This is a genomic window from Indolivaga alginatilytica (assembly GCF_003201355.1).
In the GTDB taxonomy this organism is placed as follows: Bacteria; Bacteroidota; Bacteroidia; order Bacteroidales; family Dysgonomonadaceae; genus Dysgonomonas_A; species Dysgonomonas_A alginatilytica.
The window spans coordinates 461370-576712 of the sequence record NZ_QICL01000001.1 but is presented as its reverse complement, the minus strand read 5'-3'; the positions used below and the strand labels follow the sequence as shown (position 1 = coordinate 576712).

The following is a 115343-nucleotide window of genomic DNA, read 5'->3' as shown; positions in this document are numbered from 1 at the left end:
CTCTGAAATCGTTTACCGCAGTTTTGGGTTGCGACCACAAGAATACATCTCTTTCGATACCACTGATACGCCAGAAATCCTGACACTCGAGATATGAGCCTGTACTCCATCTGAAAATCTTGATAGCTAATGAGTTCTTTCCGGGTTGAACATACTTGTTCAGAAGAAATTCAGCAGGGTTCTTAGAATCCTCGCTGTAACCTATTTCTTTCCCGTTGATATATACATATACACCCGATTTTGCTCCGGCAATATGCAGGTAAATATCTCTGTCTATCCAATCGGCAGGAATATTTATATCACGACGATATACACCCACCTCATTATCATCCGGCAAAAGCGGAGGGGTAGGATTGCGAGGTTGAAACTCGTATCCGTGATTTATATAAATAGGTAGCCCAAAGCCTTGTACTTCCCAGTTGCCCGGCACTTTTATATCGCTCCAGGTTGAGGTATTGGTATTGGCGTCTGTAACATTGGCAGGTAGTTTTTTGTAAGTGTCTGCATAGTAAAATTTCCAAGTACCGTTCAGCAACTCGTAATATTTACTACTCTCGTATTTTCCCGTTAAAGCTTCGGCTTTGCTGTCGTATGACATAAAGCTCGTTCGAGGTCTTTCTTTATTTACCGACAAAACATTCATGTCACGCCAGAAAGGAAGTTTCTCCTGAGCTCCTAACGACATCCCCACTGCCAGTATACAGCAAATGGAAAATAGTTTTTTAATCATGTCTTTTTTTAATTATGTGAATTTATTAAATATATTATAATTATGATAGCCGTGAGGGTGTGTCAAAAGGCTGAATAGAACACAGATTACACCGAAACAAAAGAAGACACAGAACTTCTATATTAAATGCTAAGTCGCAACGATGCATTTTTTTTGCGATGTAGGGGCGAACCTATGTGTTCGCCCTCATATCGGGCAGACACCCAGGTCTGCCCCTACAACGAAGACTGGACAGGGACGATGTACTAAAATCTATAATATCAGTGTATTCTGTGTGCTGAATCTCTTTTGACACACCCTACGATGGTAAATCCTTTTACTGTTTCAGGTTCTTATATCTTACTAACGCTTCCAAGAAGTAATAATCGGCATAGGTCAGAGGCACATCAATTTCGTTCTTGTGAGGAATACTTCCTACACTATGCATCAAAATGAAGTTGCCATTGTTACCCAATGTCGCTCTGTAATTGGGTGATGCCAAGCTTTTCAACATCTTTGTTGCCGAATCGATATAGGCTTTGTTATTTGTGAGCTGACCCAATTCAAACAATCCCGAACATACTACTGCCGCAGCCGAAGCATCCCTTAGTTTTTCTTTGAATTCCACTGCATACGATTTTCCTTCAGGTGTAAAACCTTCTTGTCCCACATTGAAATCCCAAAGAGGTACAAGATCTTCGGGTAAGTTCTTTAAATAAAAGTCTGTTGCTTTGATAGCTGCATTAAGATAGGAAGAGTCTTTTGTTTCGCGATACATCATTGTATAGCCATAAATAGCCCAAGCTTGTCCGCGCGACCAAGTTGAATTGTCGCTGTAACCCTGACAAGTTGCCTGATCTTTTACTACACCCGTAATGGTATCGTAATCTACCACGTGATAAGTACTGAAATCGTCTCTGAAATGATTCTTTAATGTTGTGTTGGCATGACTCACTGCAATATCGTAGTAACGTTTGTCGCCACTCACTTTAGAAGCATAAAACAACATCTCCAAATTCATCATATTATCTATAATAACTGGATAGAACCATTCAGTAGTATCGTTCCAACCCTTGCGATAATTCCACGATTTTATACATTTGGTAACATCGCTATAACGTGACGATAATGATTGAGCGCTCTGAATTAAAATATCTTTGTATTCGGGTTTAGGAGCCAAACGTTCAGCATTTCCGTAACTGCAATACATCATAAAACCCAAGTCGTGATGACCCGTGAAAGTTTTAAGAGGCTCTAGGCTTTCAGTCCATTTTGCAGCCTGATTGCGCCATGTGCTGTCGCCCGTAAGTTCATACAGATACCAAAGCGATCCGGGGAAGAAGCCGGGAGTCCAGTCATACATATTGGTGACTACCAATTTACCTTCGGGATCGAGCGTACGAGGATAGTTTTTGCCTGTTGGCTCACCCACACTTTCGAGCATCTTTAGAGTTTGGGCAGATGCGAATGCTACATTCTGATCGATAAATTCGGCTTTTACTTTTTCCGCCTTCGGAGTACATGAGAAAGCCATGATTCCCACAATGGAAAGTGGCAAGAGTTTGTTTTTGAAAATTTTCATAGTTATTAAGTATTGAGGTAATATTTATAGATGTATTATATAATTGTCTCTGTCTGTTGTTTTTAATGAGATTTTAAATGTAATTTCCGACCTTATTTTTTTATTGATTCATGGTAATCCTTGGGGAATGATTTTCCACTCCAAGCCCTTTTAGATGTCCACTCCTCAGCAGGAGCAGTCCAGAAAGGAGCATCGGCAGGTAATCCTAAAGGTAAGAATACCAATGAGGTAAGATATAAACTGCCGTTGTTTGTATAGTAGTCAGCCAATTCGGGTTGATGCCCTACGAAGCCTAATTGAAGAAAGTCGTCTTTTCCGAAGTTGCCTTCAATCGAAAACATATTTTTCATTACAGTTGTCAATGCACTTCGTACCTGTCCGTTGGTAAGGTTTTTAGGTAATCCGTATTTCCATACAGCCAGAGCCAGCGGTTGAAACGATCCCATACGATAGGTCATGGAACGACCTACAGCAGGAAATGTTCCCTCCGGAGATATCAATCTTTCTATCAATTGATTGTAACGTTGCATACGTCTGATTGCCAGATCGGAGCTGATAGCAGTGTACATTTTCTTACTTTCCATAATTTCGGTTATTTCAACCAACATCGGGTGCATCACATATCCGTTGTAATAATCGAGTGAATATTCTACACCATCCGAATACCATCCGTCACCCAGATACCATTCTTCCATTTTTCGTACAGTTAATGACAGCGCAAGTCCATCCGGCTTTTCGTCGATACTGGCCAAAAATGCTTCAATTATACCTCTGAAGAGTATCCAGTTGTTGTAAGGAGGTTGTATAGTTCGAAGGCTTTTAAATTCTTTGATATATCTGTCTTTGGTAGTCTGATCCAAAGGTTCCCATAACGTTTTAGGCGCACGTATAAAGCTGGTCGCTATATAAGCAGCATCGACGAGAGTCTGGCTCGGGCCTTTCCATCCTAAATAGTCAGGACTGTTGGGATCGACCGAATGAGCATAGCTTTTGAGCGCCCACTCGCGTAATTGTTTTCTTTGTTTACCTTCGGCGGTATTATCATCAGGCAGATTCAGCCAGGGAGCTATTCCCGCCATTAAACGTCCGAATGCCTCCATATAAGTCACACTGATGTCTCTTTTGTCCCATTGGGGGCTTAGTTCAACAACCATGTTCTTTTTGAGTTCGCCTTTGCTCATATTGCTTAATACAGGGGCTGAGATTTTATAGCAGAGGTTTGCCCAATAGGCTCGATCCGATTCGGGAGATGTGTCTTTTTTCTGAGCGTAGGTCGTAAAGCTCAGCAAAAAGCATAGTATTAAAATGCAGTTTTTCATCGTACAAGTATTTGTTTGAGGTTTAATAAAATATAAAAGCGATTACATATTAAGGCTGTATCTTTTGCAAGATAAGAAATAGGGGTGATAGTGCATGGATGTTTAATCTATTTTTAAAGCTTTTTTACTTTTCAAATCTTTAACAGTAGTTGTCAAGTATAATTAAATGGAGATTTGACCTTAATTTTGTATTGAAAACCCAATAATTCTGATTCGATTTTGTTTCTTTGTTTCCTTATTCCGAAAACTGATTTTTATGTTTATACGATTATTTGTATTGTTTTTTATCCTGTTGAGCGGGAGTCTTAGTCTTACCGCACAAGGCATAACCGATTGTACTACTTGCAGTACAACCCTTTTGAAACCTCAGGATATAGATACTTTGAGTGTGGACGAACTTCGGTTACTAACCAATGAAATTTATGCTCGTAAGGGATATAAGTTTTCAAATGAACGCTATCAAGATTACTTTCAGGGCTTTGAGTGGTACAAGCCTTTAGCTGACAATAGTCAGGTGAAATTATCGACTGCCGAAGAGAAAAATGTAAAGCTATTACAAGATCGTCGCAAGGCTCGTGAGGAGGAAAGGCAGGTTATTCTTTCTTACTTCAAAGGACTTAAACTGTTGGCTGTAAACGGAAATAATGCAGAGTTAAAGATAATCTTCGCAAGTTCACCTTACGCAGAAGAAGCATCCATAGACTATTTAAAAGCGGTACTTGTACGTATGGATTTTGATGATGTCAATTGGTATAAAAACAATGCTCTTCACAGAGTAGAAGTAGACAATGGTTATGTGAAGATGCGTTATTCTTTTTCTATATCCAGCGGAGGTATTGCTTTAGAATACAACTATATGGCACACTCTGATCTTATGGAAGACTTTGGTACGATGTTCTCCGGTTATATGTCTGAAGAAGAGTATGCCGTTTGGTGGGTTTTCTCTTATGAAAATGGTAAAGTTGTTTTTAAGGAGATCGGAATGGCCGGTTGACAAGGTCTTATACCTTTCTGTTGCTTTGGTAAGCATAACAGTAATAAATAGTTCAGCGAACTTAATAGTATTTATAATGGATATTTTAAATGGTTTCTTATCGTTTTTTGTACCTCTCTTTTTAGTATTGGTCTACTATTGGTACGTTACTATACCTCTTATTGCTATAGCTATATTTGGCTACATAAAGACAAAGAATGAAGGCTTGAAACGTGCTATTCGTATTTTTTTCGCATTCCTTATACTTTCGGTAGTCGGTATTCTGGCAATGTTAATTAACAATGGATGAAAAATACATGTAATTAAAGTGCATTTGAACTTGTAAAGCAGAAGCAAGGTCTGAAACATTTATTGCTGATAATTTTTCCGCGATTCTTGTATAACTTCCATATTATTGAGTGCCCAGTTTACCAATCCTCTCAGCGGGTCTAATAAACTATATCCCAGATCGGTCAATTGATATTCTACACGGGGAGGTACTTCGGGGAAAACTTGTCGGCTCACCAATCCGCCAGCTTCCAGTGAACGGAGCGTGACCGTCAGCATCCGTTGCGAAATATCAGGGATCGATTTGTGAATCTCTCCAAACCTCATCTTCGGATTCTGGCTGAGGGTATATATGACCAATAGAGACCACTTGTCGCTAATGCTCGCAATTATATTGCGAATAGGGCAAATTCCTTCTATTATATCATTTACTATTTTTTCTTCACTCATAAGTACCTCTTTATCTGCAATAGTTATCTCCATGTAAGTATCTTATTATCATGTGCCTTCTTGTTTATACAGATCTTCATGTCTATATTTACATGCACAAAAGTAATAAAGTTCTTAAAAGTAACTATCGTCAAATTTTAAAAATATAATGTTATGGGAAAAAAAGTAGCTGTAATAGCATTTAGTCCGGTAAACGGAATGGGTTTATTTCAATATTTGGAAGCATTCTTCGAAAACGAAATTCAATACAAAACATTTGCTATTGACAGTACCAAAGAAATCAAAACCAATTCGGGTATAAGTATTACTCTGGATGATGTAATCGCCAATCTCAAAGGGCACGAGTCGGAATATAATGCACTTGTTTTCTCTTGTGGAGATGCAATGATGACGTTTGGTGACAATGCCGACAAACCATATTATAAAGATATGTTTGAGGTTTTGAAGAAATTCAACGATCAGGGAAAGCTTATCGCGGGACATTGTGCTGCTGCCGTAATCTTCGAAAAAGCGGGAATCACAGCTGGTAAAAAAGTAGCTGTACATCCTTATGGAAAACCGGCTATTCAGAGCGGTGTTGCCACAGATGATAAAGCAACGGTAGATCAAAATCTATATACTGCTCAATGCGAAGGTTCTATCTGGGAGCTTATGCCTCAGCTTTTGGCTGCATTGAAGTAATATTATAAGCCTCATTAAGAAAGGCTTTGGTTCAGGATCTCTGAATCAGAGCCTTTTTTGTTTGATTTGATTATAGATGTTTTCTATTCATGCTATATTCTGTTCTAATAATTAATTATATTTTTGTAGCTGAATAATTTGATTGGTTATGACTAAGAAAGAATATAGAGAGACGTTTGACGAAGAGGAGGCAGTAGGCTGGCTGGCAATAGATAAAAAGGTGGAGGAGGTTTATGGTACTCAGAATCCCCGGCATTATGCATCTGTGCTGCGTTATGTACTCGGTGGATATGATCCTTTGGATGGAACAAGTATCTACGACTCGGAGAACCAAGAATTTCACCGCCATTTTGTGAGCTATGGAATGTCGGAGTTATACTATAACGAAGATGCAGCAGAAGGCGAATTCAGCAGATGGGGCTTTGAGTTTACTTTCCGTTTGAAACCTTTTGAGGAAGACGAAGAAGATCCCGTATGGATTATTGAGGTCATGAATAACCTGGCCCGATATGTATTCGAAAGTGGAAATTGGTTCGACGAGAATCACTTTGTACCTGCTAATGGTCCTATTCGAACCAATACTAAGGCGGAAATAGATATAGTAGGTGTGGCATTTGCTTTAGACCCTGAATTGGGCACAATAAGTACACCTAACGGTAATGTTTCATTTTTGCAGATGGTAGGTATAACCTCTGCCGAGCTTGAGCGTTTGAAAGCCAATCCTGCGAAAACCGAGGTGAAAGCTTTATTGGATGAGCTTAGAAAAGATAATCCTCTATTGATTACTGATCTTAATCGTAAGTAACGGTTTGTATCTTTTAAAGATACACATTCATGTAACTAAGAAGAAACAATTATAATATAGAGAAGGCGGCAATTGATGTTATAATCATTGTCGTCTTTCTTATTTTTTGATATTTACAGTTTCTTAGAAAGCGAAAATTTAAAAGGCTATCATTTTTTTTGAAAAACTTTAAAATATATTTTTGACTTGTTCGTCTTCAATTGTAGAGACATGTCTATCATTAAAATTATTCGGAATAACTAATAGAAAAATAGAAAACAATGAAAAATAAGAAATTTAAAAAACTGTGGGGAATTCCCTTATTCATCGCTATATTTGCTTTGCTTGTCTGGGCTACCATGTTGTTGTGGAATGCTTTACTTCCCGCCATATTTGGTCTTGTAACGATAACCTATTGGCAAGCTTTGGGCTTACTTGTATTGGGACGTCTTCTGTTTGGTGGTTTTGGTCGTGGAGGTGGAGGAATGCACCATTTCGGACGTCATCGCCATCATCACGGATGTGGCAAACGAGGAGGCGATGGTCGTTTTGGACGAGGGGATTCTGATTTTATGTTAGACGGCAACGAACGTTTCGACAGACGTGGCGGAGATCCTTTTCACAGGATGAGAGACAAAATGAAATCGATGACAAAAGACGAACGTCGTGAGTTTTTTCATGACAGATTACACAATCAGCATATCCTGTGGGAAGAAATGCTGGATGATTTTGATAATTTCGATAAAAAAGTAGATCGGGATGACCAACAATGAGCCATCAAAGAATAAAATATCAGATGTTTTTAAAAAGTATCAGGCTCAGTTAAAAGGGTACATCAATAAACGTGTAACTTCTAAAGAGGATGGCGAAGATATTTTACAGAATGTATTTTATCAGCTCCTCAAAACAGATTCACTAATTAACCCGATAGAGGAAATGACAGCATGGTTGTATGCTGTTGCCCGTAACCAGATTATTGACTGGAAGAGAAAACGCAAGGAGGAAGAGATGCCTTACATGGCGGCTAGTGATAGTGATGAGGTATTTATGAACGAGATTTCGAGTTTTCTGTTTGATGAAGAGTCATCAAGTCCCGAGGATGTTTACTTACGTTCGTTAGTTTGGACTGAGATGGAGGCTGCTCTCGAAGAATTACCTTTAGAACAGAAAGAAGTATTTGAATGGACTGAACTGCAAGGATTACCTTTTAAGGAAATATCGGAAACGACAGGAATTGCTGTCAATACATTGATTTCGCGAAAACGGTATGCAGTGCTTCACTTACGCTTACGGCTCAAATCTCTATACGATGATCTTTTAGATAAATAAAGATCGCAATTTTCTCGAAAAGTATATCAGTAATAAATCGTTTCCACTGTTTATATAGTATATAATTATATTGTTTATTAGAACCGCCTTACTTATCAAAAGTAGGGCGGTTTATTTCTTTGCCATATCTATCGGAAGAGGTGAAAAATGTTAGAAAAATATTATACTGCATTTAATTCTTTTGAGATATATTTATAACCAGATATTTTATTTGAATCTTAAACCGAACTATTATGAAAAAGATTTTATTTCTTATGCTGTTTACAGCATCGTGTTTTTTGAACCTCAATGGTCAGTCAAAGTTTAATTCGGGCAAAGTTGAATTTAGTTTTCAGTTAAACAATGCGGACTCTCACAATCGTGTAAATTCTTTTGATTACTATATGGTAAAAGGAGAAAACGAATCCGGAGGAGAATTTGTTTTCGACTTTAGTAATGTTTCTATCTCTTTATATCAACCTCAGATTACTGACATATCAATTGAGCCGGGCATTTACACTATTTTTATAAATGCTGACAGAGGTACCGGATATTATTCCTACACATTTGAAGTTATCAACGGTGGTTCACTTGGTGTGGATTATGACGGAGGAAATACTTGGACTTTATTTGATTATTGGGAGTGGTAATAAATACATAACAATAACAAATAAAAAGCCGATAAGAAACCACTCTTATCGGCTTTTTATTTGTAGTAATTAATGAAGTCTAATATCTTATATATTCCTTACAAAGTTTCCATATCCGTCGAGTACACTGTCGTCTTCCAGACGATATTGGGTATAGGCGGGATCAATATCTAATACATATCCCCAATTGCCGATAATAAGTGGTAATACTTTATAGACATTGTTGCTTTTATCGATAAGCATGGCTTTGCCGTCTTTCTCTACATAAGCGTATTCGCCCTGAAAGGGTAGGGCTTTATCGTACTGAATGGGGATTGTTAGTTTACCATCTGCATGAATATAGCCATATTTATATTCTTCCGTTTCGGGGTCTTTTTGCTCAACAATTGTCATACCAAACCAGAACTCATTGTCAAATTCATACTCATCCGATTGTGGAATTACTATTTCTGCTTGCTTATTGATATAGAACTTACTCCCGTTTTCATCCTCAATTAATACGAGGTCGGAGTGAGGGGTAAATTGATTTTGTGCACTCCATTTATCCTTTGTTATTTGTTTGATATCAGTATCAAATATGGTTGTTAATAGCCTCTCATTATCGTAGATGGAGGCGTATATATAGCCATCTTCTCCAACATTTATCGGATAGTATATCTCAGGTAGTAATATTTGCCCCAATTCGTTGTATAAACCGGTTTTAATAGTTTCGCCCTTACTCGCTTTCACAATGAAAAGATTTTTCAGAGGAGAGTAAATAGAATATTTTTCGAGGGGTATTATTATCTTTTCGTCCCTATCCATGAGCCCTGTTTTATCCGGAGATTCACCTTCATAAACCAGATAATACTGCCCCGATATGGTATCTGCTATTTGGTATTTATAAGGTGCAAGTGTTTGGTTTTCAATATCCAGTTTGTAAGTTTTATATTCCGGGTCATTTTCATCTTTCTCTCCTTGATAAAACAGATTTCTGAAATGTTTCAACCAAAGGAACTGAGGTTCGATAATCCAATTACACGTATTATCTACAATACCATACTTGTAGGTTTCAGGGTCACTGGCAAGATGAAAACCTTTTTCGGAAGTAGTAGGCAAATCCCTGTTGACAATCGTTTCAGATATATTTATACTGTCTTGTTGTGTTGTATAATATATATCAACACCTTTGATTTTTTTCTTGAATTGTACCCATGCTGTATAGCGTTGACTCTCTTCGGGAGCTTCAATAGACGATAGTCTCTCAAGCATGTCTTCTTTTAGATCTTCAAATGATGAGTATTTATTGTTATCTATATTATCAATTATTAACTGACTTTCTTTAGCAATCTCTTGAAAATAGATACTTGTGGATGGAGAATAATTAGAAGATGTGCTTTTGGAAGTATGGTCTAGTACCTTACCATTATTGTCGATACCTTGTATTGTTACCAGATTATTATAAACATTTTCGGATAATGTAAGACTGGCTTCCCGTCCTTCGATAGAGGTTGCTTGTATAGTGCTGTCTTCAACAGAAGTATGTTCTACCGATAAGGATATCTTTTGTATAGCCGTAGGATAATGTAGCACCATTTTAACTTGTATGCTGTCTATAAATCGGGCATGGTCAAATTCCTGATATTGTTTTAGTAATAATTCTTTCTCTGGACTTTCAATTGTTCCATCCGCATAATATATTTTATGAGCTGTAAGATTAATCAGAGCATTTGGGTTGGATAAGGGGATACCAAAAATAAGTGCAAGATCGGAAGCATCGTAACCACTTCTAAACTCAGACGAAGGAGGTGTCAGGTTTTGAGTGAAAGATATTTTCTGAAAATAACCCGACAGTTCGGCTTTTATACTATCGCTGTTTAGATGGGAAGGGATGGAAATGGCCGCCTTGTAATCTTCATCCTCGTTACTATCTTCCTCTTCTTCCTCTTCCGACATGAGTTTTATACTTTGCAGGCTATGCATGCTTTCTATAAACTTAATGGCTTCTATTTGTTCGTTCAGTTTATCGTGGGCGTCCTCAATACTTTCAATATTGTTGATGTATTTTTTTATGTCGTCTTTAAAGTTCTGTGCTTTAGCTCCGGAATATAAGACCAGTAGTGTGAAAATTGTAACTGAAATTCTTTTTAGCATAGTGTGATGTGTTTCTTTAACGCTTGCAAAAGTAATAAAAATAAAAGAGTAGAAATCGAATTTCTACTCTTTTGCTTGTTAGTTTATTATGTCGATTATATCCGTTTGTTGAGACATCGCTCCGGGATTTATTCCCTTTTCGCCTTCGGGTATGGGTATGCCCAGCTTTTTGAAATGTGTGACCCAATTGGGCGAATATTCTCCCGTCTCTTTCGATTTGAAAGTCATAACATTCAATGGAAATACGGGAACGTTGTTGTTCGCCTTGAGAAAAATATCGTAAATAAGTTCCGAGCAGTAATATTGATCGTTACTAAGGTCGAAAGCATCGTCATAATCCTTGCCCACCAGTTTTTTAGCCTCTTCAATAGCTTGTGGTATTAAAGTTCTGAACTGAGGTTTCAAACGTCCGACAATCGATTTTGGAGCACATTTGGCCTCTTCGGGATATATATATTTCTGCAAAGGCGTTATACGAACTTTAGGATGCGTGGCTTCAATAACATAAACCGAATCGGTTGCTGCATCAATCCAGACAATGCCGACATGTGTAAAATTATAGCCTGCTATGCCCGATGTTACCTCTTTTATAGCATCTCCCATTTCTCCGTTACAAGATTCCTGAAATATAAGATCTCCGTCTTGGAGACTATTTCCCACATTATCATTCGGGAAGAAAGGAGAAAGAAAGATAAATACCGATAATATAATATTAAACATCTGGTCTTATTATTTTATACTTATTTGTTATTTAGAGGATTGTCTTCCTAATCTAATGGTCTGATGTTATAAGAAATACTTGAGAGTTTCGTTACTCAACGGATTCCTCATCAATACCATTAATTGTTCAAAGTTATCACAAACTTTTGTAACTTCCTCAAATTCGGGTTCAAGTCCATAAACGATTTCGCCATGTCGATCGTTCTCCAAGCAAATAGCCAAATATTGGTATTCGCCTTTCACCGATAAAACAATCGGGAGATGGTTGTCCCAAAACTTCCGCACATTCTCCGATTCGTTCTCATCATCGTTATAAATTTCTAGACTTTGTAATTCAAAATCATTCCATGTAAATGCATTTTCAGATTCACCGTTAAAATCTTCGATTGAGTTGAACCATGTTGTATCGTCGTCAGTGATTATTTGCTCAAACTGTTTCAGGAATATCAAATAGTCCTCCGGAATATTCTTATACCGTTTGAGTATTTCAGCAGGTAAATCTCTCGGATTTTCTCTATGGATGAAATTAAATCCGCCAGTTTCAAGATTTTCTATATACTTCATTTACTATTTATTTTCTTCGGTTTTACTTCCACAAGTCGGTGATAGGTTTACCTATACATCCGCTTGGCATTTGTATGTGCAGCAATGCTGCAACGGTTGGCGCTATATCTGTCATGTAAACTTCGGTGTTGGTCGAGCCTTGTTTAATTCCCCATCCCATCCAAACCAATGGAATATGCGCATCATAAGGATTCCATGTGCCATGTGTAGCACCTTTTAAATCGTTATCGCTGTACCATCCCGGTTTTAGGATAATTTGTATTTCGCCGCAAAGATCTCTGTTGTATCCGTTTACTATTTTTTCTTTGATGACAGCAGGTATGGTAGCTTCCGATACTTTTGCAGTTTCTACAACATAAGCCACACCCTCAACCTTTTGTAGATATTCGATAGATGCTTCTCGCAAATCGTCCATATCGATAGATGAATTGATTTGCTTGTAATTATAGTTTACCTGATAATTATACAAATTATAGACCAGATTATCTACACCGAATTTTCCTGCCAAAAATTTATTCAATCCATCGTTGATTGTCTTTACATCCCAATTTCCTGCGGGAATTTTATTATCCTTAAGAAATTGTCCGTTGTGTGCACCGCCGTGGTCGGCAGTAAGAAATACGGTGTAATTACCTTTCCCTACCTTCTGATCCAAGTATGCAAAGAAGTCACCTAAGTCTTTATCCAGACGCAGGTAGTTATCTTCTACCTTTACCGAGTTGGGGCCAAACTGATGTCCGATATAATCGGGTGACGATAGGCTGACAGCCAGAAAGTCGGTAACTTGATTGTTGCCCATTTGTTCGTTTTCGATCACTAATTTGGCAACATCCAAAGTCAATGTATTACCATAAGGAGTGGTTCGGATAAGTCCTAAGCCATTCTTTTTTACCAGATCGGATGTTTTAATAGGGAACTTTACTTTATCAATACCTTTGAATGTTTCTTCATAAATATTGTCATCGCTCGTACTTTGTACATAAGTATCGATAGGGTAGAGTGTATTCCAATTTTGATCGAGATATTTTCTGGCTACTTCTTTGCTGTTGAATTCTTTCAGCCATTTGGGTAGATCCTCCATGTACCATGTACTTGTAATCCAGTTACCCGATTCTCCATCGAACCAATAAGCGGCATTTGCAGCATGTCCCGCAGGAAGTATGCTTCCTCTGTCTTTTATAGAAACGCCTACTACTTTTGAACGGAAATTGGTTGCAAGCTTCAATTCGTCTGTTATGGTGCTGGCTTTCAGATTAAAGGGTGACATCTTTCCGGCAGTTGCATTCTTGTCTTTAGTGCCTACACTGTTTACATTATCGTCTTGTGTACAATAGAGCGATTGACCCGTAGCCTGTACTATAAAATCGTTGCCCGCTATGCCGTGTATAGCAGGAACCGAGCCTGTGTAAATAGTACTGTGCCCGATTGCCGTATAGGATGGTACATAATTCAGCATGGTATTTTCGCACGTGAAACCTTCGTTCAACATACGCTTAAAACCATTGTTGCTGTATCTGTCATAGTATCGGTAGAGGTAATCCCAACGCATTTGATCTACTACAATGCCAACTACTAATTTGGGACGGTTTACTTGAGTCTGATTTCCCGATTGGGCAAAAATAGAGAAGGTTGCCAACAAGAGAGGAAATGTAAGAAATTTTTTCACATTCATTGTTTTATTCTTTTTTCGTATAATGATAAGGTCTTAGACCTTTTTATTGCTTTGGTGTAGGGGTGAACCTATGTGTTCACCCAAATAGGACAGACACATAGGTCTGCCCCTACAAATAAAAGTATATCATTAAATACTTTCATTTACTTAGATGCAAGGCTTCGGGCTTTAAGAGCTTTTATTTTAAAAGTAAAAACAAGAAACTGTGCGTCGTTTAATCTCATGTAAAGTTATGAAAAAAGAGACGAAAGGAGGGGCGGCTATCTTGAAAAATAACATTTTGAAAAGTTAAGACTTTCATTTGAAAATGAAGATGAGGTTACTGAAAAGTTAAAAAGCAGGACTTCTCCTATTTTACGATAACCTTAGTCGTATAGATTTCTTTAGAAGATTTTATTCTGATAATGAAAATCCCTTTCGAGCGTATCGGTACTGCGACAAAGCTCTCTTTTGCTACTTTGTTATAGATGTTTTGTCCCGAAGCATTGAATACCCATATTTGCGAACCCTGAGCGACAGAAGAGATGAGTATTGCTTCATTGGAAGCAGATATACTATAATTTGGCTTATTTTCATTTTTAGGATTAGAGCTTATAAAATCGAAATGAGGAGACCCATGATAATTTCCACAAACAGAAGTGCCTGTTATGCTGCAGAAAAATAACAAAATTATAATGAGTTGTTTCATAGCTCAAGTGTGATAAATCCTAAATCTTAACAAATGTAAATAAATAATTCGAATCTCCAAATAAACAGCCTCTTTTTTTGAAACTGTAGATTGATTTTCAGTAAATTATAATGCGGATAAAGTTGTTGTAAAGACAAATTTATCCGCATTCTTTTATAAAGATTTGATATTTTAAGTAATTCTAACTATTTAATGCGATGATTCATCAGCATAACTATCTCTGGTTGTTATGCCCAGCCAAAGCAATAAAAAGGTCTGCGACCTTAAAACTTGTATTTTAATTCAAATTCAAAGCCTTTTTTATCAAGATCAGTTACATACTTTGCTCCTAAACCTACATCGTGATAAAATATTCCTCCACCAATACCTATATAATTTAAAGTGCTGTACGACATACTGCCATAAGGCATCCACACTCGTTCTTTCCTGATGGATATTTCTTTTTGTACAGGAGTGAAATTGTATTTGAGTGATTGCAATTGATTATACTGTATGGAGGCATCTATCGCCAAGGTTCCGTATTGATTATCAAAAAGCTCTTTTTTGTAGCTTCGTTTTAATATCCAATCGTTTAATATCGCGTTGGTATCTACTTTTGCTGTAATTGTGTTAAATACCGTATCCTGCTGTTTATATAAATAGATCGGCTTTGAAGGAATTTCTACTTTATAGGGTGTTGGTATTTCGACGACCTTTTCTATCGTTTCCCCTTTTATGTACTTAATGGATTCTTCTGATTGTGAAGCCTGCCTCCCTATTATAAATCCGGAGATGAACCCGATAAGAGTGTATATTATGTATAGTGTTTGCTTTTTCATGCGGATAGAATTTGTTTTGCCCGTTGCCATATTTTATATCTGTCTGTGTATCCGTTGTATCCTCCGTTAATAATACGTGTGATTCGCTTGAAACTGGCTTCGCAATCATCGTCTGCCAATTCGTTGAGTTTGCGGTTATGCCACCACCAGCAAGCCGATTTTACTGCATACTCGGGTTCTTTGAGAAGGTCGGGTTCTGCTACGAAGTCGACACCCAAGGGCAGTCCTCGCATTTCGTTTGTCAGCTTTTGGTAGTTGGATCTTCCTGTGATTTGGATTAAACCTCTTCCTTTAAACCTAATACCGTCACCTTTTTCTGTATTTCCCAGATCGAGCCTGCCTTCATAAGCTGCACCCGAAGCTATTTCTTCATTATAGAAAAGCTGCCCCGATTCGTGCCCTATCTGTGCTAAAAATGCAGCTATCCTCTGTTGTGTGTTGATCTCGTAGAGTTGCATGAATTCATTGAGGTATGATAAATATTTCAGCCTGTTTTTTTCGGACGAAAAGGGGTACATTTGTTTGAGTTGATTATTTGTCAGTGCCATGCTGTTCGGTTTGAAGGTTTTCTGAATTCTTAAGTATTTCGGATACTCCTTTGAGCAGATTGTCTTTATTCTCGATGAGCGTGATAAGGTCTTTCAGATTCTCGTTTATTTTTCGCCTATCCTTATCCTGAGCTTTTTCCAATACCGATTTTGCTTCTATAAATACCAGAAAGAAGCTGGCTAACATCGTAAAATAGGGAAGAGGTAAAATCATAGAGGATAGGATATCGAACATAAAGGCAAAGCATAGCAAGCCATAGTATTGCACCATTTTACTCACCGTACGCCGAAAGCCGTATGATGTATGCAGTTCTCCCATCTGTGAGGCTTTGCGCAATCCCGATATCAAGTCGATAATAATGGCTATAAGCACTATAACCCACATAATAAGCTCTAATTCTATCTTCTGATAGAGTGCTTCGTAATCCTTATTCAGGAATGCATTTATAAACAGTAGTTTCATATTTTCATTATTTGATGAGTTAACTTAAAGAAGCAGATTAATCTGAGGCTTTAACACCCTGTTTATTTCAACATGCCCGGCGTCATTAGGGTGAGTATTATCAGCCATCAATTTCGGGAAAGTAATAAATGTGATCTTACACGTCTTGTATATCTCAAGACACGGAATAGCAAAATGATTCGATATAATTCTTTGCACTTCCCTGTACTTCTCGAGCTTAGCATCATTCGTTGCATCAGCAAATTTGATTGACAAGATTACAACTATCACCGCATCGGGACACTTGGTTATTAATGTTTCCAGATTCCATCTGAAGGCATCGGCAAAATTCGACTTGCTTAAATCTGCAAAGGGTTTAGCCAGTGTCAACGCAGCATCACCCAACGTAATATTATTACCCGCATCATTTGTACCGATCATCAGTGTTATTAAACCCTTGAACCCGGCAGGCACTAACGCCACTTTGCTGTCGAGCGAATTACCCCCTGTTCCCGAGGCTGACAAGCCGTTTTGACCCAGATTGGTAAATGTACCGCGAAGTGAAAGAGATAATAACCTCGGGTAAGGGATAGCAGCCCCTTGACCGTTAGTTATACTATCTCCCAAAGCGATATAATTAACCTGCCTGTCACCACCAGCCATCGACTTAAGTATAGTTACGCCTACGCATAAGTCCGATGTGTCGGACTTTCCTGTAGGACCTATCAAACCTCCACCAATCGGATTAGCCCCTGCTGTGCTATAATAGAATGATCCTTTCAATAAGATATACTGAGCACTTCCCAGTGTCCTGTCTATAGTCAATTCATTTTCGCCTGCCACTACAGGGAACACCTGAGACCATACGATAGCTGTTGCATTAACATCGCCCGAAAACACAACGGTAACATTACCTGCTGTTGAAGCCTTTAATTTTAAAGATTTAATAAGTTGACCTTGGATAGCACTTTGATTTTGATAACCCCAATACTGACTACTGATTACAGAAGTTCCAGCTTTAAAAGGAATGGCTTCGGTTTCGACTAATTCAATATCGTTGTCAATTACGCTATTCTTGTCTATAACCAGATTAGGCAGGTAATATTTTTTTTCGGTAACGGTTTTCTCGAATACCGAAAAAACAGATACAAGATTTGTTCGGGCATTGAATCGAAAATAAGCTGCATTAATCGGCGTTGTAAAGTCACCATACGCAACGCCCGAGTGTGACGAGCCTATTGCCCGGATCGGTCTTTTACCGGCGTCAAAAAACCAAATCAACGGAATTGACGACTGAGGTATATTCGTAGTATAATTACGTCCGCCCTTAATAGGCAGAAATTCGGCACTGCTAAAATAGTCATTGTTGCCAAAGTAGTCTTTTCCATCTGCTGTGAGATAGTTTGTTGAGCCTGTTGTAGTATCCGGGATTAAATCGACCTGTCCGGTAGTCAGCCCGGTAGCCACAGCCCCCTGAAGGTCACCTACGCCAATATTTACACTTAAGTGATCTTCTTTAATAATAGTTTCAGCAGGCTTTTTATAAATAAAAATGTTCGAAAAGTCATCGCTAAGAAAAGCTTTTTCTACGTTATGTCTTACAAAAGCGGCGGTTGCAGGGGTTTTAAATGCTCCCGGTAAAGCTATATTTGTCTGTGATATAAATACCTTGCTTGCATTATAAAATAGTATTGCAATATTTGATCTTGAATTGGTAAGATAATCTGTACTTGGTAATACCGGTATAAATTTAGCATTGTGTCTATAGGCTTCAGATGCATAAAGAACATCCCTGTCGAGATATCCTATTTGCCAATCCGGGTCGACAACTAGATTAATCATCTCACTTACTTCTGTTGTTTGACGGTAGCCTATGCCTTCTACTTCGAGTTCTCCGATAGCTTTCCAGTTTGCTTCTGTCGCCCATCCGCTTACAGCCGTTCCGATAAACTGTTCGGTTATCCATCCTGTAGCAAGTTTATAAACGACCACCTGCCCCAACGCTCTTAAAGTTGTTGTAACGGCATTGCGAGCAGTTGTTTTGTCTGCATAGGCATAGTTTCCCGTAGCCTGTGATAAATTGTAAATTGATTTACTACCGAGATTATTACCGTCTTCGCCTCGTGCGGGTTTACCTGTGTCGGTATTACCAACAAACCAGTTGCCATTAATTCCGATAGTGGGGGTATCACCTTTATCACCTTTGTTTCCTTTGAGTAATTCGATAGGGACTTTGACACTGTTATTATTGCTATCAACACCCAGTGTTAGTAAATTGTCTACGGATTCTGCCTTAGGCAGATCGCTGACTTTTATAAGTTTAAGACTTTTGCTCATTTAATTCTATTATGTAATTTATATTTGTAATATCGCTTTCTTCGGTAGTTATGCATGAAAGGAATTGACTAACTAGCAGTGAGGTGCTTACGGCATTGGAGTGTACTTCAAATATTGGATAAATAGAATTTTTCTCTAATTTGATTGTTACTCCATTTATTTCGCCTGTCTGCCCTGTTTGCCCGGAATAGGAGAGTTTTGCTCCGCCATCCGATCCGAATGTGAAATAGCGGTCACTTATTGTTCGAAAAATAATGAGATATTTTCCATGCATCGCATGCTGAACCCAGTTGAGTGTATCTTCGTTCAGGGTATGTACGAATGTGCTTAGTTCTTGTTTGTATACTCCATTTCCGAATGTTTCTTTTAAGTTGGTTTCGTCTACACATCCCAGATCGAAGAAAGGGGCACTTTTATATACTGCATCTACATAGCCGGAGTTATATAGGCTGTCATCCCTAAATTGATATGCTATAAAATCGTCAATATTTAGTAGCCAGATATGTGAGATACCTCCCAAGTTGTATTCTGTGAGGTTATCAATCCCTCTTGTCAGTTTATAGGCCATCTTTTTATTATATAGATAAATTCTTTTATATCCGAAATTACACATGTAAATATATTTATAAAATAATTAGGTTTGCAAAATAAACTTGTTTATGTTTGCAGCGTGAAATTAAAAAATAAAAGATGAAAACGATTTACACCAGCCTGATACTATTGCTCTATATAGGTTCTTATATGAATTTATCAGGACAAGAGAATGTGATAAGAGGATTGATCTGTGAGGAGAATAATGCTCCGTTAGCCTTTGCAAATATTTCGATAGCAGGAACAATTGATGGAACCAGTTCCGAAGAAGATGGAACATTTGTATTAGAAACATCCGCAATGGGCTTGGTTGTTTTAAAAGTTACATCTTTAGGATGTGAAGATTATACCCGGGAACTAAATATACCACAACAAGATAAGCTTATAATAATATTGAAACCCAATGCAAAAGTATTGTCCGAGGTTGTAGTTTCGGCAAGTAGCTTTCAATTAAAAGGAGGCTCGCAGGCTGATGTGAAAAATGCAGTAGAGTTGGTAACTGTTGCCGGATCGGATGGCGATTTGTATAAAGCGATGTCTGTATTACCCGGAGTGCAAGCTGCCGGATCGGACGGCAAGCTATTGGTAAGGGGAGGCGAGAGCCGCGAATCACAAACCTATATTGACGATATGCATGTGCTGAATCCGTATTCTTCGACACCCGAAAATACAGCTGCCAGAAGCCGTTATTCACCCTTTTTATTTGATGGAATCAGTTTTCAGCTGGGAGGTTATTCTTCTGAATATTCTCAGGGATTATCAAGTGTTTTACCTTTGTCGACAAAAGATGAAAGTCGATTTTCAAAGCTGGGCGTCAGTCTCTTAAATGTAGGTGCGGGTGCAGGAGGTACTAAGTCGTGGGCACGAGCTTCTGCCTCTTTTAATATGGATTATACTAATTTAGGTCCTTATGAAAATCTTTTGTATCCAACTAGTCGTGGTGGATGGATCAAGCCTTACTCTACATTGTCGGCACAAAATCAGCTGAGGTTTAATATTGGAGAGAATTCAATTCTCAAAACATATTTTGCTTATGATAAAACCCGATTTGAAAGGGTGACAAGAAATGATTTTTCGACCAGTGAACGCAATCTTAATTTCAAAGAAGATAATACATACCTGAACACAACATTTCGCACGAAATCGAAGTCAGGATTCAATTTCTTTTCGGGAGCTGCACTTTCTGTAAATGATAAAAAAATAGCCGACGGATTGGTTGTCAATGACAGAGTAGGGATGAAGGAATCGGAATTACACTTGAAAGCAAAAATGTCTAAACGCTTTAGTGATATGTATAAGCTAGGCATCGGAGCCGAGTCGATGATCAGATCATATGAGTTTTCTTATGCTGATACTGCAACTTATGGTTCGGATATCGATCATTCTATAAACGGGGTGTATGTAATGAATGATTTTATATTGACTTCTAACCTGTTTCTGAATGTATCATCCAGATTAGAATATACCTCTATCAATAAATCATGGAATGTATTACCACGAATATCGCTTACTTACAACTACAATGATTATACAGTTTTGGCCACTTATGGAAAGTATCAGCAATTGGCTGATCGAGATTATCTTCTGTATAATAATGAGTTGAACACTGAAATTTGTGAGCATCTTCTATTTGGTGTTCATCATCAGTCGAAGAATAAAGTATACCGTGCCGAATTTTATCACAAAACATATGATAACCTGGTGACAGGCAGTAATTACAATTATGGTACTTCGGGCGAAGGCTTTAGCAACGGTGTGGATCTGTTTTTCAGCGATACTCAATTTTTGAAGAACTGGCAATATACACTTGCTTATTCGTATAATAACTCGAAACGCAGCTATCTGAAATACTCGGAGAAAGTTACACCCGAATATGTGACTCAGCACAATGCTTCGATTACGTTGAAATATGATCTGTTGAAATATAAAACGATATGGGCTGTTACCAATCGTTTTGCAAGCGGACGTCCTTACCATAATCCGAATAAACCGGGAGTAATGAATTCTGAAACTTCACCTTATAACAGCCTCGATTTTTGTGTAACCTATCTGGCTCACAAAAAGGTGATTGTTTATGCTTCGGCTTCTAATGTCTTGAATCGTTCAAATGTATTCGGATACAACTATTCATCACAAAAAAATGACTCCGGGAAATTTGATAGAGTAGCAGTACAGTCGGATCGCAATCAATTCTTTGTCGTTGGTCTCTTTATAACACTTGGAGGGAAAACGGCTTATGACCCATCTACTTTCTAAGGTTTTAATATCTTCTGAGTAAATGAACGTATTTAATGATATACTTTTATCTGTAGGGGCAGACCTATGTGTCCGTCCTATGTGGGTGAACACATAGGTTCACCCCTACACCAAATCAACAAAAAGGTCTGAGACCTTAATCAAACAAAACAACCCAATTATGAAAAATCTAAAAATCAGTTTATTATTATTTTTTGCATTGTTTTCTATATCACTATCTGCTCAGTCAACAGATGAAGTATATACCGGAGGTATGGAAAATGCAATTGCTAAAATGGACACAGCACGGACAGTTCGTTCAATAAAACAGGTTCGCAATCAATTTGACCGTATTGCCCGAAAGTATTCAGACCAATGGCTTCCTGTTTATTATGTGGCTTATAATGATTTGGAGATGGTATATCTTAATCCTCAATCAGAAGATAATCTTAACTTGCTGGCTGAGGCTAAAGAGAAATTAAATCAGCTTGAAAAACTGAAAGATGTAAACAAATCGGAATTAAGTACATTGTGGGGATATTATTATAGTGCTTTGATTGTGACAGATCCGGCAACAAACGGAGCAAAGTATTATAATGATGTGTTATCGAATTACAAACAGGCAATAGAATTAAATACTGATAATCCCCGTCCTGTTTTTTTACTGGCTTTTTTTGAGCAAAATTTACCTCCTTTCCTTCAATCGGGGAAAGATTTTTGTGGAGAGTTAAAGAAATCGGAACTGCTTTATCTGAAAGAAAAAAAACTGATGAGCGAAATTCGTTGGGGTAAGGGGCTTCTGGCAACGCTACTTGAAAAGTGCCAATAAAGTTATCTTTCGGGCGTATATAATGCGCCCCTGCTTAAAGCAATAAATATTAATATTACTTACCTACTTAAAAATATATATCTTTATACTTTAAAAAATACAAACAATGGAAAATAACTTTAATGAACAAGATAGCTTGAGGTTAATTAACGAAATGATTGCACAGGCACGAAATAATTTTCGAAAAGGAGCAGGCAATAGTTCGATACTATGGGGATACACAATTGCAATATTGGCAATGTTTAATTTTATTTTTTCTTATATTTTAGAGTTTCGGCATTATGCTAGCTGGGTGTGGATTCTGACCATACCCATATTTATCGGTAATTATTGGTATGGTTATCGGAAGGCGAAAAAAGCAGAGGTGATTACGCATCTCGACAGGGTGGTCGATACTGTTTGGTTGGGTTTCTTTATTTCGAATACATTTTTTGTGAGTTCTACATTTTTTATCGCTATTACTCAAAAGACATATGTTCCATACCTATTTATTACACCCATTATAATGATTATGGTGGGTTTAGCCTTATTTGTAACCGCCAAAGCGTGCCGTTTCAAACCTTATTTGTATGGAGCTTATATCTTTTGGCTGGGGGCGGTGCTGTGTATTCTGCAATATGCTTTGGTTAAGAGTGTTGATTTAGGGCTTGTTATATTGTCAGTATCCATGATTTTAGGTTTTGTTATTCCCGGACATATTCTAAACCGAAAAGCAGAATCTAATGTTTAAAGAACTCGATCCATTATTGCATTCCCAATTAAGGCTGGCGGTAGTATCCTTACTGTTGTCGGTTGAGGAAGCCGACTTTGTCTTCATCAGGGAAAAGACAGGGGCAACGGCAGGTAATTTGAGCGTGCAGATCGAAAAATTAAGCGAAGCAGGATATATCGAAGTCCGTAAATTTATAGATGGAAAAAGACCTCGTACCGTATGTAAGATAACAGAAGATGGTATTGCAGCCTTTAACTTATATGTAAAGGTATTGCAGGATTATATAGGTAAAAAATAAATTCTGAATATCGAGATGAGGCGAATCGTTATATTTCTCGATTACGTAACAGGTAAAGGAAGTGTCAGGCATACTCAAATTTGGTTTGCAATCGCTGTCATTCTTACCTCATATACGGCATATCGGATATTGGAGAGCGGCGAAGATACAGTTTCGAATGTTGCAATATATTCTATAACGGCTCTCTTCGGGTACCTGTCGGTAGTATCTTTAGCATTTCGAAAGCCGATATCAGGAAATGTTTTGGGCATAACAGCCAATCTGGGCGAAATGTATTCCCAATTCCAGTTCCGTAATATAGGATTGGTATTCAGTGCCGGATATTATCTGCTTTTTCATGTCGTAGGGCTCATTACGTGGACTCGAAAAGAAAATCAGGACGAAGATGGCAAAGTAAAAACAACGGGTACTAATCAGGGTTTTATTATTTTTACGATCGCAACAGGTATTGTCGGCTGTATTTGTTTGTATTTGTATGGTTCGCAATGGGGCCTAATCAGCCAAGATCAACCGCTGCTTCTCTATCTTAATATTCTGGCTTTTGTGGTAGGTATCCTGTCTCAGATGATAATGATTTTGAGGAAGCCTTGGGCGTGGTATATGTGGCTTACCTCTAATGTTATTTGGTTTATACTAAATATGGTATCGGGTAACTATATTTTTATGATTCAATCGGTTCTCTATGAGTGGAACTGTATTTTAGCAATCTACATCTGGCATAAAGAATCTAAATAAAAAAGACCCTCTGCTTTTCATGTAGAAGGTCTTTTGTTTTTTTGAAACAAAAAGGTTTGCCGCCTTAATCTTCTTCCTCATCATATTTGTTTAGCTCATCCTCATAGAAGCCTAACGCTTGTTCGATGAGATCCTGCATAGCTTCTTCTTCCACTTTCGACCCGTCAAGAATCTCAAATTCTTCACTGTCTACATCCAGAATAAAGCGGGGCTTTTCGGTATGCAGTACATATGTATTTTCGGGATACTCTTCGTTATCGGCGATTAAAAATCTAGGTAATTCCATTTTATTCATATTTAATGTTCAATACTGCAAAAGTAAAGATATATTATTAAGAACTATTTTTTCTTTCAAACTATTTATCCTTTGCAAGTATTTAGAGCGAAAAAAGAGAGAATTATTGGTTTAAATGTTATATTTGCATAAAATTAACACAAGCGTGGCTGTATACTACAAACATTTCAATCTATATTAAACCTGCTTAATGTGTTATTTATAAATCTTTTATAATGCACTGTTGCGTTGTATTAATACATTTTTTCATTAACTAACAACAAAAGATGAAGAACAAACTTTTCTTAACATTGCTCAGTGTTTTTCTGAGCTTAACGTATTCATATGCTCAATTGTCGAAAACGATTGTACTTACTCAGGCAGGTACTCTGTCCCAACAGCTTGGTACAGATAAAACCAAGGTGACTGATTTGGTTCTATCGGGAACGATTAACGATGCAGATTTTCAAACATTGAAGGGAATGACATTGCTTCAATCCTTAGATATGTCAGGAACATCTATTGCTAGTAAGACTATTCCGGGATCGACTTTTGCCGGGAAAACTTTTGCGAATCTTGTACTGTCTTCCACTCTCGAGACCATTAGTAATAATGTCTTCGATGGAGCAGTTTTCAGCCAGCCTTTAGTGTTTCCTTCGAGTCTAAAATCCATTGGAGCTAATGCCTTTAAAAATGCGACGGTAGAAAAGCTCGACTTTTCGTCATGCAATAATTTACAAAGTGTTGCCAATTGGGCTTTTGTAGGATTAAGCAGTACTCAATCACTTGATTTAAGTGAATGTACCAGTCTAACGGGTTTTGGTTCTTATGCTTTCCAAATGTCTACTTCCCGTGTTATTTTACCGGCTAATCTTGTTACCCTAAGTGCCGTTTCCTTTTCCGGATTTAGTGGAACGGTTGTTTTACCTTCTACTTTAGAGGCGATAGGTAATAATGCTTTTGAAAATGCAGTTTTGAGTCAGCCTTTAGTACTCCCTTCTAGCTTAAAATCTCTGGCAATCAATGCCTTTAAAAATGCAACGGTAGAGAAACTCGACTTTTCGTTATGTAGTAGTTTACAAAGTGTTGGTAATTGGGCTTTTAATGGATTAAATAGTACTCAGCCACTTGATTTAAGCAGATGTACTGCTTTAACCGGTTTTGGGTCCTATGTTTTTCAATCATCTGCCTCTCACGTTATATTGCCCGCTAATATGGTCAATCTAAGTGTCTTCTCTTTTTCAGGCTTTAATGGAACGGTCGATTTGCCTTCTACTTTAGAGGTTATTGGCAACAATGCTTTTAATGGAGCAAACCTGTCTAAGGGTATTGTTTTACCTGCTTCTCTTAAATCCATTGGAATTAGTGCTTTTGCAAATTCACAAATAGATAAAATAGAGACTCACACTACCACGCCACCGACATTAGGTGCTACTGTTTTTACAGGAGTAAATACTGCGACATGTAAACTTTATGTACCCGAAGGAAGCGTTGCTTTGTATCAGGCAGCTAATCAGTGGAAAGACTTTTCGATTGAAGCGAATGTACCTGAAGGTCCAAAAGTAGGAAGTTTCAAAATCGCTTTTCTTGAAAAAGGAGCAGGTCAATTACTGGACACTAATGGAGGTACATATAGTATTCGTTTTCCGGATGGAACAGAAAAAACTGTTGTTACAGGTGAATCGTACTTTGGAGAACCTCTCGAAAATCTATCCTTTGGAGAATATATAGTTACAGAAATAAATCCTCCGACAGGTTATAAGCCTAGCGAACATAAAATTCAATCGGTAAACCTAAATGAGAATAATCTCTACGATGCTGCCGTATTTGAGTATGAGAAAATATCGGCTGTAACTAATAATGGATGTATAATTGTTCATTTCAAAGACTTATTAGGGAATGAACTGGCTGTAAATGATGAATATTCTGTTTTTCTAGGTAGATTATATGTTCAGCATACATTTGGAGAAAGGCTTGGTAATGATATTCAATTTACAAACCTAGACTATGGTACACACCGAATAACTATACCCAGAACAATAAGACGATCATCTATTAATTACGTTTTGCATGAAGTTAAAGACTATGAAGTGGTAAATGTAGATGATTCGTCGTGTAAGGAAGTTACATTTTATTACGATGATTATGGTTCGGGATATGGACCCGAGAAAGGAACTATAAAATTTAGCTATCATGATAAATTCGGCTATCCGATTGCTGGATTACTGCCGAGGATACAGCTCAGCGAAGGGAGTTATGTAGACTATAATAGCTATTATCCTGTTGTTGCTACAACGAACAACTTAGATGAAATAAAGCTTCTTACAGGAGTTTATAAAGCTTGGTTCTTTGGGCGTATGACTTTGAGAGGAACTGCTACTTTGGATCTTCCTAAAAAGATAACAGTTCCTAATAGTCTCGATTGCCTCGAATATCCCATATTGGCGAAGTTTGACGAAGAAGCCTTTTTAACAATCAATTTTAGAGATGAGGATGGACAACCTATAAATGGTGTTGAGTTCGGGCTCGGACTTAGCTTTGCTCCGGCATACTATGGATGGGAGTCATTTAAGGCTGATGGTAGCATTACATTAAATGTGCCTGCCGGCGAGAATATTAAAATAAAATTGTACTCTCCTTTGCCCCAGTGGGAAGCAGATGCAGTTCAAAATATCACTGTTTTTCAGAATAATCATGCGACCATTGATTTTTCACTAAAAAAGATATCTGATAATAATACCTTACGTGTACAATTTGTAAATAAGCAGGGTTGCCCCATTTTAGAGCCACCTCATCGTTTTCTTTTGGCTAGTGAAAAATTATCCAATGGAAACAGTAACTACATGAAAGAGGCTGGTGAAATATTGGGTAATCTGGAACCTGATGGACCCGGTACGTATCTGATTCACGACCTACCTACAGGATGGTATACGATTGGTATGATAAGTGCTCCTCACGGGTATTTATCGACTCAGGCTCTTTTAGAACAAGGTAAAGAAGTACCACCATCCAGATTTTATGTGTCGGGAGATTCCGATACTTATAAGATGGTGTTGGAAGCATGCAATTCGATTACTATATACAGTAAAGATAAGTCTACCGGTGAGTTATTAGCCGGAGGTGTGTATGAGATAACTGGACAATCATATGGGAACATTGATTGGGATTATTATATTAAATATCCTGAGGAGATGGAATGCATTACAAAACGACAGGTGATAATAAGCGATAGTCCAAATCCACTGATTTTAGATGATATTTCTTCTGGTGATTGGAATATTCATGCAATAGGAGCTCCGGAAGGTTATATGCCAACTGATAATTCGTATACTTGGCTTAATTTATATGGTAATCAGTGGAATCCAACACATGAAGAGGTAACGTTTTATTATGAGAAGATACCTGTTGGCGATACACCCGCATTACGTGGTTTAAAGATAGAAACTCCGGAACAAAATTTTGTAAGCATCTATCCTAATCCTGTATCAGACAATCTTTATCTGAACTCGGACAAAGCCGTCTCAGAAGTTCAGATCTACAGTACAAACGGTAAGATGGTGTTCAAGCAAGCTAATGTAGGCTCATTTATCAATGTTGGACATTTAGCAAGTGGAACTTATGTATTGAAACTTCAAATCGAAGGTAAGATATATACCCATAAGATGATCAAGAAATAAAATGTTTTATCAGGATAACAGTCTTTGACCGTTATGCCCAGCCAAAGCAATAAAAAGGTCTGAGACCTTAAAATGTAAGGAGCTGCCCACTGGGGCAGCTCCTTTGTTTGTTCAGGAATCAAATTCAGTTTGTTTATCACGGAGTAACAACTACTGTTGCTGCAATTGGAGTGATAACAGATTCGTCCTCCAATAATTTGGCAATTTCCAATTCAGTACCGGCAAGTACAGTTGTCCATCCGTTAGCATCCGCGTCAGCTGCTCCCGAAGCGTAATTGAATGAAGTAGCACTCAATCCGTTGTTACGACCCAAAACGATAGAGCGACCCGATTTGTCTACGATGATAGCGATAAATCTGCCTAAACTTAGAGCATTACCTTGGTTTATCGTGTTATAATCGTATTCACTTACTGTGAAATTAACGGTATGAGTACGGTATTTTCCCCCGTTTCCGTTTACCGCTAAGTCGTCGGTGAATGAGGCTGTGCCTTCAACAAAGTTCACTTTATAGATAGACTCGGAGGCATCAAGAGTAATCTTACTGATAATCTTGTTATCGGCTGTAGTTCCGTCAGGATTTTTCTTGAATTCGAAAGTGGGATTCGAATCTAAGTTGATTAAATATACCGATTTGATACCTGCCACCTGATATTGGCAGTTTTCTTTAGTAATGTTTGCTGTTAATTTACAAGACATATTGTATGTGTATTTGTTTATGTATATGAGTTTTTTATTGGACTGAGGTCTTAATTATAGAATACCACCTCGTCCTCGAATGGAATTACAAAACCAAGACGTAAGCGTCCGTCAATAAAGATTTTGCTGTCGTGAGGAGCAGGGAATTGTCCGATGCGGATTTCTTCAGTGTCGCTCAACAAATCGGTTGCCAATAAGAAGTTTGTGATGTCGGCGGCAATCATGGTTTTGTTATTCAGTCCTTTAACAGGAACTATTTCTATTCCAAGATAACGAAGTGTTTCGGCTTCTATCGTAAAGGCAGTTGCTATCACTTGATTGCTCACAGAGGCCAGAGCCATCTTAAGGCGTTGAAGCGTTTCGTATGCAACATAGATTTTTACGGTATCGAATTCCAAACCCTTTACCAATACATTTTCGGGGATAGCATCGTATACTTTTTCTACTTCTCCGATGATATTTGCTTTTGTAAGAGCCGATCCTGTAATTTTAACTGCTTCTGTGCTTGCCGAAAGAACGGTTACTGCCCCGTCAAAATCGTTAGCGTCTACTGCGCTGTTTCCTGTGAATATTTTCGACTCTATCTCAGAACTAAGTTCGGCAGCCAGCATTTGCATGGTAGCTTCTTCGAGAGCTTCGGGTAGTTCTGTATTTTTAGCACCCGGTTTCAGCATTACATTGATGCGTTTGCGTTCCAGATCGTCAATACATTGCTCCAGATTGATCTTGTATGTCTTGATTTTTACTTCCTTTTCGCTCAGTTTGAATACTTGTTCGGGAGTCCATGCACAGTCTCTGCCATCGGGTTGTAATAGAGTGTGTTCGAAGTTTAGTAAGTTCAGTAAAGTGCTTTCTTTTACACCTGTAATTACATCGATTTTACCGTTTTCGATCAAACGACCTCCGAATAATGCTTTTGTAAACCAATCCATATTGGTACTTGGTTGATAGCTGAGAGGTGAAATATTATACATATTTGCCATATTGTTTAAAATTGAAGTTTTGTGTACTGTTAAATTTGTTTTGTAAAGGGTCTGTAAAATTTGTGTCTGCCTGTAAATGAGGCTTTAAGTAGTATTAGATATTTAATGCGATGTTTTATCAGTATAACTATCTCTGGTTGTTATGCCTGCCAAAGCAATAAAAAGGTCTGAGACCTTATTTGCGGTTTCTGATTGTCAACGAAAGGGCTTGTGCCATTTGCTCGTAGCGTTTCAGTTCCGATAATTTACGACAGGCAGCCATTGCCGTAGCGGGCATACTGCTGGGAGTTTGACTGCGAAGTTTCTGTACCTCTGTGTTTGCTTCTTTAGCCAGTCCTGCAAGTTCCGATAGTTTTGCCTCCAGATCTGCAATTTTCTGTTTCAAAACATCAGTAGATTCTCCGCTTTCGGATACTGTTCCTTGTGGTTTAGCGATGGCATTGTCTTCGAATTTTTGTCGGAATTTTTTTCTTAATGCTTCGGGTGCTGTTGCCTGTGCCGGATCGGAAGTTTCGGCAGCCGCTTCTTTGGTCTCGATAAATTGTCCTTGCTCGTCAACTATCAGAATATTTCCGTCAGCCAAAGGATGTTCACCGGCCGGAAGCTGTTCTTCGTTGAGGGTTGCAAACCCATCGGCATCAATATATACTTCTTTCCCATCGGCAAGGGTAAAGATTACATAAGCCGTTCCGCTTGTGGTAGCATCGGCTTTTTCTACCGCCTGAATGTCGAGAAAGAACTGTGAGATGCGAGATAGTAATGTTCCCGATTTCTTGTTTCTTTGATTCATTTTTTCATTTCGATTTTGATTAGTAACTGATTTATTAATTTTGTTTTTCTTTATTTCCTGAAAGAAGAAACCCTCTAAAGAAAATCCCCTGACGTTTCCTGTCATTACTTGCGTATCCCAATAATTTTTGTCCGCAATTTTGTAGCTACACATCAGTGTGCCTTTCGGTAAGTCGGTAAAGCCGAGAGCTTGGGATTTGTCATGTTCCGGATTTTCAACAATCCAGAGTTCGGTCAGAAAATTCCCTTCCAGAGGGTTTTGGTGTTGGTGTGTAGTATTGTGTAAAGCGATGCCTGTGCGCATCATTTTTTGTGCGATCTTTTCGATTTGCTCTGCCGAAAACTGAATGTAATATTCGCCTCTGTTATCGTTGCGATATATTAACTGATCGGGGCGAAGTACTGCTCCTGTGAGTATTTGCTTTTGTGAATCACGATTTAAACGTTCGAGCTTAGGTTGTTTGGCTAATGCTACAAAGTCTATTTCATTGGCGGGTACATCTACAAACGAAATGGCATAGATACCGCTTTGATCTTCTGTGTTTTCGTCTATCAGACAGTTGTAAACGGGTATGTTCATAAGTGCTTGATTTTACTGATAGATAAAACCAAGATTTATTTTTTCGGGCGAATGGGGGAGAATTATTATCTTTGCCAGACTTTTAAACTAACAGACATGAAAAAATTGAAGTATTTATTATTATTTTCTTTCTTGGCGATATTTTTCAATATAAATCATTTACAAGCCCAAGATAGCTCTTATGTGAAAAGTAAGGACGAATCCTTTAAAGTAGGAGAGAAAGTTGTTGATATGCCTGTTTTTATGGGAGGATATGAAGGTTTGTTGAACTTTTTGAGACAGAATTTGCTGTACCCTCAAGATGCAGTTAAACAAGGAATAGAAGGTCAGGTCGTTGTTCGGTTTAGAGTTTCTAGAGATGGCAGTGTAGAGGATATCAATGTGATGAAAAGTCTTTCTCCGTCATGTGATGCGGAGGCGGTAAGGGTGGTTTCGATAATGCCCAAATGGGTACCCGGGATACAGAAAGGTAAACCTGTTGATGTTTATTATACTCTCCCGTTTTCTTTTAAATTACCTAATGACAAAAAAACGCCTGAAACATCAAGGTAATAAAAAGTTCTGCGGACTTATTCCTTATTTACAATAAAAAGAATGTCGTCAGCTTATACAATTTTGTTGCTTATCGCTTAGGGTATTTTTTTATGCATAGACAATAATTCCGTAAAGTCTAAATACCAAACTATAGAAGTATTCGATTACGAAGGAGACCTAACGAACAGGTTTAAATCAAGGAAAATTTATATTTAATTCATTGATAATGAATGGTTTGAAAATTTTAATCAGACTTGGTCTTGCCACGGAAGGATTTTTGAGACCTCGTCTATTTGAAATAATAATAAAAACTCGCATTTTCGGGAGTTGGTATATATTCGCCATTTAGGTGATCTATTGTCATGGTGATAGGATGGTCAACTATGCGATTTTTGTCCAGAGTTACAGGAGCTGTTAAGTATTTTCCGAGATTAAATTTCTTATCAGGATTCTGTATTCCGACAGTATGAAAGAAAGTGCTGTTTCTTATAGTTCCTTTATTTATAAATTGATATTCGCCATCTTTCTTAAAAATAGGTACATAGCACTTGTAATTCGAAACATATGCCTGCCCGTTTATAACAAGTGCATACACATCGTCTGCTTTAAATTTGATCTGTTTGTTAGTCTTAATGTCTGTAGCTTTGAACGATACTAAAAGGCTATCTTCAAAATAAGGTTCTATTTTATATTCTTTAGGTGTTTGATTTGCAAAGGTTTTAAAATCTTTGTAAAGTCCATCCTTTAGCTGAGTAATACCATATAATTTGAGATCTCCTTTTTCGAAGTAATTGATGTTAAGTACATCAACCATAGAGTACGATCGTTTAGGATCAGCTTGCTGAGTAAGATTGTTTGCTATATGTGAGACTATTGTATTGGATGCTTTGCTTAGCAACTTGCCGGTTACATCCATTGCTTTTACGGTTACCAATGTATCGAGCATGCTGATAAAGTAATATCGATTGTCCTTTTTCTCGTATAGATTGTAGCGTATGTGGCAATAGCCGGTTTCGCTGGTGTTTTTTGTTATTTCGCTGAAATACAACCGCCTTAGCTGAAATACAAGCGTCCCTTTTTGTGCGTTTTGAGTTGTAATCTGTTGAAAAACACTATTTAGTTGTTTTTCTAATGATGGTTCTTCAATAACAGCAGTCACAAAATTAAATATGGAGGTCTGTACAAACCCAAGATAATCATTAAAAGATCTGCTGTCGATAAACTCAAATTTATTATAGAGACTATTATCCACCACAAGGTCGGGAGGTGTGGTCAGTTGAAAAGCTTTAGTATCAGGATCTGCTTTAAGGTTATAGCTGAAGCAGCATAGTATAATAATTAGCGATATTATCTTTTTCATTTTTTCATTTAATCATTAGATCTTGTTGTAAAGATACGTTTTATTGTAAATAAATTTATGCATAAAACTCTTACATCTAATTCCGAATAGTTACTTTTGCTCCGATAATTTATTCAGTCAGTATTATAATAAAAAGAATGTCATCAGTTTATACAATTTTGTTGCTTATCGCTTCGAATATTTTTATGACTATTGCCTGGTATGGGCATCTAAAGATGAAAGATTTTTCGTGGTTTGCTGCATTGCCCTTGTTGGGAGTAATTCTTATTAGTTGGGGAATTGCCTTTTTCGAGTATTGCTTTCAAGTACCTGCCAATCGGATTGGTTATCAGGAAAACGGAGGGCCCTTTTCTCTTATTCAACTTAAAATCATTCAGGAAGTTGTCAGTTTAACTGTCTTTATGGTATTTACGACTATAGTATTTAAGAACGAAGCTTTTAAATGGAATCATATTCTTGCTTTTGTATTTCTGATTGCTGCTGTATATCTGGTGTTCAAAAAATGATGGTATTATGTATAAGATAATTTATTTATTTCTGATTGTTTTTGTTGCAACGTCTTGTGAACAAAATAATGATTCGCCATTTTTATATATTACCGATCGTGATGCTCAGATTGTAGAGATGAACGTAGAAATAGCTCTTTCGGAGAATCTGGTTTTCACACCTATCATACATGTCAGCCAGATGATTGTAAATTGGGGTGATGGAAGCAGACTGGTTGAATATGTTAATCCTGATTCTACGGCGGTGGGTTCACCCCATTTGCGCCCATTGAGGTATGCTTTTCCGTCGACAGGTAGTTATACAGTCAATTTCAGAGCGATCAGAGTCACAAGACTGGATATTTCGATAGACAGTGTGGGACAAGCCATTACCGGTTTGAATTTAACTAATTGTCGCCATCTGAAAGCATTTGTGCTTAAAAATCAGTCGCTCAAATCAGTTGGTATAACAACATCGGGTCTGAAAGCTGTAGATTTTGGCAGCTTATCTCTGATGGAGAATTTTACAATATCGAAATGCGACAGCTTGTCCGGTATTGTGCTAAAGAACAATCCTGCTTTAAATACAATCTCTCTATCCGACAATCGACTCCTATCGGCAACAGCCCTTAATGCCCTGTTTCAGCAGCTACCGCAAACAGCGTCTGATACGCGGACTATTACTCTTAGCAATAATGCAGGGGATGCTACTTGTGATAAAACGATTGCCACCCGAAAGGGATGGACGGTGAAAATCGAATAGACAGAGCTGTTTTATTTATTAAGCGTTCTCATTGCTTTCTTCACAATATAAGCTGTTGATTTGGTGGTACTTTCGTTCTCCCATTTTCGGCAGAGATCTATAACAAACTGAGGTTGGGTTTTACTTGCATCGTTAAGCCAGTTACCTACACTATCGCAAACATATTTAGAAGAATCGGATTTTAAGGGCTCGAGAATTGAAAGAGCCAGTTCGGGATTCTGTTTCAATATCTCGATATGCTCACACCATACTCCCCGAGGTCGGGTAGCTTCTGAGGCAAAACGTCTGATGTTTTCGTGCTCCGAAGATGTCCACTTTGCTAATATTTGAAGGCTTTCCGTCAGATTTTCAATGATCGACGGGCGAACGGTCATCCACGAAATCTCCCGCACTCCGAAATGACTATCTGCTGCAAAAGCTTGTATCCGTTGTAGTTTCTCAGACAGTGATAATTCGGGATTCCGACCAATGGTGTAGGTAATCCAGCAACGTACCGAATCGGAGGTATGCGAGGATATATCCATCAAAAATTGAGAATCCTTCTTTTTAGAGGTTTCATTTAATAATCCTATCCCTATTGTCTCATTTTGCGTATTGGTTGTTTGCTTCTTCAGTTTAGCTATTTCGAGAAGTATCGGTTCCAAGTAATGTATTCTGTTGTTATTTTGAAGGAGATGTTGCAGTAATAGGGTTTGATCCACAGCCAGCCATTCGGTAAGGTTTGCACTTTCGATCGTTCCGTTGTTGAGTTGATCCAGTATCTCTTGTGATAAATCATTGAGTGATCTGGCTCCTTTTCGTTTTTGTTCCATGTAATTAATTTTAGAAATCAGTTATCGGTTTACAAGGCTTGTTCATTGGTAGCTTGTAACTATTTTCCTGTAACTTGCAGCTATATTTACAAAAGTAATAAAAAGGTCTCAGACCTTAACAAAAACAGCTTTAGTTTGTTATAGTCTTTATACTAAGAATAATTGTTGGGAAATGGAAGATTACAGAATTTTTTTAGGAACCAAAAACGAAACATGGCAACAGGCTCTCGATCGGTTTTTGCGGTTTCGTGAAGCAGAAATGAAAAATTATTTCTCGAAGAAAGATTATTCGTATCATTTTTCTGAGAATAAAGCATATTCGTATCATCCTACAGGAAAGGTCTCGAAGCATTATCCGTCAGGATTTGAAGAGAGGCATGCCGTAGGAGTACCCGATGCTCTTGTTGATTTTCTGTGCAGTCATGGAGGGTTTAAAATTGGCGACTCTTTATTCGAGATATATGGTGAAAAAGAAGCTGAACCAATAAAAACACTGCCCGAAATACTGACTAAGTACGGGTATGAAAGTTTTCTGGATAAGATAGGTGCCGGAATGTTAAGGTCGTTAAGTGGATTTTATTTCTTTTTCGGGGTTAGTTTTCCCGAAAGTGACGAGATGACGTTTCTTTATTTCAGTAAAGCGGGTAGTTTCGGAAAAATGCTTTTTTCTCCCGATAATCCGGCTCTGGTACTTCAAAAAGTATTGCCCTCTATGTTTAATGGCAGTATAGATAAGTATACTCTTGATAGCCTGATCAGTAATCAAGTAGATAGAGTAGTGGTGAACGCATTAACGGTAAAAGGTTATATAGATTGATAGCTTTGTGGTTCTGTTTTACAGAATGCTCTTTTGAAAAAAAGTAGCCACAGACCTGCTTTCAGTTGTAAGGTCACAGACCTTTTTATTCAATTGGATTAGTCGTTTATCGCGATTCGGCATAGTTCAAGTAAACTTGACTCTGCTCTCACTGCTTTAAACGTTGCTTTGGCAGGCATAACAACCGGAGATAGTTATACTGATAAAACATCGCATTAAATATTAAACGTTACTTAGTAGCAAACCGATACACAAAGTTAAAAAGAGATGAAACGTTAAAGTGTTTTTATTCTTTGAAAATCTTTATGTTAAAGTCTAACAAATAAAGTGAACTTCACTATCTTTGTGGCGATTTTTAAAAAGCATGTTTTTATTGTGAGATTGGTAGTATATTTAGGTTATATAATAATGCATAAACTTGCAAGATAAAGTTATGAGGACTAAGGTTTTAGTTGTTGCGGTAACGCTCGTAATGGTGGGGTGTAAAAATCCTTCGAATAATGCTGAGCAGGCACAAAGCCTACCTGTGGATACCGTTGCGGTTATTGATACTGCTATACAGACGGTGGAGGAAGAACAAACCATCCAATTTATCAAAAAACATATTCTGACTGAAAAAGACTTGTATACCGACTATGACGGAGGTAATCAGTTGGCTGATTTTTTTGTGATAGAACTGATCGACAGAGATACTTTCATGAAAAACAAAGGTTCGGCTGTTCAATACTTCACACTCGATACTGCTGCTATTCAGAAGAATAAAGGCATGTTGCGCCTGCCTTGTACCAATGGTGCATATGTCACCCTCACCGATAATCTTTCGGATGGCGAGAATCACAAGGAATATAGTTATGTGGGACAGGTGAAAGCCCTCAATGCATATCTTATATCGGGTATTTATTGGGAAGACTGGAATTATTTCTTTGTAGATAAGAACGGAGGACGCACCGTGCAGACTTTTGCGAACTTTCCTTATCTGTCGGCTGACGAAAAATACATTGTAAGTGTAGACGTCGATTCCTTTGAAGGAGCTGCATACATAGACTTGTATGAGGTTAGCAATAAGCGCTATATCGACCCCATGATAGGTATGTACATCAAGAACTGGATACCATTGGGCAGCGACAAAATGTATTGGAGTAGCGATAGTTATCTCTATATGGCTGTTCTGAGTAACAGGGATTACTGGGCTGCCGAGGGTAATTATGCAGGGCTCGATCAGTATATCCGTCTCCGCCCCGTAGCATAAAATCAGTTAACAGTCAACAGTTAACAGTCAACAAGTACTTTTAATTGTTCATTGCTAACTGCTAACTGCTAACTGCTTTACACTCCTGCAATATCTTTTACATGCGTTATATTGCTTTGTGCGTTGGCAATATCAACGACTGAAACTACGGGTTGAAAATTGATCCGTGAAATAGCTTCCAGAATCTTACTGTTGTCGGGAGCCGTTGACGAATCCACCACTGCGAGATTGGTCAACTGTCCGCCCTGTTCGTACATATGCTTGATGGTGTGCTGCTGTACGGTGTTATTCCGACCGCTACGTGCAAAAAAGGTCGTAAGGTCGGCAGGCGACAATTCCCTGCGTTGTGTGTTGATATAATCGATCAAGCCCAGATTCTTTCGGGTCGATATGCGGTTAACCACAAATTCATCGCCCTCCACTTCTATATTGCTCCCCTCGATACGCATTCCGCCCTGTGAGTGACGTTTGCCTTTAAGCAAGCCTCCGTCTTCGAGTTTGTCCCATTCCTGTTTCATCTTGACAATTTGTATTCCTGTGGCTAATGCAGTAATACCAGCCATAATAGGTCCCAAGATAGGCCCCATGCCCCATGCCTTGATGATTGCCGCTGCCTGATTGGCGGTTGCTTTAGCGATCTCTTGTACCTTGTCTATTTTAGCTTGCTGCTTTTTCTTTCGGGCAATCTGTTTGTCGATTTCTTCTTTTTCTTTTTCGGCTTCTTTTTTCTGTTTAAGCAGTTCTGCCTGAGCTTCCATTTCGCGAGCCAATTGTTCCTGCACTACAATTGCCCGTCCGCCGGAGGCTGTTTTGGCTTCTTCTTCAAGGCTTTTTACTTTTCCCGTGTGTTCTTCATATGCTTTAGTTTTTTCGGCAATCACTTTGGCCGTTTCTTCCTGGTCTTCTTTTAAACCCGTTATTTGTAAATCGAGAAATCCTTTTACCATACCACCCATAGCACCATATACCTCTGTCCATTTGGTGTGAAAATCGGTTATCTTTTTAGCCAGCTCATCGTAGTATATTTGTGTGGCTGCCGTAATAGTTTTGGTAGAATCGTTTACAGCCTGCTGATCTTTGATTATCTGCTTGTTGATGCCAGATAGTTTGTTTTTTTTTTCTTCCAGAATAACGGCTTCTCCTGTTGACCCTTTCTCAAATGCTTTTGCCATTTCGTCGTAAGCGTCAGCAACGCGTTTGGCTTCCTCTTTTGCTGCTTTAATATTCTCCAGTCGAAGCTTTTCTATTTCCTTATAGTTTTCTTTTGTCTCATTTAGCTTTATAAAGTTGAATGTCTGCCCGGCTTCGGCATTGCGTTCTAATGCCGATGTTTCTAAATCCGCAATGCGTTTATTTCGGTCGGTTTGTAGGGTTTCTTCTTCTTTGATAAATTGTTTTTGAATAACAATATTAGATAAGTTGGCATCTTTTTTTAGGTCACTTAGATTCTTGAGTTCGGTGATGAGTTTGATTGCAACAGTATCAGGCGTATCACTTTGTCCATATTTAAGAGACTTCTCTACTTCTCTCTGTATTTCTTTCTTTCGTTGAATATATGCTTCCTCATACTCTTTCTTTTCTTTGGATATCTGTTTTAGTTTTTCTAGATCATTACTATATAGCTTTTGTTGGCTATTATAGTAGTTCTCGTATAATTTTTTCGCCTCTTCTGTATACTTTATATCGCTGCTGTATTTTATTTTCGAGAGCTTTTCTATCTCATCTATTTGCCTTTTGCCCGAAATGCCGAGATAGGTTGTGGCTATGTCGTTTATTTTCTGTGACGCAACATTCATAGTAGGTACTACTTTGGTTATTGCTTCAACCATATAATCGGTGTCTTTAGAGAAAATTACCGATAAATCAGAAAAACTCCGAAACGATTCGGCTAGTTTAGTTGGAAATTTTGCAGTTATTATCGCTTTATCTAAAGCGGTAAGGTCGTTGACTGTTTCCTTTAATTGTTTATCACCATTTATTTTTAAATCTATACTTAAGGTCTTCTTATTATTTGCCATCTTTTTCTTTTATAGATAAAAATGACAAATGGTATATATTAGTTTTTATTTGTTGTTGTTATTATCAAATCTCACAGGGAATCCATCGTAGATATTGATTGCTTTTCTATAAAATAATTTATAATCTGTTACTTCATATTCATCTTTCTGGTCTTTCTTCGTAGTTATAAGGATCCCTCCTATATGCGTAATATTCACATCTATAGGTGCAGTTTGCGTTGCAGCAGGTATCGGAGCAGGAGCAGTTGCTGCCGTATTTGCTTGTACGGCTGGTATAATCTCAAACTCTTTTAATAAGTTTACAGTAAGACATACAGCAATTACAGTAAGAATGGTTTTTGTATACAAGTCAGTTTTCATAATCTATGTTTGTTAATTGTTTAATATTGTTTGTATACAAATATAGACTATTCAGATTATACAAGGTTTAATTGTAGGGCAATAAAAAAGCACTATTGGTAGTAGTGCTTGTGAAAATTACAGAAACCTTTAATAGAATCGGATGCACTCCCAAACATTTTTGCCAGCTTAGACGAGAACTTCGATGCCATTATATTTTCATCAAGGGTTTCAATATCTTTAATGGTCTCTTTTAGTTCTTTTCGCCCTCCTATATTTATATCAATTTCATATTTTTTCTTTGCCATTTTTCTATTATAGATAAAATGGCAATTAAGAAGATTTTTATTTATCGCTATTGTATCTTATATGAACAGGTATACCACTAAGGCTATTAAAATTGTAATCTGTAGTAAGTTTTAAATCTACTCCAGCGACTTGCACAATATTCACGTCTACAGGAGCAGCTTGTGCAGCAGCAGGTAATGGAGCAGGTGAGGTTGCAGCAGTACCTGCCTGTACGGTTGATATTACACTTGTGTTTTGAAATATCAATACACCTAAAAATATAGCAATCACAGTAAGAACGGTTTTTGTATACAAGTCAGTTTTCATAATCTAAGTTTGTTAATGGTTTCTATTGTTTGTATACAAATATAGACTATTCAGATTATGTAAGGTTTAATGGGGGAAATAAAAAAGCACCGTTTGTAGCAGTGCTTGTGAAAATTACTTATAATCGTTTCTCGGGATTTATAATCCCGAGTGTTTAGTTGTGGATTTGAAATCCATATTGTATTCATTAAATAATAATAATTTCCACCAAACCTTTATTTCCCATATAATCATTAGCAGAACTATAACGATAATCCTCAGGACAATTAACAATTTCGGCTTTTACAGGATTTTGATGAATATAATCGATTTTTTGTTTACAATACGACTCACTATAAACTAATTGGATGTTATTGCCTTCTTGCCAGAATTTATAATTTTTCACTTTTTTGTCTATACTCGCAGCATATCCAAATAAGTTTAGTAGCCATTCTTTTCTGGATTCAGAGATGTTTTCACTAATATTCTGTGTGAGCTGTTTGGAGGTATACTTTTTAAAATCTCTTAAGATATCCGATATATTTTGTTCACTGCTAATAAGCAAATGAAGATGATTAGTCATTAACACCCATGCGTGGATATTTAATCCTTTTTTAGCACTACAATAATTTAATGAATCTATTATAATATGTTTATAATCCGGACGAGTAAAAACATCAATCCAATTTGTTACAGTCATTGTCACAAAATAGATATCTGATGTTAATTTGTTTTTTATATCCATGTTTTAAATTAAATAAGGATTGCAAATCCTTTGATTAGTATCCTTGGGATTGCAAATCCCAAGGGACGGGAGTCTTTTTTATACTATCATTAAATGCTTTTATTTGCTTTTCTGTTTCCGAATTTGTTGTAGAGGAATCATTTTTCTTCTCAGTTACACTTGTGGTAGGCTTTGATTCAGACGTAGTGCTTGCTGTGTCTGTTATACTTTTAACTTTTGTAACCTGTGTGTTTATAGTATCAAGCTGTTTTATAAGAGCTTCAAGCTTGGGAGTATCTGCAATTATTTTCTCAATATCAGCATTGGTAGTTTTAAATGCAGAGCTAATATTATTAATACTGCTAAATATATTAGATAACAATTTTGTTATTTTAGATTTAGTTAATGATACTTCCAGACCATTTATTGCATCTGTTAGCAGGCATACCTCATTATATGCCTGCTTAACTCCATTAATTTCTATTATAAATATTTTTTTATTATCACTCATATCTATTCTTTTATTGGATAGATAAATTGGTGAAAATTCAATATTGATTTTGCGAAACCCTTAGTGCATTTTTTCCATTAAAACCCTCAACTAATACAGGTTTACCATCCACTTGTACAATATTCACATCGACAGGAGTATTTTGTATCGCAGTAGGTATAGGAGTAGGTGAGGTTGCAGCAGTGTTTGCCTGTACAGTTGATATTACACTTGTGTTTTGAAATATCAATACACCTAAAAATACAGCAATCACAGTAAGAACGGTTTTTGTATACAAGTCAGTTTTCATAATCTAAGTTTGTTAATGGTTTCTATTGTTTGTATACAAATATAGACTATTCAGATTATGTAAGGTTTAATGGGGGGTAATAAAAAAAGCACCGTTTTGGTTGGTGCTCTGTATATGTATCTTATTATAAAGATTATTTGTCTTTATTTTCCACAATTACTACTGGAACCTGTGTACGATAACTTCGCGTACCTATTTCACCACCAACGTCTACCAACCTAACATCAATCACATTGTTTTGCGTTGGTGCAGGCAAAGGGTTGGGTGCAGTTGAGGCGGTGCTTGCTGTAGCTGTAGAAACAAAATTTACATTTTGGAAAGCGATAGCACTTAGTGCAATAGCGATAATCGTAAGAACGATTTTGGTATACAAGTCTGTTTTCATAATCAGTGAAAATTAATGGTTATTATTATTTATCTTGATTTTCTGTAATTTCAAAAGCTGTAGTGGAATTGCTGTAAATATCGCCGTCAGCCAAACTGTCGATATGTAAAGTATTCTTTTCCCACAATACACTTTCGGTAGTTGTAACAGTAGGATATGTGGGAGGAACATCCGCATTGAATCTTGCGGAATATATGGCTTCCATATTTTTCAGATAATTGGCTATGAAGGGTATAGATCTTATAGCAGAGGTGAGTATCGAAAATAAACCTGTTTTCATAATCATGTGTATTAAATGGTTACTATCGCTCGTATACAAATATAGACTATTCAACTTATCGAAGGTTTAATCAGCAGGAAATAAAAAGTGTTAGTAGTGTGTTGGTAGAGGAAGCGGCAATCGGTTTATTTGTCACGGTTCTTTATCATTTCGACCGGAATTACATAACCGTTGTAATTGTCCTCCAAAGCACAACCGTTGATGTGTGTAATGTTCACATCCACAGGGGTGGCTTGTGTAGGGGCAGCAACGGTTGCAGCTTTTTTTACCTTGGTACTTAGCATTATTCCCAGTTCTTTTAGCAGGTTTACAGTAGAGCGTATCGCAATTACAGTAAGGATAATTTTGGTATACAAATCTGTTTTCATATTCTGTGTATGTGTTAAAGGTTTCTATTGTTTGTTATCAGTATAGACTGCCCGAACGGAATAAGGTTTAACAGGAGAGAAATAAAAGTGTCTTTAGTACATCATGAGATTAAGATTTTTAGGATAGATAGAATTATTGATATACATCCTCTCGGGGGATTATAGAGGGAAATAAGTATTTCTTTCTTATTTTTTCTTAAAGTTTGAGTTGATTGGTGAGTTGCTTTCTAACTTGTTTATTCTGTAATGTGTTGTTTATTAGATTGGTATGTGGTTTGTCTGATAACTCGTTTTATGAATTTTTAATGTTAAAATTAGAAATTGTTGAGATTAATGATGCAGAAAAAGGAAAAAAGAGATAAACAGTTAAATATTTTGATATATTTGCGATTGTAATCACACTTAAATCGCATAATATGAAAAAAAACAAAGTTGGAGTCATATCCTTTATTTTAGCAGGTTCTTTATTGTTAGCAAGCTGTTCGAGTTCGACTGTGATCAATTCATCACCGGCGGGCGCGAGAGTTTTTCTCAATGGGGAAGCTGTGGGGACAACTCCATATAAGCACACCGACACTAAAATTGTAGGATCGTACACTTCTGTTAAACTGGAAAAAGAAGGTTATGAACCCCTTAATGTAGGATTTTCGAGAAGTGAACAGGCTGACGTAGGTGCTATTATCGGCGGTATATTTGTATTGGTTCCGTTTTTGTGGACTATGAAATATAAACCCGAGCGTACTTACGAAATGGTTCCTCTTTCGGGAACGAAAGTAGAAGAGGTTAAAAAAGACTCAGGTACTTTGAGCCAAAGCAAATCGGAAGAGTTGAGAAATCTGAAAAAACTTCTGGATGACAAGATCATTACCGCCGAGGAGTTCGAAAAAGAAAAGAAGAAAATTTTGGATAAGTAATTCCATTTGATTATCGAATGCTTAAACGCCTTGATCCGAAGAGATTTGAGGCGTTTGTTTTTTGTGTCTCCCTCGAATGCAGAGGGCATAAGTACTCTTTGTGAATGAATGTACATTTTTTAGGATAGATAAAATCATCGGAATATCTCCCTTTGGGGGATTATAGGGGGAAATAGTATTTCTTTCTTCCTCTTTCTTTTCTTTCTTTAAGTTTGGGTCGCCGCTGAGTTGCCACTGAGTTGTTTGCTGAGTCTATTACTGAGTCTGATTTGTATTTAAGTTTTTGATTTTCATTGTAGTAGGTGAGCCGTTTGCTGAGTCGTTTGCTGGGTTTTTATTGTTTGAGTCGATTTTGGTTTCAGATTAATATGGACACAACAATAGCAAGTAAGTTGTATGGCGACTTACTTAAGCTACAAGCCATAAGCTATGGAAGGCTTTAAGACTCAAAAGATAGAATAAATAATAGTGGACCAACGATATACTCAATTTTGCCCGGTTGCCCCAAATCGTGCCGGCTATATTAAGCCGATCCACGCTTCGCACTCCGAAAGTATCCGTGCCTCAAAAGATTTGTCCGCTTGATAGATAAAAAACAACTTAAAGTTCTTTTTCAACAAATTGCTTTAGTTCGGGGAAAAAGATTTTGTATCCCTCCTGAAGTTCATTGTAATTCTGCTCGAAAGCCGAATAAATGTTGGCATCTTCCGGCAGATACTTTGCCCGTTGAGCAAGACGTTCAAAGCTTCGTTGCATCATCCATTTGTAACGGTAGTTGTAGAGCCAGTCTTCTTTTTTCATGTACGAAAACAGACGTTGAAATATATGGGGTGTTTCGTCTATATTTTTATCTATTTGCAGATAGCACCACTTACTGAATTTCTGCCAGCCTTCGGGCGGTTCGTTGAGCGAATCTGTTGCCAGAAAATGATCGAATGTCACATCCAGAAAGACTCCGTTGTATCTTCCTGCCGATAGGGTATACAATTTCTGTATCTCCCGGATAACGGGGTGTGCATCGGTATATTCATCTATTTTTCGGTGCAGGTGTATGCCTTGTTGTACGCCTTGTGAAAAATCGTTTATCTGTTTACCCTTTACACAATCGGCAATGAGGTTTCCGATAAGCAGGTCGGGATTATTAAACGACAGATATGCATGTGCCAGATAGTTCATATTGAGGGTGTCTCGGTAAATAGTTTTACTTAAGAAAGAGGCTGTCTAAAAAGTAGTATCAGAACACGGAGAACACGGAAAATACAGATATGTCACAGATTTATATTTTTTATAAGCATCTCATTATAAGTGAAATTTGAAAATATAAAATCTGTATATTCAGTGTGTTTTGTGTGCCCATTCTACTTTTGGGACACCCTCCCTTCTTTTTAAATGATTCAGATTTTTTTACCTATGTAAAATACATAGCCGTAATAGGCTTTGTATTGATTATATAGTTCCATCTCGTGCCGTTGGTTGGCAATAAAACCTTCCGCCATTTTATTTCCTGCATGCTTCTTCAGGAAGATTTCCTGTGCAATGGCTTGCGGCGAATAGAAATGTTCTGTCCAACAGCTTTCGGGTAGTATAAATGTGGCTACGGGAATATATCCTGCTTTCTGCATCTGAGCTACTTTGTTAGGAATTGTATCTATCTCAGGATAGGCATCGTTCCAAAAATCGTTAATCTCGGCAGGACGTTCGTCTGTAAACCACGATGCTTCCGTAACTGCTAAATAGCCTCCCGTTTTCAAGAATTTATGCCATTCGTTGATGCCTCGTTCAAATCCGACATTGTAGATTGCTCCCTCAGACCAGATCAGGTCTAGCTCTTCATTCTTGAAGTGAAGATTGTCCATCGAGCCGACTATGCCTTTCACCCTGTCGTTCAAGCCCAGTTGAGCGGTATTGATGTTAAACTGTTCTATAAACTGAGGAAAGATGTCGATACCTGTAACATTTCCCGGTGCATGCTGTGCCAGTACCATGGTTTGACCGCCCGTTCCGCAACCTATGTCGGCTATGCGTGATTCCGAAGTCAGATTTTCCACAAAGCTCAACGCTTTTATGGTAATTTCGGGGCTTCCGGGTCCTTGTCGTTCTACATGGGTGAAGTATTCGCAGATTAAGTTGAAGTCGAATTCGTGAATTGATTTATGTTCGTTACTCATCATGTTTCGTTTTTAGTCATATGATGCAAAAAGGATCTGGTAACAGCCTTGCATGATATGAAATATTAATTCTGATAATTAAATACAATGAACTATTCCCAAAAGATTATTCGGGAACAAACGAAAGGACAACCTGTAAAAAGATACAGATTGTTTACGACACGGACTCCTTCTTTAGTATTGAAATAGTAAACATACACTAATTTTAATTTTACAAAGATATACAATTTTCGGATTGAACCGTAAATTGTATGCTGCTATCGAAAAAAACGTCAGAATAAAAGTCTTGGTTTAAGGCTTCATTCTCATCTGTTTTCGTTTAGTCGTGAGCCATGCACGTACAGGTTCGTCAAAAATCCGCATGATGATATAGGCAAACACAAGGTTGAAAATAATTAATGCCGTAACGATCATTACAAGCTTCATGCCCGATGGACTGTATTTGTTATAGTAATTACCAAATGTCCAGACGGTAGTGATGTGTGTCATGTAAAGCGGATAAGACAAACGCCCGATAAATTTACAGAAAGATTGCATCAGCCCGTTAACCGAAGCTCCCGAACCGATACTGATTGTAAGAGGAAAGACCACGATTACCAGTAACGACTCGGTAAGCCAGTCGTTTTCGGAGTGTGGATATAAGAACACGGCAATCAGTAAAACAAAGGGCAGTATGAATCCGAATTTGTTTTTCCAGATGAGGTTGAAACGGAATATCAATAGTCCGGCAATAAAAGAGAAGCTAACCCGTGGAAATCCGTCGAGAAATGTTTTGCCGTCCCATCCGTTGATAAGCCATCCCGAAGAATACGAACTATAGGTTAACCAGATTGCGCTTGCAATGCCAAGAACGAGTAACCATTTGTTTTTGAGGCGTATCAATACAAGTGCATATACTATGTTGGCGAGGTATTCGAGGAACAGTGACCATGCGGGCGAATTGTAGGGAAACAATGCTCCTGCTCTGCCTGTGAGAAAAGGGGTGGGCAGAATGAAGAGTGAAGCGATAAATGCCGGAATTATAAGCCCCCATTCGAGTGTATAAGCTCCGTCCATAAAAGGATTGAAAATATATCCGATCGCTCCGATTATTGTACCTGCAATAACAAGCGGATGCAGGCGGATGAGGCGGTTAGCGAAGAAGTTTTTTATTCCGATTTGCGGCATCCGTTTATCATACGCAAATCCGATAATAAACCCCGAGAGGCAAAAGAAAAAATCTACAGCTAAAAAGCCATGTCCGAGAAGGTTATCGGCATAGTTCCAATAAATCATTTCCAGATAATGGAAAACGAGAATTACTATAGCTGCCGTACCTCTCAGCCCATCTAATACATCAAAATAATAAGGTTTCGCAGAAAGTCGCTGTTCTGTTGTGTGCATATAATTATCATTAAGGTTATATTTATATTGAGGTTGTCGATAAGAAATTACTGACTATGTTTTTCCATTCTTGGGGATACTTCAAGGTATAGTCTTCGTGTTTTGCTTCGGGAAACATATGCAGGGTTTTATCTTTAGAGCTGATATTGTCGAAAATACGAACCGATTCTTCTCCCGGAATGCGAAGGTCTTGTCCGCCGTACATCATCAGGGTAGGGGTATTCACTGTTTTCACATATTCTTCGGGATTCATCTCAAAAGCATTAAATCCGCTGAGTTTACCTCCCCAGAAAGTCATTAATGCGGCTGTGAATTTACTGATAACAGGAATTGTACCCATGCGGATGCTTACCGCATCGAGCATACTGCCATAAGGTGCTTCGAGTATGATACCGTCAACAGCCATATTGTAATCGTGTTGAGCTTTAGTGATAGCCGCTGCACCCATCGAAAAGCCCAGTAATGTGATATGTTTTTGATTCAGTTGGCTCACAGCATAGTCATATGTTTGTTTTACATTCTTGGCTTCGAGATAGCCTAGGGTAGTTCCGTTTCCATACGAATTGCCCGACCCCATGAAATTAGGCATAAGTACATCGTATCCCATATCGAGAAGTATACAGGCATGGCTGAGCATCGACGATTTCTCGTCGCCATAACCGTGAAAAAGTATAACCATTCCTTTTGAGACTGAATCGGTGGGCATGACCCATGCTTCGAGGGTGTTTCCGTCTTCTGCCGGAATTGTTACATTTTCGTAAGGACGATCGGGTATTATATCACTTTTGGGACGCGGCAAATCTATACCGAATACAATGGCTTTAACGGCATTGCCTGCGGAGAATTCGACATCGGCTTTCTTCATGTCCGAGTTTTCCACAAAGTGAGTCATGCTATATGCCTGTATTGCCGCAAATACATTGAGCAGCACAAACAGTGCGATAATCAGGTACAGAAGCTTAAGCAGACTTTTTTTGCCGGTTTTCTTTTGTGACATAATCAGATAAAAAATAAATCAGGTTTTAAAGATAGGAAATCTTGCAGATTTATCTATTCAATAAAACCACTTATATGATTAACAGTATTATCGAAATGTTTCGCCGTCAGGCACGTGAACACAAAACGATCCGCTCTTTTTATTACAATCGCAACTACGAGATAGGGTCGGGTAACGAAGCTCATCCGCTTTTCTGGCTCGAAGATCCGATAACGGGTCGCAATAATGCAAATACTTTTTCGAATACGGCAAACTTTTCCATCCTTTTTGTACCGAAGGACGAAAGCGAGGTTGCCAATTTTCAAAATCTGGCTTTTTCCATTGGACTGAATATTTTGGAACGTATCAAGTACGATGAAGCGGTTCCCGTTTCTATACTTCCCACATGGTCGTACCTTACCCTTCGGAACTATTATGACAATAATGCTTGCGGATGCCGTTTTACCGTTGATTTTGTGCAACGTAATATGCAGGATTTATGCCTGATCGAAGAACAGTTTGATACGCTGAAAGACTTCGAAATAAGTAAGCCGTTAAATAACTTTGAGGTGAAGGCTGCCAATGCCTGCGAAACCTTTGTAAATAAACTGCCCGTATTTGATCTTAAAACTTCTAAACGATGAATGAATCAATGGAAAAGGTGCTGAATAGTATTGCAGAAGATATCCTGTCGCTCGCTCATTTGATATTGGACGAAAACGGCTTGAAGAACAGTGCCTTGAAAGAAGATGTCAGATGCACGGTTGAGGCTTCGGGCAATCCTGTTTTTACCATTCTGTTCAATGATTATATTGATTACATCGAAGGCGGAAGGAAGTCCGATTCGGGAATTGCTCCTCCCATATCCGAGTTGAGAGATTGGGCACAACGCAAGGGAATACCCGCCACCAATGATGTGTTGTATGCCATTGCCGAAACAATAAGGAAACAAGGAATGGCACCCCGTCCGATCTTAGCTATGCTGGAGCAGGAAATAGACAAATCGTTTGAAAATGAGTGGGCAGATCAATTATTTGATGCTATAATTAAGGAAATAGAAGTGTTTTTTAACGATTGAGATTTTCGGGATTTTTATAATCCCGATTTCCTTATTTGTTAGAGGTCGCTATCTTTTTCAACTCTTCAGTGTCAGTAGAAAATGTATTGTCCCTCATATATTTTACCCAACTCTTTAAGATCATAAAGTCGGGAGCATCCTTTAATGCTCTAAATGCAGATTTCAGGTTTGCATTATTTTTGCTGGTTTCGGGTTTGGTTATTTGTTTTAATTCCTCTAAATTATCAGGAAGTCCGAATTGAGACAGTGAAATACTTAGTTCTTTAGCCGAATTTAGTACAAAACGTTCAGTTGCAGGGTTTATAAGTATAATATAATGATGTCTTGTTTTATGTTTATGCAAGTATAATGAATTGGTGTTGACTATTAAATCAAATTCTTCCAGATATTTAACCGTTTTCTTGTCTTTATCCATTATGCCTAGAGCAAACCGATCAGCAAACTTTTCTATCATCACTTTTGCTACTGCCGGACATCCTTTCTTGTGGTTGTAGCCTTTCCCGTCTTTGGGAGGAACAAGCGTTTCTATCAAGTTTGTGTCAACATAGCATTCTGGAATAATTGTAGTACTGCTCATGAGAAAAATTCATTATTGAAAAATAAATCGATGCCATCGTTGTACACCTCATCCAGTTCTTCGTCAGTTAAACGTCTGGCTACTGTTTCACCCTCTTTAAAATCAATAAGGAAAATACACAATTCTTTTTGTGCATTTTCTAAAAATTCATTTACCACATAGGGGCTGTGAGTGGTTATAAAAAACTGATTACTGTCAGCCTCTATAATATCCTGTGCTATTTGGGTAATATACGGCGGATAGGTGTGTGCCTCGGGTTCTTCGAAAGTGATTACCGAATTTTTATTACTTTTTATTGCGGTTTTATAAAAGATCAATCGTTGTAAACTATCTGCAATAGAATTGAAAGGAATAAGGAAAATCTCTCCTTTTTCGATACCTTTCATGACTTTTAGTTCTTGACTACTTTTATCAAAAACAAGGTTTAAGCCGTATGTTTGGAATATTTTGAGAAACTCCTCTTTTAGTTTTTTATTAGATTGAATGATGTCAAATAGGTTTTCTCCATGTGGAGGATGAAGGAAATCTAATCTTGATTTTTCGAATAATACCTTTTTTGGAAAAAGATAACTCTTATATGGGTATTCCCTTAATAATATAGGGTTGTTGCTTTCTGTAGGTGTAACTTCTAGAAAAGTGTTATAGATAAATACTTTTTCATTAGTGTTATTATTAGATATTGTTATAATTTCTAATGAATTGTCTACATAAAGGTTGTTTTGATCAATATTGATTTGTGCTAGATTCTCAGAATGACCATCGAAAAAAAGTTCAGAGACTTGCTCTATTCTTACTAAGTTATTAAAGTCTCCTTTTTTATGAATAGGTAAATACGGCAAACTAAACAGCGACAAAGCTTCCAAAATATTACTTTTACCCACATTGGGGCGACCGATAAAAAGATTAATTCTTTTACAATCATTCAATTCCAAACTGCGTATCGATTTGAAATTTTGTATTTTTATATTGGATGCAAAATTTGTCATATCTTTCTTTTCTGATTTAACTGTTACAAAGTTATTTATTTTTGTTTGTAGGTGGTTAACTATTTTCGTATTTTTGATAATTCAATCAATTAAAACTTAAATCTTATTTGTATGAAAACAAACCTTTCTGTTATTGGAGAGAAATTCGCTTTTGAAGGAACCGTAAAAGAAATCCGTTCTTTGGGAGAAGGCCTTATCAATGACACCTTTTTCGTAGAAACGGAGGGATCGAGTCCGAACTATATTTTACAATGTAAAAACAAGAATATCTTTCAGAATATACCTGCTATGATGGAGAATATCCATAAGGTAACGACGCATCTGAAGAAAAAAATAGTGGCTCAGGGCGGCGATCCTATGCGTGAAGCTCTTACCGTAACTCTAACGAAGGACGGTAAACTGTATTATCACGATGAGCAGGACGAATATTGGGCAGCATGTCTGTTTATTGAAGATACAATCACTTATCAGAAAGCCGATTCTACCATATTGGCTGAACAGGGAGGGCGTGGTATCGGTCAGTTTCAGGCAATGCTTGCGGATATGAAAGAACCATTGACTGATATTCTTCCCGGATTTCATAATATGCGATTCCGTTTCAAACAATGGGATGAGGTGATAGCCAAAGATCCTGTGGGACGTAAAGCTAAAGTGGAGAAAGAGGTGGAGTGGATCGAAAGCCGCAGAGACGAAATGCTTGCATTCTGGGCAAAAGCCGAATCGGGCGAACTTCCTGCCCGTGTCACTCATAACGATACCAAGATCAGTAATATTCTCTTTGATAAAAACGAAAAGGTTCTGTGTGTAATCGACCTTGATACAGTACTGAACAGTATCTGTCTGAACGATTATGGCGATGCAATCCGCTCATACACCAATGCTGCGGGATTTGAAGATGAGGAAGATTTAAGCAAAGTATATGTTGATATGGATATATTCGAAGCTTACACCAAAGGTTATCTGGCGGAGACTGCAGGTTTTATGACTCCTGCCGAGGCTGAGAACGTAGCCTTTTCAGCCAAATACATTACTTTCGAGCAAGTACTTCGTTTCTTGATGGATTATATTGATGGCGATAATTATTATAAGGTGAAAAACGATACTCACAATTTGGTTCGGGCACGTGGTCAGTATAAATTACTGCAATCGCTGGACGAAAATTATGAGAAGATGTGTGAGATTGTAAATTCTCAGCTAGCGGCTCTTGGAAAATAAATAAAAATATATTTAAAGTAAAAGCCTGTGGAGAATACTTTTAAGATTAGTATCCACAGGTTTATTCGTACATCTAAATCACAAAACAGGTCTTAGACCCTATTCTATTTGATAATGAATAAGATAAAAATACCAAAGATATCTATTGATGCATCCGATATAGAGGCGGTAGCTCAACAGATGGCAAGTTTGCCGGTAAACAAGATCGATACAATCAACTGGCCGGATGCTTATCCGTCGAAACCCGAAGTTACGTTTACCATTGCCCACAACAGCGAAAATATTCTGTTGCAATATAAAGTCAAAGAAAACGAAATATTGGCTGCCGTAACAACCGATAACGGAGAGGTATGGACAGATTCGTGTGTGGAAATGTTCCTTTCGTTCGATAATAAGCATTATTATAATGCCGAGTTTACTTGCATCGGCAAAGCATTGCTCGGTTACAGGGAATTTGGAGGAAGTGCAGAGCATGGAAGTAAAGAGGTGATGCAATCTATTTTAAGATTACCAAGCTTAGGTACTGCCAATAGGGATAAAGAAATAGGTAATTTCGATTGGACATTGACAATAGTTATTCCTTGCGCTGCTTTTTGGAAAAGTGATATACAAAGTTTTGACGGTTTGCAGGTAAAAGGAAATTTTTACAAATGCGGTGATAATCTTACTGTACCTCATTTCGTTTCCTGGACAACTATCGGTACACCAAGTCCGAGCTTTCATCAGCCCCGATTTTTCGGAGAATTGATTTTTGAGTAATGCGAGTTTAATTTTGACAATTAAAGATATAATAATTATCTAAAATTGATTTATCTTTGTTGTCAAAGTAATAATAAGAAAGTTGGCTCGTTTACGATTAGATAAGACCCCATTGTTTAGGGTCACGCATTTTGATAATATTAAGTATATTGCCGAAAAGGGAATAACGCATGTTTCATCACCGGACAGTAATGAGAACTATGTGCCTATTGGCAATAATGCTATTATTGATAAACGAAAAGAACGTCTGCTTCCGAGCGGACGTCCTTTAACTGATTATATTCCTTTTCATTTTGCGCCTAGAATGCCTATGCTCTATGCAATACAAAAAGGATACGGAACGGAAGTAGTCGATCCGAGACGTCTTGTTTACTGTATATCGACAGTACAGCAAATAATGGATGCCGAATTGGAATTTTGGTTCACCAATGGGCATGCTTTCAGTAGATTGAGTCATTTTTATGACAGCTCTAGGATTCGCAAGATTAGGGGATTATTGGATTGGGATGCCATAACAGACAACGGCTGGGGAGGAAGCGAAAATACAGACTTGAGGAGGCGTAAAGAAGCCGAATTTTTGGTTGGTGCAGACGTTCCCGCTACTTGTATTACCGAGTATATAGTTTATAGTCCTAGCGTTAAGGATAAACTATTTGTATCGGGTATTGACGACGACAAGATACGGGTGGAGCCAGGATATTATTTTTGATATATGATTAAATATGTATACGGGAATATGTTTGAGAGTAAATCTCAAGCGATAGTTAACACTGTCAACACTGTAGGAGTAATGGGGAAAGGAATTGCTTTACAGTTTAAAAAGTACTTTCCCAACAATTTCAAAATTTACAAACATGCTTGTGACAACAAAACTTTAACAATTGGAAAACTTCTGGTCTGCGAAGAAGAACATCTACAAATAGGGCGAAAGATAATCATAAATTTTCCGACTAAAGACCATTGGCGAGATCCTTCCGAGTATAGCTATATTCGATTGGGACTTATTGAATTGACTAAACTAATAAAGGAACGAAACCTGCAATCGGTGAGTGTTCCTCCTTTAGGAGCAGGTAATGGCGGTTTGCAATGGAGTAAAGTCAAAGATCTGATAGAAGAACATCTATCGGATGTCGATTGCGAAATTGTTGTTTATCAACCCAATGAAGAAGTAAAAGAGGTATTGAATAAGGAACGGGCTAAATTGACTCCTGCGAGGGCAATGATGCTCGATGTACTTTTTGATATGGTAAAGGAAGGAGAGTTTATCTCCGAATTTGCTGCGGAGAAGATTGTTTACTTTTTACAACGCTTTGGAGCTTTTGATCAATTTCAACTAGAGTTTCGAAACGATTATTACGGACCACATTCAGGAAAAGTAAAGCATGTGTTTAAGTACCTCAATGGCAGTTATATTGGCGAGTATTATGCGTTAACGGGCACTCCGTTTCAAGAGTTAAATTTAGATATGTCTACCGAAAAGGATGTAGCAGAATATCTGAATTTAGCAGACAATAAAACGTATAAAGGTATAAGTAAGAAGACGAAAGAATTCCTATCAGGATTCTATTCGTCCTTTGCCTTGGAGCTTTTATCAACAATAGATTATATAAGGCAAACTGAACAGATTTATACAGAGGAAGGAATAATTACCTGCTTAGCCACTAACAAGACCGAAAAGCGTACTGTTTTCGACAATCCTGAATATATTACACTAATAAATACTCATCTGGATAGCTTCTTTGCATTACCCCGGAATTAAGTAATACAAAATATTTAATGCTATATTTTAAAGTTATAACTAACTATCGTTAATCTAGTTGCCAAAGCAATAAAAAGGTCTGCGGCCTTAATTATACTTTTTAAGGTGTTGGTACTCTTTTTAGATTAGATATGTATGGTTATTTTTTGAAAAAATAGCCTACCGATATTGTGATGTTTTGGTTTTTCCAGGAAGGATTACCTCCATCATATCCGCTCATCAGATTTAATACTCCGGCCTCGTAGTTTATATTCAAAAGATATTGATTATATTCTATTCCGATACCTCCAATTATACCGAAATCGAATTTATCAAGTCCGGCATCTCCGAAACCTTTTTTTTGGATAGTAGTATGAGTAAGTGTATATGGTAGATACTGAGGCAATTTATAATATGAGTATATGTATTTTTCTCTGGCATAAATACCATAGGATAAATAAGGTCCTGCATTAATGAGTAATTTAGTAGAACTGCTCAACGAATATTTATAGCCGGCTAATATTGGAATCTGAAGATAATTTAATCTGTATGTCCATGATTGTATACTTTCGGAGGGATATGTACTACTTTCGGGATTATTAGTCCATTGTACATCGCCTTTTGCTCCCTTAGCTGTAAACTCGATTCCCGATCGAAGAAAAAAGTGATCAGAATACTGTTTATGAGCTATTAAGCCAAAATGATAACCCATACGCGAATTCATATCTGAATTCATATTCTGATGAGTACTGTTTGAGAAATTGGCTCCTGCTTTTATTGCATAGGATATCTGAGATTGTGCTTGTAAATTTAAACAAGTAATAAGGAGGACTATAAGCATTCCTAATGCTGCGTATTTTTTCATAATATGTGTTGTTAATTTTTCATAAGACGAAGAGGAATATAAAACGTTGCATTAAAACGTTAAATATTCCTCGCTGTTAATTACAATATAAACTGTTAAGTAAATGAAAGTATTTAATAAGATACTTTTACTTGTAGGGGCAGACCTATGTGTCTGTCCTTTGTGGGTGAACACATAGGTTCACCCCTAAAGCAATAAAAAGGTCTGAGACCTTATGTGTTGTGATGCCTTTTGTCCGATATATGTTTTCTGATAAGCGTATCGCCCATCAAGAGTACTAAAACTACAAATGGCAGTAATACAGTTAACGGATCGATATCCATTTTCGGAAAATGAGGCATGCTGAAATCGACTTGCATCGAAGGTATTTGTATAGCAGTATCTCCCATCATAAAATAAAATGCGATGATAGGCAGAACTACTATGGCGGCTATTCCTCCGGCTATTGCAATTGCTGTATATATTTTGCTTCGAAGGGTGTCTTTTGTCTTGCTTTCAGAAGCTGCCTGATGTATTTGTTGCATCAAACGGCTTTCGAAACCTTTAGGTGGATTGCTTAATTCCATATCTTGAAACAAGCTCCTTAGGCGATCTTTTTCTTGCTTTTTCATGTCGATATGAGTTTATTTATTTCTGAATTCATAAATTTCCGTATACGGTACAATTTTACTTTTACATTGGCTTGACTGAGATTGCTGATTGTACTTATATCCTGCACACTGTGGTTGTTGAGGTAAAAAAGTGTAATCAGCAAAGCATCCTCAGGGTTGAGCCGTTTTATAACAATATCCAGATATTCGAGCCTCTCTTCTGTATTCAGCTCATCCAGACTATCGGAGATTTCGGCATCGGGGAGTTTCTCTGCCATATCATCGAAAGAAATAAACTCTCGTTTGGTCTTTCTCACCTCCGTAATAGCCGTATTGTAGGCTATACGGTAGATCCACGTCGAAAACTCTGAATCTCCTCTGAATTTACTGAGCGACTGATATATCTTAATAAAGATCTCCTGAGTAATGTCTTCCGCATCCTCTGTATTAGTGACAATTTTGCTGACAATGGTATATACCATTCTCTGATATCGGCGTACAATATGAACAAAGGCATTTGTATCACCATCCTTGATTAAACGGACATAATGTATGTCATCAAAACTTGTCATGCCTGTATGACGTATCAGTGTCACATTAGTTACAAATGTAATCAGAAAATTTTCAGAAAAAATAATTCTGCTATTTTTGTAACCTTTAATGGTGTACTGCGTCAAAATATGCAAACGAGAGAATGTTTAACGAATTTAAAAGTATAAGATATGCAAAATGTATTAGGTCCTATTTTTGTTACAGGTATTGTTGTACTAGGCATATACCGTTTGTTCGAACTGTTTGTTCGCCGTCAGGAGAGAATGGCTATTATTGAAAAACTTCAGAATAATGTAGATCTGTCAGCCTTTGCCAATAAGTTTAGCTTACCCATACTCGGAGGACAGTCACAAATGAAACTGCCGTCATCGTGGTCTCTTAGAGCCAGTTTGTTGTTGGTAGGGGTCGGTTTGGGGCTTCTGGCTGCTTTCTTTCTGGAGTTGGGTTTGACAAATTCACAGAGTCCCGAGTTTGCACACTATGATGATGCCGTAAAGGATAACATCCGAAGTTCGGTAGCTATTATTTATCTGGCAAGTGTCTCTTTATTTGGCGGTTTGGGATTGCTGATCGCTTATCTGGTAGAACAAAGGAAAGAGAAGCAGCATAAAGATTAATTTGTGGTTTTTGTTTTATTGTTACAAGGAGTGTCTCTTTTTTAGAGATGCTCCTTTTCATTTTACTAAAATACGAAACAGGTTTGCCCCCTTGCCCTTTTTTATCTATTCAATAAAAGATAGAGCATGGGATATTATTCTAATAAAGAGATTGCCTCGGTAGTTGAGCCTGATGGGATAACATTGGCTAATAATCCGAATTTTGTGGTATTCAGTAGTAAAGGAAATAAAGACAGTGATCGGAAAATGAGGGCTACTATCCAAATTTTACAAGTGTATCCTGAATCTGTTGCACAGAACCATTTTAAATTTGAAATTAAAGAGAAGCAAAGTGGCGATACGCATGATTTTAAGGGAACCTATGATAAAAATAAAATTAGTAGTAATACCTTTTTTGTACCCTTGCAGGCGACAGTGCTTGGCAATGTTGTTTTATCGCAAAGCGAAGCCAATCAGATTACGTTGCAGAATATTAAAGAATGTTTGTTGAAAAATTCATTTTTCCGAAATAATTTTGATATTTCTATACCTGCTGAAAAAAACGATGATGATGATATAAGCATAAACGGAAGGCTTGAGATTCTATCAAAAGGGGCCGGGATTCAATATGATTTTGAGTTTCTGAGCAATGGTACTTCACTGGAAGTCACTCAATCCGCCCTTCTCTTTTATAACCAACATGTTTTGAGTTTTGTCGACAATATTCATAATTCGGAAGATATTGTATCCTCGGCATACTGGTTGACTATTAAAGTAACGGAAGGTTCTAATGTGGTTTATAATCGTAAATGGAATGGTACTACCGATCCGTCAAAAGAGAATCAGGATACCTATTTACTTGTTCCTGAATCAAATGCGGGAAATAATGATGAAAGTTTCAGAAAGTCTATCCGAAATGTTGCTAAAGTATTGAATCTGGATAGCGAACTGCTTAATTATGTGGATGTTGTTTTAGATGATTACAGCTGTACGATAAAGGATAAATTCAGTTCCGATCGGTATATCGTAGAGATTGAAGCTCCGCAATTTTCGATTCAGAATTTAGAAATACTTTCATCTTCTTCCGATACTATAGATTATGGAACGGGAAATTATCAGATCGAATTGGAAGTATATACCGACCATCAGATCTTTCCGGGCAATGACGATTCACTCAATTATTTGGGAAATTATCTGACAACACTATCTAAATCTTATTTCGGAAAACCCTTGTGGTTCGACCTGAGTACACTACTGAGTAAAAAAGTAACTTATTCGGCTGCTTTTCTTTCCGAGCCGGAACTCGACCCCCAAGATGAAAAGTATCGCCTTTGGAGCGATGCCCAAACGATAACCGACTATCGGTTTATTGCAAAACGCACGGATGGGAAAATTAATCAACCGTTTTATTACTCCTCGCCTTTGTATGTGCTTAATGGATACGATTATACCTTAAATCCTTCCGGATTGGAAAAGGACGATGCAGGTGACTCCTACATCCTCGATTTTTCTCAGGATTTTTATGCCCCTCCATTTACTAAAGTCAAGCCGTTGACCACCCGATTCAACCGTACACATATCAAAGGGCAGAAGCAGTATTTCAATTTTATTTATCATTTCCGCTGGCTTGCTTTAAGAATTGGCGGTGCTGCCGATCCTCTCGTGCCTTCTATCGGGCTGCATTATAAACTTTATACCCAGTCGGGAGCATTTATAGGTGAATATACCTGTCAGGGGCAGGAAGAAAGTGAGTTCTCTAAAGTGAATACGGCCTTGCTACGGCTCGATGAGTTTTTACCGATGCACAATGGAAAGACGGTCGGGCGTATAGACGTTTATTTATGCAGATGGCACAAAAGTACTTATCCGGGTAAAGATGAACCCGAAGTGATTATTTCGACGCCGCTTTCGTTCCGTATTTTACCCGAGGATATTAATGAGATCAACGATTTTGTATTTCTTAACCGATTGGGAGGATGGGATACGATGAACTTCGGAGGAGGCTTTTCTTCGGAATTTAAAACCGCAGGATCAACTATCTATAAAACCTTACAGTCCGGTTTCACTCTCCAGTCTGAAATAGAATCGGTTGCCATGAAAAGCGTGCAGGAGCAAAAAATAGTGCAAACGTCGCCCGTTACTACCGATGTGGTGGAGTGGTTACGCGAAATGAGTGCTTCGCCTGCCGTATACGAACTGAAAACCAAACGCTACATAATTGTAGACGATATGTCTCTCAAGTACAATTCGACAGACGACCTGTATCAGGTGGAAATGAAATATCACTATACGGATACCTTTAAATAGTAGTTGAATTGTTAGTAATAAACGCTCTTTTTTTTACTGACGCACCCTCTCGGGTTTGTCTTTCATTTTGCCTTGATGCAAAACGAAACAAAAGATCAAGACTGTGCCTCATTGCCCGACCCGATACGTGCTCCGAAAGCGAAAACAAAAAATTACTTTCGACTTTGATTCCTTTTTGTTTTTTACGCTTTCCTCCCACATCGGGTACCCCGTGCAACCGCCAATGTCGGAGAGCCTGACGGGCGTAAGCAAAGCTGACATTTACTTCGGGGGTGAGGCATCCGTTCAACGAAGCAGTCGATAAGAATAAAATGTAAAGAGTCCGACAGGACGGCTTATTTTATTCTTAACGGCAAGTTGATAACGGATCACACCCGTAAGTGGTCGGCAAAGACTTTTTGGTTCCTTTTGCGGCTTTGGGCAAAAGGAACACAAGCAATCTTTGATTGCGCGTAGTATAAATAACTTAAATGAGCGTTTCATATAATCCAACTACTGATTCGTATTAAGTAGCCTTAAATATTTAATGCGATATTTTATCAAAATAACTATCTCTAGTTGTTACACTTGCCAAAGCAATAAAAAGGTCTGCGACCTTAATAACTTGTAAACTTTAATAAAAAAATATGACTAATATAGAACTTTACATCGATAAGAAACTCTGCGATATACAAAGCCCCGAGAAGTTGGGTGTGCGTCTCAACAGGGTACTTATCAATCCTGCCGAACTGAGTACAAAGGATGCACAATACAGCTATTCCATTACTATACCTGCCACTCCGACCAACGATGCCATCTTCGGGTATGCCAATGTGGAGGAGGTCAAAAATAAGTTTAATCACAATTACAAGGCACTGCTTTATGTGAATAGTATTTTGATATTCGACGGACGATTCAAACTCAGTGAAATAGATGCCGAGGGAAGTTATAAGGGAAATCTGGTAGTGCCTGCCAAGAAAACCATAAAGGAAATCTTCGGCGAAAAGAAAATGACCGAGATAGAAGGCTCATGGGACTTGTCCTTCACCAACCCCGACAATGAGAACGAACCGTTGACTATAACCGAGATGTTGAACAAGTATAACACCGAGCCGGGTACACCCGATTGTATCTTCCCGTTGGTTTTGTACGGTTTGCTGCCGAAGGTGTCAAAGGATGGGGAAAATAGTTTTTCGGGAAAGGCGATCTGGGATAAATACGTACGTCTGGGTATTGAGGATTTTCCCCCGTCTATTAATTGCTTAAATACAATCAAAAAGATATTTGAAAACAGTAAGGATGAAAAAGGAGAAGAGTATCACATAGGAGGCAGTGCATTCGAAGATGCCCGTTTGAAGAACCTCTATATGTCGTACCAAAACCCGACCAACTATCAGCAGGAGTGGAACTGGGGGTACTTGGGCAGGATGAAGCTCAAAGGTACGTGGACAAATATAAAGAACGACAATAAGGATATTGAGGCTTCGCATCTCGAAACAGAGTTTTATGTCACACAGGGCGATTGCGAGCATGTTGCCGTAAATCTGTTTAATGCCCGAAACTCGGATATAACCGTTTTGGAAGATACAGGGAGCAATATCTCGCAATCGGAACACGAGAAAGGAGCGAATCGGATCATCAAGAATACCCATATCGTGATTCCTACAAGCGGATTGTATAAGGTGAAATTCGGAGCAAGGATGAAAGTAGGGACGTCTGCTGAGAGCAAGTATAAGGCAAAGTACTATACTATCAACGATACTCGTTTCTCCTATTCAAATTCGCATGATGCAAATAATGAGTTCAATTCGTCGAGATACGAACTCAAATTGATTCGTGACAGAGGCAATGGCGATTTTGATATGACTAACTCGGTCATCGACGGGATATATTATAAGAACAACCACAATCAGGAGATGGATAAATCGGGTGGGACAGATCGGAAATATAATTTTCCGCTTTTTGCGACTTCTCCCAAGTATTTCCCTCAGGCCAATCCCCAAGCTATTTTGTTTGTAGACCCTTGCCAGAATCCCAATATCATATCGGGTTTCCGTTGGGGAAAGGGCGATGAGGAGGTTTCTCAACATCCTTTGGACAAAAACGATTTTTATTGTAATATCTTGTCGGCAAAAAACGGTCTCAGCTGGGATAAAACAGTCGATACGGTTACATATAGTGCAGTTAATTCACTTCCTTATTGGCGGTATGGCATTTTGCAGGAAGACGAGGAGCCAACAGAGCCAACAGAGGAAGGTGAAGATGGAGAGGAAAGTGAGGTAGATGAGGCAACCAGAGAGTATGGGTATGAGATGAGCGATAAGTTTATTACAAAATTTGACTCTCCCGAGAATTACATAGGGAAGAAAAACAACTTGGATGGCGATGGCTTAGTACATACTGTGATCTGGCTCGAAAAGGGCGAGCATATAGCTCTTTCCGATGTAACAGACATTGGAGTGTGGAGGGAGGGATCCAGACATAAATACAAAGGGGCGTATATAAAGCATGAGGTCGAATTTGAAATTGAGATAGAGCCTTATAAGCTCAATAAGGAATGGCTAACTGTAAACTCCGATGGAACAGGAACGACGAAAATGTCGTGGAATGAGGAGTCGGACTTTAATATGGATAAAATAAACCTCATTAAATTCCTCCCATCGGGACAAAAGATAGACGATTGGCTCGAAAATTTTTGCAAGGCTTTCAATCTCGACTTGATGCAACCCAAAGAGAATGAGTTTGAGTTGAATGTAAAGCAGATACGACCCACCGCTTCCGCTGCTTCGGTGATTGACCTCGATGGTAAAGCAAGTATTAATCAAAGAACGAATCAGTCATTGGGGTTACCTTCGGAATTTCAGTTGGGTTTTAAAGTGAATCAGGAAGAAGAGGGGTATTTTAGATCAAAAGAACTTAATGGAGAAATAGCCGAAGATGGTGGAGGTAGTTTTATAACAGGTAATATAGACGGACAGGTAGTTACTCAGGCTTCTAATTTTTCATATAATTGGTTTAAAAAAATATATAAGGGAGAAGAAAATGCAGCTAACCCAATGCTTTTGGAATTACCTGTAATTACAAATAAGCAAATTTGGGAGCTAAATGAGCCTAAAGATTATGGGGAAATGATGAAAAAGCTATATACAGACTATGCCCAACGTTTTTGGTATAAAGCTGAGAAGCCCTACAACGTAGGTATAGTTTGGAGTAATACCGATAAACACATTGAATTGTTACTGCCTCATTTAAGTAATAGTTTGAATAAGCAGGATACTCTAACCTTAGATTATTATAATAACCCTAGTTCTATCTTAACTATCTACTTTAGTATTATTGCTACTGATGACAGCAACTATACATATATAGAGTGTTACCTTACTCCTGACGAATATGAACAAATGGATGGAAGTAAATTAGTGAAATTAAATGGTGATTTATACTATGTTGCTGCTGTTGAGGGATATGATCCTATGGGAAGGAATAAAACTAAACTAAAACTAATACGGAAAGTATAAATAAAAACGTCTCAATTGAGACGTTTTTATTATTTATATCTTACAAATGTCATTCCACTGCTCGGTTTAGGTAGCATGGTTCTATAATATAATACATTACCTTCTATTTTATAACTGTATGTATAAGAGAGGTGTATGTTGAATGCATCTTCTTTTACACCTGTGTCGTTAATCCAATATTTTCTTTTGCTTTCAAATCTATTTTCACCATTTGGAGATCGTTCTACAGTAAAATCATCATTAAAACGATAATATTCAGTATCAGCAGGAACTCCACCGACATAAGTCATTTTCCATGTTCCTTTTATCGGATTATATTTACCGTTATATGTGGCATAATGTGGATCAGTTTTACTGTTCCAATCGCCTTTCCAAGACCATACTTTGCTTTCGTAAGGCTTAAAAGTAAGCGTAGTGTTGCCATCCTTTATGGTTAATCGGGCACTTTCGAGCGTTCCGGCTATGGCATATTGATACACGGTATTTGCAATCTTGTATTCCTTGTCGTTGGTAATGTAGGTTTTCGAAGTACCGTAAGTCGGGTCTTTTTCCTCGGCAGGTTCTGTGGTAGCTTCCCACAGCTTAAAATTGCTGTCGAACTTATATACCAGAAAGTCGCTTGCGTTAGCACCATTGCGTTGTGTCAGTTGCCATTCGCCCTTTAAGGTATTGTATTTGCCATCGGTATAGTGAGAGCTTGCAGGATCGTTCCAGTTGTCGAATTTCGATGTCGGATCGGTTGGATCAGTCGGGTCTGGGTCATCGCCACCTCCGCATGCTGTAAGTGTGAAAGCTGTTAATAATAGGTATAAAATCTTTTTCATATAGTTTCGTGTACTTTGTTTCAATACAAAAGTAATGATTTTTTCGATACATTAAAAAATTTAAAGGCGAGCGTTGTAGGGGTGTATTGCATACGCCCGTTTTATTTTTAACGCAAAGTTGCAAAGACACAAAGATTTTTTTCTTTCTTATTCGATTATTAAGTACTGCAAATTATTTGTTGTCGCATTTCAGAAAACGGGAAAACAGGTTGCCCCAAGGTAGCCCTGACCTCACCCCAATTCTGTTTGTAGGGGCAGACCTACGTGTCTGCCTCCATATTGGGCGAACACATAGGTTCGCCCCTACATCGCAAAAAATCTTTGCGGCTTTGTGTCTTTGCGTTTAGCACCCTGTATTTTCTGTTGTTTCAGTGTAATTTGTGTTCTGTTCAGACTTTTGACACACCCTCGATAAAAGAAATTATACTGTGGGCGAAAGATTTTTCGCCCCTACGGTATACTATAATTAGTGATTTAAAAATCTTCCGACCACTACTGTTGCAATACGCCCCTAGAGAGGTGCTTGCCTTATACTTATTGCCTTTTCTGTTTTCTAATGTCGTTTTTTAATATATTTTGCATAGCTTTGTTTGCGAATATTTTACACACGTATTTTAAAATTTTATGAAAAAACTATTATTAGCAGTAGCATTTGTAGCCGGTACATTAGGTGCATTTGCTCAAAGTGAAAAAGGCGAAAAATCTCTTATCGGAAATATCGGTTATCAGAGTAATGCAGAGCGTTTTATGTTGGGTGTTCAAGGCAGATATGTTATTGCCGAAAACATTCGTTTAGCTCCCGATGTGATGTTCTTTTTCCCTAAAAACAAAGTTACAGGACTTGATATTAACGTAAATGTACATTATGTGTTTAATGTAGATCAAAATCTGTCTGTTTATCCATTGGCAGGTATTGCCATGCAAAACAACCGTTTTTCGGGAAGAACTGTTGGAGGCGAAAAATTTGGTTCTAATGGTTATACCGATTTCGGTTTCAACTTAGGAGCCGGAGCCGGTTATGATCTGGCTAGCAATCGCTTTGTGAATTTCGAACTTAAGTATACTTTCGGTGATGCCGATTGTATGGTTGTTGCTCTTGGTTACGGAGTTAAATTCTAATGTATAGAAATAAAAAAAAATAGCTGTTGCACTTGCAATGGCTATTTTTTTGTTTACTCCTGTCTATAAATAAAATTTATAGGGAATAAACAAAACAAAAACCCTCTAGAATTACTAAAGGGTTTATTTTTTTTTGCTTTTGTTTCTAGTAACTAAGCAGATGCTTTTTTACTTTTTAGCTTTAGCAGCAGCTTCAGAGTATTTTTTGCCTAGTTCAGCAAATTTAGCAGCTTGCTCAGGAGTCATAGTTGCAAGTTCTTTTTCAAGTACTTTTCCTAGGTCAGCTATTTCTTGAGCGATTTTAGCGCATTCTGCAGTAGCTGCAGCGTCACCTTTTGCTTCAGATAAAGTAAGCGCTTGGTTTACTAATACTTCGTATTTTCCAAGAGCAGTAGTATCAGCAACTACAACTTCTTCAACAACAGGAGCTTCTACTTTAGTTGAATCAACTTCAGTACCTTGAGCACCTTCAGTTTTAGTGTTACAAGCAGCAAATGACAATGTAGCTGCAGCAACAAAAGCGATCATAACAATCTTTTTCATTTTTTTTCTTTTGTTTTTTGACAAAAATCCGTGAATAATTACCTTTTCGACTGCAAATGTAATATAAAAAACTAAGAAATATCAACTATTTTGTGAAAAAAATATAACAAATAAGATTGTGACCCTTAATTGTTAGTCAATATGTTTATAATCAAATATTTAATTGTATTTTGTGGTTCCCGATTTGCTATAAATAATATATATAATTACATTTGTTTGGCTATATTTGCTTAATTGTATATCCATATTTTAAATATTTTTTTAATTAAATGAAAAACAGAATCTTATTCTCCTTTTTTTTGTCAGTAACTGCCTTATCATCGGCAGTAGCACAAACTTTTGTACATGGAAAGTCCGAAACTTATACATATCCCAAGGATGCCCAAGTTTTGGAGAAGCTTGATAAATGGCAGGATCAGAAGTTCGGTATGCTTATTCATTATGGTCTTTATTCCGAATTGGGTATTGTGGAGTCGTGGACATTGTGTAATGAAGAATGGATCAATCGCGATTCGACTATTACCTATGACGAATACAAACGCCGTTATTGGGCAACTATCGATAAATTCAATCCAACCAAGCTCGATCCGGCTTCATGGGCAAAGTATGGTAAATTAGCGGGAATGAAGTATGCAGTGTTTACAACCAAGCATCACGACGGTTTCAATATGTTTGATACTAAGTATAGCGACTTTTCTATTGCTAAAGGGCCTTTTAAAAATGATGCCCGAAGGAATGTTGCCAAAGAAGTTTTCAACGCATTTCGAAGCGAAGGTTTTATGATCGGTGCATATTATTCAAAACCCGACTGGCATTCTCAATATTACTGGTGGGACAGATATTCTACACCCGATCGTAATCCGAGTTACGACTTAGATGCAAATAAATGGCGCTGGAACAAATTCAAAGAGTATACCTACAATCAGATTCAGGAATTGATGAACGGCGATTATGGCAGTGTAGATATCCTGTGGCTGGATGGCGGCTGGGTTCGTCCCTCTAAAAAAGGAGATGAAGGTCTCGAAGGTGATTTTTACAAAGGATCGCAGGATATAGATATGCCTAAAATTGCGGCTATGGCTCGCAGTTATCAACCCGGATTGCTGGTTGTCGACAGAACTGTGGCAGGCGAATACGAAAATTATCAGACTCCCGAGAACGGAATTCCTAAAGAGCAATTGAGCAATCCTTGGGAAAGCTGTATCACTTTGGGCGGTGCATGGGGCTTCGTGAAAAATGACAGATATAAGAGTCATTATAAGGTGATAGCTATTCTGAGTGAAATTGTAGCTAAAGGAGGTAATCTTCTGTTAGGCGTAGGGCCTGCTCCCGATGGGACATTGCCCGAAGGTGCTGCTGCAAGCTTAAGTAAAATAGGGGAGTGGACTTCTAAAAACGGAAAGGCGATTTATAATACACGAATTACTCCTATATATAATGACGGTGCAACATGGTTTACACAAAGTAAAGACGGTAAAACGGTATATGCTATACATTGTTTAGAGGAGGGTAAAGTTTTACCGAAAACAATTGTTTGGAAGGGAAATGAACCCGCTAAAGGTAGCAAAATCATATTTGTAGAAACCGGAAAACCTGTCAACTGGAAGAAAACAGCTAAAGGCATTGAAGTATCAGTACCAAACGGTCTGCCTGCCGATCAGGCGGCGTTGGCATTTGCCGTTACTCCTATATAATAGGTGTTGTAAAATAATTACTTTATTTGTTTTGTTTAAAGAGCTGTATATGTTCTAAATATATTGCAGATAACAATCTGCGTAAGGCTTGGGTCTTGTACTAAAAGATATATATCGTTATTTTTGTTGTATATCCTCTTTAAACTAATTTAATTACTATTATAATTATAATATACTCAATTCATGAAAAACAAAGCACTATCGCTCTTTTTGCTGTCGGCATTGACGGTATCAACGGCATCTGCCCAGACTTATGCTCATGGCAGATCGGAAACGTATACGGCTCCTACTGACGAAAAAGTCCTTGAAAAATTGGATAAATGGCAAGATCAAAAATTTGGTATGCTTATACATTACGGTCTTTATTCCCAGATGGGAGTTGTAGAATCGTGGTCGATATGCGCTGAAGAAGAAGATTGGATTCCTCGTGACAGTACCATCACTTATGATGCTTATAAACGCAAGTACTGGAATACTATAAATGAGTTTAAGCCAGATAAACTCGATCCTGCTTCGTGGGCAAAATACGGAAAACAGGCGGGGATGAAGTATGCGGTGTTCACTACTAAACATCACGACGGTTTTAATATGTTTGATACTAAACAAACTGATTTTTCGATAGCTAACGGTGCTTTCAAGAACGATCCCCGCAGGAATGTCGCAAAAGAAGTATTCAACGCTTTCCGTAACGAAGGCTATATGATCGGTGCATATTATTCTAAGCCCGACTGGCATTGTCAGTATTACTGGTGGGACAGATATGCTACACCAACCCGCAATGTTAATTACAATATCGAGAATAATAAATGGCGTTGGAATAAGTTCAAAGAGTTTTCATACAATCAGATTCAGGAATTGATGAATGGTGATTATGGTAATATTGATATTCTTTGGCTCGATGGAGGCTGGGTTCGTCCTGCCCGTCCATCGGATGCAGAACGTCAGGGGCGTGCATACAAAGGATCGCAGGATATAGATATGCCTAAGATTGCGGCTATGGCTCGCAGCTATCAACCCGGTTTGTTGGTTGTGGATCGTACGGTTCCCGGAGAATTCGAAAATTATCAGACCCCCGAGCGCGGTATTCCCGATATGCAACTCAACAATCCATGGGAAAGCTGTATTACTTTAGGTTGGGATTGGGGATATACTCCTACCGATCAGTATAAGACTCCTGCAAAGATTGTGCATACGTTAGTGGAAATTGTAGCAAAAGGTGGAAACTTATTATTGGGTATAGGACCGAAACCGGATGGAACACTGCCCGATGAGGTTGCTCAACGTTTAGTGAAAATAGGTGCATGGACTACTAAAAATGGTGAAGCTATATATAATACACGTATAACACCAAATTATCGGGACGAGTCTGCTTGGTTTACTCAAAGTAAAGACGGCAAGACAATTTATGCTATCGCTTGTCTTGAAGAAGGAAAACCTATGCCTAAAACAATAGTCTGGAATGCTAATGAGCCTGTAAAAGGTTCAAAAATAATCTTTTTAGAAACAGGGAAACCGGTGAGCTGGAAAAAAACAGCTAAGGGTATAGAGGTTTCCGTGCCTAAAGGCCTGCCTGCCGATCAGGCAGCTTTAGCATTTGCTTTTGCTCCGGCAAATAAGTAAGGATTAGAAAAATAAGTTTATAAGTTAAAAGAGTCTTCATTTTCTCAATGAAGACTCTTTTTTATATCATAAATAGCTATTAATAGGTTAAAATTTATAAAAAACTCTCTTTCTCGTGAACTTTTTGTGGAATTTAAAAAGATATTTACTCTATTAATTAAAATTAAGCGAAAAGCAAACACACCAGCTAACTTATTTATTGTTAAATCGTATTTAACCGTTTTAAATTTTTAATTAAGGAAAATCATGCAAAAAGTATTATTTGTAGCACTATTTTGTTTATTTGGATTGAGTGCTTTTAGTCAGGAAAAACGACAGCAAACATTAACTGAACTTTTATCATCGATGAAAGGTAATGCTTATATTGCTGTTGAAGGGTATTATGTTGATAATTCATCATTTATGGTAACTCACTCGTCGGATCCTATGATCGAGATAAATACAAGATATCCGGTTTATGAGTATAAGAGTCAGATTAATTTACATGCGGATAAGGCTCATGCCATGACTGAGGTACCTGTTTTTACTAAACAGGAAATGCAAGGTGAAGGGCGTCGCAGAATATTGTTTCTGAATAAGAGACAAACCACAAAAAGACAGCTTGTTATAAATGAGAATACTATGTTTGGAGTCTGTATCGTTGGTGATCAGGCACAATACTCTCGCACAGCAGGGCGTGTTGGCGATTCGGCATCATTGCCTGCATTACGCGATTATTTGTTTTATCAGGGTTCTATGCCGCAAATAGAGAATGCTGCTACATCGTCACTCAACTAGCACTAAAAATATAATGTAAGTGTATTAAAGTAATTAGATTGTGTTTACAAAAAATGCAAGACGGATTGTCCGTCTTGCATTTTTCTTGTATCTGTAGTATTCTGAATTTTAAGAATTAGCTCTTGCTTTTTCTTCAAACTCACTTAATTCTTCTGATAGTTTACCTGCAATATTACCTGCAGTCTGGCTCAATTTCTTTTTGCCACTTCTCACTTCTTGTCTTGCACGTACACCCATGCGTAGAGCTTTTCCTCTGCCATATCTGACACCATGTCTAACTTTTTCTTTAGCTTCGTCAGTAGCTTTTTCAAACTCATCGTACAATTCTTTTCTTTTTTCATCGTCTATCAGCTTAGCTGCTACATACACAGCCCCTGCTCCTATAACTAATCCTAATAAGAAATTCCTCATAGTTTTTATTCTTTTATCGTGTTAATACTAATCGGTTTATTAAATTCAAATATACTCATTTCTTATATAAACAACGCATTTGCTGCAATTGTTTACAAACAATTTTAACAAAAGACAGGAAAAATAAAAGCCTTACAAGGATAATTCCTCGAAGGCTTTTATTCTATCTTAAAGTATTTGAGAACTTTATTTCAATTTATCTTCTAGTTTAGATGCTTCCTTCTTGGCGTCTTTCTTAGCATCTTTTACTACTTCTTTTGTTTTATTTGCTGCATCTTTAGCGCCTTCTTTTGTTTTGTCAGCACCGTCTTTTACTGCCTCTTTTGTTTTATCTATGATATCTCCGGCTTTATCTTTAGCTTTATCAGCGCCTTCTTCTATTTTATCACCGGTTTTGCTAATCGATGCATCTGTTGCGTCTCTTAAGCTGTCAGCTTTTTCTCCGATAGTATTTCCTGCTGATTCAAGTGAGTTTTCAACATCAGCACCAGCTTTTTCTCCGTCTTTTTTAGCTCCGTCACAAGCAACAAACGATAATGTTGTTGCTAAGGCAATTGCTAATACATAAATTTTTTTCATCTTATTCAGTTCTTTTATTATAAAATATGTGATAACTTTTTCTTTAGTTATAAAACATAACTCGAATATAAAAGTTCAGAAAAAAGTTTGATTTTTTCTGAAAGGGCTGAAAATAAGAATAAATAGGGTAAGAAAGCAGGAAATAATCGACTTTTTCTTCGTATTATTTTCCGTTATAAGGTCTCATTCCTTTTTTATTGCTTTGGTGTAGGGGTGAACCTATGTGTTCACACACAAAGGACAGACACATAGGTCTGCCCCTACAAGTAAAAGTATCTCATTAAATACTTTCAGTTATTTAAATTAGATTGATGGAAATTTACGACAAACATGCCATCCGAATATGATACTATTTCGTTGTATGTATTGGGAAGAATTTGCGTACCCGATTTATCTGTTACTCCCCAGTAATTATCTTTTTGCACAGCGACAAAGTCCGAATCCGCTAATTTCATCATAGAATTATATATAAAGGGAACGTGTGTGTCTCCTTTGGTATCTATTATACCCCAATGAAGGTTTTTATTTGCCATGAAAAGTGTATTGTCGAGGCTTCTGATTTGTTGATAAAGGATAGGGATTACTATTTTTCCGTTTTTATCGATCACTCCATACCTGTTGCCTTTGGAAACAATGGCATAACCATTTTTGAAGTTTTGGGCAAAATCGAAATCAAAAGGAATAACCTGTTGACCTTGCCTGTTCAGAAAACCGGATTTCTGATTTAAAAAGGCTACCATTCTATCTTCTTTAAACTCTCCTAAGCCATCATATACGCATGGTACGATTGTCTTTCCTTTATCGTTAACTATCCCGTATTTATTTAATCCGTATAAGAAAGCAGTATCCTGCTTTACTTTTGCATATCCGTCTTTAAAGTCATAAACCCGGCTATATAAACAGGGCACTCTAAGCCGGCCTTGTATGTCGATAACTCCTACTTTACCATTCTCCGATATTCTGGAAAATCCTCCGTTGAAGAATTGATTCCGGTCTATTGTGAGCGACGGGTTTATTACATCACCTTCTATGTCTATAATTTTGTAGGTGACGTATGTTGGGGCTGTTGATTTTAGATTGAGGTATATGGATGCCTGATCGGATGCTTTCTTCTCCCAAATACCCAGATAGCCGTCGTTCATATCGCGGACTCCATGACCGGGAAAGGAAAATATCTCATTGTTGTGTCTGTCGATAATCTTTTGCTCGCTTTTATCCATGCGAGTGGTTATTATATAACCTTTGCCTCCCGAATAAGGCAGACCGATAGATTTAGTAAAAGGTACGGTTGCTTTTCCTGTAGAATCTATAACACCAAAGAGGTAGTTGTCGTACACCAGAAAAGTACCTTTATAATAATTGGTAATGGATATTTGTTTGACAGGTATAATGGTATCATTAGCGGTATTTATCACTCCGAACCGGTTTCCTCTGACGACAATTGCCAGTCCGTCTTCAAAGTCTTTGATCTCATCGTACAGGCAGGGTATAACCTCTTTGCCTGAAACGTCTATAACACCAACTTTTTCTTTCTTGGTTACTTTGGCATAACCATTTTTGAAAACGTCGATCTTATCGTATATCATCGGGACTATAACTTCTCCTTTTTTATTTACGACACCGTATTTATAGTTGCTTTGAGCATTTGCGCAAGCAACTGTAATAAGTATATAAAAGAGAATTAAGATTTTCTTCATTATGTATTAGTCCGCTTTAGTCTTTTGTGGCGGTATTTCTGATACAACCAATCAGAGAACCATCCGCTGAGCAGTCCGAATAGTATTCCGCATACAATATCGATAGGATAATGCCTGCCTACATAAATACGGCTATATGCAACTGTCATCGCCCATGCAAAAATAACGATTCCGTAGTATTTATTCCTAAAATAGAGAGTCGAAAATAGTGCCAGACATATAGAATTGGATGAATGAGCTGAAAAAAAGCTGTAATGATTATCGGGATCGCCCAATTGGTGAATGATATCTTGCAGATCTAGTTCATGCGAGGGGCGTGGACGCATAATCAGTATCTTTATTACATTATTGGTGATGCTGTTGATAGCTATTCCCACAAGCATAAACACTGCTGCACGCTGTCCCGCTATACGGTCACGATATACCATAAATACGATGATAGCTATACATACGAGTGCCCATGCTGTGTATGTGCTGACCAGATACATAATGGGATCGAGCCACGGTGTATGTTTGCTGTTGAGGTAGAGAAATAAATCTCTGTCCCATGTGGGGAATGTTATTTGTAACATGTATCGGACTAAGCTTATTTGAGGTCTGGAACCTTAGTTTAGTTTTATTCCCGATTGCTCGGAATTGGAACGACTGTCGGACGATTTAAATCCGATGTATATTTTGGTAAAACCCATTCCTCTGAGTATCGGCGTCAGTACCTTTATTGTATTCTCGCGGCTTTCTTTTTCGATACCCATACTTTGGGCTTGCTGATAGATTTGTTCTTCTGCTTTTTTATAAGCGTCCTCCATGACTTCGGCTGTCTCCCACAAACCGTACTCCACATTATATATACGCGAGCGGGAATGGTCTATTTTGTAATGGCATATTTCGGGCATAGGTAACATAAGGCTTACCGAGTCGTCTTTCGTTACGATATCGTTTTCGCCTATCAGAGTGAGGTCCACGCATCCTATCACTTCGCCTACAATTTTTAATGTTGCTGTGGAGTTGGGAAGCCATTTCCTCACCTTTTCATATTCCATCATATCCTGAATGTTGTATTTCACAACTTCCAGTTTGCCCATTTCCTCTATCTGCTGCACTACAATTGCATGAGATACAATGGTGCGTTCTTCTGTTTTCGTCTCCGATTTGAGAAGATATACGATGAGAGCAATAAGACCTAATAATATAATAAGTAGTATTAAAGGAATCTGCTTTTTATTCATAAAAAAACGTTTGTTCATATAAGTTATGTGAGATATTTATATTGCCATGTTTCAATTTATAAGGGAAGACCTATGTGTCTGTCCTCTATGGATGAACATATAGGTTTGCACTATACCAAAGCTATAAAATATCTTAGACCTAAATCGGCTCAAAGATACAAAAAAACAAATCGAGGTTTATCTCCCCAACTATTTCTAGTGAAAATTAATGATTATTCAGTATATATAAGTTGTAGTTTTGTTTAATAAAATTGAATAATTATTTAATTATATTTATTTTAATGTTGATAATATTCAAACATTTATTATGTTTGTGGAATAAAAATGAAAGATTATGAAATTGCCATGCCATTGTCCGAGTTGTCAAGCACAATTAAAAGTAAAAAGCCTTAAATGTGAGAATTGCGATACTGAGGTTATAGGGTTGTATGATCTGCCCCTATTGGCTCGCCTTTCCGCCGAAGATCAAGAATTTATTTTGAAGTTTATGAAGAATAGCGGAAGCTTGAAAGACATGGCTAAAGACTTGAACCTGAGTTATCCGACTGTACGCAATTTATTGGATGAAGTAATTGAAAAAATTAAACAGTATGAAAAATAAAGAAACCCTTTCGTTGTTGATTAATCCCTTTGTACGTATTGCAGGCAGTAAGGCTCTGGTTATAGGATTGGTTGTATTTGTAATCTCTATATTGGTGGCTTATTGTGGCAATATGATTTTTGATGGCTTGGTTCATTCTTCCTTTTCGACTAAGATAAGTTTGAACTTAGCTTTCCTTCTACCCTCTGTTGCTTTGGCTATATTTATTGTTGCGTTATATATTGCAGGGCGTGTACTCACCACATCATCTATCCGTTTTATAGATGTGGCAGGTACAATAACCTTATCTCATGCGCCATTACTTTTAATGTCGTTAATTGCCTTGATTCCGGGTGTATATACCGGATCTACAAAAATTATACAGGGTCTATTTATAAAGAATTTTGGAGAAGTAAACGGTGTAGAGTGGGCATTATTCTTTCTCTTTCTTTTTGTTTCTATCGTTGCTTCCATTTGGTTTATAGTGTTGGCATATAAAGCTTTTTCAATCTCCTGCAATGTAAAGGGGACTAAAAGTATCCTTGGTTTTATTGTGGCTTTGTTGTTATCTGAAACTATTACAACTATTGTTGTTTATCAGATAATGAAGCATTCTTTCGGTTCAGGTTTCCCAATTTTAGAATAGTTATGAATAAAAATAAGTTGAAGCTCTGGCTGTGTCTTTCCCTCATTGGTTTGTTGGGAGTGGTATCATTATTATTATCAGATTTACCATTGCCTGATAAAGAGGCTGTTGCACAATTAAAGGATATTGATCCGCTGATTCTGAAATTCATGTTGCTTGTCAACCCATTTATGATAGTTACTGCTGCCGCCTTCTTGGGCAGTTTGGTTTATGACAAAGTAGGATTAAGAGTTCCTCTGTTCGAAAGGATGTTGAAAATACGGGAGGATGTTGTGTATAGCTATCGGTCTGTTTTTGTGTGGGGAGTAACCGGAGGTGTTATTGCAGGGTTACTTATTGTTGTCGTCAACTCTATCTTTACACCTTTACTACCTTCTGAATATTTGAACCTGCCTCAGAGTGGCGAATTTAGCATGATTACGAAGCTGTTGTATGGGGGATTGGTTGAAGAAATCATGATGCGGTTCGGTTTAATGTCTCTCCTTGTATGGTTATTATCCAAAGCGATGAAGGGTGTGAATGGGTGGATGTTTTGGGTCGCGAATATTGTTTCAGCTTTGCTCTTCGGGCTTGGTCATTTTCCGGCTTTGCTGACATTTATTCCCGATCCTACTATTTGGCTTTATATTTATATCTTATTGGCTAACAGTGTGGCCGGAATTGTTTTTGGATATATGTATATGAAATGGGGGCTTGAATGTGCCATGTGTGCTCACCTGATGGCTCATGTTGTAATGTATATTATGCTGTAACTTTCTCTAACCGATATAACTTTCAGGCAATGAAAAACCCTGTCTCTTAACTGAAAAGAGACAGGGTTGTATTTTATACATTTTTATAAAGGGAATACTTCAGGTATTGTACCCTTTTCCTGTTTAGGTAAGTGTGTTGTTAAAACTCCGTCGATTTAATCGTTTGAAGCTTCATGTTTCACTATACTTAAATGAAATGAATGGCTATTTTCTTTTTATTTGCTTGTTTCTTTTTCAAGGCATATACTACCAGTGCAGCCGAACTTGCCGCAACTGCTACCGAAACGAGTAATAGAGCTGTTTTTTTATCCATAATTTGTAATTATTGAAACATCATTGTTGTAAAGATACAAAAAAAGGAATATATATTCTTTGTGTTGAATTGTTTCCTCCGATTTTTTTCTGAAATTATTATAAACAGGGTGTGCTTCCCCCGTCTACAGGCAGATTGATACCTGTGATATAGGATGCTTCTACGGAAGCCAGAAAGAGAACTCCTGCTGCTACTTCTTCGGGGCGACCTATGCGTTTCATCGGAATCTGTGCTTCGCGTATGGCTCTGACTTCGGCTTCACTTTTGCCCGTTTTTTGGGCATCGGCACTTATAATGGATGCAATACGTCCCGTATCGGTACTTCCGGGTAGTATGTTGTTGACGGTGATACCATCGGGGGCGAGTTCTCCTGCCATTGTTTTGCTCCACGATGCCATTGCTCCGCGTATGGTGTTGGATACTCCCAGTGAGGGGATGGGAGTTTTGATGGAGGTGGATATTATATTTATGATACGTCCCCATTTCCGAGCCTTCATGTGAGGTACTATTATTTGTGCAAAAAGCTGTGCCGTTATTATATGCTGATTGAAGGTTGCCAATAGCTTTTCGGGCTTTTCATCCAGAAGTGGCGCAGGTGAGGGGCCTCCCGAATTATTGATGAGGATATCGAAGTTGCCGTTTTTCTCTATATATTCTGCAATTGTATGTGCCGAAGCAGTCGGATCTGAAAGATCGGCTACAACATAACTATGCTTCTGAGATGCGTTTAGCTTGGCTAACCGATTATAAGCCTGCTCTAAAGATTGTTTGTTGCGGGCTAATAACGTAACCGAAGCTCCCGACTCTGCCAGTAGTATGGCGGATGCAAAACCGATACCTTCGGAGCCTCCGCAAACCAATGCCTTTTTGTTTGTCAAATCTATATTCATAATTTGTCTAAAATTAAGTTCATAAAGGTCTATAACCTTTCTATTGCTACATTTTGCATTACTTAAAACTGATGTTCGAATTACTAAAGATACAGAATAAAATAATACGTATCTGTGTTTTTTGAAGCTTACTTAGTATGCCTTCAAATAGTGTTATTTTAAATGAAATAAAATCCATATTGTGTATTTTATACTGTTAATGCTAGCCGGCTTCGCTACGGATTTAGTATTTTTGTGATTATTCTCTCTATGGAAACAAAAGAATTAGAATCAGTAAAACTGGATACAAGCAACATGGGGCTTGTACTGGAGGGCGGTGCATTGAGGGGTGTTTTTACCTGTGGTGTGCTCGATTGGATGATGGATAATAACATTCGTTTTCCTTATGTGGTAGGTGTGTCGGCAGGTGCATGTAACGGAGCATCGTATGTTTCGGGTCAGCGTGGCAGAGCCCGATATAGTAATATTGAACTGTTGGATAAATTTCAATACATTGGTTTTAAACATTATCTGAGAAAGGGCAATCTCATCGATTTTGATCTCTTGTTTGATGATTTTCCGAATCGGATACTCCCTTTTGATTTCGATGCATATGCTTCTGCAGGAATTTGTTTCGAAATGATTGTCAGCAGTTGCCTGACGGGGGAGGCCGAGTATCTCGAAGAATATTCTGATCATGACCGGCTTCTGCAAATTCTAAGGGCGTCGAGCAGTATGCCACTGTTCTCTCCCGTATGTTATGTAGATGGCACTCCTATGTTGGATGGCGGTGTGTGCGATTCTATACCTGTAGACAGGTGTTTGGTGAAAGGATATGATAAAATGTTAGTGATATTGACTCGCAATGCAGGTTATCGCAAAAAGACGGATGGTTTGAAACTACCGTCATTCTTTTATAAGAAATATCCCGAAATGCGTCATGCCATTAATCGTCGAAATGAAATATACAATAACCAATTAGCACGTGTAGAACAATTGGAAAGAGAGGGAAAAGCTATTGTAGTACGACCCATTGAGCCTATGACTATCAACAGGATCGAAAAGGATACCAATGTTTTGAGCTACTTTTACGATCATGGGTATGAGTGTGCCGGCTCACTCTTAGGGCGGCAGATTTAAATTTACAGATTGCTGGTTAGTGACGCTATATATTTCATATACAAAGCAAAGCATCCCAATATAACTAACAGTTTAAAACCTATGCCTGTTATAACTATACCTGCCAGTTTGAGATTCTTTTTCTCTTTTCCAAAACCGATGACAATTACAACCACCCCTGCAAAAGTGATAAGAGCAAACGCAATAGCATAAACTATCAAAATCAAGTACATCGCATTTAAGTTGTTTTCCATGATAGAATGTGTTGTTTATTATTATTTATCTAATATTTTCTCGAATTTTTTCTGAATATGGCTATATCCCTGACGTTCGTAAAAGCGATGAGCATCGGTACGGTGGTCTAAGCTGAATACTTCTATACGATCGCAGTCTTTATCTAATGCAACTTTACAAGCCATTTCTTCTAACTGTTTGCCTACACCTTTGCTACGTACATTCTTGTCGACTACAAAATATCCGATTTCGCAAAAGTTGTGTTCAAAAGCAAGCTGTACTGTAAAATGAAGGGTAAGAAATCCAACAACTTTATTGTTGTCTTCATATACATATATCTCATCAGCGGAACTATTCAGCAAAAGCATAAGCTTCCCTTTGATGAATTCGTTTGTCAATGGATACCCTAATTGGTCGAGCATGTCTCTGATGGCTTGACTATCTTTCAGTTCGGCTTTTCTGATTGGCATAAAGGCTTTTCTTTCGTTGGTGAGACAAAAATAGCAAAAATCCGATATGAAGTAGTTAAAAATATTTCGATAAATTTATTCAGACTCTTACAATGCTCTCCCTTTATATACGTTTGATTCTTCTTTACTGTATATGTAACCTGTGAATGTTATTACCTGACTATTAAAGTTGGGAGTTACTCTTGCCGAGCATTGGTTTGTTCCGGCGGTTATATTAAAAAAGACGATTGCAGATACGCCCGCACCCATTACATTCATGCTGTAAGTAACATTTCCTTTCTTATCCGTTTTCATTTTTACATTAGTAACAGATCCGTCTACGGTAATACCTCCCATTCCATTAGGTCCCGCATATGGTGAGTTGAAGGCCAATTGAATAGTTGCCTTATCGCCGCTCATGGAGATAAAGTTGGTGTTGGGGGAGACAAACGCATTCTGTCCGTATTTGAATGTAATACGATCGGCTTCGAGTACAAATTCACGATTATTTAAAGCTTCTATAGCCATATCGTAACGCATTTGTTGTTCTGCATCATTAACAGCAGAAGCCACCGGGTCTTTTGTTGTAGAACATCCGGTCAAAACCAATGTAATAGAGGTTAATATAAATAAGATTGTTTTCATAATAATATAATTTAGGTCGTAATTTTATATTGTGTTATTATTCATTTTAAACAAATTCGAGAGTGAAAAGTTTTTATATTTTACTAAAAGAGTATGAATATTTCAATTCACATAAGCGTGTGTTTAAAAGAGGATTGAATAGGTTGATTTACTTAAAAACAAGGTGTTCTTTTATCTGTTTTATTTTGATAATTCAAAAGAATTTTATTACTTTGCTTACATCGGAGAAGAGAGGAATCATTATTTACAGATCGTATAATTTTATTACCAATTCAGGTGTTTTCAAAGGTTCGTCGATAAATATTTGTGAGTGAATGAGGTATAGTCTTTGAGCCATTTTCTACTATCAATGATATTGAAAATTTAACAAATGATATGCTTTTTTTCTGAACAAATCTCCTCTCAGAACGTTTTATAGGTAATAAATATAAACAAATTAAAATAGTAGAATTATGAGTAATGCAACAGCAAAACAAAAAGCAGCAAAAGGACTTAAAGGTTCTGTTGCCGAAGTAGGTGCATTTTTAGGTAAAATTGTTTCTTTCAACAATAGTCTTAAATTATATCACTGGCATGTAACAGGTGCTGGCAGTTATGCTAAACACATTGCATTAGATCAGGCATTAGAAGATCTTACTGAAGCTACTGACCGTTTAGTTGAAACAACATACGCTATGGCCGGCGATGTTAATATCGTTATTCCGGAAACTAAAATTCCAACTGATATTGTAAACCATGCATGTGGATTTTATGATGTAGTTGAAGAAGCTCGCGAATATTTCTCAGAAGCATTTACACAAGCAATTATTGATGATTATCATGAAGCGCTTCAACAAATGCTTTACAGATTGAAAAGATTACAATAAGAAAAGACTCTATATAAGTTTCGATTATTTAGTTATAAACAGTTGGCTGCCTTTTAGGAGGTGGTCAATTGTTTTTTTATGCCTGTTGATGAGGTATTATAGATAGGCTTTATTATTAAGTTACGTACAGTTGGTTTCTTCGAGGGAAGAAGTCAACTCTTTTTTGTATATCGGGTATTCGTTTTAGGGTGTTTTTGTAATGTTAAGGTTTGTTTAAAAGTAAGTTAGGCTTTATCCATTTCTTGGCATGAGTTGTTCTATTGAAACATTGTATAAAATTATTAAGGTATCAGACCTTTTTATTGATTTGATAAGTAAAATAATTTTGGTTAGTTATAATTTAAACAGACTCTAAATATTTCGTATTATTTAAAAGTATTGATTATGAAAAATATTGTATTGATAGGAGCCAGTGGCTTTGTCGGATCAGCCCTTCTTAAGGAAGCTTTGGATAGGGGATATGCTGTAAAAGCGATTGTACGTCATCCCGAAAAAGTAAAGGTCGAAAACAAATATCTTCAGCTAATTAAAGCAGATGTAACCGATGCGAAAAAGCTGGCAGAGGTTGTCAAAGGAGCCGATGCAGTTATAAGTGCATACAATCCGGGATGGAGCAATCCTAATATTTATGATGATACGCTTAAAGGATACCGATCGATAATAGATGCTGTAAAGAATGCCGGAGTATCGCGTTTGCAAATTGTAGGCGGAGCAGGCAGTTTGTTGTTTGCACCGGGCAAAACGGTATTGCAATCGGGCGTTATTCCCGATGCTATTAAACCGGGAGTAGAATCGTTGGCTAAGGTGTTGACCGATTATTTATTACCCGAAAAGCAATTAGACTGGGTATTCTTCTCACCCGCAGGTACAATAGAACCGGGTGAAAGAACAGCTAAATATCGCCTCGGAAAGAATGATTTGATTGTAGATGAAAAAGGCAACAGTAAAATATCGGTGGAAGATTATGCTAAAGCCATGTTAGACGAATTGGAGGCTCCAAAGCACCATCGCGAACGCTTTACAATAGGATATTAAGATATCAGATTTTTTATTGTTTTACTTATTATGGATAATTGAAAGTGTATATCGGACAGTGATGTTGGTATGCACTTTTTCATTTTGAAATTTTAGCCGAAAAGTTTGTTAATCGAAAATATTCCTTATATTTGCCTCTGTATAATAGCTCTTTATATTAGAAATGAGAATAAATTTAACAAACATATTCGCGATTAATAATCTAAATTTTAACGATTTAGGTTTGGCTATGTGCGTTGAAATATTAGAGAGAGAGAGAGAGAGAGAGAGAGAGAGAGAGAGAGAGAGAGAGAGAGAGAGAGATTAGGTAAATTCACCCTCACACATATCAAAACTATTTTAGGCGGACTGTTCCGTCTTTCTGTTTTTCCATACGAGCCAATAGCAAAAAGCTGTAAGTTACGTTTTATTTCCCCAAAATACAATTATTATAGTTTTGCCGATAATGCCTGTCGTGTAACAGATTTGTTTTGTTGTTGTCGTTCAAAATCGGCACGTTTAAAAGGCTTATCTATGACAAAACTATGTCAGGCAGTAGCGTGTAGTGATTACATGTTGCTGCTGTTTATTTTGCAACTAACTAATATCAAATTATAGATGTACAAAATGAAAGAGCGAAAGAATAATCTTATTCTGTTTGTCACCTTTTGGTGTGTTTCAATCCCCCTGTTTTCGCAGATTGGAATTAATACGGATAACCCGATGGCACTATTCCATGTTGATGGCGGTGCAGACAATTCTGCTGTGCCAACGGCTGCGCAGATTGCCAATGACGTGGTATTTACCTCGGCAGGCTACTTGGGGGTGGGTACACTTACACCGACTACGGAGCTGGAGGTTGTTGGGGCTATTGCTATAAAAGACGGTTTGCAGATGAATGCCAAAGTGCTGACTTCTGATGCAGATGGCATAGCTAGCTGGCAATCTACACAATTGAACAGTGTGGCTATCTGGAATATTACAGGAAATCTTACCACTTTTAATGCCGATACCGAAACTCTTTTGAAAGGTACGGGCACTCTAAAGAAGAATGACATAACGAACCTTACTATATCCGATGCTTTGGATTTGGGAGGCGGTGTAATAGGTTCCTCGATAAGCATTCCGCCCGGGAGGTATATTTTTTATCCTGCCTGCGATATTAATACGCTCGAATACGGAAAGCTACATATAAGGGAAGTTGGTGTTACGAAACCTCTTATTTCGATAGAGTATTCGTTGTCGGCATCAGGAGTTTCGGCAGTCATCAATTCGGATACTACTAAAATTATTTATCTGACATTCGAAGCTATCGATGCTCAATCGACCTGGTTCGTTAAACCCGGTTATACACAAACATTTGTTGCAGGACTGATTGTTCATAGAATACCTTAAGTGAATGAACGTATTTAATGATATACTTAGCCTCCCCTGTATCTGCCTAACTAACAAACAGGTCTGAGACCTTAATTTAAAACACTCATAATGAAAATAAAACTAATTATAATCTTTCTACTTTGTTCTTTACTCTCTTTTGCTCAAAATGTAGGGATCAATATGAAAAACCCACAAGCGGTATTTCATGTTGATCCTCTTGGGGATAGTGATAACACATCGATTCCCTCCAGATATGTTGATGATGTGATAATCAATAATCAAGGTCGAATTGGCATAGGTACTTCTTTACCAACTTCAAAAATAGATATTATAGGTAAACTTCAATTTCTGGACGGTAATCAGGCAAGAGGAAAAGTGTTGTTCTCGGATGCTACCGGACTTGCCTCGTGGAAAGTGTCTCAGTTTAACCGGCAGTCGGTCTGGGTATTAAGCAATGCGGCAGGGGGGATGAGCTTTTCGCTGACCACACCTGTACAAATAAAAGGTACAGGCTCTATGATTGAAGCCAATATTGTTGGAATTGTGAATGTTTCGAACACGAATGGAAATTTTGTATATGTTCCTGCCGGAAAGTATATCACCATTCTTGAAGGGCAGCTACTCAGCCGAAAAGGAGTTTTAGGAGTGCAGGAAGCTGTGAATACATATGGGCGGATCGGGTTACGCAGTTGGGAACAATTGAGTACCGCCGCCGACATATATACTCTCTTTACGAATAAGGCGGCAGGGTCTACATTCATTTATGAATCATCTGTCGGGCAGAATCTTTATCTCACTTATGCCATTCGGAACTACCATCCATTTATAGGTATTTATCAAGATGGTCCCCATAATAATGCTACATTTCTATTTACGCTTACATTTATAAAACTATGAGAATACTGAAACACTGTGTATCTATATTGTGTCTATTATTGTCTATGGCAGCCATAGCCCAAGTGGGGATAAACACAAGTTCGCCGCAAGGAGTCTTTGATTTAAGAGTTGCAGAGGGAGCCAATAAAAAGGGTTTTACTGTAACCGACGATGGTAAGCTGATTATAGGGACTTCAACCTCTACAACGTCTGATGCACGGTTGATTGTAGAGGGAGGGATGAGGATAAAGACGGGTTCTGAGGGATTAAATAAGTATTACATATCGGATGCCAATGGTGTTGGCGAATGGAAATCGCTGACTTTAGGCAGCAATGTATCTACCTGGAAGTTGTCTAACCCGGCTTTTAATTTTACGAGTGTAAAGAATCTCCGTCTAACGGGTGTCAGCGAGTTACTATCTAACAATATTGCCGGCTTTATGGTATCGGCTTCTGTTCCCAATAGCTTGTATGTTGCCGCAGGAAAATACCTGGTCTTTTTTAACGGAGACATTTCAGGCGTTGAATTTTGTGAGCTGGCATTGATTTCTGTTTCTACATCAGCCGATTTGTACCGTATATCATATACAGGATGGTTGGGAGGAACTGCTGTTTTTTTAGAGGCTGCTACAAGTCAGTGGGTTGGACTTGCTTTTACACACGCCGATAAGAGTGGCAGTTCGCTAATCATGCCGATACCTAGTCAGACTACCTATTTTTATACATTGACTTTTTTGAGACTGGAAAATTGATCTTTATACTTCGTACAATTCGAGGGGCAACCCGTCGGGATCGGAGAAGAATGTGAAGCGTTTACCCGTAATCTCGTCTATGCGGATAGGTTCGGTTTCTATATCAAAGCTATTGAGATGATCAATGGCTTTTTCTATATTGTCGACACTGAATGCGAGATGCCTCAAACCTTGAGCTTCGGGGTAAGAGGGGCGTTTGGGTGCATCGGGAAATGAGAATAATTCGATCTGGGAATTGTTGTCTATCCTCAAATCGAGTTTGTACGATTGTCGCTCGGCACGATACGTTTCGTGAATGATTTCGAATCCAAGAATACGTGTGTAAAAGTCCTTAGACTGTGAGTAGTCCGAGCAGATAATGGCTACGTGATGTATATGCGAAAATTTCATGTTTCTAACTTCTTTAGGCGATAAAGATAAGTATAATACTTATAGATACTATTTAATGCCATGTAGTTAGTTTATAACTGATTGTTGTATTTATACTTACCTGATAAATGGAAAGATGTATAACATTAAGATATGGTTGTTTATTAATATTGTTCTTTTACCGACCGACAAAAAGCGTTACCTTTGCACTGCGAATAATTCGTGAGCCTCTTGATCCAAACTAGAGGCTACTATTAAATTTATTAGATATACATTCCTATGAGTTCTACAATTACATTCTATATTGCCCGACATGGTAAAACATTACTAAATACGCTCGATCGTGTACAAGGATGGTGCGACTCGCCTCTTACACCCGAAGGCATAGAGGTGGCTCAGTTTCTGGGTGCAGGCTTGCGCGATATTAGTTTCGATGCTGTTTATGCGAGCGATTTGCGTCGTACGCGTCAAACTGCTGAGGTAGTGTTGAGCCAACAAGGACAAACCGATCTACCTATAAATGAAGTTTACGGATTTCGTGAAGCATGCTTCGGCAGTTTCGAGTCCGATTTTAATGCGAAGATGTGGGGTAATGTTGCCCTTTTTCTACAATATGTGAAGATGGAAGATATGTATCGTGATGTATTTCACGGAAAAATATCTAACAAAGAGGCTCTTGATGTAATCAGCAAACTGGATCATATGGGACTTGCTGAAACTTTCGAACAAGTAGAAACTCGTTCACAGTCGGCTTTGCGCGAAGTTGCAGCAAACGAAACTGCCAATGGTAAAGATAAAAATGTGCTTGTAATAGCTCATGGTATGAGTATTATTTGTATGTTGCAGAGTTTAGGAGGTAAAGAATTACTGAAAGGGCATCTCGAGAATGCAGCTGTATGTAAAGTTACTTATCGTGACGGAAAATTCGATGTACAATCGATGGGTGATATGAGTTATGTACATACAGGCAGAGAACAGTTAACAGTCAACAGTTAACAAATACTCGCAATTGCTCACTGTGTTCATTTTGACTGATAACTGATAACTGTTCATTGATAACTGATAAAATATAATAGCGTATGAAAAAATCAATACATGTACTTACTTACATCTGTTGCATAGCTGTTTTGGCATTGGCATCATGTAAAGGTAAAGCCGTTCAAGGCGATGGTAACGTAATAAGTCACGAAGTGCCGATCGAAATTTACAGCGAAATAAAAGTAGAGGGAGCCATCGATATCGTATATAATGCTAAACCCGATGAGGCTGCATATTTACGTATTGAGGCCGATGATAATATTATTCCGCTTATAGATGTGAAGGTAAAAGGTCGCTTACTTACCGTAAAGGCTAAAGAAAGCATTAACCCAAGCCGATTTGTGATATATACCAATTCGCCCAGCTTAAAATATGTGGAGAGCAAGGGAGCATCCAATATTACTCTTCAGGGAGCGGTTGCAGGTGACGAGCTTAAAATCGAAATGAAAGGTACTGGTAACTTTAAAGCAGATAATCTGGTTTATGATAAAGCCGAATTTCAATTGAGAGGTGCAGGCAACATGGATATGTCGGGACAGGTTCATAAAGCAAAGATCGATATTTCGGGTAGTGGAGATGTCAAAGCATCAGATTTGGCGGTTAACGAAATGGAATCGATTATAAGAGGCAGTGGCAATATCGAAATCAATGTGTTAGACAAATTGAGTGCCGAAATAAAAGGAAAAGGTACAATTGCTTACAAAGGAAACCCTCAAATCACCAAGAACAATATAAAAGGTGCAGGGGTGTTGAAAGTACTTCAATAAGCCGAACCGAAAATATTACATATATTATAAAAGAGCGTCTTAGGATGCTCTTTTGTTGTTTGTATAGGTATTCTTTATTAAAAATTATATCTTTGTTAAAACCTTGAATATTTCTTACTTAAGTTCGCAGAACTATTTATTGCTTTGGCAAGTGTAGCAATGATAGCCAGTTATGGCTCTGAAATGTCACATTAAATATTTTATTTTACTTAATATCGAATACTTATGAAAAAGTCTTTATTAATTTTTTCCGTACTAGTTTGTATCCTGTTTTCCACAACGTATTGTACCGCTCCCAAAAAGGAGGGTTGGCAATTGGTGTGGGAAGAAAATTTTGACGGAACTACGCTCGATACCTCCCGTTGGAGCCGTATACCGAGAGGTACAGCCGATTGGCAGAACTACATGAGTTTTTCGGACTCGTGTTATGAAATGAAAGACGGTAATCTGATCCTGAAAGGAATCGTGAATAACGATCTTCAATCGGATACAGTACCCTTTCTAACGGGCGGTGTCTGGACAAAGGACAAAGTAAGCTTTAAAGATGGTCGTATAGAGATTAGAGCCAAACTGGGTGAAGCCACAGGAGCATGGCCTGCTATCTGGATGCTTTCGCAAAACAAAGGATGGCCTATGGGTGGAGAAATCGATATAATGGAACATCTCAATTTTGACAGTATTGTTTATCAAACAGTTCATACTCATTATACGTATGATCTCGAGATAAAAGACAATCCTGTAAACGGAGGCACAAACCTGCTAAACAGAAATGACTACAATATATATGCGCTTGAGATAAATGCCGATAGTCTGGTGTTCTTTGTGAACAACAGCCGCACTTTTGCCTATCCTCGCATCGTGACCGATAAAGAAGGTCAATATCCGTTTGATGATGATTTCTATTTGCTGATTGATATGCAACTTGGTGGAAGTTGGGTAGGAGGCGTAGACCCTAAAGACCTGCCTGTGGATATGAAAATCGATTGGGTACGTTTTTATAAGAAGCAATAAGTAAAGTACCGCACCTTTTTGGGTTTGGCTTATCGGATATCTTTTCTAAAGTTTCTATATTTGTATGTATAACAACTAACTTGTATTGAATGGGCTTATTAGAGTTTTTGGGAGATATATTAGGAGACTTGCTGACTCCATCGCGCGATGGAAACAGCGACAAAAAAGGCAACGATGGCTGTTTTTGGTACGGACTGGTTATCTTCTTCATCTTTATAGGCGTGTTTGTTTGGTTGAATCTTGATTGATAACTCTCGATGATAAAGTATCATCGGCGAACGAATATAGAATGAAACATATAGATACTATCGCATTTGATGCGGATGATACCCTTTGGGTAAATCAAACTTATTTTGACGAAACGGAGTACCGTTTTCGTGAACTTCTCGAAAAACATTTGCCGTATGAGCAAATCTCGGAAGAACTGCTTAGAATAGAAATAGATAACATGCCAATCTATGGCTTTGGAGTAAAAGCCTTTACCTTATCGATGGTAGAGGCTGCTCTCAAAATATCGGATTATAAAATCAAGCCGGAGGTTATTCAGCAAATATTAGATTTGGGTAAAGAGATTTTGTTGAAACCGATCGAACTGCTCGATGGTGTAGATGAGGTAATGAAGATGCTTAGTGGAAGGTATAGGCTGGTGGTGGTAACTAAGGGCGACTTGTTGGATCAGGAGCGTAAGCTTAGTGCTTCGGGTTTGGAGCATTACTTTCACCATATCGAGATAATGAGCGATAAGCAACGGAAGGATTACCGCAAGCTATTCAAGAATCTGGATTGTAAACCCGAAAACTTCCTGATGATAGGTAACTCCTTGAAATCGGATATTGTACCCGTCTTAGAATTAGACGGATATGCAGCCTATGTGCCTTTTCACAGCACATGGGCACACGAGAAACTGGAGGATAAAGTAATACATCCTAACTTGGTGCGAATAGATAAGATAACTGAAATATTACCATACTTGATACGATGAAACAGAAACTGGATATAGAAAACTGGGTTAGAAAAGGACACTATTTGTTTTTCAAGAATTTTGATGAGCCGTTTTACGGTGTTTGTGTTAATATCGATTGTACAAAGGCGTACAGAAAGGCAAAGGAGCTTAAAACTTCTTTCTTTCTCTACTATTTGCACAAATCTACATGTGCTGTCAATAGCGTAGAGGCTCTTCGTTACCGTATAGAAGGCAACGATGTCTATCTGTATGATAAGGTTGATCCTGAGGCTACAATCGATCGCCCTAACGGAACGTTCGGATTCAGCCATATGGAATTTCACGAAGATTACGACCTCTTTGTTACTGAGGCTTCCAAGGTGGTAGATGAGGTGAGGAATAGCACTTCTATGGATTTTTGTGCAGCAGTAAATGCCATTCATTATTCGGCTGTGCCTTGGATTAACTTTACATCACTATCGCATGCCCGTAACTTTTCGAGAGAAGACAGCTGCCCTAAAATATCGTTCGGGAAAATGACCGAAACAGATGGGAAACTGTCAATGCCCGTATCCATTCATGTGCATCATGCTTTGGTTGATGGTGCCCATATCGGACAATATATTGATGAATTTCAGAAACTAATGAACGATTAATGCCTTTGGTATGTTTACTCGTTGTACTTGCTTTGCTCTTTAGAAATATTAGGATAAAGTAACTAAGTAATTCTAAATATTTAAAGCGATGATTTACCGGCATAACTATCTTTGGTTGTTATGCCCAGCCAAAGCAATAAAAAGGTCTGCGACCTTACTCTGAAATATTGGGACGAATTAAACATATCACATAATTTATTAATTAGTAGCATGAGCGACTTTAAAGAGCAATATTGGAAATACTCGTTGTTGATTATTATTATCATCCTGGGTGGAATAGTATTTAAGGAAACTCTGCCTTTTTTAAGCGGGGTTTTGGGAGCTTGTACCGTATATGTGCTTGTACGCAGGCAGATGTCGTATCTGTCGGAAACAAAAAAAATGCGCAGAAGTATTGCGGCAACGATTATTTTGGTTGAGGTGGCTTTGATTTTTCTGGTGCCTGCCTTTTTTGTTATATGGCTTTTGGTAAACCGATTGCAATCGGTCAATTTAGAGCCGAGTGTACTCATCAAAACCATTCAGCATCTGGTAGATCTCATTCAGCAAAAAACAGGCTATGATCTGCTGAGTGGTGAGAATCTGACTATGATTACTTCTAATATTACGGGTATCGTACAGATGTTGGTAGGTCAGGTAAGTTCTTTCCTTATCAACTCCTTTGTGCTTCTTTTTGTGTTGTATTTCATGCTGTTGGGCGGTAAGCGTATGGAGTCGTACGTATATGATATATTGCCTTTCAGAAATAAGAATAAAAAGGATGTGATCAAATCTGCCAAAGTAATGGTTACTTCCAATGCCATTGGTATTCCTCTTTTGGCTTTGATACAAGGATGTATTGCGATGATCGGTTATTTGATTTTCGGAACACCCGATCCTGTTATTTTCGGATTCCTTACTTGTTTTGCTACCATACTGCCACTTATCGGTACTGCTCTGATATGGTTTCCGCTGGCAGCCTATCTCGCCTTGACGGGTGATTGGGCGGGTGCAATAGGTCTTACTATTTATGCACTGGTTGTAATTTCGAATATAGATAATCTGGTACGTTTTCTTTTACAGAAGAAACTTGCCGATACGCATCCTATGGTGACCATCTTCGGGGTGGTACTCGGATTATCTTTGTTTGGCTTCTGGGGTGTGATATTCGGGCCGCTTTTGCTATCGTTATTCTTGCTGTGCTTCGATATGTTTAAACGAGATTATATTGATGACCAAAAATAAACTTAGGGTTGATTCTCGAATTTCTTTAGAACCGATTTCAACATACTTCGCACAATGATGTAATGAAATGGATATATAATTGAGAAATATACCCTTCCCAATAAATTATGGAACTTAACCAGAGTAGATACAGTAACATCTTTATCTCTCTCGTTAAGTTCTTTTACTTTAATAGACAGATACATCACCAAATGCTTATCGTTGGCACATAATATGGTTTCTTCATCCGACTTTTCGGAGATGCTCATGAATTTATAGGTACCGCCTGTTCGTATACTTTTCTCCAGTTTGTGTCTGCTATCGTTGTTTCCTCCTTGTATGCCAAAAGGTTTCACTAATAGATTCCGGAGTTTGAAAAGCCTTTCCACCCATTGGGGAGAATCAGTCCAGAATGCTATCATAATATCATCGGAGGATACTTTCTTCCGGCTGCTAAAGTTACATTGAAGGCATTCAATGTAATTGGCCGGCAGATATTTATAGATAAGATCGGCCTCCTGTATTTGGAATTTCCTTATTTTCATAGATCTGATTTGTTTGTACCTTAAAGGTATAAAAATATTTAGAAGAGGGTACTATGTTAATACAATGAACATAAATTAAGAGATGGGTGTTTAACTTACATGTCATTCATAATACTAATATAAAGCGACCAAAAGATATGGGAAAGTTTGAAATTGTAAAGAGAAAGAACGGGGAGTTCCAGTTTAATCTTAAAGCTGGTAACGGGCAAGTTGTTTTGACAAGCGAAGGGTATACTACTAAAGCGAATTGTCAGAATGGGCTTGATTCTGTAAAGAAGAATGCCAAAGATGATGCACATTATGAAAGAAAAGAGGCTGCCAATAAAAAATATTATTTTAATTTGAAAGCTACAAATGGACAAATCATAGGCACTAGTCAAATGTATGAAAGTGAAGCAGGTAGGGAAAAAGGAATAGAATCAGTAAAGAAGAATGCTCCGGAATCAACGGTGGCAGATCTCTCTATTGAGATTTAAAATTTACTTACCTAACTAATATGTCTAAATCGGGAGAGGGGCGATCTTAAATCTAAGATTGCCCCTTGTTTATTTCAAGGTCTCAGACCTTTTTCTTTTAATTATTACCTTTTGTTGAGAGCTTCCTGATACGCTTCGTAATAAGGTGTCGAAACAAACGGGCCTTTTGGAAAAGATGCATCCTGCAATTCCTGCATGGCAAACATATCGTCTCCGATCATCCAAGGATAAAATCCGATGTAGTTTTTTAGAAGAAACAGCAATTGATTATCGGTTTCTTGCTCTGCACCGTTCAAGAAGATTTTGTTTACATACTTTCCTCCAATGCATAGCTGATCTTGTATTCCATTCGTGTAATTGATAATTGCCACTAATCGGGCATCGATGGGCGATGGCTGTTGTGCAGGTCGAAGTGAGTCGATACGACTTTTAAGCTTCCCTATTTTGATAGAGTCATCAATAGTAGCATCTAATACCCCTTTTCTGTCTTTTTCGAATTGAGGTAGATCCAGCTGAATATCATTGGGGCTAATGGCAGCCTCGGATTCTACGATGTAATTGTAATATAGAACCGAGATATTGCTGATACTGAGATCGGTCTTGTTGATCTCAGTTTCTTGTTGAGGTGCATTGTCTTTTTTTTGTTTATTATTACAGCTTGTTATGGCGAGTAATAAAATAGAAATAAATATAAAGCTGTGAGTTTTCATCTGAGAGGGGAGATTAATTTATTTGACAATATTTTTAGGTAATATATTCAATATTTTAGGATGAGTGTTGAATCGCTTGACGAAGGTCAATTGGAAAGTCCCCGAACTGAGCATTGTACTGGCCTCGTCCGACATTTGTACAGCGATGCTGTTTGTCAGAACCGATATTCCGATAGACCAATCGTGTGCATGGTATCCGGCAGATGCTCTGGGGAAAAAATTGGGGTATACCTCTAGTTTTTGTTTGCCGAATCTATCTATTCTTTCAGCACCTACATTTACACCTACTGTTACTGAGCCTGCTACAAAGTAGTTTTTTTTGATAACCCATGTGTAGCCATAGCCTCCATTTACTCCAAATTGAAAATTATCGAACTGCTTTTTGTTATTAGGCAAAACAGCAGTTAAAGTGCTGTCGGAACGAATTCGGCTCTGAAAAACATTTCCACCTAAAAGGAAACCTCCTGCCGATTTTATTTGTTTTTCGCTCAGGTTATAAGCTGCTTTATACGAGAACTTTTTGTTGTTGAATACATACATACCATGTGCTCCGTATTGAGTGATTTGTACATCGGAAGCCCTGATATAATTCTCGTCATCGTCTTCATACAACTTATTATAACCCCGATAGTTTTGTAGAAACAGGTCAATAACAAACTTTCGGGCATAATAATGATATTGAAAATCGAATGACTTGGTTCTGCCTTTACTCTTATCCCTTAAAAACTGAAATCCATACGATCCGCTCATACTCAAGTTTTTCCATGTAAAACCCAGCCCTATGTTTACGGGTGTGTTGGGTATCAAAGAAAAATTGCGCATCGACTTGGCATCGTATTCCTGCGAAAGGGTAAGAAACTTGCTTGAAACAGATGTTTGTATAGAGAATTTCTGCTCGAAAGGGATAATGTACAAGCTGTCTATCTGTGCAACAGATACACTTTGGTACAGACCAATCAAAAGTAAAAAACTGATGAATCGGGCAGAATAATTATTTATTAAGGCCTTTGTTGGGGAAGCAGTATTCCTCATTGTATTTCCAGAATATTGAATGAGCGCCAAAGATAGACATTTTTAGTATAGACGAAATAAATAGTAAGAAATGAATAATATTAAAACAAAAGCTTTGTTTTAAACGTTTGATAAATACACGATCAATGTATCAGACCTATTTAGAATTTTGGCAAGTAGCACAATTGTAATAGGTTATGATTCTCATAATAGATTCCCAGATACTTTTATTCACTTAAAAATACTGTTATGGAAAAAGAAAACTATGAATTGATAGACAATAGTCCCGACAAACAATACGAATTTCGCATCGGTGACCAAATTGCCAAGATAGAATACATCAAAACCCAAAATGGCGAAATATACCTCACACATACCGAAGTACCTGTTACGCTTGAAGGAAGGGGAATAGGTTCGCAATTAATAGAAAAAGTACTTCAAAACATAGAGTTGCAAGAACTTCGTTTAGTACCCTTGTGCCCTTTTGTGGCGGGCTATATTCAAAAACACCCCGATTGGAGACGTATTGTAATGAGAGGAATCAACATTTAAAATTTAAGGATATGGATATTAATAAAAAGATTGAATATTCGAATGGCGAATTGACCATTATCTGGCAACCTTCTCTTTGTCAACATGCAGGAGTTTGTGTGAAAATGTTGCCCAAGGTGTACAATCCACAAGAAAGACCTTGGATGAAGATCGAAAATGCAACAACAGAGCAATTGATGGCTCAGGTAGATGCCTGCCCATCGGGAGCTCTATCTTATAGAATGGAAAAATAAATAAGGTTGCAAGCCTTTCTATTTATATAAATCAGTGATTGTTACTAATCACTGATTTTTTTTGTGAAAACTGAGATTGATTTTGAACAGAAAGAGATATAAAATTTCAGCTTTAAATACCTTGAAAATTAATCTTTTAAAGTTGTTTGTTCAAATATTTGATATTTAATATATTACATGTTGATTGGTCTGAACCGCTTTTAGTGTTATATTTATGAAAGTAAATCGGTCTCTTTTAGAATAAACATAACATTAATTTTATATATAATACTTATTAGAAAATGGCGTACACAAAAAAAATGCTGGCTGTGTTACTTATAAGCGTCTGTGCTTATGGTAGTTTGTCGGCTCAAGAATCTGATTTCGATCTGGCATCTCAAAGATCAGAATCGCAGGATGTATTGAAAGTTCCCGGTCAAAAACTAGATCACAAAGGGATAATAATTAATCCTACTCCCCAAAGTATTAAGATAAATGAGGCGGGTAAGCTTGATATTACCCAAGGGGTTAACGTAAACGATAAGCAGGGTAAGTTTTCAAAATATTTAGGGTTTCTCCTTCTTCTTCAAAAAGGAGTGAAGCTAACCATCGATTATGGTACAGGTTCAGCAAATAAGCTGGGTGTGAAAAGTGTATCGGGAGCATATGTCCTGACTATCGATAAAGCCGGAATATCTATTACGGGATACGACGAAAGAGGTGCTTTTTATGGTTTACAGACACTTAAGCAATTAATTAAAAGTCCAATCTCAAAATCGGGTAAATTACCTTATATGGTAATTAACGATTATCCCGATCTTAAATATAGAGGTGTTGTCGAAGGATTTTACGGAACTCCATGGTCGCATGAGGTTCGTATGTCTTTGATCGATTTTTATGGTAGATTCAAGATGAATAGTTATCTGTATGGACCTAAAGACGATCCTTATCACAGTTCTCCAAACTGGCGACTTCCTTATCCTGTATCGGAAGCGAAAAATATACATGAGCTGGTAGAGGCGTGTAATCGCAATAGAGTTGATTTTGTTTGGGCAATTCACCCGGGAGTAGATATCAAGTGGAACGAAGAGGACTATGTGAATCTGGTCAACAAATTCGAAATGATGTATGATCTTGGAGTACGTTCATTTGCAATTTTCTTTGATGATATTTCGGGAGAGGGAACAAATCCAATCAAACAAACTGAGCTTTTGAACCGACTAAATACCGATTTTGTAAAAGTAAAAGGTGATGTATCTTCCTTAATAGTTTGTCCGACCGACTATTCTAAATTGTGGGCAAATCCTTCACCACAAGGAAGCCTTGCCATATACGGTGATACACTTGATCCATCGGTCGAAGTATTCTGGACTGGAGACGCTGTGTGTACCGACTTAACTAAAGAGACTATGGATTGGGTCAATTCTCGAATCAAGAGACCTGCATTATATTGGTGGAACTATCCGGTGACCGACTATGTACGCCATATCATTATGCAAGGGCCTGTATATGGTTTAGATACTAGTTTGACTCAAGCTGATGTGAGTGGTCTTGTAAGTAACCCGATGGAACATGGCGAAGCTTCGAAATTAGCACTTTACGGTGTTGCAGATTATACGTGGAATATGAGTGCTTATAATCCTATTGACAATTGGGAGAGAGCTTTTAACGAACTTACACCTGAGGTAAGAGATGCTTATAGAACGTTTGCAATACACTCGAGTGATACGGAAACGGGTTATCGCAGAGATGAATCGTGGGAAACTGAGACTTTTAGAATTGGAAATTATACAGATCAACAATTCAACAATCTATATAAAGAATTTGAAAAAGTAGAGAAAGTGCCTTCTGAACTTCATGCAAATTGTAAGAACAAAGCTTTGGTGAAAGAACTTAGCCCATGGCTTGAAGAATTTGGTAAACTGGGAACTAGAGGTAAAAAGACTCTCGAGATTACTCAGTTTTACAAATCGGCAAATAACCCAGATTTTTGGGCGGCATATGTAAATAACTTGATGAGTGCAGAAGATAGAAAAGCGTATGAGGCTCATAAATCGGGAACAATGAAACTTCAGCCATTCTACGAAAATGCAATGGATGATATGTTGTACGGATTCTTTACTAAACTAACGGGCGAAGTGCCTGCATCGTACAGAGGTATAGCATCGTACAGTAATATGAAAACGACTCTTAGTAAGCTTATGTTTGATAATGACTCGATAACTCATTATACATCGGGTACAGGACAATCGACTGGTGATTGGATTGGGGCAGACCTAGGTCGTATAAGAGATGTTCGGGAGGTATCTATCTTACAAGGTAGAAATTCGGTTGACGATGTTGACTACTTTGACCATGCAATACTTGAGTATTCGGTAGATGGAAAAGAGTGGAAGCCTATGATCGACAATATGAAGAATCAGTATATTGTTAATTGGACTGGCGAACCGGTGCAAGCAAAATACATAAGATTAAGAAAATTAGAATCATCTAAAAAGAATTGGGCGGCTATTCGTTCGTTTGAGGTGAATCCTATGAGAGCCGAACATTTAGGTTTTAAGGTTGAAACCGACAATTTAAATGCTGCTCTTTATGCTTTTGACAATAATCCGAGTACTTCGTTTTTAAATAAAGGTATTCTTGCTTTTGAAGTTCCCAAGAATGTTACAGGATATACTATGCTGTTAAGACTACCAAGCAATGATGCAGGTTCAGTAAAACTAAGACAAGTTGCAAAAAATGGAACTTTGATATCTGAAACTACTATCAACACTCCTTTCTTGAATGTGAACTTAGAAAAAGATGTAGCAAAGATAGAGATTGAAGGCAATGTAGAAATATTCGAAATTATTTCAACTCAAAAATAAGGTATGATTTGTAGGTGAAGTTTTCACCTATCGTACTACTTTGTTATCACCATAAAAAAGATCAATTGGATTTTATCTGATTGATCTTTTTGTGGTTTTATATTTTCTTTTTGTTAAAAAATGAATATAATATAATCTTTTGTATTGTTTTTCGTTATTAAACTGACTTTGTGTTTAAAGTGAATTTTAAGTAACAACATTTATTTATGTGTGGAATTGTAGGTTACATTGGTTTTAGGGAAGCGTACCCTATTTTAATAAAAGGATTGCATCGCCTCGAATACAGAGGTTATGATAGTGCTGGAGTTGCTATAATAAATAGCGAAAACAATCTGTCTATTTATAAGGCTAAGGGTAGGGTGCAGGATTTGGAAGAGTTTGCAAAAGATAAAGACCTGTCGGGAACTATCGGTATAGCTCATACCCGTTGGGCAACGCATGGAGAACCGAGCAATGCAAATGCTCACCCTCATTATTCTCAATCCGAATCTTTAGCATTGATTCACAATGGTATCATCGAGAATTATGCTGTTCTAAAGGCTGAACTGAAGGCCAAGGGGTATACATTTCAAAGTAACACCGATACGGAGGTGTTGGTGCAATTGATTGAATACATAAAAAAACTGAACGATTGCGACTTGTTTACTGCCGTTCAGCTATCATTAAATCAGGTGATAGGAGCTTATGCTATAGCAGTTCTTGAGAAAGGAAATCCCGATCAGATTATTGCCGCCCGAAAAAGTAGCCCTCTGGTGGTAGGTGTCGGCGAAGGCGAATTTTTTCTGGCTTCCGATGCTTCGCCCATTATTGAATTTACGAATAAAGTAATTTATCTGGATGACGAAGAGATTGTAGTTATCAAACGGAACGAAGAGCCAAAAGTGGTGACTATATCGAACGTTCGGAAAACGCATAAGATAGCAGAGCTTGAGATGAATCTGAGCCAATTGGAAAGAGGAGGTTACGATCATTTCATGTTGAAAGAAATTTTTGAGCAACCCGAAACCTTGAGAAGCTGCATGAGTGGACGTATCAACGTGGAAGGCACTAATGTTGCTCTTTCGGGGATAATAGATCATATCGACAAGTTTAAGAAAGCCAGACGTATCCTTATCATTGCTTGCGGTACTTCGTGGCATGCAGGGTTGATAGGAGAATATCTGATTGAAGAGTTTTGCCGTATACCGGTAGAAGTTGAATATGCTTCGGAATTCAGATACCGCAATCCGGTGATTGAGCCCGATGACATTGTTATCGCTATTTCTCAATCGGGAGAGACTGCCGATTCTCTGGCGGCGATCGAATTGGCTCGCAAGGCGGGTGCCTTTGTATATGGAGTGTGTAATGTGGTGGGTGCTTCTATTCCTCGTAATACCGACTCGGGTTCGTATACCCATTGTGGTCCCGAGATTGGGGTTGCTTCCACCAAAGCTTTTACGGCTCAGGTAATGGTGCTTACGATGATGGCTCTTACTATCGGTAAAGAAAAGGCTACGGTAACAGACGAGCGTTATCTTCATCTGCTGAAAGAGCTGCAAAACATTCCCGATAAGATTACTTCTATTCTGGCTCTGAATGATAAGATAAAAGAGCTTTCGTTGATATTTACGTATGCTCACAATTTTATTTACTTGGGGCGTGGATATAGCTATCCGATAGCTTTGGAAGGAGCCTTAAAATTGAAAGAGATTTCTTACATTCATGCAGAAGGATATCCTGCCGCCGAAATGAAGCATGGCCCGATTGCCCTTATTGATAATGAGATGCCTATTGTAGCCATTGCCACAAACAATGCTATATACGAAAAGGTAGTGAGCAATATTCAGGAAATAAAGGCTCGTAAGGGTAAGGTGATAGCCATTATAAATGAAGGTGACAAATCGATAAAGGCACTGGCTGATTATTCGATAGAAATACCGATAACCGATGAGTGTCTCGATCCGATATTGTCGTGTATACCATTGCAACTGCTGGCTTATCATATTGCCGTGAATAAGAACAGAGATGTAGATATGCCTCGTAACCTCGCAAAATCGGTAACGGTGGAGTAATTGTAGGGACGTATTAAAAGAGATATGATACACAGAATACGCTGATATTGCATATTTTATATTAAACGCAAAGTCGCAAAGACACTATTATCTTACTTATGATTTTCGGATAAGAAAGAAAAAAAAATTGCGACTTTGCGTTTAGAAAAAATTGTATTTTCTGTTATTTCAGTGTAATTTGTGTTCTGTTACCAGTCTTTTATTTCTGTTCTTTCTTTTTCATTTCCCGTATCATCTTATAGCAGATGAAACTAAGGAATAAACCTACTATAATGATAATCGACCAAAGAAATGCAGGCTCTTCGATCCACATTTTATCACGTTGGTTGGAGTTTTCCTTGCTTTCTATCTTTTGAAAGTTAGATGTCTTTAGAATCTGTAAATCTTCGGGAATCTCTTCCTGAAAGTATTTTATATCATAATCGGAACTGGGTGAGATATCCCTATTTCCAATAATAAGAGTATAACATTGCCCTTCTTCGAGATAAGCACATAAGTAGCGATTCAAAGCATATGCTTTTATCGAATCTATCACAAGCGGAGGATTGCCTTTGTTATCGATAACAATAGTTGCATCGGGGGATATACGGGCACTATTCAGTACAACTGTATTCTCGCCTTTAGAGGACAAGTCGAATCTTAATATATAATCCTTGCCCTTTATCTCTGACTTGCGGTAATATTCAGCCTTACTGTTAATGAAGAAGATCAGCTTATTGAGGCGATAGTTATAGGGCAGATCGGTAAAACGTATGTATGTTTTCTTATCAGTACTGTCCTTTCTTGTGAATCTGCCCAGATCGATTTCAGTTTGCTGAGCATAAATATTCGAATTTTTGAATTTCCCTACTTTTACTACTTTGAGAGGGCTGGGTTGGTTATTAGTCAGCGTAATCTCATAGTATCTATAATTGCCTTGTGGAAAATCCACTATAAGTATTTCGTTGTTTCCTTCCTTGAATCCCGAATAGGTAATATTCTCCTGCTTTTTAACAATGTACCATTTCTTAAGGTCATTACTTCCTCTCAGTCGCACATATTTGTCAACCTCGGCACTTTCTATAATTATAGAGAATCGGCTTAGATTTTCAGCACTTTCATTCTTTACTATAATTGTATTGATGCTGTCCTTTTCTGTATTGCTCTCAAGGTCGTAGCTGATAAATTGATTGATTGCCCGTACAGGATTTTGTGTACGTACAAAGTAGGGTACTTCGTTGCCGATGGTATCGTTTATTCTTATATCAGAAAAGTCGATATTATTCGATACAGCAATAATTCGCTTATCGAGCAGGATATTATAATAACCACTTTGCTTTATGGTATCGATATCCGCCACAAACCAGCTCTGTGCCGTTATACACAAGCTGATTAAATACAGTACGGTTGATAATAGGTATTTCATTCTTCGTTATTAAATATTTAAGGTTTCAAACCTTTTTATTGGTTCGGTAAGCTGAACAACAACAACAATTAATTATCGCTTAAAAGTATTGTAATATTTATTTTATACTTATTGCTCATTTTCGGGTGTATCTGCTTTTACAAGAGTTTTGATTTTTTGTTGCAGGAACGACACAAGGAGAATGATAACTCCCAACATAATGAACGACACTATGCGACCCGCCTGCGACATATGCCATACATCATATGCATAGAATTTTACAATAATCAAGGCAAAGAAGATAAGGGATATTTTACGAAGAATAACCTCTTTACCTTTCAATCCCCAGATCATAAGTCCCATAGCGATAAGTGCCCATAGAACCGGAAATACAAAGGTACGTACATCGTACAATACATCACTATAATTGTTGGTGTTACTGAATATCATAACACTTATATTTTCGGTTTCGATACCCAATAGAAGCGTCGATATAATGGTCATTCCCCAATAGAATGGTTTTAGTTTACCGGGTACTGCCGACTTGACGTTTCTGATAAGGGTAGCGATAATAAACGTAAGGGGTATAAGTGCAACAAAATGCAGCAGGAAATATGCCTTAGGATATGCTGGGAAACCAAATGTATTATCTCTGAGTTCTGTAACATAATACCAGTATACGAGAGAGTAGATTACTGTAAATATCGATAGGAGACCGAACAACATACTTCTTTTTTCAATTTCTTTTCTATACAAAAAGCTGAGTATCGATACATACACCGAAGTATAGGCAGTCATAATCACATAACGTAGACTTATGTTGTAATCCAGTTCAAGGCGATATTGAATATGGTAGTTGATCTCCAGAAATGGTACCAGATAAGTAAATAGTATAAGAATAAGTCCGATGGCACATGTGTAATCTTTTGTTCTGAACAATCGTCTGTTTCCTATTTCTATTACCGAGTTTCCATCCTCTTTACGTAAGAGCAGTTTGCTGACGAAAAAGCTTGCAATAACCACCAGTCCCGTAATACATACAGAGTTGAGGATGACAGGCATAGGCGTAAAGGTAGGAACATAGTTGTGTGTTATATCGATCAGATATGAGCATATTACAAGCCCTGTTACAATAAAGAATCCCACACGGAATATCTGTATCTGCGATTTTTGCCATAACCAGAGAAGAACGGCCATTTCTACTGCCCAGAACATAGTGATGACATAGCCATTCATCTGGATGGGTATTGCGAGGTTGACAAAGGTCATTACCACTCCGATAATCAGGTAAATAAGATTGCGGTCGATCTCGCTTTTGCGGAACAAGGTAATCATAATAACAGCATTGATTGCTGCAATGATAATTGTTATCAACCCGTTTATATCGTATGTGAAGTCGGAAAATATAGTTAAGCAGGCAAGAAAGAACGATAGGTTATTGGTCAGAATAAGCATTCCCTGATAGGATGTAATCTTATGCTCTCCTCTGAAATGGTCTGCCAATGCCAATATATAGAACTGAGCAAAGAATAATCCGGCAAATAAGGTTGCTCCCTTAAACTGGCTTTCGAATGATATTAGCAGCCACGACCAGAAGAATATAAGAGTCAGTGCATACGATATAATACCTATTACGTGCCATTTCTTGCGGAAGGTCAGGATAAGCATTCCACTGTTGAGTATCAGTATATAAGAGAATAGAACTATATAATTGCCGCTGCCCGTACTTATCATAAGGGGCGAGGCAAAGCCACCGAGTAGCGAGAATATGGCGAGTTCTTTACGATCGTAGTACAGTGAGAGAATAACCGAGAATATGGTAATGGCAATTAATAAAGCAAATGCAATGGGTTGCGAAAACAATTCATATTCTCTGAAAGCGAGGGTTACCGTTATGTAAAGTATCGAAATACCTCCTCCTACAAGTATGGATGAAAAAACCTGATATTTCTCTTTCAGCTTGTGAGCGATGGCTATTATGATACCTCCCGTTAGTAAACCTATGCCGACACGCCCGATTTCGTTGATCCATTCCTGATCGATGGCATATTTTACGAAGAAAGCAATGCCAAGTACGAGGGTTACAATACCAATCTTGGTTAACAGGTTTTCACTGAATATCTTTTCGATGAAACCTTTTTCAGATTCCTGATTATTCTCTTTATTCTGAGGTTTTTCAGCGACTGCCGGTTGTTGAAATACTTCAGAGAATGAGGTTTGAGGTTTATTTCCTGTATTGTTGAAAGCTGCATAAGCCGGAGTTTCATAAACTGGCTGTTCTTCCGGCTCTCTGTCTATTGTTTCTGTAAATGTTTCTTCGGCTTGGGGAATTTCAATAATCTTTTCCTCTGCTTCGGATATAATCGGAGTAGACGGCTTTTCTTCCTTCTGAGAAGCGATGTTTTCAACTGCCTTTTCGATGGGTTGAATTGAATCTGCCAACTGTGCAACTTGATATTTGTCCTCAAGGTTTTGTATTGCATCCAGAATTTTTTGAATGTCTTTCTTATCTGCCGATCGGTCGAGCAGTTGCTTTGTATTTGTGCCTATCTCTATTATATGATTAAACAAATAGGTTACCTTCTTTGTCAATTTCCAGATTTTAAATAGTAAGAAAAAGGGCACAACTGCAGCTAAAACGAGTAATGAGATTACGATAATTATTATACTGTCCATGCAATTTATAGGTTAGTTGTTTAGCTTGTTTCGAAGTTCCGATATGGATCTTTTTAGTGTAGGATGATATACATCGGGTGCTATCTCAGCCAAAGGAGCAAGAACAAAATCGCGTTCGTGCATATGAGGATGAGGTATTACCAGATGAGGATACTCTATGATTTCGTTGTCGAATAAAAGCAAATCTATATCTATCGTGCGATCACTGTAAGCTTGATTTACAGATTTAGACTTACGCCCCAGTTCCCGTTCGATAACCTGTGTACATTCAAGTATTTCTAAAGGGTGGAGTTTGGTAGAGACATGACAGGCTGCATTCAGAAATGTATTTTGGGAATCGAAGCCTACGGGTTTCGTTTCATATAAGGACGATAGGGCGATTACTTTGCCTATACGAAGTTCAATTTGTTCGATTGCTGCCTGTATATTTTGTTTCTTATCACCCAAATTGGTGCCTAAAGCGAGATATACATCATGCAAATTGTTGTTATATAGCATCTTATTTTAGTCTGTAGCCTGCTCTGTACACTAGGGTAGGCTCTGCAAATATATATATAAATTACCATCATAAGGTAGATTGGTTCATTTTGGAGATTAGGATTTTTAAGCATTGGGTTAATTAAGGTTAATCTCGCGATGTCCCATTAATCCTTTTGATACTTTTTGTATCTGACTAATATAAGTACGGTAAACTATTGTTACTATACTGTAAATTTTTAAACACTAACCAATTAATTGTACCATTTAAGGTCTCAGACCTTTTTTATTGCTTTGGCAAGTAGATTAACGATAGTTCGTTATAACTTTAAAATTTAGCATTAAATATTTTGTATTACTTAAAAAGACCGGATTATGAAGAAAATTATACTCTCAATAGGATTTTTAATAGCAATGGCCGGTTTCTCAGGAACTGAAGCTGCAAATATAAATGTGAATATTAATATAGGTGTTCAACCTGCATGGGGGCCCGTGGGGTATAATTATGTAGCTTTTTATTATTTTCCCGATATTAATGTTTATTACAATGTAAATCAGGGATTGTTCCATTTTCCACATCGGGGACGTTGGGTTTCGGCTCGTTATCTTCCCGTTATGTATCGTAATTATGATCTGTACGGGCTTTATAAAGTTGTGATTGCCGATAACGATCCTTGGCGTTTTAATACTCGTCATGTACACGATTACAGACATTTTAGAGGTAATAGAAACCAAATAGTTATTCGCAATAGTCACGATAATCGTTACAGAGACAGCCGCCGAAACGAAGTGAGATGGTATGACGATAGTCGCGGTAATAATAAAGATAAAGGGCGTGACAGGGATTACAATAACGGACGTGACAAGGGGCGTGATAATAACGGACGATACACTGCAAGTCAACGTGATAAGGATAAGGATAAGGATGGACGTAAGAGCGATTCCGATCGTAAAAGTAATAGTCGCAGGGAATCGGGTAAATCGGAAAATAAACGTTCCGAACGCTCAAGCAGCAGAACCGATATGAAGTATGCTGAGGTGTCACGTTCAGAGAAGTCTGATAGATCGGATGAAAGAGCTTCTGTCGACAAAAGTAACGGACGTTCGTCAGCTTCGGGGCGAAGATAATTAAGAGGCAGATTCTGTTTGTGTAGCAGTAAGAATCTTTCTACAAAGATATTTTTAAAGGTTTAGGTTTAGTTTTTTAATGGTTTTTTATGGGTGGTACAGGTATTCAAACGCAACATTGGATGCCTGTATTCTCATTTTAAGCTCTCAGAGCTTTTTTTGCTTTGGCAAGTGTAACAAATAGAGGCTGTTACAATCATAAAATATAGCAATAGATATTTCACATTACTTAAATGCTTTCATTTAGCTATATTGCAGTTCGAACAGAGATTAAAAAATATGAAAACGGAAAAACAGAAAATGTTAGCAGGTGAACCCTATTTTGCGGGTGACGCTGAATTGACGAAAGAACGATACAAAGCCAGAAAACTGGTTTTTACATATAATAATACTTCACCCGATGAAGAATCGTTAAGAAAAGAAATCTTATCTCAGCTTTTTGGAAGGGTAGGAGAGTCTATTTTCATAGAACCTGCTTTCAGATGCGATTACGGATATAATATTCATGTCGGAGAAAATTTCTATGCTAATTTCGATTGTGTATTTCTTGATGTCTGTGCAATTACCATTGGCGACAATTGCCTGCTTGCTCCTGGAGTACATATCTATACAGCTACACATCCGCTTGATGCTACAGAACGTACGGCTGCCGTCGAATTGGGAAAGCCTGTATCGATAGGTCATAATGTATGGATCGGAGGTCGTGCAGTAATTAATCCCGGAGTCACTATTGGCGATAATGTGGTGGTTGCCTCAGGATCTGTTGTTACAAAAGACGTACCTTCGAACGTATTGGTAGGGGGAAATCCTGCAAGGATTATAAAGGAGCTGTGATTTAGAGATTATTTTAAACTATAAAAAAGAGGATATATTTATATCCTCTTTTTTATACTAAGTATAAGTGAACATATTTATTTTTGCATCTTGCTAACTAAAACTCCACTTTTATATATATCATATGAAATTTTTCCAGCTTTAACACCGCTCCACTTCCCTGTTAACGTTATTCTTCTACCTGAGTTAGACTTATATGTTGCCAAATATGTCGCTGAAGCTTTATACATAGCAACAACAATTTTCGCTTTATATGTTGTCTTTGCTGGTACTTGAAGATTAAAAGTATAGCTTCTTGAATCAGCTTCTGTTTCGGATTTCCCATATGTCCAAGATGCGGTTGTGGTTTGCGTTACGTTTAGTTGACCTTCTGCTAAAACTGGAATTCCTGTTTTAAATGAAGCTCCAACGCTAAAGCTAAAACCCCTTGTGTCTGAGAAAGAGGATGATTCTGTTGCTGTTTTTGAATACGTTACTGACATTGACTGTGCAACATCTCCGTTATTGTAGACACTAACTTCATCTATGAAGGATGGTATAATTTCAGTTTTATCATCGGCTTCAAGAGTATAAGAAATGCTTTCAAGCTGAAAAGGCTCAACAGGAATAATTTCCCACTGACCCAAAGAGCCAGGATAGTTTCCATCAAAGATTATATTTACACTATTATAAGTCCTTCCATATAAATATTTGGTGCCTTGATTTTGAGTTGTTATTAAAAACTTGTTGTTACTTCCTGTTGGAGCTATTTGTAGCACCATTTTCTCAGGTCCAGTATGTAAAAAAGGATGGGTGCCGTTACTATATAAGTATGGGTTATTATTATGGCAACTTAAGGCTCTTAAACTATAACCGGTACCATATTTGCTAATCACCCACCTTTCACGTCCAGATCCGTCATCTTCATAATTAAAATTCACGGTATAATCCTTTTTCTTGGTACTTATATAAGCTCTTCTTGACTCAGCAACACCACTTGGTAGTGTAATATTGACAGGGATTCCTACCAGCTGATCAATTGGAGATGCTACCACAGCTCGTAGTGCTAATTTATTGTTGTTTTGCTTTTGTTCAAGATCTTCTTGTATGGGGGTACAAACGAGGTGTACATAAAACGGCAAAACATAAAACGGCTTGAAACTGTTTGTAGTAAACGGATATAGCGAAAAAAGACGTGTTTTCCAACTAAAACGAGTTGTGCAAAAAGTTTGCTTTGGCTTTACTTTTGCTTTGCTTTTTAATGGATTTTTTAATCAGTTTTAAGCGGCAGGTTTACTATTGAGGGAAAAACAGGGGTGAAACCTGTGTGTATAGGCGTATTTGAGTTTTTAATGACTCGAGTACGCTTTTTTTATGCTTTGTGGTGAAATTGGTTTGTAGAAACGGAATGAGTGATTAAAAATAGTTTAAAAACCGATTAAAAAGGTCTGAAAAAGCAAGTTATTTATAAGGTGAAAAGGTAGGTGTGATTGGTGAAACGGGCACATTTGAAAAGGCACTTAAAAGGCTTAGCTTCTACAGTTGGTTCTACAGTTGGTTCTACAAAACGGTGTATAAATCATTGCTATATGGATAGGGAAATTATAAAAAGCAGTGCTTTTTTGTATAAAACGGACTTATACATGCAGGAAAATACACATTTAAGGTATGGGTAATATAGGCAAAATTTATGATATTTGATTGTTATACAAGCGTGAAGCCTATAAACATCAAAATGATTTAGAGTATTTAAAGAATAGGGAACTATTCAGTTTTAAGAAGTATTTAAAAATCGATTAAAAACCAATTAAAACATCCTTAAAAAGCAAAACAAAAGCCCCGAATTGAGGGCTTTTGTTTTTTGAGTGCTCGTGAAATTTATGTACAACTCGTTTTATATTTATGTACAACTCGTTTTTGCAATTATACTTGTGAACAGGAAAAGAATAGAATTAGTAAAGAAAATAATAAATAATGTCTTTTCATAATTGTGTAGTTTAAATTTAGAATAGTGTTATATAATACAAAAATACATCATGTTTATTATATATAGTATAACATAAAACGCTTATTTTTCTTATTGTTATGTAGCATTTCAATGAGGTGGTTCTTTTTAATAAAGATTTGGGAGATATAAAAAAGTTAGTAGGGAGCTTTTATTGTATTTGTTAATATTAATTTATATACAATGTTTTTAGAGCATTTAGTTATTGTCTTTTACACACTATTTAGTTAAAAAAATGTTAGAATTAAAATATGTGATAATTTTATTTTTTAGTTTGTCAACTTAACACTAACTTAGTTCTCGAATTTATAGAAATGTTAATTTTTTGATTCTAAAACCTATTTCTGCTTTATATTGATATTATGAAAGTGGTTACTGCTTTTTTACAATTCGGCATTGATAGTCTGTAGTCTTTGATATGTACTCTGTAATATCCAAAATTTATTATATAAGCTAATATGAAAATTTTAAAAAGTGCTTTCATTTTGAGTTTGTTTGCTCTGCCAATGTTTGGGCAAAACAAAGCACCGATCTATCTGGACGAAACAAAGCCGGTAGAACAACGAATAGAAGATGCTCTTTCGAGAATGACTTTGGAAGAGAAAGTTAAGATGTGCCATGCACAATCTAAATTCAGTTCTTCGGGCGTACCTCGCTTAGGAATACCCGAATTGTGGCATGCTGACGGACCTCACGGTGTACGTGCCGAAGTATTTTGGGACGAATGGGATAATGCAGGTTGGACAAACGACTCATGTATTGCTTTTCCGGCTTTGACTGCTCTTGCAGCTACTTGGAATCCTGAAATGGGAGCACTTTATGGTAAAGTAATAGGAGAAGAAGCTCGTTACAGAAAGAAAGATGTACTATTGGCACCTGGTGTAAATATTTACAGAACACCGCTTAATGGTCGTAACTTCGAATATTTGGGCGAAGATCCCTTCTTAACATCGCGTATGGCAGTACCTTATATCAAAGGAGTGCAGTCTAACGGTGTTGCTGCTTGTGTTAAACACTTTGCACTAAACAATCAGGAGATAGCCCGTGGACATATCAATGTGAATGTAAGCGACAGAGCTTTGCACGAAATTTATCTACCTGCATTTAAAGCAGCCGTTCAAGAGGCTGGTGTATGGTCTTTGATGGGAGCTTACAACCAATACAAAGGTCAACATTGTTGTCACAACGAATATCTATTGAACGATATTCTAAAACGTGACTGGAAATTTGACGGTGCTGTAATTGCCGACTGGGGTGGTACTCATAATACTATAGAAGCTGCTAAAAACGGTTTGGATATAGAAATGGGAACTTGGACAGATGGTATGAGATGGAACAAAACAAATGCTTATGATGAGTATTATCTGGCTGTTCCTTTCCTTAGAATGTTGAAGTCGGGTGAATTGAGCGAAGACTTGGTAAACGATAAAGTACGCCGTATTCTTCGTCTTATGTTCAGAACAAATATGAACCAACACAGACCTTGGGGTTCGTTTGGTACAGAAGAGCATATGCTTGCAGGACAAAAAATAGCTGAAGAAGGTATTGTATTGCTGCAAAACAACAACGATGTATTGCCTATCAACTTAAGCAAAACAAAGAAAATTGCTGTAATCGGCGAAAATGCTATCAAAGTGATGACAGTAGGAGGAGGTAGTTCTTCTCTGAAAGTCAGATATGAAATATCTCCATTGCAAGGTCTTAAAGATCGTATAGGATCGGAGTCGGAAGTTGTTTATGCTCGTGGTTATGTAGGTGGAAAATCTACACAACAAGATGGTCTGAGCACAGGACAGGATCTTACTGAAACTCGTTCGGCTGCCGAGCTATTGGCCGAAGCTGTTAAAGTAGCAAAAGAAGCTGATTTTGTGGTATTCATTGGAGGTCTAAACAAAGATGACGGACAAGATTGCGAAGGTAACGACCGTGCTGATATGGGATTGCCTTACGATCAGGATAAATTGATCGGTGAACTGGTTAAAGCAAACAAAAACTTAGCAGTAGTATTAATCTCTGGTAACGCAGTTGCAATGCCTTGGGTAAATCAAGTACCGGCTATCGTTCAAGGATGGTACAATGGTAGTGCTGCAGGAAGAGCTTTGGCTTCGGTATTGGTTGGTGATGTGAATCCTTCCGGAAAATTACCATTTACATTCCCGGTAGCATTGAAAGATAACAGCGCTCACGCTTTAGGAGAATATCCCGGTGACAATGTAAACGTAACATATAACGAGGGTATTTTTGTTGGATACCGTTGGGCTGATAAAGAAAAAATCAAACCATTGTTCAGCTTTGGACACGGATTGAGCTACACTAAATATCAATACGGAAAAGTATCTGTTGATAACAGAACAATGTCGGCAGATGGTACTGTAACAGTAACCGTTCCGGTGAAAAACATAGGTAGCCGTAAAGGCGAAGAGGTTGTACAATTGTACATCAGCGATTTGAAATCGTCATTGCCACGTCCCGTAAAAGAATTGAAAGGATTTAGCAAAATAGCTCTTAATCCGGGTGAAGAAAAGACTGTAAGCTTTGTAATTGATGCTGAGAAATTGAAATTCTATGACGATACACGTCAAGAATGGGTTGCTGAGCCAGGTACATTCGAAGCTATTATTGGAGCTTCTTCTACAGATATTCGCGGAAAAGCTGCATTCGATTTAAAATAAGGTTCAGAACCTTATCGAAGATATGCTTTAAAGAGATAATGAGTTAATTGTTATACTTGATAAAACAAATAGAGGTCATAGACCTTCAAATATTTAGGATGGGTTTAGGGTTGTGAACGTGAGTTTACAACCCTAAATGTTTTCAGATACTTTCTTTGCATTGTAAACAGACTAAAAAAGTCTGTTCCTACTCTTGCGAGTAAGAACAGACAGGTGCAAATCATTATATAAGTAACAACAAATTATTAATCTGTTTCTTTTAAGTCATTAAATTAGTAATTGTACTTGTGCTTATTAAAGCAATAAGATGAAGTACTTCTGATTGTTTTGCGAATAAAAGCCTTTATAGTAAACTCAATTCACTCTCTATATTCTTTCGGGCTTGCTTTTCGTACTTGTTATAGAGGTGTTCAGTCTTGAAAATTCTATCCATAGCAAGAAAATGCTTTAGAATCTTTTTACGTCCTGCCTTGTATTCTTTATCTGTATAGATGAAAAATTCCTTACGCAGATTTTCCGAATATTCTGTATATGCTTGAGTCGATTTGCCCAATATAGCTAAATCGGCATCTATAAACAATTGAGTCGTTATATCATCTCCCGGATTATGTCCCTTTGTCGCTAAAATTTGAAGTATACATTGGGTTGTCTGGTCTTTGGGGAAGCCTATTTCTTGCAGTCGTAATTGAGCTTTATCCGCACTTTGTGCCTCATTGTCACTGCGTAAAGCATTGTAAACGATGTCGTGATAAAAAACAGAGAACATAGCTGTGTCCCAACAAGGAATACTGTCTTTTACATCCGAAAGCTCGCTTATGATAGCTTCTAAATGGTTTAGGTTGTGATAATAACGTCCGGCATCACAATAGTTGATCACTATCTCGTTCCATAAATTTTTGCTTAATAAAGTATCTGCCGTATATTTTTTTACTAATTCTGTAAATATTGTTTTTAGCATAATGCAAGCCGATTTTGTCTTTAAAGTACAGTTAATATAAATCCGGAGATATCCCCTCCGATTTCGCGATTAAATAACCCCTCGCTATAAAGCAATAAACAGGTCTGCGACCTTGCAAACATAAATATAGTAAAAAAATGTATATGAAGGCTCTTTTATATCCGATAATTATTAAGATATTTAAGGTTTCAGACCATTTTATATCTTTGACTGGCGTAATAACTTGTGATAATTTTAATGACAAAACAGGTTATTGAAGTGTAAACACTACTAATATTAAAACTAAAAAAGAAATTCGATGAAGAGTAAAATATGGAGGGTTGTTATTGTTGTTTTATTGTCTATCATTTTATCAATTGCCGTATCTTTTGCTATGCTTCTAATGGTATTCACGGGAACTTCTCCGTTTATAGTAGTTTCTACCTTCATATTTTTAGGGGTACTGATTATTTGGTTAATGGTCTGGGGAGTAAATAAATTAAAAACGAGAATATTATTGTATGTGCTATTAGGTATTATATTGGGCTATGTCACGACTATTGGATGTTTTAGACTTCGGGAAAGTTACATTGCTGATATTCCTACTATTGGTGATGGCGAAGTCGGTTTGCAAGAATATCAACCTTTCAGAGAGGATTCAAAAGCCGTTTACTTAAATGAAGAATCATTTCTAGCTTTAACCACTCAAGATAGCTTACCTCGTATAGACGGAGCTACTGCCCTTTACCCTTTATATTCTGCGTTTGTACAAGCTACTTACCCTCAAAAAGAATACAATCTCTATGATAGTGAAGTTAGAGGAGGAACAACTCCCGAAGCATTCCGCAGGCTTATAGAGGGCGAGGTAGATATTATATTTTGTGCAGCACCTTCTAAGAAGCAAATAGAAGAGGCTAAAGAAATGGGAAAAACATTTAACTTAACGCCTATTGGTCGAGAAGCTTTTGTGTTTTTTGTGAATAAAGAAAACCCTGTACGAGATATAACTTCCGATCAGATCAGACAAATTTACTCAGGTAAAATAACTAATTGGCGTGATGTTGGTGGAAAGAACGAGGTCGTAAAAGCTTTCCAACGTCCCGAAGGAAGCGGAAGCCAATCGATGCTTGAACGTATAATGGGTAATACTTCACTAATGGAACCTCTGCAAAATGATAGAGTGGGTGGTATGGGACGCATCATCGATAGAACTGCCCAATACAAGAATTTCAGCAATGCTATTGGTTATACCTTCTTGTTTTTTGCGACAGGCATGGTTAAGAATGAGCAGATAGCACTTCTCAAAGTAGATGGTGTTTATCCCGATCGTAATACTATTGCAAATAATACCTATCCTTTTGTAGGAGATTTTTATGCCATAACTACCGATACTAAGAATGAGAATGTAACAAGATTTATCGAATGGATACTTTCTCCGCAAGGACAATATCTGGTTGAAAAAACAGGCTATACACCGATAAATAATAAATAAATAAAAAGGCTCAAGTGTAATACTTGAGCCTTTTTATTTATATCGAAAGGATTTGTGATCAATTTCCTTGTAAAGCCTCATCCATTGCTGCAGCAGCTTTGCGACCATCTCCCATAGCTAGGATAACTGTTGCACCACCACGAACAATATCGCCACCTGCATAAACATCCGAAAGATGAGTTTGCATAGTGTCTTGATTGATAACTACTGTTCCCCATTTGGTAACTTCCAAACCGGAGAACGAAGATGGGATAAGTGGGTTAGGAGAAACTCCAACGCTCACAATAACCTCATCAACCTCAACCCATTCGGTTGCATCTTTGATAGGCACAGGTTTGCGACGTCCCGATGGATCAGGTTCGCCCAGCTCCATCTTTTGAAGAAGCATGCGTTGCACACGTCCCTTATCGTCACCTTCATAACAGATAGGATTGTGAAGTGTAAGGAATTCGATACCTTCTTCTTTAGCGTGTTTCACTTCTTCGAGACGAGCTGGCATTTCTTCATCCGAACGGCGATATACTACCATAGCACGTTCAGCACCTAATCGGCGAGCGGTACGTACTGCATCCATAGCCGTATTACCTGCCCCGATGATAGCTACCTTTTTGCCCATTTGGACAGGGGTATCGCTTTCGGGATTCGAGGCATCCATTAAGTTGACACGTGTAAGAAATTCGTTGGCAGACATCACCCCGATAAGGTTCTCACCCGGAATGTCCATAAAGTTGGGTAATCCTGCACCACTAGCTACAAATATACCTTTGAAGCCATCGTTGCGAAGGTCTTCGTGACTTATTGTTTTTCCAACGATGCAGTTCTTGATGAACTTAACACCTATCTTGCGTAATACTTCTATTTCTACATCAACTATTTCGTTGGGTAAACGAAATTCAGGAATACCATATTTCAATACACCACCTATTTCGTGTAGTGCTTCAAATACAGTAATATCGTATCCTCTTTTTGCCATGTCTCCGGCAAAGGATAAGCCTGCGGGACCCGATCCTACTACGGCTATTTTAGTACCATTGCATACAGGTATTTCGGGAGTAGATACTATTCCGTTCAAGCGTTCGTAGTCGGCAGCAAATCTTTCGAGATAACCGATTCCTACTGCTTCTTTTCCCATTTTCTTCACATAGATACATTGTGCTTCGCATTGTTTTTCCTGAGGGCAAACACGTCCGCATACAGCAGGCAATGCACTGGTTTCTTTCAAAGTATTAGCGGCTTCTATAAACTCGCCTCTCTCTATATTCTTTATAAATGTGGGTATATTTATTTCAACAGGGCATCCTGTAACGCAAGTAGGATTGGCACAATCGAGGCAGCGTCCTGCTTCAAATATAGCTTGCTCTTGCGAAAGACCCTGATTTACTTCTTCTTTCAGTTTGTGGCTGCGGTATTCTGCATCCAATTCGGGCATGTGAACACGAGGACGGTCGGCACGTTCTTTTGCTTTTACGCTTTTGCGTAATTCGCTGCGCCATGGCTCTCCCCATTTTTGTTTGATATATTCTTGACGTGTCATCTTCTATTTTGATCGTTTTTTAGGTTTTGGTAGGGGCCTATGCAATACGTCCCCACTTCGATATTCTCGGTTACTTAATTATAGGCTTTTAGTCTCATCAGCATTTCGTCGAAGTCAACTTTGTGTGCGTCAAATTCGGGACCGTCAACACATACAAAACGTGTTTTGCCATCTACCGAAATACGACATGCACCGCACATACCTGTTCCGTCTACCATGATGGTATTCAATGAAGCCATAGTAGGCACATTGTATTTCTGGGTGAGGAGCGATACAAACTTCATCATTATCGCAGGTCCTATGGTTACACACATATCTACCTTTTCGCGATTGATGACCGATTCTACACCATTGGTAACCAAACCTTTTTGTCCGTATGAACCGTCGTCAGTCATAACTATCACTTCATCCGAATATTCGGCTACTTGTTCTTCGAGAATAACCAGATCTTTGGTGCGGGCTGCTAAAACTGATATTACACGATTGCCTGCTTTCTTCATTGCTTCGATAATGGGTAACATGGGTGCGATACCTACACCTCCTCCGGCACAGATAACTGTTCCGAAATTTTCGATGTGGGTAGCTCTGCCCAATGGACCTACTAGATCGGTAATATAATCACCTTCTTGCAGATTGCAGATTTTTTCACTTGATGCTCCTACATTCTGAATGACGAGCGAAATAGTTCCTTTTTCGGTATCCGATTTAGCGATAGTTAGTGGAATACGTTCGCCTTTTTCGCCCACTTTTACCATTACAAAGTGTCCTGCTTTGCGGCTGCGTGCGATAAGTGGAGCCTCTACTACAAACTCTACTACTTGGGGTGAGAAGTATTCTTTACGTACGATTCTATTCATAAGTTTTTTAGTAAATAAAAGTATTTAAAGCTATTCTTTGGAGTCGTAATGGGTTATTCTTGTTTTACTTACCAAAGCAGTAAAAGGTCTAAGACCTTAGTTCGTATGCAAATATACTAAAATGATAGATATGTTGATAGATATTGTCTAACATTGATAGACAAATTGTTTAACTTTTACTAAAAGTAATTGACTTGCCGTTTTTAACGATATTATTTAACAAGATAATTAAACTTTTTTAATATTTATATTACTTAGACAATGAGCATAGCTAAAACTGCATACAGAATTAATATTATGAAAATTAATAGTATGTCTATCCAAAATATAATGAATGCCTTGGTATTTGCGATCCATCGCTTGTTGCCGTAAAATAAGCGGTTTGCTCTGAAGAAGTAAAATACGGCATAGGAAAATACTACAGCATTGACTATACTAGAGAATGTGTCAGGCAGATTGAGCCACTCGAAAGCAGTATTTAATAGGATAACAATAGTTATGCTTAAAAGAAGAAATGAAAAATAGTGGAGTGTGAAGATAGCACTGTCGAAGTATAAAAATTTCTTTTTGCTATTAAACAGCCATAGCCAGAAAGCAAAAATTGGCATATATACAAAAAGTACTTTGGGGAGATTATGTAAGATAAATTCATTTACCTTTGTTTGTTTGTCTTTACTCTTATCTCTTGTGATTTTCAGTAATGCTTTTTTGATATAATATTTTGTATAAGACTTGCCTTTTAATGGTTTTGTAGAGGCAAGTTCACTGTTTTCGGTAATGTTTCTGCCTATATTTATTGTTATGGGTGTTGTACTTGTTTCTGTCGGGTATGTAGTATTCACCTTTAGAATACTTTCTGTCCTATTTTCGTGGTTATTGGATTTCTCGGGTAGAATTCCGGGAATGAAAAAGGCAATGAAACTGATAAATATATATAGTTTTATGGGATCGACATACTTCTTACGTCTTCCACCTATATATTCTTTAGATAAAGTAGCAGGCGAAAAAAGCAGGAGTTTGGTGGTAGACCAGAGTGAACTGTCGTAGTGTAACAAATCCGATACGAAATGTTTAAGCAGATAGATAAAAGAATGCCTGACTTCGGTATTCTCCTGTCCGCAATTCGGACAAAAATGTTCCGCTACAAATCTGCCGCAATTCGTGCAGGTTTTATCTTCTC

General features: G+C 37.7%; 121 protein-coding genes (2 of these 121 cut by a window edge). 57 read left to right on the top strand and 64 right to left on the bottom strand.

Translation table 11 applies throughout. The annotated features are described in order from the left end of the window. The 3 genes from CLV62_RS02585 to CLV62_RS02575 form a co-directional block, all read right to left on the bottom strand. On the bottom strand, nucleotides 1-685 hold the beginning of the coding sequence (locus CLV62_RS02585; RefSeq protein WP_245903971.1) for a glycoside hydrolase family 2 TIM barrel-domain containing protein. Its footprint begins 2630 nt before the window's first position; only the first 685 of its 3315 coding nucleotides appear in the window; its start codon is at nucleotides 683-685; the stop codon falls past the left edge of the window. 361 nt (nucleotides 686-1046) lie between these two features. Continuing rightward, a complete protein-coding gene (locus tag CLV62_RS02580) occupies nucleotides 1047-2291 on the bottom strand; it encodes a glycoside hydrolase family 88 protein (protein WP_110309210.1) in 1245 nt (414 codons plus the stop codon). Nucleotides 2292-2383: 92 nt separating this feature from the next. Continuing rightward, nucleotides 2384-3610 carry a DUF2264 domain-containing protein gene (locus CLV62_RS02575; RefSeq protein WP_110309209.1) on the bottom strand — a complete coding sequence of 409 codons (1227 nt, stop codon included), beginning with the start codon at nucleotides 3608-3610 and terminating at the stop codon, nucleotides 2384-2386. Nucleotides 3611-3866: 256 nt separating this feature from the next. Here CLV62_RS02575 and CLV62_RS02570 point away from each other — a divergent pair, with 256 nt between their 5' ends. After that, nucleotides 3867-4604 carry a YARHG domain-containing protein gene (locus tag CLV62_RS02570; protein ID WP_110309208.1) on the top strand — a complete coding sequence of 246 codons (738 nt, stop codon included), beginning with the start codon at nucleotides 3867-3869 and terminating at the stop codon, nucleotides 4602-4604. Nucleotides 4605-4680: 76 nt separating this feature from the next. After that, nucleotides 4681-4893 (top strand): hypothetical protein, encoded by a 213-nt coding sequence (locus tag CLV62_RS02565; RefSeq protein WP_110309207.1) that lies wholly within the window; start codon nucleotides 4681-4683, stop codon nucleotides 4891-4893. 59 nt (nucleotides 4894-4952) lie between these two features. On the opposite strand, the gene CLV62_RS02560 is transcribed toward CLV62_RS02565, so the two are convergent. Beyond that, on the bottom strand, nucleotides 4953-5321 hold the full coding sequence (locus tag CLV62_RS02560; protein ID WP_110309265.1) for a winged helix-turn-helix transcriptional regulator: 369 nt from the start codon (nucleotides 5319-5321) through the stop codon (nucleotides 4953-4955). A 153-nt stretch (nucleotides 5322-5474) separates the two neighbouring features. Here CLV62_RS02560 and CLV62_RS02555 point away from each other — a divergent pair, with 153 nt between their 5' ends. The 5 genes from CLV62_RS02555 to CLV62_RS02535 all read left to right on the top strand — a co-directional run bounded on the left by CLV62_RS02555 (nucleotide 5475) and on the right by CLV62_RS02535 (nucleotide 8744). Beyond that, a complete protein-coding gene (locus CLV62_RS02555; protein ID WP_110309206.1) occupies nucleotides 5475-6002 on the top strand; it encodes a DJ-1/PfpI family protein in 528 nt (175 codons plus the stop codon). Nucleotides 6003-6150: 148 nt separating this feature from the next. Continuing rightward, a complete protein-coding gene (locus CLV62_RS02550; RefSeq protein ID WP_110309205.1) occupies nucleotides 6151-6807 on the top strand; it encodes a suppressor of fused domain protein in 657 nt (218 codons plus the stop codon). 260 nt (nucleotides 6808-7067) lie between these two features. Next, nucleotides 7068-7559, top strand: a complete 492-nt coding sequence (locus tag CLV62_RS02545; protein ID WP_110309204.1) for a hypothetical protein — start codon at nucleotides 7068-7070, stop codon at nucleotides 7557-7559. Next, complete coding sequence (locus CLV62_RS02540; protein WP_110309203.1) at nucleotides 7546-8115, top strand: RNA polymerase sigma factor; 570 nt, start codon at nucleotides 7546-7548, stop codon at nucleotides 8113-8115. Before CLV62_RS02545 ends, CLV62_RS02540 begins: the two co-directional genes overlap by 14 nt. 233 nt (nucleotides 8116-8348) lie before the next feature. Continuing rightward, nucleotides 8349-8744, top strand: coding sequence for a hypothetical protein (locus CLV62_RS02535; RefSeq protein WP_110309202.1), 396 nt, complete (start codon nucleotides 8349-8351; stop codon nucleotides 8742-8744). A gap of 87 nt (nucleotides 8745-8831) precedes the next feature. Here the strand turns inward: CLV62_RS02535 and CLV62_RS02530 are convergent, their stop codons facing one another. The 10 genes from CLV62_RS02530 to CLV62_RS02485 form a co-directional block, all read right to left on the bottom strand. Next, a complete protein-coding gene (locus CLV62_RS02530) occupies nucleotides 8832-10877 on the bottom strand; it encodes a WG repeat-containing protein (protein WP_110309201.1) in 2046 nt (681 codons plus the stop codon). 78 nt (nucleotides 10878-10955) lie between these two features. Further along, nucleotides 10956-11597, bottom strand: a complete 642-nt coding sequence (locus tag CLV62_RS02525) for a YiiX/YebB-like N1pC/P60 family cysteine hydrolase (RefSeq protein WP_110309200.1) — start codon at nucleotides 11595-11597, stop codon at nucleotides 10956-10958. Between the two features lie 66 nt (nucleotides 11598-11663). Next, complete coding sequence (locus CLV62_RS02520) at nucleotides 11664-12161, bottom strand: SMI1/KNR4 family protein (protein ID WP_110309199.1); 498 nt, start codon at nucleotides 12159-12161, stop codon at nucleotides 11664-11666. A gap of 22 nt (nucleotides 12162-12183) precedes the next feature. After that, complete coding sequence (gene pafA, locus CLV62_RS02515) at nucleotides 12184-13833, bottom strand: alkaline phosphatase PafA (RefSeq protein ID WP_110309198.1); 1650 nt, start codon at nucleotides 13831-13833, stop codon at nucleotides 12184-12186. 349 nt (nucleotides 13834-14182) lie between these two features. Next, entirely contained in the window at nucleotides 14183-14521 is a 339-nt protein-coding gene (locus CLV62_RS02510; protein WP_110309197.1) for a T9SS type A sorting domain-containing protein, read from the bottom strand. A gap of 263 nt (nucleotides 14522-14784) precedes the next feature. Continuing rightward, nucleotides 14785-15369, bottom strand: coding sequence for a hypothetical protein (locus CLV62_RS02505; protein ID WP_221409208.1), 585 nt, complete (start codon nucleotides 15367-15369; stop codon nucleotides 14785-14787). Continuing rightward, entirely contained in the window at nucleotides 15336-15887 is a 552-nt protein-coding gene (locus CLV62_RS02500) for a glycoside hydrolase family 19 protein (protein ID WP_110309195.1), read from the bottom strand. Before CLV62_RS02500 ends, CLV62_RS02505 begins: the two co-directional genes overlap by 34 nt. After that, nucleotides 15871-16350 carry a phage holin family protein gene (locus CLV62_RS02495; RefSeq protein ID WP_110309194.1) on the bottom strand — a complete coding sequence of 160 codons (480 nt, stop codon included), beginning with the start codon at nucleotides 16348-16350 and terminating at the stop codon, nucleotides 15871-15873. Before CLV62_RS02495 ends, CLV62_RS02500 begins: the two co-directional genes overlap by 17 nt. A 24-nt stretch (nucleotides 16351-16374) precedes the next feature. Beyond that, entirely contained in the window at nucleotides 16375-18666 is a 2292-nt protein-coding gene (locus tag CLV62_RS02490; protein ID WP_110309193.1) for an SGNH/GDSL hydrolase family protein, read from the bottom strand. Continuing rightward, a complete protein-coding gene (locus tag CLV62_RS02485; protein WP_146212681.1) occupies nucleotides 18650-19234 on the bottom strand; it encodes a hypothetical protein in 585 nt (194 codons plus the stop codon). The genes CLV62_RS02490 and CLV62_RS02485 overlap by 17 nt, the downstream gene beginning before the upstream one ends. 122 nt (nucleotides 19235-19356) lie before the next feature. Here CLV62_RS02485 and CLV62_RS02480 point away from each other — a divergent pair, with 122 nt between their 5' ends. The 5 genes from CLV62_RS02480 (at nucleotide 19357) to pnuC (ending at nucleotide 24066) form a co-directional block, all read left to right on the top strand. Continuing rightward, nucleotides 19357-21513, top strand: coding sequence for a TonB-dependent receptor (locus tag CLV62_RS02480; protein ID WP_110309191.1), 2157 nt, complete (start codon nucleotides 19357-19359; stop codon nucleotides 21511-21513). Between the two features lie 160 nt (nucleotides 21514-21673). Further along, nucleotides 21674-22321: a hypothetical protein gene (locus tag CLV62_RS02475; protein ID WP_110309190.1), complete on the top strand. Its 648-nt coding sequence runs from the start codon at nucleotides 21674-21676 to the stop codon at nucleotides 22319-22321. Nucleotides 22322-22427: 106 nt separating this feature from the next. Continuing rightward, entirely contained in the window at nucleotides 22428-23051 is a 624-nt protein-coding gene (locus tag CLV62_RS02470) for a hypothetical protein (RefSeq protein WP_110309189.1), read from the top strand. Then, nucleotides 23044-23331 (top strand): winged helix-turn-helix domain-containing protein, encoded by a 288-nt coding sequence (locus tag CLV62_RS02465; RefSeq protein WP_110309188.1) that lies wholly within the window; start codon nucleotides 23044-23046, stop codon nucleotides 23329-23331. The genes CLV62_RS02470 and CLV62_RS02465 overlap by 8 nt, the downstream gene beginning before the upstream one ends. Before the next feature lie 15 nt (nucleotides 23332-23346). Beyond that, a complete protein-coding gene (gene pnuC / locus CLV62_RS02460) occupies nucleotides 23347-24066 on the top strand; it encodes a nicotinamide riboside transporter PnuC (RefSeq protein ID WP_110309187.1) in 720 nt (239 codons plus the stop codon). Between the two features lie 64 nt (nucleotides 24067-24130). On the opposite strand, the gene CLV62_RS02455 is transcribed toward pnuC, so the two are convergent. After that, entirely contained in the window at nucleotides 24131-24352 is a 222-nt protein-coding gene (locus CLV62_RS02455; protein WP_110309264.1) for a hypothetical protein, read from the bottom strand. A gap of 275 nt (nucleotides 24353-24627) precedes the next feature. Between CLV62_RS02455 and CLV62_RS02450 the strand changes: the two genes are divergently transcribed. Then, nucleotides 24628-28017 carry a leucine-rich repeat protein gene (locus CLV62_RS02450; protein ID WP_110309186.1) on the top strand — a complete coding sequence of 1130 codons (3390 nt, stop codon included), beginning with the start codon at nucleotides 24628-24630 and terminating at the stop codon, nucleotides 28015-28017. A 136-nt stretch (nucleotides 28018-28153) separates the two neighbouring features. Here CLV62_RS02450 and CLV62_RS02445 read toward each other — a convergent pair whose 3' ends face one another. The 3 genes from CLV62_RS02445 to CLV62_RS02435 all read right to left on the bottom strand — a co-directional run bounded on the left by CLV62_RS02445 (nucleotide 28154) and on the right by CLV62_RS02435 (nucleotide 31066). Then, entirely contained in the window at nucleotides 28154-28714 is a 561-nt protein-coding gene (locus tag CLV62_RS02445) for a hypothetical protein (protein WP_110309185.1), read from the bottom strand. A 50-nt stretch (nucleotides 28715-28764) separates the two neighbouring features. Further along, nucleotides 28765-29697, bottom strand: a complete 933-nt coding sequence (locus CLV62_RS02440) for a hypothetical protein (RefSeq protein ID WP_110309184.1) — start codon at nucleotides 29695-29697, stop codon at nucleotides 28765-28767. A gap of 175 nt (nucleotides 29698-29872) precedes the next feature. Next, on the bottom strand, nucleotides 29873-31066 hold the full coding sequence (locus CLV62_RS02435; protein WP_110309183.1) for an XkdF-like putative serine protease domain-containing protein: 1194 nt from the start codon (nucleotides 31064-31066) through the stop codon (nucleotides 29873-29875). A gap of 96 nt (nucleotides 31067-31162) precedes the next feature. On the opposite strand from CLV62_RS02435, the gene CLV62_RS02430 reads away from it, so the two are divergent. After that, on the top strand, nucleotides 31163-31618 hold the full coding sequence (locus CLV62_RS02430; RefSeq protein WP_170119998.1) for an energy transducer TonB: 456 nt from the start codon (nucleotides 31163-31165) through the stop codon (nucleotides 31616-31618). 271 nt (nucleotides 31619-31889) lie between these two features. Here the strand turns inward: CLV62_RS02430 and CLV62_RS02425 are convergent, their stop codons facing one another. After that, nucleotides 31890-32960 (bottom strand): hypothetical protein, encoded by a 1071-nt coding sequence (locus CLV62_RS02425; protein ID WP_110309181.1) that lies wholly within the window; start codon nucleotides 32958-32960, stop codon nucleotides 31890-31892. 137 nt (nucleotides 32961-33097) lie between these two features. Here CLV62_RS02425 and CLV62_RS02420 point away from each other — a divergent pair, with 137 nt between their 5' ends. After that, complete coding sequence (locus tag CLV62_RS02420; RefSeq protein WP_110309180.1) at nucleotides 33098-33466, top strand: DMT family protein; 369 nt, start codon at nucleotides 33098-33100, stop codon at nucleotides 33464-33466. A gap of 7 nt (nucleotides 33467-33473) precedes the next feature. Continuing rightward, nucleotides 33474-34208 carry a hypothetical protein gene (locus CLV62_RS02415; RefSeq protein WP_110309179.1) on the top strand — a complete coding sequence of 245 codons (735 nt, stop codon included), beginning with the start codon at nucleotides 33474-33476 and terminating at the stop codon, nucleotides 34206-34208. An 11-nt stretch (nucleotides 34209-34219) separates the two neighbouring features. Here the strand turns inward: CLV62_RS02415 and CLV62_RS02410 are convergent, their stop codons facing one another. Beyond that, nucleotides 34220-35020 carry a DNA alkylation repair protein gene (locus CLV62_RS02410; protein ID WP_110309178.1) on the bottom strand — a complete coding sequence of 267 codons (801 nt, stop codon included), beginning with the start codon at nucleotides 35018-35020 and terminating at the stop codon, nucleotides 34220-34222. A 172-nt stretch (nucleotides 35021-35192) separates the two neighbouring features. Here CLV62_RS02410 and CLV62_RS02405 point away from each other — a divergent pair, with 172 nt between their 5' ends. Further along, complete coding sequence (locus tag CLV62_RS02405; RefSeq protein WP_110309177.1) at nucleotides 35193-35837, top strand: hypothetical protein; 645 nt, start codon at nucleotides 35193-35195, stop codon at nucleotides 35835-35837. A gap of 433 nt (nucleotides 35838-36270) precedes the next feature. Then, complete coding sequence (locus CLV62_RS02400; RefSeq protein WP_146212680.1) at nucleotides 36271-37086, top strand: hypothetical protein; 816 nt, start codon at nucleotides 36271-36273, stop codon at nucleotides 37084-37086. 77 nt (nucleotides 37087-37163) lie between these two features. Here the strand turns inward: CLV62_RS02400 and CLV62_RS21460 are convergent, their stop codons facing one another. The 10 genes from CLV62_RS21460 to CLV62_RS02350 form a co-directional block, all read right to left on the bottom strand. Continuing rightward, nucleotides 37164-39104: a hypothetical protein gene (locus tag CLV62_RS21460; RefSeq protein ID WP_146212679.1), complete on the bottom strand. Its 1941-nt coding sequence runs from the start codon at nucleotides 39102-39104 to the stop codon at nucleotides 37164-37166. A 45-nt stretch (nucleotides 39105-39149) separates the two neighbouring features. After that, nucleotides 39150-39464 (bottom strand): hypothetical protein, encoded by a 315-nt coding sequence (locus CLV62_RS21860; protein ID WP_185144240.1) that lies wholly within the window; start codon nucleotides 39462-39464, stop codon nucleotides 39150-39152. Between the two features lie 92 nt (nucleotides 39465-39556). Next, nucleotides 39557-39751 (bottom strand): hypothetical protein, encoded by a 195-nt coding sequence (locus CLV62_RS02385; protein ID WP_110309175.1) that lies wholly within the window; start codon nucleotides 39749-39751, stop codon nucleotides 39557-39559. Nucleotides 39752-39788: 37 nt separating this feature from the next. After that, nucleotides 39789-40058 (bottom strand): hypothetical protein, encoded by a 270-nt coding sequence (locus CLV62_RS02380; protein WP_110309174.1) that lies wholly within the window; start codon nucleotides 40056-40058, stop codon nucleotides 39789-39791. A gap of 187 nt (nucleotides 40059-40245) precedes the next feature. Next, entirely contained in the window at nucleotides 40246-40782 is a 537-nt protein-coding gene (locus CLV62_RS02375; protein WP_110309173.1) for an REP-associated tyrosine transposase, read from the bottom strand. 34 nt (nucleotides 40783-40816) lie between these two features. Further along, on the bottom strand, nucleotides 40817-41272 hold the full coding sequence (locus tag CLV62_RS02370; protein WP_110309172.1) for a hypothetical protein: 456 nt from the start codon (nucleotides 41270-41272) through the stop codon (nucleotides 40817-40819). Between the two features lie 37 nt (nucleotides 41273-41309). Beyond that, complete coding sequence (locus CLV62_RS02365) at nucleotides 41310-41561, bottom strand: hypothetical protein (protein WP_110309171.1); 252 nt, start codon at nucleotides 41559-41561, stop codon at nucleotides 41310-41312. Nucleotides 41562-41694: 133 nt separating this feature from the next. Next, a complete protein-coding gene (locus tag CLV62_RS02360) occupies nucleotides 41695-41946 on the bottom strand; it encodes a hypothetical protein (protein WP_110309170.1) in 252 nt (83 codons plus the stop codon). Nucleotides 41947-41971: 25 nt separating this feature from the next. Beyond that, nucleotides 41972-42226, bottom strand: a complete 255-nt coding sequence (locus CLV62_RS02355; protein ID WP_110309169.1) for a hypothetical protein — start codon at nucleotides 42224-42226, stop codon at nucleotides 41972-41974. 125 nt (nucleotides 42227-42351) lie between these two features. Then, complete coding sequence (locus tag CLV62_RS02350; protein WP_110309168.1) at nucleotides 42352-42594, bottom strand: hypothetical protein; 243 nt, start codon at nucleotides 42592-42594, stop codon at nucleotides 42352-42354. A gap of 416 nt (nucleotides 42595-43010) precedes the next feature. Between CLV62_RS02350 and CLV62_RS02345 the strand changes: the two genes are divergently transcribed. Then, complete coding sequence (locus tag CLV62_RS02345; RefSeq protein WP_110309167.1) at nucleotides 43011-43508, top strand: PEGA domain-containing protein; 498 nt, start codon at nucleotides 43011-43013, stop codon at nucleotides 43506-43508. 600 nt (nucleotides 43509-44108) lie between these two features. Here CLV62_RS02345 and CLV62_RS02340 read toward each other — a convergent pair. From CLV62_RS02340 to CLV62_RS02325, 4 genes are all read right to left on the bottom strand, one after another. Next, a complete protein-coding gene (locus CLV62_RS02340; RefSeq protein ID WP_110309166.1) occupies nucleotides 44109-44684 on the bottom strand; it encodes an acyl carrier protein phosphodiesterase in 576 nt (191 codons plus the stop codon). Nucleotides 44685-44902: 218 nt separating this feature from the next. Further along, nucleotides 44903-45676, bottom strand: coding sequence for a class I SAM-dependent methyltransferase (locus tag CLV62_RS02335; protein WP_110309165.1), 774 nt, complete (start codon nucleotides 45674-45676; stop codon nucleotides 44903-44905). 291 nt (nucleotides 45677-45967) lie between these two features. Next, nucleotides 45968-47059, bottom strand: a complete 1092-nt coding sequence (locus tag CLV62_RS02330) for an acyltransferase family protein (RefSeq protein ID WP_110309164.1) — start codon at nucleotides 47057-47059, stop codon at nucleotides 45968-45970. A gap of 22 nt (nucleotides 47060-47081) precedes the next feature. Next, nucleotides 47082-48056 carry an alpha/beta hydrolase gene (locus CLV62_RS02325; RefSeq protein WP_110309163.1) on the bottom strand — a complete coding sequence of 325 codons (975 nt, stop codon included), beginning with the start codon at nucleotides 48054-48056 and terminating at the stop codon, nucleotides 47082-47084. Between the two features lie 74 nt (nucleotides 48057-48130). On the opposite strand from CLV62_RS02325, the gene CLV62_RS02320 reads away from it, so the two are divergent. Further along, nucleotides 48131-48679 (top strand): hypothetical protein, encoded by a 549-nt coding sequence (locus CLV62_RS02320; RefSeq protein ID WP_110309162.1) that lies wholly within the window; start codon nucleotides 48131-48133, stop codon nucleotides 48677-48679. After that, nucleotides 48676-49113, top strand: coding sequence for a hypothetical protein (locus tag CLV62_RS02315; protein ID WP_110309161.1), 438 nt, complete (start codon nucleotides 48676-48678; stop codon nucleotides 49111-49113). Before CLV62_RS02320 ends, CLV62_RS02315 begins: the two co-directional genes overlap by 4 nt. Nucleotides 49114-49144: 31 nt before the next feature. Here the strand turns inward: CLV62_RS02315 and CLV62_RS02310 are convergent, their stop codons facing one another. After that, nucleotides 49145-49690, bottom strand: coding sequence for a hypothetical protein (locus CLV62_RS02310; protein ID WP_110309160.1), 546 nt, complete (start codon nucleotides 49688-49690; stop codon nucleotides 49145-49147). Then, on the bottom strand, nucleotides 49687-50676 hold the full coding sequence (locus CLV62_RS02305; RefSeq protein WP_110309159.1) for an AAA family ATPase: 990 nt from the start codon (nucleotides 50674-50676) through the stop codon (nucleotides 49687-49689). Before CLV62_RS02305 ends, CLV62_RS02310 begins: the two co-directional genes overlap by 4 nt. 111 nt (nucleotides 50677-50787) lie before the next feature. On the opposite strand from CLV62_RS02305, the gene CLV62_RS02300 reads away from it, so the two are divergent. The 4 genes from CLV62_RS02300 to darG all read left to right on the top strand — a co-directional run bounded on the left by CLV62_RS02300 (nucleotide 50788) and on the right by darG (nucleotide 54409). Then, nucleotides 50788-51891 carry a phosphotransferase enzyme family protein gene (locus tag CLV62_RS02300; RefSeq protein ID WP_110309158.1) on the top strand — a complete coding sequence of 368 codons (1104 nt, stop codon included), beginning with the start codon at nucleotides 50788-50790 and terminating at the stop codon, nucleotides 51889-51891. A 114-nt stretch (nucleotides 51892-52005) separates the two neighbouring features. Next, the gene (locus CLV62_RS02295) at nucleotides 52006-52650 is read left to right on the top strand and encodes a carbohydrate-binding family 9-like protein (protein WP_110309157.1); all 645 of its coding nucleotides are present in this window, start codon (nucleotides 52006-52008) and stop codon (nucleotides 52648-52650) included. An 82-nt stretch (nucleotides 52651-52732) separates the two neighbouring features. Continuing rightward, nucleotides 52733-53359 (top strand): type II toxin-antitoxin system toxin DNA ADP-ribosyl transferase DarT, encoded by a 627-nt coding sequence (gene darT / locus CLV62_RS02290; RefSeq protein WP_170119997.1) that lies wholly within the window; start codon nucleotides 52733-52735, stop codon nucleotides 53357-53359. A gap of 3 nt (nucleotides 53360-53362) precedes the next feature. Then, nucleotides 53363-54409 carry a type II toxin-antitoxin system antitoxin DNA ADP-ribosyl glycohydrolase DarG gene (gene darG / locus CLV62_RS02285; protein ID WP_110309155.1) on the top strand — a complete coding sequence of 349 codons (1047 nt, stop codon included), beginning with the start codon at nucleotides 53363-53365 and terminating at the stop codon, nucleotides 54407-54409. A gap of 139 nt (nucleotides 54410-54548) precedes the next feature. On the opposite strand, the gene CLV62_RS02280 is transcribed toward darG, so the two are convergent. The 3 genes from CLV62_RS02280 to CLV62_RS02270 all read right to left on the bottom strand — a co-directional run bounded on the left by CLV62_RS02280 (nucleotide 54549) and on the right by CLV62_RS02270 (nucleotide 56439). Then, a complete protein-coding gene (locus tag CLV62_RS02280; RefSeq protein WP_110309154.1) occupies nucleotides 54549-55253 on the bottom strand; it encodes a porin family protein in 705 nt (234 codons plus the stop codon). Between the two features lie 212 nt (nucleotides 55254-55465). Next, on the bottom strand, nucleotides 55466-55864 hold the full coding sequence (locus CLV62_RS02275) for a hypothetical protein (RefSeq protein WP_110309153.1): 399 nt from the start codon (nucleotides 55862-55864) through the stop codon (nucleotides 55466-55468). After that, nucleotides 55861-56439 carry an RNA polymerase sigma factor gene (locus CLV62_RS02270; RefSeq protein WP_245903962.1) on the bottom strand — a complete coding sequence of 193 codons (579 nt, stop codon included), beginning with the start codon at nucleotides 56437-56439 and terminating at the stop codon, nucleotides 55861-55863. The genes CLV62_RS02275 and CLV62_RS02270 overlap by 4 nt, the downstream gene beginning before the upstream one ends. A 126-nt stretch (nucleotides 56440-56565) precedes the next feature. Here CLV62_RS02270 and CLV62_RS02265 point away from each other — a divergent pair, with 126 nt between their 5' ends. Then, nucleotides 56566-57012 (top strand): DUF6249 domain-containing protein, encoded by a 447-nt coding sequence (locus CLV62_RS02265; protein WP_110309152.1) that lies wholly within the window; start codon nucleotides 56566-56568, stop codon nucleotides 57010-57012. Nucleotides 57013-57138: 126 nt separating this feature from the next. Beyond that, complete coding sequence (locus tag CLV62_RS02260) at nucleotides 57139-59298, top strand: hypothetical protein (protein ID WP_110309151.1); 2160 nt, start codon at nucleotides 57139-57141, stop codon at nucleotides 59296-59298. Here the strand turns inward: CLV62_RS02260 and CLV62_RS02255 are convergent. After that, a complete protein-coding gene (locus CLV62_RS02255) occupies nucleotides 59291-59587 on the bottom strand; it encodes a hypothetical protein (RefSeq protein WP_110309150.1) in 297 nt (98 codons plus the stop codon). The genes CLV62_RS02260 and CLV62_RS02255 overlap by 8 nt on opposite strands. Before the next feature lie 337 nt (nucleotides 59588-59924). On the opposite strand from CLV62_RS02255, the gene CLV62_RS02250 reads away from it, so the two are divergent. Beyond that, nucleotides 59925-62795, top strand: a complete 2871-nt coding sequence (locus tag CLV62_RS02250; protein ID WP_110309149.1) for a hypothetical protein — start codon at nucleotides 59925-59927, stop codon at nucleotides 62793-62795. Nucleotides 62796-62824: 29 nt separating this feature from the next. Here the strand turns inward: CLV62_RS02250 and CLV62_RS02245 are convergent, their stop codons facing one another. Next, the gene (locus CLV62_RS02245; protein ID WP_110309148.1) at nucleotides 62825-63619 is read right to left on the bottom strand and encodes a membrane lipoprotein lipid attachment site-containing protein; all 795 of its coding nucleotides are present in this window, start codon (nucleotides 63617-63619) and stop codon (nucleotides 62825-62827) included. Between the two features lie 624 nt (nucleotides 63620-64243). Between CLV62_RS02245 and CLV62_RS02240 the strand changes: the two genes are divergently transcribed. Then, nucleotides 64244-64738 carry an outer membrane protein gene (locus CLV62_RS02240; protein ID WP_110309147.1) on the top strand — a complete coding sequence of 165 codons (495 nt, stop codon included), beginning with the start codon at nucleotides 64244-64246 and terminating at the stop codon, nucleotides 64736-64738. Nucleotides 64739-64906: 168 nt separating this feature from the next. Here the strand turns inward: CLV62_RS02240 and CLV62_RS02235 are convergent, their stop codons facing one another. Further along, entirely contained in the window at nucleotides 64907-65281 is a 375-nt protein-coding gene (locus CLV62_RS02235; protein ID WP_110309146.1) for a hypothetical protein, read from the bottom strand. Nucleotides 65282-65550: 269 nt separating this feature from the next. On the opposite strand from CLV62_RS02235, the gene CLV62_RS02230 reads away from it, so the two are divergent. From CLV62_RS02230 to CLV62_RS02220, 3 genes are all read left to right on the top strand, one after another. Next, nucleotides 65551-66975 carry an alpha-L-fucosidase gene (locus CLV62_RS02230; RefSeq protein ID WP_110309145.1) on the top strand — a complete coding sequence of 475 codons (1425 nt, stop codon included), beginning with the start codon at nucleotides 65551-65553 and terminating at the stop codon, nucleotides 66973-66975. Nucleotides 66976-67158: 183 nt separating this feature from the next. Beyond that, the gene (locus tag CLV62_RS02225) at nucleotides 67159-68595 is read left to right on the top strand and encodes an alpha-L-fucosidase (RefSeq protein ID WP_110309144.1); all 1437 of its coding nucleotides are present in this window, start codon (nucleotides 67159-67161) and stop codon (nucleotides 68593-68595) included. Between the two features lie 246 nt (nucleotides 68596-68841). Beyond that, the gene (locus CLV62_RS02220) at nucleotides 68842-69372 is read left to right on the top strand and encodes a hypothetical protein (RefSeq protein ID WP_110309143.1); all 531 of its coding nucleotides are present in this window, start codon (nucleotides 68842-68844) and stop codon (nucleotides 69370-69372) included. A 108-nt stretch (nucleotides 69373-69480) separates the two neighbouring features. On the opposite strand, the gene CLV62_RS02215 is transcribed toward CLV62_RS02220, so the two are convergent. The 5 genes from CLV62_RS02215 to CLV62_RS02195 form a co-directional block, all read right to left on the bottom strand. After that, nucleotides 69481-69783 carry a hypothetical protein gene (locus tag CLV62_RS02215; RefSeq protein ID WP_110309142.1) on the bottom strand — a complete coding sequence of 101 codons (303 nt, stop codon included), beginning with the start codon at nucleotides 69781-69783 and terminating at the stop codon, nucleotides 69481-69483. Nucleotides 69784-69969: 186 nt separating this feature from the next. Continuing rightward, nucleotides 69970-70362, bottom strand: a complete 393-nt coding sequence (locus CLV62_RS02210; RefSeq protein ID WP_110309141.1) for a hypothetical protein — start codon at nucleotides 70360-70362, stop codon at nucleotides 69970-69972. A gap of 290 nt (nucleotides 70363-70652) precedes the next feature. Then, complete coding sequence (locus CLV62_RS02205) at nucleotides 70653-72059, bottom strand: WG repeat-containing protein (RefSeq protein ID WP_110309140.1); 1407 nt, start codon at nucleotides 72057-72059, stop codon at nucleotides 70653-70655. After that, entirely contained in the window at nucleotides 72059-72631 is a 573-nt protein-coding gene (locus CLV62_RS02200) for a phosphatase PAP2 family protein (RefSeq protein ID WP_110309139.1), read from the bottom strand. Before CLV62_RS02200 ends, CLV62_RS02205 begins: the two co-directional genes overlap by 1 nt. Before the next feature lie 33 nt (nucleotides 72632-72664). Further along, the gene (locus CLV62_RS02195; RefSeq protein WP_170119996.1) at nucleotides 72665-73285 is read right to left on the bottom strand and encodes a DUF4230 domain-containing protein; all 621 of its coding nucleotides are present in this window, start codon (nucleotides 73283-73285) and stop codon (nucleotides 72665-72667) included. Nucleotides 73286-73619: 334 nt separating this feature from the next. Between CLV62_RS02195 and CLV62_RS02190 the strand changes: the two genes are divergently transcribed. Genes CLV62_RS02190 through CLV62_RS02180 form a run of 3 tightly spaced genes read left to right on the top strand, consistent with a single transcriptional unit; the run spans nucleotide 73620 to nucleotide 75263 of the window. After that, nucleotides 73620-73886, top strand: coding sequence for a DUF2089 family protein (locus CLV62_RS02190; protein WP_110309137.1), 267 nt, complete (start codon nucleotides 73620-73622; stop codon nucleotides 73884-73886). Then, nucleotides 73876-74511: a YIP1 family protein gene (locus tag CLV62_RS02185; protein ID WP_110309136.1), complete on the top strand. Its 636-nt coding sequence runs from the start codon at nucleotides 73876-73878 to the stop codon at nucleotides 74509-74511. The genes CLV62_RS02190 and CLV62_RS02185 overlap by 11 nt, the downstream gene beginning before the upstream one ends. A 2-nt stretch (nucleotides 74512-74513) precedes the next feature. Next, complete coding sequence (locus tag CLV62_RS02180; protein ID WP_110309135.1) at nucleotides 74514-75263, top strand: CPBP family intramembrane glutamic endopeptidase; 750 nt, start codon at nucleotides 74514-74516, stop codon at nucleotides 75261-75263. Nucleotides 75264-75450: 187 nt separating this feature from the next. Here the strand turns inward: CLV62_RS02180 and CLV62_RS22140 are convergent, their stop codons facing one another. Then, entirely contained in the window at nucleotides 75451-75576 is a 126-nt protein-coding gene (locus CLV62_RS22140) for a hypothetical protein (RefSeq protein WP_262509954.1), read from the bottom strand. Nucleotides 75577-75674: 98 nt separating this feature from the next. Next, nucleotides 75675-76466: an SDR family oxidoreductase gene (locus CLV62_RS02175; protein ID WP_110309134.1), complete on the bottom strand. Its 792-nt coding sequence runs from the start codon at nucleotides 76464-76466 to the stop codon at nucleotides 75675-75677. A gap of 249 nt (nucleotides 76467-76715) precedes the next feature. Here CLV62_RS02175 and CLV62_RS02170 point away from each other — a divergent pair, with 249 nt between their 5' ends. Beyond that, entirely contained in the window at nucleotides 76716-77585 is an 870-nt protein-coding gene (locus CLV62_RS02170) for a patatin-like phospholipase family protein (RefSeq protein ID WP_110309133.1), read from the top strand. 2 nt (nucleotides 77586-77587) lie between these two features. Here CLV62_RS02170 and CLV62_RS02165 read toward each other — a convergent pair whose 3' ends face one another. From CLV62_RS02165 to CLV62_RS02155, 3 genes are all read right to left on the bottom strand, one after another. Further along, nucleotides 77588-77818, bottom strand: coding sequence for a hypothetical protein (locus CLV62_RS02165; protein WP_110309132.1), 231 nt, complete (start codon nucleotides 77816-77818; stop codon nucleotides 77588-77590). A 21-nt stretch (nucleotides 77819-77839) separates the two neighbouring features. Continuing rightward, the gene (locus CLV62_RS02160) at nucleotides 77840-78268 is read right to left on the bottom strand and encodes a GNAT family N-acetyltransferase (RefSeq protein WP_110309131.1); all 429 of its coding nucleotides are present in this window, start codon (nucleotides 78266-78268) and stop codon (nucleotides 77840-77842) included. 87 nt (nucleotides 78269-78355) lie between these two features. After that, a complete protein-coding gene (locus CLV62_RS02155; RefSeq protein ID WP_110309130.1) occupies nucleotides 78356-78892 on the bottom strand; it encodes a DUF4251 domain-containing protein in 537 nt (178 codons plus the stop codon). 452 nt (nucleotides 78893-79344) lie between these two features. On the opposite strand from CLV62_RS02155, the gene CLV62_RS02150 reads away from it, so the two are divergent. The 5 genes from CLV62_RS02150 (at nucleotide 79345) to CLV62_RS02125 (ending at nucleotide 83777) form a co-directional block, all read left to right on the top strand. Continuing rightward, nucleotides 79345-79758, top strand: a complete 414-nt coding sequence (locus CLV62_RS02150; protein WP_110309129.1) for a DUF5856 family protein — start codon at nucleotides 79345-79347, stop codon at nucleotides 79756-79758. 384 nt (nucleotides 79759-80142) lie between these two features. Next, nucleotides 80143-80793 carry an NAD(P)-dependent oxidoreductase gene (locus tag CLV62_RS02145; RefSeq protein WP_110309128.1) on the top strand — a complete coding sequence of 217 codons (651 nt, stop codon included), beginning with the start codon at nucleotides 80143-80145 and terminating at the stop codon, nucleotides 80791-80793. A gap of 606 nt (nucleotides 80794-81399) precedes the next feature. Next, on the top strand, nucleotides 81400-82167 hold the full coding sequence (locus CLV62_RS02135; protein ID WP_221409207.1) for a hypothetical protein: 768 nt from the start codon (nucleotides 81400-81402) through the stop codon (nucleotides 82165-82167). A gap of 90 nt (nucleotides 82168-82257) precedes the next feature. Then, nucleotides 82258-83046: a hypothetical protein gene (locus tag CLV62_RS02130; protein ID WP_110309125.1), complete on the top strand. Its 789-nt coding sequence runs from the start codon at nucleotides 82258-82260 to the stop codon at nucleotides 83044-83046. Next, nucleotides 83043-83777, top strand: a complete 735-nt coding sequence (locus CLV62_RS02125; RefSeq protein WP_146212678.1) for a hypothetical protein — start codon at nucleotides 83043-83045, stop codon at nucleotides 83775-83777. Before CLV62_RS02130 ends, CLV62_RS02125 begins: the two co-directional genes overlap by 4 nt. Nucleotides 83778-83780: 3 nt before the next feature. On the opposite strand, the gene gloA2 is transcribed toward CLV62_RS02125, so the two are convergent. Further along, nucleotides 83781-84167, bottom strand: coding sequence for an SMU1112c/YaeR family gloxylase I-like metalloprotein (gloA2, locus tag CLV62_RS02120; RefSeq protein ID WP_110309123.1), 387 nt, complete (start codon nucleotides 84165-84167; stop codon nucleotides 83781-83783). Nucleotides 84168-84425: 258 nt separating this feature from the next. On the opposite strand from gloA2, the gene CLV62_RS02115 reads away from it, so the two are divergent. The 7 genes from CLV62_RS02115 to CLV62_RS02090 all read left to right on the top strand — a co-directional run bounded on the left by CLV62_RS02115 (nucleotide 84426) and on the right by CLV62_RS02090 (nucleotide 89785). Further along, complete coding sequence (locus CLV62_RS02115) at nucleotides 84426-85142, top strand: histidine phosphatase family protein (protein WP_110309122.1); 717 nt, start codon at nucleotides 84426-84428, stop codon at nucleotides 85140-85142. 83 nt (nucleotides 85143-85225) lie between these two features. After that, on the top strand, nucleotides 85226-85951 hold the full coding sequence (locus CLV62_RS02110) for a head GIN domain-containing protein (RefSeq protein WP_110309121.1): 726 nt from the start codon (nucleotides 85226-85228) through the stop codon (nucleotides 85949-85951). Between the two features lie 225 nt (nucleotides 85952-86176). After that, the gene (locus tag CLV62_RS02105) at nucleotides 86177-86962 is read left to right on the top strand and encodes a glycoside hydrolase family 16 protein (RefSeq protein ID WP_110309120.1); all 786 of its coding nucleotides are present in this window, start codon (nucleotides 86177-86179) and stop codon (nucleotides 86960-86962) included. 89 nt (nucleotides 86963-87051) lie between these two features. After that, nucleotides 87052-87210 carry a hypothetical protein gene (locus CLV62_RS21640; RefSeq protein WP_170119995.1) on the top strand — a complete coding sequence of 53 codons (159 nt, stop codon included), beginning with the start codon at nucleotides 87052-87054 and terminating at the stop codon, nucleotides 87208-87210. 41 nt (nucleotides 87211-87251) lie between these two features. After that, the gene (locus tag CLV62_RS02100) at nucleotides 87252-87944 is read left to right on the top strand and encodes an HAD family hydrolase (RefSeq protein ID WP_110309119.1); all 693 of its coding nucleotides are present in this window, start codon (nucleotides 87252-87254) and stop codon (nucleotides 87942-87944) included. Beyond that, a complete protein-coding gene (locus CLV62_RS02095) occupies nucleotides 87941-88561 on the top strand; it encodes a chloramphenicol acetyltransferase (RefSeq protein WP_110309118.1) in 621 nt (206 codons plus the stop codon). Before CLV62_RS02100 ends, CLV62_RS02095 begins: the two co-directional genes overlap by 4 nt. Before the next feature lie 210 nt (nucleotides 88562-88771). Beyond that, a complete protein-coding gene (locus CLV62_RS02090; protein ID WP_110309117.1) occupies nucleotides 88772-89785 on the top strand; it encodes an AI-2E family transporter in 1014 nt (337 codons plus the stop codon). A 2-nt stretch (nucleotides 89786-89787) separates the two neighbouring features. On the opposite strand, the gene CLV62_RS02085 is transcribed toward CLV62_RS02090, so the two are convergent. After that, a complete protein-coding gene (locus CLV62_RS02085; RefSeq protein WP_110309116.1) occupies nucleotides 89788-90309 on the bottom strand; it encodes a DUF2867 domain-containing protein in 522 nt (173 codons plus the stop codon). A gap of 137 nt (nucleotides 90310-90446) precedes the next feature. Between CLV62_RS02085 and CLV62_RS02080 the strand changes: the two genes are divergently transcribed. After that, nucleotides 90447-90785 (top strand): YegP family protein, encoded by a 339-nt coding sequence (locus CLV62_RS02080; protein ID WP_110309115.1) that lies wholly within the window; start codon nucleotides 90447-90449, stop codon nucleotides 90783-90785. 104 nt (nucleotides 90786-90889) lie between these two features. Here CLV62_RS02080 and CLV62_RS02075 read toward each other — a convergent pair whose 3' ends face one another. Together CLV62_RS02075 and CLV62_RS02070 are read right to left on the bottom strand one after the other, a co-directional pair. After that, nucleotides 90890-91495: a hypothetical protein gene (locus CLV62_RS02075; RefSeq protein ID WP_110309114.1), complete on the bottom strand. Its 606-nt coding sequence runs from the start codon at nucleotides 91493-91495 to the stop codon at nucleotides 90890-90892. 18 nt (nucleotides 91496-91513) lie between these two features. Beyond that, nucleotides 91514-92527 carry a DUF4421 family protein gene (locus CLV62_RS02070; RefSeq protein ID WP_110309113.1) on the bottom strand — a complete coding sequence of 338 codons (1014 nt, stop codon included), beginning with the start codon at nucleotides 92525-92527 and terminating at the stop codon, nucleotides 91514-91516. Between the two features lie 228 nt (nucleotides 92528-92755). Here CLV62_RS02070 and CLV62_RS02065 point away from each other — a divergent pair, with 228 nt between their 5' ends. The 4 genes from CLV62_RS02065 to glmS all read left to right on the top strand — a co-directional run bounded on the left by CLV62_RS02065 (nucleotide 92756) and on the right by glmS (nucleotide 98188). Next, a complete protein-coding gene (locus CLV62_RS02065) occupies nucleotides 92756-93058 on the top strand; it encodes a GNAT family N-acetyltransferase (protein WP_110309112.1) in 303 nt (100 codons plus the stop codon). 17 nt (nucleotides 93059-93075) lie between these two features. Continuing rightward, the gene (locus CLV62_RS02060; RefSeq protein ID WP_110309261.1) at nucleotides 93076-93291 is read left to right on the top strand and encodes a (4Fe-4S)-binding protein; all 216 of its coding nucleotides are present in this window, start codon (nucleotides 93076-93078) and stop codon (nucleotides 93289-93291) included. Between the two features lie 281 nt (nucleotides 93292-93572). Beyond that, entirely contained in the window at nucleotides 93573-96137 is a 2565-nt protein-coding gene (locus CLV62_RS02055; protein WP_110309111.1) for a beta-N-acetylglucosaminidase domain-containing protein, read from the top strand. Nucleotides 96138-96343: 206 nt separating this feature from the next. Further along, nucleotides 96344-98188, top strand: coding sequence for a glutamine--fructose-6-phosphate transaminase (isomerizing) (glmS, locus tag CLV62_RS02050; protein WP_110309110.1), 1845 nt, complete (start codon nucleotides 96344-96346; stop codon nucleotides 98186-98188). Nucleotides 98189-98387: 199 nt separating this feature from the next. Here the strand turns inward: glmS and CLV62_RS02045 are convergent, their stop codons facing one another. From CLV62_RS02045 to folK, 3 genes are all read right to left on the bottom strand, one after another. Beyond that, nucleotides 98388-99593 (bottom strand): hypothetical protein, encoded by a 1206-nt coding sequence (locus tag CLV62_RS02045; protein ID WP_110309109.1) that lies wholly within the window; start codon nucleotides 99591-99593, stop codon nucleotides 98388-98390. A gap of 108 nt (nucleotides 99594-99701) precedes the next feature. Continuing rightward, nucleotides 99702-102248: a DUF2339 domain-containing protein gene (locus tag CLV62_RS02040; protein ID WP_110309108.1), complete on the bottom strand. Its 2547-nt coding sequence runs from the start codon at nucleotides 102246-102248 to the stop codon at nucleotides 99702-99704. A 12-nt stretch (nucleotides 102249-102260) separates the two neighbouring features. After that, nucleotides 102261-102746, bottom strand: a complete 486-nt coding sequence (gene folK, locus CLV62_RS02035; RefSeq protein WP_110309107.1) for a 2-amino-4-hydroxy-6-hydroxymethyldihydropteridine diphosphokinase — start codon at nucleotides 102744-102746, stop codon at nucleotides 102261-102263. Nucleotides 102747-103100: 354 nt separating this feature from the next. On the opposite strand from folK, the gene CLV62_RS02030 reads away from it, so the two are divergent. Together CLV62_RS02030 and maa are read left to right on the top strand one after the other, a co-directional pair. Further along, complete coding sequence (locus tag CLV62_RS02030) at nucleotides 103101-103853, top strand: hypothetical protein (RefSeq protein WP_110309106.1); 753 nt, start codon at nucleotides 103101-103103, stop codon at nucleotides 103851-103853. 279 nt (nucleotides 103854-104132) lie between these two features. Next, complete coding sequence (gene maa, locus CLV62_RS02025) at nucleotides 104133-104687, top strand: maltose O-acetyltransferase (RefSeq protein WP_110309105.1); 555 nt, start codon at nucleotides 104133-104135, stop codon at nucleotides 104685-104687. Nucleotides 104688-104764: 77 nt separating this feature from the next. Here the strand turns inward: maa and CLV62_RS02020 are convergent, their stop codons facing one another. After that, the gene (locus CLV62_RS02020) at nucleotides 104765-105808 is read right to left on the bottom strand and encodes an ETX/MTX2 family pore-forming toxin (RefSeq protein ID WP_110309104.1); all 1044 of its coding nucleotides are present in this window, start codon (nucleotides 105806-105808) and stop codon (nucleotides 104765-104767) included. 1321 nt (nucleotides 105809-107129) lie between these two features. On the opposite strand from CLV62_RS02020, the gene CLV62_RS02015 reads away from it, so the two are divergent. Continuing rightward, nucleotides 107130-109343 (top strand): glycoside hydrolase family 3 C-terminal domain-containing protein, encoded by a 2214-nt coding sequence (locus CLV62_RS02015; protein WP_110309103.1) that lies wholly within the window; start codon nucleotides 107130-107132, stop codon nucleotides 109341-109343. Nucleotides 109344-109686: 343 nt separating this feature from the next. Here CLV62_RS02015 and CLV62_RS02010 read toward each other — a convergent pair whose 3' ends face one another. After that, on the bottom strand, nucleotides 109687-110301 hold the full coding sequence (locus CLV62_RS02010; protein WP_221409206.1) for an HD domain-containing protein: 615 nt from the start codon (nucleotides 110299-110301) through the stop codon (nucleotides 109687-109689). A 298-nt stretch (nucleotides 110302-110599) separates the two neighbouring features. Here CLV62_RS02010 and CLV62_RS02005 point away from each other — a divergent pair, with 298 nt between their 5' ends. Continuing rightward, nucleotides 110600-111772, top strand: a complete 1173-nt coding sequence (locus CLV62_RS02005; RefSeq protein ID WP_110309101.1) for a PstS family phosphate ABC transporter substrate-binding protein — start codon at nucleotides 110600-110602, stop codon at nucleotides 111770-111772. Nucleotides 111773-111830: 58 nt separating this feature from the next. On the opposite strand, the gene gltA is transcribed toward CLV62_RS02005, so the two are convergent. The 3 genes from gltA to CLV62_RS01990 all read right to left on the bottom strand — a co-directional run. Then, nucleotides 111831-113306, bottom strand: a complete 1476-nt coding sequence (gene gltA / locus CLV62_RS02000; protein WP_110309100.1) for an NADPH-dependent glutamate synthase — start codon at nucleotides 113304-113306, stop codon at nucleotides 111831-111833. A gap of 74 nt (nucleotides 113307-113380) precedes the next feature. Continuing rightward, nucleotides 113381-114163 (bottom strand): sulfide/dihydroorotate dehydrogenase-like FAD/NAD-binding protein, encoded by a 783-nt coding sequence (locus CLV62_RS01995; protein ID WP_050711456.1) that lies wholly within the window; start codon nucleotides 114161-114163, stop codon nucleotides 113381-113383. A gap of 254 nt (nucleotides 114164-114417) precedes the next feature. Further along, nucleotides 114418-115343, bottom strand: the 3' portion of a protein-coding gene (locus tag CLV62_RS01990; protein ID WP_110309099.1) for a DUF3667 domain-containing protein. 19 nt of this gene lie beyond the right edge of the window; 926 of the gene's 945 nt are visible here — the last part of the coding sequence; its start codon lies beyond the right edge, outside the window — the gene reads right to left on this strand; its stop codon occupies nucleotides 114418-114420.

Coding starts and splice junctions, on each gene's coding strand:
- CLV62_RS02485 (WP_146212681.1), bottom strand. CDS start 19,234: ATGGCCTATAAACTGACAAGAGGGATTGATAACCTCACAGAATACAAC.
- CLV62_RS02260 (WP_110309151.1), top strand. CDS start 57,139: ATGGGATATTATTCTAATAAAGAGATTGCCTCGGTAGTTGAGCCTGAT.
- CLV62_RS02335 (WP_110309165.1), bottom strand. CDS start 45,676: ATGAGTAACGAACATAAATCAATTCACGAATTCGACTTCAACTTAATC.
- CLV62_RS02350 (WP_110309168.1), bottom strand. CDS start 42,594: ATGAAAACAGATTTGTATACCAAAATTATCCTTACTGTAATTGCGATA.
- CLV62_RS02435 (WP_110309183.1), bottom strand. CDS start 31,066: ATGAACATACCCGTTTACAACTGTCTGATAGACGAAAACACAGAAGAT.
- CLV62_RS02535 (WP_110309202.1), top strand. CDS start 8,349: ATGAAAAAGATTTTATTTCTTATGCTGTTTACAGCATCGTGTTTTTTG.
- CLV62_RS01995 (WP_050711456.1), bottom strand. CDS start 114,163: ATGAATAGAATCGTACGTAAAGAATACTTCTCACCCCAAGTAGTAGAG.
- CLV62_RS02330 (WP_110309164.1), bottom strand. CDS start 47,059: ATGCACACAACAGAACAGCGACTTTCTGCGAAACCTTATTATTTTGAT.
- CLV62_RS02520 (WP_110309199.1), bottom strand. CDS start 12,161: ATGAAGTATATAGAAAATCTTGAAACTGGCGGATTTAATTTCATCCAT.
- CLV62_RS02230 (WP_110309145.1), top strand. CDS start 65,551: ATGAAAAACAGAATCTTATTCTCCTTTTTTTTGTCAGTAACTGCCTTA.
- CLV62_RS02505 (WP_221409208.1), bottom strand. CDS start 15,369: ATGGCAACGGGCAAAACAAATTCTATCCGCATGAAAAAGCAAACACTA.
- CLV62_RS02345 (WP_110309167.1), top strand. CDS start 43,011: ATGAAAAAAAACAAAGTTGGAGTCATATCCTTTATTTTAGCAGGTTCT.
- CLV62_RS02560 (WP_110309265.1), bottom strand. CDS start 5,321: ATGAGTGAAGAAAAAATAGTAAATGATATAATAGAAGGAATTTGCCCT.
- CLV62_RS02215 (WP_110309142.1), bottom strand. CDS start 69,783: ATGAGGAATTTCTTATTAGGATTAGTTATAGGAGCAGGGGCTGTGTAT.
- CLV62_RS02155 (WP_110309130.1), bottom strand. CDS start 78,892: ATGAAAACAATCTTATTTATATTAACCTCTATTACATTGGTTTTGACC.
- CLV62_RS02380 (WP_110309174.1), bottom strand. CDS start 40,058: ATGAAAACTGACTTGTATACAAAAACCGTTCTTACTGTGATTGCTATA.
- CLV62_RS02185 (WP_110309136.1), top strand. CDS start 73,876: ATGAAAAATAAAGAAACCCTTTCGTTGTTGATTAATCCCTTTGTACGT.
- CLV62_RS02450 (WP_110309186.1), top strand. CDS start 24,628: ATGAAGAACAAACTTTTCTTAACATTGCTCAGTGTTTTTCTGAGCTTA.
- CLV62_RS02480 (WP_110309191.1), top strand. CDS start 19,357: ATGAAAACGATTTACACCAGCCTGATACTATTGCTCTATATAGGTTCT.
- CLV62_RS02455 (WP_110309264.1), bottom strand. CDS start 24,352: ATGGAATTACCTAGATTTTTAATCGCCGATAACGAAGAGTATCCCGAA.
- CLV62_RS02580 (WP_110309210.1), bottom strand. CDS start 2,291: ATGAAAATTTTCAAAAACAAACTCTTGCCACTTTCCATTGTGGGAATC.
- CLV62_RS02085 (WP_110309116.1), bottom strand. CDS start 90,309: ATGAAAATAAGGAAATTCCAAATACAGGAGGCCGATCTTATCTATAAA.
- CLV62_RS02500 (WP_110309195.1), bottom strand. CDS start 15,887: ATGGCACTGACAAATAATCAACTCAAACAAATGTACCCCTTTTCGTCC.
- CLV62_RS02420 (WP_110309180.1), top strand. CDS start 33,098: ATGTCATCAGTTTATACAATTTTGTTGCTTATCGCTTCGAATATTTTT.
- CLV62_RS02150 (WP_110309129.1), top strand. CDS start 79,345: ATGAGTAATGCAACAGCAAAACAAAAAGCAGCAAAAGGACTTAAAGGT.
- CLV62_RS02190 (WP_110309137.1), top strand. CDS start 73,620: ATGAAATTGCCATGCCATTGTCCGAGTTGTCAAGCACAATTAAAAGTA.
- CLV62_RS02180 (WP_110309135.1), top strand. CDS start 74,514: ATGAATAAAAATAAGTTGAAGCTCTGGCTGTGTCTTTCCCTCATTGGT.
- CLV62_RS02095 (WP_110309118.1), top strand. CDS start 87,941: ATGAAACAGAAACTGGATATAGAAAACTGGGTTAGAAAAGGACACTAT.
- CLV62_RS02470 (WP_110309189.1), top strand. CDS start 22,428: ATGGAAAATAACTTTAATGAACAAGATAGCTTGAGGTTAATTAACGAA.
- CLV62_RS02555 (WP_110309206.1), top strand. CDS start 5,475: ATGGGAAAAAAAGTAGCTGTAATAGCATTTAGTCCGGTAAACGGAATG.
- CLV62_RS02245 (WP_110309148.1), bottom strand. CDS start 63,619: ATGAAAAAGATTTTATACCTATTATTAACAGCTTTCACACTTACAGCA.
- CLV62_RS02430 (WP_170119998.1), top strand. CDS start 31,163: ATGAAAAAATTGAAGTATTTATTATTATTTTCTTTCTTGGCGATATTT.
- CLV62_RS02415 (WP_110309179.1), top strand. CDS start 33,474: ATGTATAAGATAATTTATTTATTTCTGATTGTTTTTGTTGCAACGTCT.
- CLV62_RS02570 (WP_110309208.1), top strand. CDS start 3,867: ATGTTTATACGATTATTTGTATTGTTTTTTATCCTGTTGAGCGGGAGT.
- CLV62_RS02090 (WP_110309117.1), top strand. CDS start 88,772: ATGAGCGACTTTAAAGAGCAATATTGGAAATACTCGTTGTTGATTATT.
- CLV62_RS02340 (WP_110309166.1), bottom strand. CDS start 44,684: ATGAACTATCTGGCACATGCATATCTGTCGTTTAATAATCCCGACCTG.
- CLV62_RS02510 (WP_110309197.1), bottom strand. CDS start 14,521: ATGAAACAACTCATTATAATTTTGTTATTTTTCTGCAGCATAACAGGC.
- CLV62_RS02445 (WP_110309185.1), bottom strand. CDS start 28,714: ATGTCTTGTAAATTAACAGCAAACATTACTAAAGAAAACTGCCAATAT.
- CLV62_RS02280 (WP_110309154.1), bottom strand. CDS start 55,253: ATGAAAAAATACGCAGCATTAGGAATGCTTATAGTCCTCCTTATTACT.
- CLV62_RS02565 (WP_110309207.1), top strand. CDS start 4,681: ATGGATATTTTAAATGGTTTCTTATCGTTTTTTGTACCTCTCTTTTTA.
- CLV62_RS02225 (WP_110309144.1), top strand. CDS start 67,159: ATGAAAAACAAAGCACTATCGCTCTTTTTGCTGTCGGCATTGACGGTA.
- CLV62_RS02530 (WP_110309201.1), bottom strand. CDS start 10,877: ATGCTAAAAAGAATTTCAGTTACAATTTTCACACTACTGGTCTTATAT.
- CLV62_RS02545 (WP_110309204.1), top strand. CDS start 7,068: ATGAAAAATAAGAAATTTAAAAAACTGTGGGGAATTCCCTTATTCATC.
- CLV62_RS02475 (WP_110309190.1), top strand. CDS start 21,674: ATGAAAAATCTAAAAATCAGTTTATTATTATTTTTTGCATTGTTTTCT.
- CLV62_RS02250 (WP_110309149.1), top strand. CDS start 59,925: ATGACTAATATAGAACTTTACATCGATAAGAAACTCTGCGATATACAA.
- CLV62_RS02125 (WP_146212678.1), top strand. CDS start 83,043: ATGAGAATACTGAAACACTGTGTATCTATATTGTGTCTATTATTGTCT.
- CLV62_RS02065 (WP_110309112.1), top strand. CDS start 92,756: ATGGAAAAAGAAAACTATGAATTGATAGACAATAGTCCCGACAAACAA.
- CLV62_RS02030 (WP_110309106.1), top strand. CDS start 103,101: ATGAAGAAAATTATACTCTCAATAGGATTTTTAATAGCAATGGCCGGT.
- CLV62_RS02110 (WP_110309121.1), top strand. CDS start 85,226: ATGAAAAAATCAATACATGTACTTACTTACATCTGTTGCATAGCTGTT.
- CLV62_RS02070 (WP_110309113.1), bottom strand. CDS start 92,527: ATGAGGAATACTGCTTCCCCAACAAAGGCCTTAATAAATAATTATTCT.
- CLV62_RS02490 (WP_110309193.1), bottom strand. CDS start 18,666: ATGAGCAAAAGTCTTAAACTTATAAAAGTCAGCGATCTGCCTAAGGCA.
- CLV62_RS02200 (WP_110309139.1), bottom strand. CDS start 72,631: ATGTTACAAATAACATTCCCCACATGGGACAGAGATTTATTTCTCTAC.
- CLV62_RS21640 (WP_170119995.1), top strand. CDS start 87,052: ATGGGCTTATTAGAGTTTTTGGGAGATATATTAGGAGACTTGCTGACT.
- CLV62_RS02015 (WP_110309103.1), top strand. CDS start 107,130: ATGAAAATTTTAAAAAGTGCTTTCATTTTGAGTTTGTTTGCTCTGCCA.
- CLV62_RS02115 (WP_110309122.1), top strand. CDS start 84,426: ATGAGTTCTACAATTACATTCTATATTGCCCGACATGGTAAAACATTA.
- darG (WP_110309155.1), top strand. CDS start 53,363: ATGATTAAATATGTATACGGGAATATGTTTGAGAGTAAATCTCAAGCG.
- CLV62_RS02100 (WP_110309119.1), top strand. CDS start 87,252: ATGAAACATATAGATACTATCGCATTTGATGCGGATGATACCCTTTGG.
- CLV62_RS02540 (WP_110309203.1), top strand. CDS start 7,546: ATGACCAACAATGAGCCATCAAAGAATAAAATATCAGATGTTTTTAAA.
- CLV62_RS02410 (WP_110309178.1), bottom strand. CDS start 35,020: ATGGAACAAAAACGAAAAGGAGCCAGATCACTCAATGATTTATCACAA.
- CLV62_RS02355 (WP_110309169.1), bottom strand. CDS start 42,226: ATGAAAACAGGTTTATTTTCGATACTCACCTCTGCTATAAGATCTATA.
- CLV62_RS02375 (WP_110309173.1), bottom strand. CDS start 40,782: ATGGATATAAAAAACAAATTAACATCAGATATCTATTTTGTGACAATG.
- CLV62_RS02135 (WP_221409207.1), top strand. CDS start 81,400: ATGAAAGAGCGAAAGAATAATCTTATTCTGTTTGTCACCTTTTGGTGT.
- CLV62_RS02145 (WP_110309128.1), top strand. CDS start 80,143: ATGAAAAATATTGTATTGATAGGAGCCAGTGGCTTTGTCGGATCAGCC.
- CLV62_RS02400 (WP_146212680.1), top strand. CDS start 36,271: ATGAGGACTAAGGTTTTAGTTGTTGCGGTAACGCTCGTAATGGTGGGG.
- CLV62_RS02055 (WP_110309111.1), top strand. CDS start 93,573: ATGGCGTACACAAAAAAAATGCTGGCTGTGTTACTTATAAGCGTCTGT.
- CLV62_RS02320 (WP_110309162.1), top strand. CDS start 48,131: ATGATTAACAGTATTATCGAAATGTTTCGCCGTCAGGCACGTGAACAC.
- glmS (WP_110309110.1), top strand. CDS start 96,344: ATGTGTGGAATTGTAGGTTACATTGGTTTTAGGGAAGCGTACCCTATT.
- CLV62_RS02275 (WP_110309153.1), bottom strand. CDS start 55,864: ATGAAAAAGCAAGAAAAAGATCGCCTAAGGAGCTTGTTTCAAGATATG.
- CLV62_RS02365 (WP_110309171.1), bottom strand. CDS start 41,561: ATGAAAACTGACTTGTATACAAAAACCGTTCTTACTGTGATTGCTGTA.
- CLV62_RS02295 (WP_110309157.1), top strand. CDS start 52,006: ATGAATAAGATAAAAATACCAAAGATATCTATTGATGCATCCGATATA.
- CLV62_RS02170 (WP_110309133.1), top strand. CDS start 76,716: ATGGAAACAAAAGAATTAGAATCAGTAAAACTGGATACAAGCAACATG.
- CLV62_RS02425 (WP_110309181.1), bottom strand. CDS start 32,960: ATGAAAAAGATAATATCGCTAATTATTATACTATGCTGCTTCAGCTAT.
- CLV62_RS02130 (WP_110309125.1), top strand. CDS start 82,258: ATGAAAATAAAACTAATTATAATCTTTCTACTTTGTTCTTTACTCTCT.
- CLV62_RS02220 (WP_110309143.1), top strand. CDS start 68,842: ATGCAAAAAGTATTATTTGTAGCACTATTTTGTTTATTTGGATTGAGT.
- CLV62_RS22140 (WP_262509954.1), bottom strand. CDS start 75,576: ATGGATAAAAAAACAGCTCTATTACTCGTTTCGGTAGCAGTTGCGGCA.
- CLV62_RS02315 (WP_110309161.1), top strand. CDS start 48,676: ATGAATGAATCAATGGAAAAGGTGCTGAATAGTATTGCAGAAGATATC.
- CLV62_RS02325 (WP_110309163.1), bottom strand. CDS start 48,056: ATGTCACAAAAGAAAACCGGCAAAAAAAGTCTGCTTAAGCTTCTGTAC.
- CLV62_RS02495 (WP_110309194.1), bottom strand. CDS start 16,350: ATGAAACTACTGTTTATAAATGCATTCCTGAATAAGGATTACGAAGCA.
- CLV62_RS02160 (WP_110309131.1), bottom strand. CDS start 78,268: ATGCCAATCAGAAAAGCCGAACTGAAAGATAGTCAAGCCATCAGAGAC.
- CLV62_RS02210 (WP_110309141.1), bottom strand. CDS start 70,362: ATGAAAAAAATTTATGTATTAGCAATTGCCTTAGCAACAACATTATCG.
- CLV62_RS02010 (WP_221409206.1), bottom strand. CDS start 110,301: ATGCTAAAAACAATATTTACAGAATTAGTAAAAAAATATACGGCAGAT.
- CLV62_RS02405 (WP_110309177.1), top strand. CDS start 35,193: ATGGAAGATTACAGAATTTTTTTAGGAACCAAAAACGAAACATGGCAA.
- CLV62_RS02205 (WP_110309140.1), bottom strand. CDS start 72,059: ATGAAGAAAATCTTAATTCTCTTTTATATACTTATTACAGTTGCTTGC.
- CLV62_RS02080 (WP_110309115.1), top strand. CDS start 90,447: ATGGGAAAGTTTGAAATTGTAAAGAGAAAGAACGGGGAGTTCCAGTTT.
- CLV62_RS02300 (WP_110309158.1), top strand. CDS start 50,788: ATGAAAACAAACCTTTCTGTTATTGGAGAGAAATTCGCTTTTGAAGGA.
- CLV62_RS02175 (WP_110309134.1), bottom strand. CDS start 76,466: ATGAATATAGATTTGACAAACAAAAAGGCATTGGTTTGCGGAGGCTCC.
- folK (WP_110309107.1), bottom strand. CDS start 102,746: ATGCTATATAACAACAATTTGCATGATGTATATCTCGCTTTAGGCACC.
- CLV62_RS02005 (WP_110309101.1), top strand. CDS start 110,600: ATGAAGAGTAAAATATGGAGGGTTGTTATTGTTGTTTTATTGTCTATC.
- CLV62_RS21460 (WP_146212679.1), bottom strand. CDS start 39,104: ATGGCAAATAATAAGAAGACCTTAAGTATAGATTTAAAAATAAATGGT.
- CLV62_RS21860 (WP_185144240.1), bottom strand. CDS start 39,464: ATGAAAACTGACTTGTATACAAAAACCATTCTTACTGTAATTGCTGTA.
- CLV62_RS02045 (WP_110309109.1), bottom strand. CDS start 99,593: ATGAAATACCTATTATCAACCGTACTGTATTTAATCAGCTTGTGTATA.
- CLV62_RS02310 (WP_110309160.1), bottom strand. CDS start 49,690: ATGAGCAGTACTACAATTATTCCAGAATGCTATGTTGACACAAACTTG.
- gltA (WP_110309100.1), bottom strand. CDS start 113,306: ATGACACGTCAAGAATATATCAAACAAAAATGGGGAGAGCCATGGCGC.
- CLV62_RS02195 (WP_170119996.1), bottom strand. CDS start 73,285: ATGAATAAAAAGCAGATTCCTTTAATACTACTTATTATATTATTAGGT.
- pnuC (WP_110309187.1), top strand. CDS start 23,347: ATGAGGCGAATCGTTATATTTCTCGATTACGTAACAGGTAAAGGAAGT.
- CLV62_RS02575 (WP_110309209.1), bottom strand. CDS start 3,610: ATGAAAAACTGCATTTTAATACTATGCTTTTTGCTGAGCTTTACGACC.
- CLV62_RS02525 (WP_110309200.1), bottom strand. CDS start 11,597: ATGTTTAATATTATATTATCGGTATTTATCTTTCTTTCTCCTTTCTTC.
- CLV62_RS02305 (WP_110309159.1), bottom strand. CDS start 50,676: ATGACAAATTTTGCATCCAATATAAAAATACAAAATTTCAAATCGATA.
- CLV62_RS02040 (WP_110309108.1), bottom strand. CDS start 102,248: ATGGACAGTATAATAATTATCGTAATCTCATTACTCGTTTTAGCTGCA.
- CLV62_RS02550 (WP_110309205.1), top strand. CDS start 6,151: ATGACTAAGAAAGAATATAGAGAGACGTTTGACGAAGAGGAGGCAGTA.
- CLV62_RS02075 (WP_110309114.1), bottom strand. CDS start 91,495: ATGAAAACTCACAGCTTTATATTTATTTCTATTTTATTACTCGCCATA.
- CLV62_RS02370 (WP_110309172.1), bottom strand. CDS start 41,272: ATGAGTGATAATAAAAAAATATTTATAATAGAAATTAATGGAGTTAAG.
- maa (WP_110309105.1), top strand. CDS start 104,133: ATGAAAACGGAAAAACAGAAAATGTTAGCAGGTGAACCCTATTTTGCG.
- CLV62_RS02265 (WP_110309152.1), top strand. CDS start 56,566: ATGCAAAATGTATTAGGTCCTATTTTTGTTACAGGTATTGTTGTACTA.
- CLV62_RS02360 (WP_110309170.1), bottom strand. CDS start 41,946: ATGAAAACAGACTTGTATACCAAAATCGTTCTTACGATTATCGCTATT.
- CLV62_RS02440 (WP_110309184.1), bottom strand. CDS start 29,697: ATGGCAAATATGTATAATATTTCACCTCTCAGCTATCAACCAAGTACC.
- CLV62_RS02165 (WP_110309132.1), bottom strand. CDS start 77,818: ATGGAAAACAACTTAAATGCGATGTACTTGATTTTGATAGTTTATGCT.
- gloA2 (WP_110309123.1), bottom strand. CDS start 84,167: ATGAAATTTTCGCATATACATCACGTAGCCATTATCTGCTCGGACTAC.
- CLV62_RS02465 (WP_110309188.1), top strand. CDS start 23,044: ATGTTTAAAGAACTCGATCCATTATTGCATTCCCAATTAAGGCTGGCG.
- CLV62_RS02105 (WP_110309120.1), top strand. CDS start 86,177: ATGAAAAAGTCTTTATTAATTTTTTCCGTACTAGTTTGTATCCTGTTT.
- CLV62_RS02385 (WP_110309175.1), bottom strand. CDS start 39,751: ATGGCAAAGAAAAAATATGAAATTGATATAAATATAGGAGGGCGAAAA.
- CLV62_RS02240 (WP_110309147.1), top strand. CDS start 64,244: ATGAAAAAACTATTATTAGCAGTAGCATTTGTAGCCGGTACATTAGGT.
- pafA (WP_110309198.1), bottom strand. CDS start 13,833: ATGAATGTGAAAAAATTTCTTACATTTCCTCTCTTGTTGGCAACCTTC.
- CLV62_RS02235 (WP_110309146.1), bottom strand. CDS start 65,281: ATGAAAAAGATTGTTATGATCGCTTTTGTTGCTGCAGCTACATTGTCA.